Annotated in this window: 94 protein-coding genes and 3 tRNA genes; 27 read left to right on the top strand and 70 right to left on the bottom strand. The window is 67.9% G+C overall.

The window, feature by feature from the left end; all coding sequences use genetic code 11:
• Positions 1 to 691 (top strand): arsenate reductase/protein-tyrosine-phosphatase family protein (locus tag HCX50_RS14875; RefSeq protein WP_337749825.1); only part of this gene is annotated, 691 nt, incomplete at its 5' end.
• 94 nt (positions 692 to 785) lie between these two features.
• The gene (locus HCX50_RS14870) at positions 786 to 2,252 is read left to right on the top strand and encodes a polysaccharide biosynthesis tyrosine autokinase (RefSeq protein WP_167634892.1); all 1,467 of its coding nucleotides are present in this window, start codon (positions 786 to 788) and stop codon (positions 2,250 to 2,252) included.
• An 8-nt stretch (positions 2,253 to 2,260) separates the two neighbouring features.
• Here the strand turns inward: HCX50_RS14870 and HCX50_RS14865 are convergent, their stop codons facing one another.
• Complete coding sequence (locus tag HCX50_RS14865; RefSeq protein WP_167634891.1) at positions 2,261 to 3,346, bottom strand: hypothetical protein; 1,086 nt, start codon at positions 3,344 to 3,346, stop codon at positions 2,261 to 2,263.
• Between the two features lie 364 nt (positions 3,347 to 3,710).
• Between HCX50_RS14865 and HCX50_RS20215 the strand changes: the two genes are divergently transcribed.
• The 3 genes from HCX50_RS20215 to HCX50_RS14850 all read left to right on the top strand — a co-directional run bounded on the left by HCX50_RS20215 (position 3,711) and on the right by HCX50_RS14850 (position 6,386).
• On the top strand, positions 3,711 to 4,607 hold the full coding sequence (locus tag HCX50_RS20215) for a helix-turn-helix domain-containing protein (RefSeq protein ID WP_167634890.1): 897 nt from the start codon (positions 3,711 to 3,713) through the stop codon (positions 4,605 to 4,607).
• Between the two features lie 195 nt (positions 4,608 to 4,802).
• Positions 4,803 to 5,309 carry a hypothetical protein gene (locus HCX50_RS14855; protein ID WP_029261182.1) on the top strand — a complete coding sequence of 169 codons (507 nt, stop codon included), beginning with the start codon at positions 4,803 to 4,805 and terminating at the stop codon, positions 5,307 to 5,309.
• An 87-nt stretch (positions 5,310 to 5,396) separates the two neighbouring features.
• On the top strand, positions 5,397 to 6,386 hold the full coding sequence (locus HCX50_RS14850) for a MauE/DoxX family redox-associated membrane protein (protein WP_167634889.1): 990 nt from the start codon (positions 5,397 to 5,399) through the stop codon (positions 6,384 to 6,386).
• A 27-nt stretch (positions 6,387 to 6,413) separates the two neighbouring features.
• Here HCX50_RS14850 and HCX50_RS20210 read toward each other — a convergent pair whose 3' ends face one another.
• On the bottom strand, positions 6,414 to 7,463 hold the full coding sequence (locus HCX50_RS20210) for an acyltransferase family protein (protein ID WP_167634888.1): 1,050 nt from the start codon (positions 7,461 to 7,463) through the stop codon (positions 6,414 to 6,416).
• A gap of 75 nt (positions 7,464 to 7,538) precedes the next feature.
• Between HCX50_RS20210 and lepB the strand changes: the two genes are divergently transcribed.
• Positions 7,539 to 8,222 (top strand): signal peptidase I, encoded by a 684-nt coding sequence (lepB, locus tag HCX50_RS14840; protein ID WP_167634887.1) that lies wholly within the window; start codon positions 7,539 to 7,541, stop codon positions 8,220 to 8,222.
• A gap of 21 nt (positions 8,223 to 8,243) precedes the next feature.
• Here lepB and HCX50_RS14835 read toward each other — a convergent pair whose 3' ends face one another.
• From HCX50_RS14835 to HCX50_RS19940, 4 genes are all read right to left on the bottom strand, one after another.
• Positions 8,244 to 9,434, bottom strand: coding sequence for a hypothetical protein (locus HCX50_RS14835; RefSeq protein WP_167634886.1), 1,191 nt, complete (start codon positions 9,432 to 9,434; stop codon positions 8,244 to 8,246).
• 119 nt (positions 9,435 to 9,553) lie between these two features.
• Positions 9,554 to 11,587, bottom strand: coding sequence for an acyltransferase family protein (locus tag HCX50_RS14830; protein ID WP_167634885.1), 2,034 nt, complete (start codon positions 11,585 to 11,587; stop codon positions 9,554 to 9,556).
• An 85-nt stretch (positions 11,588 to 11,672) separates the two neighbouring features.
• Positions 11,673 to 12,515, bottom strand: a complete 843-nt coding sequence (locus HCX50_RS14825; RefSeq protein WP_167634884.1) for a nucleotidyltransferase family protein — start codon at positions 12,513 to 12,515, stop codon at positions 11,673 to 11,675.
• Positions 12,516 to 12,864: 349 nt separating this feature from the next.
• A complete protein-coding gene (locus HCX50_RS19940) occupies positions 12,865 to 14,601 on the bottom strand; it encodes a DUF4012 domain-containing protein (protein WP_167634883.1) in 1,737 nt (578 codons plus the stop codon).
• 414 nt (positions 14,602 to 15,015) lie between these two features.
• On the opposite strand from HCX50_RS19940, the gene HCX50_RS14815 reads away from it, so the two are divergent.
• Together HCX50_RS14815 and HCX50_RS14810 are read left to right on the top strand one after the other, a co-directional pair.
• Positions 15,016 to 16,281, top strand: a complete 1,266-nt coding sequence (locus HCX50_RS14815; protein ID WP_167634882.1) for a nucleotide sugar dehydrogenase — start codon at positions 15,016 to 15,018, stop codon at positions 16,279 to 16,281.
• 11 nt (positions 16,282 to 16,292) lie between these two features.
• Positions 16,293 to 17,510 (top strand): glycosyltransferase family 4 protein, encoded by a 1,218-nt coding sequence (locus tag HCX50_RS14810; RefSeq protein WP_167634881.1) that lies wholly within the window; start codon positions 16,293 to 16,295, stop codon positions 17,508 to 17,510.
• Between the two features lie 40 nt (positions 17,511 to 17,550).
• Here the strand turns inward: HCX50_RS14810 and HCX50_RS14805 are convergent, their stop codons facing one another.
• Entirely contained in the window at positions 17,551 to 18,921 is a 1,371-nt protein-coding gene (locus tag HCX50_RS14805; RefSeq protein WP_167634880.1) for an oligosaccharide flippase family protein, read from the bottom strand.
• Entirely contained in the window at positions 18,911 to 19,936 is a 1,026-nt protein-coding gene (locus tag HCX50_RS14800) for a hypothetical protein (RefSeq protein ID WP_167634879.1), read from the bottom strand. Before HCX50_RS14800 ends, HCX50_RS14805 begins: the two co-directional genes overlap by 11 nt.
• Positions 19,937 to 20,135: 199 nt before the next feature.
• Here HCX50_RS14800 and HCX50_RS14795 point away from each other — a divergent pair, with 199 nt between their 5' ends.
• Positions 20,136 to 21,293 carry a glycosyltransferase family 4 protein gene (locus tag HCX50_RS14795; RefSeq protein ID WP_167634878.1) on the top strand — a complete coding sequence of 386 codons (1,158 nt, stop codon included), beginning with the start codon at positions 20,136 to 20,138 and terminating at the stop codon, positions 21,291 to 21,293.
• Here the strand turns inward: HCX50_RS14795 and HCX50_RS14790 are convergent.
• The 6 genes from HCX50_RS14790 to HCX50_RS14765 all read right to left on the bottom strand — a co-directional run bounded on the left by HCX50_RS14790 (position 21,279) and on the right by HCX50_RS14765 (position 27,966).
• A complete protein-coding gene (locus tag HCX50_RS14790; RefSeq protein ID WP_167634877.1) occupies positions 21,279 to 22,394 on the bottom strand; it encodes a glycosyltransferase family 4 protein in 1,116 nt (371 codons plus the stop codon). The genes HCX50_RS14795 and HCX50_RS14790 overlap by 15 nt on opposite strands.
• A complete protein-coding gene (locus tag HCX50_RS14785; protein ID WP_167634876.1) occupies positions 22,391 to 23,080 on the bottom strand; it encodes an acetyltransferase in 690 nt (229 codons plus the stop codon). The genes HCX50_RS14790 and HCX50_RS14785 overlap by 4 nt, the downstream gene beginning before the upstream one ends.
• On the bottom strand, positions 23,073 to 23,693 hold the full coding sequence (locus tag HCX50_RS14780; RefSeq protein ID WP_167634875.1) for a sugar transferase: 621 nt from the start codon (positions 23,691 to 23,693) through the stop codon (positions 23,073 to 23,075). The genes HCX50_RS14785 and HCX50_RS14780 overlap by 8 nt, the downstream gene beginning before the upstream one ends.
• Positions 23,690 to 24,820: a DegT/DnrJ/EryC1/StrS family aminotransferase gene (locus HCX50_RS14775; RefSeq protein ID WP_337749817.1), complete on the bottom strand. Its 1,131-nt coding sequence runs from the start codon at positions 24,818 to 24,820 to the stop codon at positions 23,690 to 23,692. Before HCX50_RS14775 ends, HCX50_RS14780 begins: the two co-directional genes overlap by 4 nt.
• A complete protein-coding gene (locus tag HCX50_RS14770) occupies positions 24,817 to 26,631 on the bottom strand; it encodes a polysaccharide biosynthesis protein (RefSeq protein WP_337749816.1) in 1,815 nt (604 codons plus the stop codon). Before HCX50_RS14770 ends, HCX50_RS14775 begins: the two co-directional genes overlap by 4 nt.
• 129 nt (positions 26,632 to 26,760) lie before the next feature.
• Positions 26,761 to 27,966: a hypothetical protein gene (locus HCX50_RS14765; protein ID WP_167634874.1), complete on the bottom strand. Its 1,206-nt coding sequence runs from the start codon at positions 27,964 to 27,966 to the stop codon at positions 26,761 to 26,763.
• 70 nt (positions 27,967 to 28,036) lie between these two features.
• Here HCX50_RS14765 and HCX50_RS14760 point away from each other — a divergent pair, with 70 nt between their 5' ends.
• Both HCX50_RS14760 and HCX50_RS14755 read left to right on the top strand, forming a co-directional pair.
• Positions 28,037 to 29,389: a polysaccharide biosynthesis tyrosine autokinase gene (locus tag HCX50_RS14760; RefSeq protein ID WP_167634873.1), complete on the top strand. Its 1,353-nt coding sequence runs from the start codon at positions 28,037 to 28,039 to the stop codon at positions 29,387 to 29,389.
• A 112-nt stretch (positions 29,390 to 29,501) separates the two neighbouring features.
• Positions 29,502 to 30,959, top strand: a complete 1,458-nt coding sequence (locus HCX50_RS14755) for a polysaccharide biosynthesis tyrosine autokinase (RefSeq protein WP_029261163.1) — start codon at positions 29,502 to 29,504, stop codon at positions 30,957 to 30,959.
• A gap of 24 nt (positions 30,960 to 30,983) precedes the next feature.
• On the opposite strand, the gene HCX50_RS14750 is transcribed toward HCX50_RS14755, so the two are convergent.
• On the bottom strand, positions 30,984 to 31,427 hold the full coding sequence (locus HCX50_RS14750; protein WP_051662295.1) for a GtrA family protein: 444 nt from the start codon (positions 31,425 to 31,427) through the stop codon (positions 30,984 to 30,986).
• A gap of 54 nt (positions 31,428 to 31,481) precedes the next feature.
• On the opposite strand from HCX50_RS14750, the gene HCX50_RS14745 reads away from it, so the two are divergent.
• Both HCX50_RS14745 and HCX50_RS14740 read left to right on the top strand, forming a co-directional pair.
• Positions 31,482 to 32,267: a glycosyltransferase gene (locus tag HCX50_RS14745; RefSeq protein ID WP_167634872.1), complete on the top strand. Its 786-nt coding sequence runs from the start codon at positions 31,482 to 31,484 to the stop codon at positions 32,265 to 32,267.
• Positions 32,264 to 33,712: a hypothetical protein gene (locus tag HCX50_RS14740; RefSeq protein WP_167634871.1), complete on the top strand. Its 1,449-nt coding sequence runs from the start codon at positions 32,264 to 32,266 to the stop codon at positions 33,710 to 33,712. Before HCX50_RS14745 ends, HCX50_RS14740 begins: the two co-directional genes overlap by 4 nt.
• An 84-nt stretch (positions 33,713 to 33,796) precedes the next feature.
• Here HCX50_RS14740 and glmM read toward each other — a convergent pair whose 3' ends face one another.
• The 7 genes from glmM to HCX50_RS14705 all read right to left on the bottom strand — a co-directional run bounded on the left by glmM (position 33,797) and on the right by HCX50_RS14705 (position 39,925).
• Positions 33,797 to 35,155 (bottom strand): phosphoglucosamine mutase, encoded by a 1,359-nt coding sequence (gene glmM / locus HCX50_RS14735; RefSeq protein ID WP_091035159.1) that lies wholly within the window; start codon positions 35,153 to 35,155, stop codon positions 33,797 to 33,799.
• Between the two features lie 14 nt (positions 35,156 to 35,169).
• Positions 35,170 to 35,655 (bottom strand): 30S ribosomal protein S9, encoded by a 486-nt coding sequence (gene rpsI, locus HCX50_RS14730; RefSeq protein ID WP_028502255.1) that lies wholly within the window; start codon positions 35,653 to 35,655, stop codon positions 35,170 to 35,172.
• A 27-nt stretch (positions 35,656 to 35,682) separates the two neighbouring features.
• The gene (gene rplM / locus HCX50_RS14725) at positions 35,683 to 36,129 is read right to left on the bottom strand and encodes a 50S ribosomal protein L13 (RefSeq protein ID WP_091035162.1); all 447 of its coding nucleotides are present in this window, start codon (positions 36,127 to 36,129) and stop codon (positions 35,683 to 35,685) included.
• A gap of 183 nt (positions 36,130 to 36,312) precedes the next feature.
• On the bottom strand, positions 36,313 to 36,981 hold the full coding sequence (locus HCX50_RS14720; RefSeq protein WP_091035164.1) for an endonuclease/exonuclease/phosphatase family protein: 669 nt from the start codon (positions 36,979 to 36,981) through the stop codon (positions 36,313 to 36,315).
• Positions 36,982 to 36,993: 12 nt separating this feature from the next.
• The gene (gene truA, locus HCX50_RS14715; RefSeq protein ID WP_167634870.1) at positions 36,994 to 37,878 is read right to left on the bottom strand and encodes a tRNA pseudouridine(38-40) synthase TruA; all 885 of its coding nucleotides are present in this window, start codon (positions 37,876 to 37,878) and stop codon (positions 36,994 to 36,996) included.
• A 41-nt stretch (positions 37,879 to 37,919) separates the two neighbouring features.
• Entirely contained in the window at positions 37,920 to 39,461 is a 1,542-nt protein-coding gene (locus HCX50_RS14710; protein WP_167634869.1) for an APC family permease, read from the bottom strand.
• A gap of 98 nt (positions 39,462 to 39,559) precedes the next feature.
• Entirely contained in the window at positions 39,560 to 39,925 is a 366-nt protein-coding gene (locus HCX50_RS14705; protein WP_091035171.1) for a winged helix-turn-helix transcriptional regulator, read from the bottom strand.
• A 93-nt stretch (positions 39,926 to 40,018) separates the two neighbouring features.
• Between HCX50_RS14705 and HCX50_RS14700 the strand changes: the two genes are divergently transcribed.
• On the top strand, positions 40,019 to 40,864 hold the full coding sequence (locus HCX50_RS14700; RefSeq protein ID WP_167634868.1) for an SDR family oxidoreductase: 846 nt from the start codon (positions 40,019 to 40,021) through the stop codon (positions 40,862 to 40,864).
• Positions 40,865 to 40,918: 54 nt separating this feature from the next.
• On the opposite strand, the gene HCX50_RS14695 is transcribed toward HCX50_RS14700, so the two are convergent.
• From HCX50_RS14695 to HCX50_RS14655, 9 genes are all read right to left on the bottom strand, one after another.
• Positions 40,919 to 41,293 carry a hypothetical protein gene (locus tag HCX50_RS14695; RefSeq protein WP_167634867.1) on the bottom strand — a complete coding sequence of 125 codons (375 nt, stop codon included), beginning with the start codon at positions 41,291 to 41,293 and terminating at the stop codon, positions 40,919 to 40,921.
• Positions 41,275 to 41,895 (bottom strand): Asp23/Gls24 family envelope stress response protein, encoded by a 621-nt coding sequence (locus tag HCX50_RS14690; protein ID WP_167634866.1) that lies wholly within the window; start codon positions 41,893 to 41,895, stop codon positions 41,275 to 41,277. Before HCX50_RS14690 ends, HCX50_RS14695 begins: the two co-directional genes overlap by 19 nt.
• The gene (locus tag HCX50_RS14685; protein ID WP_167634865.1) at positions 41,892 to 42,458 is read right to left on the bottom strand and encodes an RNA polymerase sigma factor; all 567 of its coding nucleotides are present in this window, start codon (positions 42,456 to 42,458) and stop codon (positions 41,892 to 41,894) included. Before HCX50_RS14685 ends, HCX50_RS14690 begins: the two co-directional genes overlap by 4 nt.
• A 126-nt stretch (positions 42,459 to 42,584) precedes the next feature.
• Positions 42,585 to 42,758 carry a CsbD family protein gene (locus HCX50_RS14680; protein WP_167634864.1) on the bottom strand — a complete coding sequence of 58 codons (174 nt, stop codon included), beginning with the start codon at positions 42,756 to 42,758 and terminating at the stop codon, positions 42,585 to 42,587.
• Between the two features lie 91 nt (positions 42,759 to 42,849).
• Positions 42,850 to 43,467, bottom strand: coding sequence for a hypothetical protein (locus tag HCX50_RS14675; RefSeq protein ID WP_167634863.1), 618 nt, complete (start codon positions 43,465 to 43,467; stop codon positions 42,850 to 42,852).
• On the bottom strand, positions 43,464 to 44,030 hold the full coding sequence (locus tag HCX50_RS14670; protein WP_167634862.1) for a hypothetical protein: 567 nt from the start codon (positions 44,028 to 44,030) through the stop codon (positions 43,464 to 43,466). Before HCX50_RS14670 ends, HCX50_RS14675 begins: the two co-directional genes overlap by 4 nt.
• On the bottom strand, positions 44,027 to 44,374 hold the full coding sequence (locus HCX50_RS14665) for a hypothetical protein (RefSeq protein WP_167634861.1): 348 nt from the start codon (positions 44,372 to 44,374) through the stop codon (positions 44,027 to 44,029). The genes HCX50_RS14670 and HCX50_RS14665 overlap by 4 nt, the downstream gene beginning before the upstream one ends.
• Positions 44,371 to 44,562: a hypothetical protein gene (locus HCX50_RS14660; protein WP_167634860.1), complete on the bottom strand. Its 192-nt coding sequence runs from the start codon at positions 44,560 to 44,562 to the stop codon at positions 44,371 to 44,373. The genes HCX50_RS14665 and HCX50_RS14660 overlap by 4 nt, the downstream gene beginning before the upstream one ends.
• On the bottom strand, positions 44,559 to 45,002 hold the full coding sequence (locus HCX50_RS14655) for an Asp23/Gls24 family envelope stress response protein (RefSeq protein ID WP_237682523.1): 444 nt from the start codon (positions 45,000 to 45,002) through the stop codon (positions 44,559 to 44,561). Before HCX50_RS14655 ends, HCX50_RS14660 begins: the two co-directional genes overlap by 4 nt.
• 176 nt (positions 45,003 to 45,178) lie before the next feature.
• Here HCX50_RS14655 and HCX50_RS14650 point away from each other — a divergent pair, with 176 nt between their 5' ends.
• From HCX50_RS14650 to HCX50_RS14635, 4 genes are all read left to right on the top strand, one after another.
• Positions 45,179 to 45,790, top strand: coding sequence for a TetR/AcrR family transcriptional regulator (locus tag HCX50_RS14650; protein WP_167634858.1), 612 nt, complete (start codon positions 45,179 to 45,181; stop codon positions 45,788 to 45,790).
• Entirely contained in the window at positions 45,791 to 47,461 is a 1,671-nt protein-coding gene (locus HCX50_RS14645) for an MDR family MFS transporter (protein ID WP_167634857.1), read from the top strand.
• 112 nt (positions 47,462 to 47,573) lie between these two features.
• On the top strand, positions 47,574 to 47,882 hold the full coding sequence (locus tag HCX50_RS14640; RefSeq protein WP_091035191.1) for a hypothetical protein: 309 nt from the start codon (positions 47,574 to 47,576) through the stop codon (positions 47,880 to 47,882).
• 90 nt (positions 47,883 to 47,972) lie between these two features.
• Complete coding sequence (locus tag HCX50_RS14635) at positions 47,973 to 48,800, top strand: CPBP family intramembrane glutamic endopeptidase (RefSeq protein WP_167634856.1); 828 nt, start codon at positions 47,973 to 47,975, stop codon at positions 48,798 to 48,800.
• Positions 48,801 to 48,806: 6 nt separating this feature from the next.
• Here the strand turns inward: HCX50_RS14635 and HCX50_RS14630 are convergent, their stop codons facing one another.
• From HCX50_RS14630 to HCX50_RS14600, 7 genes are read right to left on the bottom strand one after another with little or no spacing between them, the layout of a single operon-like run.
• On the bottom strand, positions 48,807 to 49,142 hold the full coding sequence (locus tag HCX50_RS14630; protein ID WP_167634855.1) for an L-rhamnose mutarotase: 336 nt from the start codon (positions 49,140 to 49,142) through the stop codon (positions 48,807 to 48,809).
• A gap of 16 nt (positions 49,143 to 49,158) precedes the next feature.
• Positions 49,159 to 50,142, bottom strand: a complete 984-nt coding sequence (locus HCX50_RS14625; protein ID WP_167634854.1) for an aldo/keto reductase — start codon at positions 50,140 to 50,142, stop codon at positions 49,159 to 49,161.
• Positions 50,139 to 51,659 (bottom strand): sugar ABC transporter ATP-binding protein, encoded by a 1,521-nt coding sequence (locus HCX50_RS14620; protein ID WP_167634853.1) that lies wholly within the window; start codon positions 51,657 to 51,659, stop codon positions 50,139 to 50,141. The genes HCX50_RS14625 and HCX50_RS14620 overlap by 4 nt, the downstream gene beginning before the upstream one ends.
• Positions 51,656 to 52,660 (bottom strand): ABC transporter permease, encoded by a 1,005-nt coding sequence (locus HCX50_RS14615; protein ID WP_167634852.1) that lies wholly within the window; start codon positions 52,658 to 52,660, stop codon positions 51,656 to 51,658. Before HCX50_RS14615 ends, HCX50_RS14620 begins: the two co-directional genes overlap by 4 nt.
• The gene (locus HCX50_RS14610) at positions 52,657 to 53,736 is read right to left on the bottom strand and encodes an ABC transporter permease (protein WP_167634851.1); all 1,080 of its coding nucleotides are present in this window, start codon (positions 53,734 to 53,736) and stop codon (positions 52,657 to 52,659) included. The genes HCX50_RS14615 and HCX50_RS14610 overlap by 4 nt, the downstream gene beginning before the upstream one ends.
• Positions 53,736 to 54,827, bottom strand: coding sequence for a mandelate racemase/muconate lactonizing enzyme family protein (locus tag HCX50_RS14605; protein ID WP_167634850.1), 1,092 nt, complete (start codon positions 54,825 to 54,827; stop codon positions 53,736 to 53,738). Before HCX50_RS14605 ends, HCX50_RS14610 begins: the two co-directional genes overlap by 1 nt.
• A gap of 27 nt (positions 54,828 to 54,854) precedes the next feature.
• Complete coding sequence (locus HCX50_RS14600; RefSeq protein ID WP_091035205.1) at positions 54,855 to 55,919, bottom strand: sugar ABC transporter substrate-binding protein; 1,065 nt, start codon at positions 55,917 to 55,919, stop codon at positions 54,855 to 54,857.
• A gap of 119 nt (positions 55,920 to 56,038) precedes the next feature.
• Between HCX50_RS14600 and HCX50_RS14595 the strand changes: the two genes are divergently transcribed.
• Positions 56,039 to 56,695: a GntR family transcriptional regulator gene (locus tag HCX50_RS14595; RefSeq protein WP_167381626.1), complete on the top strand. Its 657-nt coding sequence runs from the start codon at positions 56,039 to 56,041 to the stop codon at positions 56,693 to 56,695.
• 100 nt (positions 56,696 to 56,795) lie between these two features.
• Here the strand turns inward: HCX50_RS14595 and HCX50_RS14590 are convergent.
• From HCX50_RS14590 to HCX50_RS14555, 8 genes are all read right to left on the bottom strand, one after another.
• Positions 56,796 to 56,869: transfer RNA gene (locus tag HCX50_RS14590), tRNA-Met, on the bottom strand.
• Between the two features lie 34 nt (positions 56,870 to 56,903).
• Positions 56,904 to 56,975, bottom strand: a tRNA-Thr gene (locus HCX50_RS14585).
• Positions 56,976 to 57,043: 68 nt separating this feature from the next.
• Entirely contained in the window at positions 57,044 to 58,198 is a 1,155-nt protein-coding gene (locus HCX50_RS14580; protein WP_237682522.1) for a M23 family metallopeptidase, read from the bottom strand.
• Positions 58,199 to 58,422: 224 nt separating this feature from the next.
• Positions 58,423 to 59,217 (bottom strand): inositol monophosphatase family protein, encoded by a 795-nt coding sequence (locus tag HCX50_RS14575; RefSeq protein ID WP_167634848.1) that lies wholly within the window; start codon positions 59,215 to 59,217, stop codon positions 58,423 to 58,425.
• Complete coding sequence (locus HCX50_RS14570) at positions 59,214 to 60,215, bottom strand: hypothetical protein (protein ID WP_167634847.1); 1,002 nt, start codon at positions 60,213 to 60,215, stop codon at positions 59,214 to 59,216. The genes HCX50_RS14575 and HCX50_RS14570 overlap by 4 nt, the downstream gene beginning before the upstream one ends.
• A gap of 117 nt (positions 60,216 to 60,332) precedes the next feature.
• The gene (locus HCX50_RS14565) at positions 60,333 to 61,133 is read right to left on the bottom strand and encodes an enoyl-CoA hydratase/isomerase family protein (RefSeq protein ID WP_167634846.1); all 801 of its coding nucleotides are present in this window, start codon (positions 61,131 to 61,133) and stop codon (positions 60,333 to 60,335) included.
• Between the two features lie 45 nt (positions 61,134 to 61,178).
• Complete coding sequence (locus tag HCX50_RS14560) at positions 61,179 to 61,670, bottom strand: FBP domain-containing protein (protein WP_167634845.1); 492 nt, start codon at positions 61,668 to 61,670, stop codon at positions 61,179 to 61,181.
• Between the two features lie 9 nt (positions 61,671 to 61,679).
• On the bottom strand, positions 61,680 to 62,579 hold the full coding sequence (locus tag HCX50_RS14555; RefSeq protein ID WP_091035239.1) for a bile acid:sodium symporter family protein: 900 nt from the start codon (positions 62,577 to 62,579) through the stop codon (positions 61,680 to 61,682).
• A gap of 136 nt (positions 62,580 to 62,715) precedes the next feature.
• Here HCX50_RS14555 and HCX50_RS14550 point away from each other — a divergent pair, with 136 nt between their 5' ends.
• Positions 62,716 to 63,234 (top strand): DUF2087 domain-containing protein, encoded by a 519-nt coding sequence (locus HCX50_RS14550; RefSeq protein WP_167634844.1) that lies wholly within the window; start codon positions 62,716 to 62,718, stop codon positions 63,232 to 63,234.
• Positions 63,235 to 63,255: 21 nt separating this feature from the next.
• On the opposite strand, the gene HCX50_RS14545 is transcribed toward HCX50_RS14550, so the two are convergent.
• The 3 genes from HCX50_RS14545 to HCX50_RS14535 form a co-directional block, all read right to left on the bottom strand.
• Complete coding sequence (locus HCX50_RS14545; RefSeq protein WP_167634843.1) at positions 63,256 to 65,061, bottom strand: sigma-70 family RNA polymerase sigma factor; 1,806 nt, start codon at positions 65,059 to 65,061, stop codon at positions 63,256 to 63,258.
• Positions 65,062 to 65,239: 178 nt separating this feature from the next.
• Positions 65,240 to 67,102 (bottom strand): VaFE repeat-containing surface-anchored protein, encoded by a 1,863-nt coding sequence (locus tag HCX50_RS14540; RefSeq protein ID WP_167634842.1) that lies wholly within the window; start codon positions 67,100 to 67,102, stop codon positions 65,240 to 65,242.
• Positions 67,099 to 67,839 (bottom strand): hypothetical protein, encoded by a 741-nt coding sequence (locus tag HCX50_RS14535; protein ID WP_167634841.1) that lies wholly within the window; start codon positions 67,837 to 67,839, stop codon positions 67,099 to 67,101. Before HCX50_RS14535 ends, HCX50_RS14540 begins: the two co-directional genes overlap by 4 nt.
• Positions 67,840 to 68,148: 309 nt before the next feature.
• Between HCX50_RS14535 and HCX50_RS14530 the strand changes: the two genes are divergently transcribed.
• The gene (locus tag HCX50_RS14530) at positions 68,149 to 68,622 is read left to right on the top strand and encodes a hypothetical protein (protein ID WP_167634840.1); all 474 of its coding nucleotides are present in this window, start codon (positions 68,149 to 68,151) and stop codon (positions 68,620 to 68,622) included.
• Between the two features lie 93 nt (positions 68,623 to 68,715).
• Here the strand turns inward: HCX50_RS14530 and HCX50_RS14525 are convergent, their stop codons facing one another.
• Positions 68,716 to 69,189, bottom strand: coding sequence for a heme-binding protein (locus HCX50_RS14525; protein ID WP_167634839.1), 474 nt, complete (start codon positions 69,187 to 69,189; stop codon positions 68,716 to 68,718).
• A 235-nt stretch (positions 69,190 to 69,424) separates the two neighbouring features.
• Here HCX50_RS14525 and HCX50_RS14520 point away from each other — a divergent pair, with 235 nt between their 5' ends.
• Positions 69,425 to 69,907, top strand: a complete 483-nt coding sequence (locus HCX50_RS14520; protein WP_091035254.1) for a hypothetical protein — start codon at positions 69,425 to 69,427, stop codon at positions 69,905 to 69,907.
• Between the two features lie 157 nt (positions 69,908 to 70,064).
• On the opposite strand, the gene HCX50_RS14515 is transcribed toward HCX50_RS14520, so the two are convergent.
• The 8 genes from HCX50_RS14515 to HCX50_RS14480 all read right to left on the bottom strand — a co-directional run bounded on the left by HCX50_RS14515 (position 70,065) and on the right by HCX50_RS14480 (position 84,596).
• Positions 70,065 to 70,149, bottom strand: a tRNA-Tyr gene (locus HCX50_RS14515).
• A gap of 86 nt (positions 70,150 to 70,235) precedes the next feature.
• Entirely contained in the window at positions 70,236 to 71,165 is a 930-nt protein-coding gene (locus tag HCX50_RS14510; RefSeq protein WP_091035258.1) for a PfkB family carbohydrate kinase, read from the bottom strand.
• 267 nt (positions 71,166 to 71,432) lie between these two features.
• Positions 71,433 to 75,308: a DNA-directed RNA polymerase subunit beta' gene (rpoC, locus tag HCX50_RS14505; protein WP_029261838.1), complete on the bottom strand. Its 3,876-nt coding sequence runs from the start codon at positions 75,306 to 75,308 to the stop codon at positions 71,433 to 71,435.
• Positions 75,309 to 75,388: 80 nt separating this feature from the next.
• Positions 75,389 to 78,892, bottom strand: coding sequence for a DNA-directed RNA polymerase subunit beta (gene rpoB, locus HCX50_RS14500; protein WP_091035268.1), 3,504 nt, complete (start codon positions 78,890 to 78,892; stop codon positions 75,389 to 75,391).
• Between the two features lie 232 nt (positions 78,893 to 79,124).
• Complete coding sequence (locus HCX50_RS14495) at positions 79,125 to 80,831, bottom strand: ABC transporter ATP-binding protein (protein WP_205829248.1); 1,707 nt, start codon at positions 80,829 to 80,831, stop codon at positions 79,125 to 79,127.
• A complete protein-coding gene (locus tag HCX50_RS14490; protein WP_167634838.1) occupies positions 80,828 to 81,793 on the bottom strand; it encodes an ABC transporter permease in 966 nt (321 codons plus the stop codon). The genes HCX50_RS14495 and HCX50_RS14490 overlap by 4 nt, the downstream gene beginning before the upstream one ends.
• A 34-nt stretch (positions 81,794 to 81,827) precedes the next feature.
• On the bottom strand, positions 81,828 to 82,832 hold the full coding sequence (locus tag HCX50_RS14485; RefSeq protein WP_091035281.1) for an ABC transporter permease: 1,005 nt from the start codon (positions 82,830 to 82,832) through the stop codon (positions 81,828 to 81,830).
• 90 nt (positions 82,833 to 82,922) lie between these two features.
• Positions 82,923 to 84,596, bottom strand: coding sequence for an ABC transporter substrate-binding protein (locus HCX50_RS14480; RefSeq protein WP_167634837.1), 1,674 nt, complete (start codon positions 84,594 to 84,596; stop codon positions 82,923 to 82,925).
• A 163-nt stretch (positions 84,597 to 84,759) separates the two neighbouring features.
• Between HCX50_RS14480 and HCX50_RS14475 the strand changes: the two genes are divergently transcribed.
• The gene (locus HCX50_RS14475; RefSeq protein WP_167634836.1) at positions 84,760 to 85,680 is read left to right on the top strand and encodes a PfkB family carbohydrate kinase; all 921 of its coding nucleotides are present in this window, start codon (positions 84,760 to 84,762) and stop codon (positions 85,678 to 85,680) included.
• A gap of 105 nt (positions 85,681 to 85,785) precedes the next feature.
• On the opposite strand, the gene HCX50_RS14470 is transcribed toward HCX50_RS14475, so the two are convergent.
• From HCX50_RS14470 to HCX50_RS14450, 5 genes are read right to left on the bottom strand one after another with little or no spacing between them, the layout of a single operon-like run.
• A complete protein-coding gene (locus HCX50_RS14470) occupies positions 85,786 to 86,655 on the bottom strand; it encodes a MurR/RpiR family transcriptional regulator (RefSeq protein WP_091035289.1) in 870 nt (289 codons plus the stop codon).
• 15 nt (positions 86,656 to 86,670) lie between these two features.
• Positions 86,671 to 88,179 carry a glycoside hydrolase family 3 protein gene (locus HCX50_RS14465; protein ID WP_167634835.1) on the bottom strand — a complete coding sequence of 503 codons (1,509 nt, stop codon included), beginning with the start codon at positions 88,177 to 88,179 and terminating at the stop codon, positions 86,671 to 86,673.
• On the bottom strand, positions 88,176 to 89,009 hold the full coding sequence (locus HCX50_RS14460) for a carbohydrate ABC transporter permease (protein ID WP_029261829.1): 834 nt from the start codon (positions 89,007 to 89,009) through the stop codon (positions 88,176 to 88,178). Before HCX50_RS14460 ends, HCX50_RS14465 begins: the two co-directional genes overlap by 4 nt.
• Positions 89,006 to 89,980 (bottom strand): carbohydrate ABC transporter permease, encoded by a 975-nt coding sequence (locus HCX50_RS14455; RefSeq protein ID WP_091035294.1) that lies wholly within the window; start codon positions 89,978 to 89,980, stop codon positions 89,006 to 89,008. Before HCX50_RS14455 ends, HCX50_RS14460 begins: the two co-directional genes overlap by 4 nt.
• Before the next feature lie 15 nt (positions 89,981 to 89,995).
• Positions 89,996 to 91,282 carry a sugar ABC transporter substrate-binding protein gene (locus HCX50_RS14450; protein ID WP_091035297.1) on the bottom strand — a complete coding sequence of 429 codons (1,287 nt, stop codon included), beginning with the start codon at positions 91,280 to 91,282 and terminating at the stop codon, positions 89,996 to 89,998.
• Between the two features lie 206 nt (positions 91,283 to 91,488).
• Here HCX50_RS14450 and HCX50_RS14445 point away from each other — a divergent pair, with 206 nt between their 5' ends.
• From HCX50_RS14445 to HCX50_RS14430, 4 genes are all read left to right on the top strand, one after another.
• On the top strand, positions 91,489 to 92,748 hold the full coding sequence (locus HCX50_RS14445; RefSeq protein ID WP_091035299.1) for an LCP family protein: 1,260 nt from the start codon (positions 91,489 to 91,491) through the stop codon (positions 92,746 to 92,748).
• Between the two features lie 29 nt (positions 92,749 to 92,777).
• Complete coding sequence (locus tag HCX50_RS14440; protein WP_091035302.1) at positions 92,778 to 93,638, top strand: spermidine synthase; 861 nt, start codon at positions 92,778 to 92,780, stop codon at positions 93,636 to 93,638.
• Between the two features lie 142 nt (positions 93,639 to 93,780).
• On the top strand, positions 93,781 to 94,308 hold the full coding sequence (locus tag HCX50_RS14435; protein ID WP_029261824.1) for a hypothetical protein: 528 nt from the start codon (positions 93,781 to 93,783) through the stop codon (positions 94,306 to 94,308).
• A 47-nt stretch (positions 94,309 to 94,355) separates the two neighbouring features.
• Positions 94,356 to 94,844: a SprT-like domain-containing protein gene (locus HCX50_RS14430; protein ID WP_091035305.1), complete on the top strand. Its 489-nt coding sequence runs from the start codon at positions 94,356 to 94,358 to the stop codon at positions 94,842 to 94,844.
• Positions 94,845 to 94,851: 7 nt separating this feature from the next.
• Here the strand turns inward: HCX50_RS14430 and HCX50_RS14425 are convergent, their stop codons facing one another.
• The 7 genes from HCX50_RS14425 to HCX50_RS14395 form a co-directional block, all read right to left on the bottom strand.
• Positions 94,852 to 95,274, bottom strand: a complete 423-nt coding sequence (locus HCX50_RS14425; protein WP_091035308.1) for a DUF3054 domain-containing protein — start codon at positions 95,272 to 95,274, stop codon at positions 94,852 to 94,854.
• A gap of 59 nt (positions 95,275 to 95,333) precedes the next feature.
• A complete protein-coding gene (locus HCX50_RS14420; protein ID WP_091035310.1) occupies positions 95,334 to 95,993 on the bottom strand; it encodes a 2-phosphosulfolactate phosphatase in 660 nt (219 codons plus the stop codon).
• A gap of 18 nt (positions 95,994 to 96,011) precedes the next feature.
• Positions 96,012 to 97,472 carry an ABC transporter permease gene (locus tag HCX50_RS14415; RefSeq protein ID WP_091035312.1) on the bottom strand — a complete coding sequence of 487 codons (1,461 nt, stop codon included), beginning with the start codon at positions 97,470 to 97,472 and terminating at the stop codon, positions 96,012 to 96,014.
• The gene (locus HCX50_RS14410) at positions 97,469 to 98,230 is read right to left on the bottom strand and encodes an ABC transporter ATP-binding protein (protein WP_167634834.1); all 762 of its coding nucleotides are present in this window, start codon (positions 98,228 to 98,230) and stop codon (positions 97,469 to 97,471) included. The genes HCX50_RS14415 and HCX50_RS14410 overlap by 4 nt, the downstream gene beginning before the upstream one ends.
• Before the next feature lie 108 nt (positions 98,231 to 98,338).
• Positions 98,339 to 98,974 carry a response regulator gene (locus HCX50_RS14405; RefSeq protein ID WP_091035319.1) on the bottom strand — a complete coding sequence of 212 codons (636 nt, stop codon included), beginning with the start codon at positions 98,972 to 98,974 and terminating at the stop codon, positions 98,339 to 98,341.
• Positions 98,971 to 100,149 (bottom strand): histidine kinase, encoded by a 1,179-nt coding sequence (locus HCX50_RS14400; RefSeq protein WP_167634833.1) that lies wholly within the window; start codon positions 100,147 to 100,149, stop codon positions 98,971 to 98,973. Before HCX50_RS14400 ends, HCX50_RS14405 begins: the two co-directional genes overlap by 4 nt.
• An 86-nt stretch (positions 100,150 to 100,235) precedes the next feature.
• Complete coding sequence (locus HCX50_RS14395) at positions 100,236 to 104,795, bottom strand: Ig-like domain-containing protein (protein ID WP_167634832.1); 4,560 nt, start codon at positions 104,793 to 104,795, stop codon at positions 100,236 to 100,238.
• Positions 104,796 to 104,958 lie beyond the last annotated feature (163 nt).

Genomic DNA, 104,958 nt, shown 5'->3' with positions numbered 1-104,958 from the left:
CGTCGTCTCCGCGTCCGCCCCGTCGACTCCGCCCGCCCCCGCGGAGGATGCCGCACTCCTCGACGCCATCCTGGGCGCCCCGGAGTCGGACGCTCCTTCCTCGCGGCTCACGATCCTCACCGTCTGCACCGGGAACATCTGCCGGTCGCCGCTGGCGGAGGTCATGCTGCGGTCCGACCTCGAACCGCTCGGCGTGCGGGTCCACAGCGCGGGCACCCATGCGCTGGTGGGTCACGGCATGCCCGAGCCGGCGCTCGAGCTGGCCGCGCAGGCGGGCGTCGATCCCGCGACAGCATCCGCCCACCTGGCCCGCTACCTCGTCGAGCCGCTTCTCGAAGACGCCGACCTCGTCCTCACCATGGCGCGCGAGCATCGTTCGCACGTGGTCAAGATGATGCCGAACCGGCTGCGTCGCACCTTCACGGTCCGCGAGTTCGCGCGCCTCGCCTCGACGTTGAGCACCGACGACGCCCGCGCTGCAGCCGACGCGGCCGGCTCGTCCTCCCACGATCGGTTCGCCGCCGTGCTGCGTGCGGTCAACGATCAGCGCGGCGTCACCGCCTCCTCCGGGGATGACGACGATGTGATCGACCCCTACCGTCGGTCGCGTGAGACCTATGCCCGGTCGGCGGCGGAGCTGACTCCCGCGCTGGTCGAGGTCGAACGAATCGTGCGCGCCGCCCTCACGTGAGCCGCGTGCGCCTCCGGCGGAGGGGTGTTCGCCGTATGCTCATTCTCATGTCTGCATCCCGACCTCCCCGCGGGATGTGCGAGGGGATGAAGAGTTGGAACTGAGAGACTACGCGCGCATTCTGCGCGCGCATTGGATCGTCATCGTCGCGGCCACGCTGGTGGGTGCGGCCCTGGCGTTCGGCTGGAGTTCCCTGCAGCCGCGGGTGTACTCGGCCGACACGACAGGCATCGTGACGGCCGTGGGCGGCGACGGCACGAGCGGTTCCGCGCTCGTGGGCAACCAGCTCGCTCAGAGCAGGGTCAAGTCCTACCTCAATCTCGGCTCCTGGCGGGCGGTCGCCGAGCATGCGATCGACGAACTCGACCTCGACGCCTCCCCCGACGTGCTGGTCAACCGGGTCACGGTGACGAACCCCGTCGACACCACCGCACTGAAGGTCACGGCCACCGGCCCGACGCCAGAGTCGGCGCAGGCGCTCGCGCAGGCCTGGCTCGACGGCATGGCGATCGAGATCGAGAAGCTCGAGGGCGGCACGGCGGAGACGCCGGCGGCGATCTCCCTCATCGTCGGTGACTCCGCACGCCTTCCCAGCACCCCGTCGTCGCCGAACACGCGGCTGAACGTGATCATCGGCGCTCTCGCCGGTCTCGCTCTCGGTCTCGTCTACGCGTTCGTGCGACACACCGTCGACCGTCGCGTGCGTCACCCCCGCGACATCGAGCGCGAGACGGGCGTCTCCGTCATCGGCACCCTCCCGCTCGAGAAGTCGATCGCCGACGAGCGACAGGTGATCGATTTCTCCCTGGAATCGCAGCACGGGGTGTCGCATCACCTCATCGAGTCGATGCGCGAGCTGCGCACGAACCTGCAGTTCATCGATGTCGACAACCCGCCACGCGTGATCGTGGTCACGAGTTCCGTGCCCGGCGACGGCAAGTCCACCGTCTCGGTCAACCTCGCGTCCAGTCTCGCCGCAGCAGGACAGTGGGCCATCCTCATCGACTGCGACCTTCGCCGCCCGGTCATCGCCGACATCTTCGGGATGTCCCACGACGTCGGCCTCACCGATGTGCTCGCGGGCCGCGCCGAGCTGCAGGATGTGGCGCATCGACCGTCTCGCGACATCCCGCTGGCCGTGGTCGGCGCCGGCCGCATCCCGCCGAACCCCAGCGAGTTGCTCGGGTCGCAGCGCATGCGCGACTTCCTGGCGGAGATCAGCAAGTCGGCGATCGTCATCCTCGACTCGCCGCCGGTGCTGCCGGTGACCGACGCCGCGGTGCTGGCCGCGAACGCAGACGGCGTGCTGATCGTCGTCTCGTCGGGGAAGACCACCTTCGACATGCTGCAGCGGGCGATCGACAACATCACCCGCACGACCGGCCGTGTGCTCGGCGTGGTGCTGAATCGTGTGCCCCGCAAGGGTGCCGAGTCGGCGTACTACGGCCGCGAGTACTACGGCGCCTACGAGCGCTACGCGAAGGACGGCGCGGACAGCGAGAGCGCGGAGTCCGAGGCGGCAGCACCCGGCGTGCGCCGGCGCGGCACCGCTCAGGTCTGAGGCACCGCTCAGCGCGGAGTCGGCGGCAGGAGGAGCCCATCGGCGATGAGCACCTGCACGGCCGTCTGCACGATCGACGCCGGGTCTCCGTCTGCGGGCTCTCCGTGCACGGTCACCACGGCGTCGACGAGCTGAGCGAGCGTGCTCCCTCCGGCGGCCGCGGTCCAGATGGTCGGGCCGATGCCGTCGAGGACGTGCACCTGTCCCCCGGTCGGCGTCCGCCGCAGCACAGCGACGCGGGATTCGAGCACCAGCTCGTCGACCGTCTCCGCACGGCGGTATGCGTCCGCGACTGACGTCTCGACCACGGGTGCGGTGCGGGTGACGATCGACGGAATCGGAGCCGGCTCGACGTCGAGCAGATCATCGATGATCCCGTCGATGCCCGTCACCTCCCGGTAGCGCAGTCGCACGGCACCGCCGGTGGCTTCGAGCACTGCAGCGATCCGCTGCAGGGGTGCCGGCCCGTCGGAGAGATAGCTGGTCTGCGGTCCCAGCAGCGCCAGGGCATCCGCGATGTCCAGCGGTTCGATCTCGGGCACGTCCGGGCCCTCCGGCGAGCGATCGATCACGACGATCTTCGCCACCCGCAGCTCGCCGGGCAGGGTGTGCGCGCCGCCGATGCTCGACAGCGCGACCTGAGCCTTGGGAACGGCATCCTGTTCGATGATCGACAGCGGCTTGCGGTAGGGCACCACGCGACCGGTGTCGTCGATGCCGATGGTCTCGTCGCTCACGTACGCGTAGTGCTGCGAGAGGTGTCGCGCCGCTGTCGTCTTGCCGGTGCCGGATGCCGCGCTGAGCACCACGACGCGACCGTCGGCGGCGGCGAGTCCGGCGGCGTGCAGCATCCAGATCGGGTCGTGTCGGCGGTGCGCGAGGGCCTTGATCGTGACGTCGGTCGAGAGCGCGGAGAGGGCTGCGGCGTCCTCCGTGTCGGCCGGAACCACGGCGACCGCATCGGCGGCTCGATCGCCCTCGTAGCGCGCGTCTGTCCAGGCGGCGAGGGTGCGTGCGCGGAAGTCTTCGTCGCGCCGAGAGGCGTCGATCTCGATGACGGCTCCGACCGCGTTGACGAGGAAGCGATCGGACATGGCAGCAAGCCTATCCACGTTCTTCGACTCGGCGAGCCGCGCAGGCGAAAGCACATTGCGCGCAGGAACAACGCACATTGCGCGCTTTTCTTCCATTCGCCGGACATTCCCCGGCGGGCCCTCTACGGTGGCTCGCAGTGAGGCTCCTGGGGGATGCAGATGAGGTTCGTGTCGTCTCACTACACGAATTCAGAATCTGTGTTGACAGGAGGGGCCGGATGATTGAATCTGTATTCAATACACCACCGTATCGAGGCATCGGGATGGCGAACCCGGCAACGCGACGCGTTGATGGGAGCAGGTTCGGCACCCCGATCGCAGAGGCGCCGCAGTTGTTCGCAGGCACCCTGAGGGGGAACGTCTCGTGAGTCACTCAAACGCTCAGGTCATCGACGACAGAGAGCTCGCGAAGCATGGTGTTCGGCGGGTCGGTGACCGCCCCGGACTGCGTTCCCGGGAGCGCGCCTCCGGCGGTGTGCGACTGCTCAGCACGGGCGGAGGGACCTCCGAGCTCCACGTCGACACGGTGACCCGGTACCCCGACCACTCGGTCTTCGCGTTCGTCGAGGCACAGGCGCTCTGGTCGCGAGTAGAGGGTGAGCCCTGGGTCGAGACCGAGGGCGGTCTCGTCGTCGCCGCACACGGCATCACACGCCGGTTGCGGTGGGCAGGGCAGTGGCGCTTCGTCGCCGCACTCGTGCCGCGCTCGGCCATCGCCTCGTTCGTGCCGTCGCTGCCTCCCGACGCGACCGTGTTCACGGACCGCCGACTCCTGGACACCTCGATGCAGCAGTTCGTCGGGTGTCTGCTCGACACCGACGACAATGCATCGGCGATCGAGCAGTACGCCATCGAGCAGCTGGTGATGGAGATGTGCGGCGCGGTGCTGCTCGACCGGGTCGGCGGGGTCAGCGCCCAGGGCTCGCCGCATGCCGTGCTGCGCGAGCGTGCCATCGCCGTGATCTCGCAGCAGTGCGGTGATCCGTCGCTGAACCCGTCGCGCGTCGCGCACGAGGTGCAGTCGTCGCTGCGGCAGCTGCAGCTCGTCTTCTCCGAATCCGGCAACAGCGTCGCGGCGGAGATCCGTCGGCAGCGTGCGCGGCTGGCCCACTCGCTCCTCGTCGACAGTCGCTACGACGTGCTGAGCATCGATCAGATCGCGCAGCGTGCCGGATTCCACTCTCCGATGAGCATGCGTCGGGCACTCGACGAGGCCTATCAGGCCACCCCGCGCACCCTGCGCTCCTCGCGCCGGGCATAGCTCCACGCAGCCATAACGCACAGATCGCGCAGGTTGAGCGCACCCTGCGCGTAGTTCACCGAAACCCCCTTCCTCCCCCTCTTCCTCTCCCTACTTTGATGACCACGAAGAGGCTCCTGGGGGATGCAGACAACGTGTCGCCTCTTCACGACACAGCGGGAAACCGCATCTGCATCGAACAGGGAGGGCACTCACGTGACCGAAGAAATCCAGAAGAACAAGGGCATCTCGCGCCGCACGATCGTCAAGGGCGCGGCATGGTCGGTCCCCGTCATCGCGGCAGCCGTCGCCACGCCGCTCGCGGCCGCGTCGGGCGACGTCGAGGTCGGCGCGTTCTCCGTCGACGGCGACTGCGGCACGCTGGGACTGCTGTTCCCGGGCTTCGAGATCACCGCCGGCCCGAGCGTACCGCTCCCCGCCGGGACCGTCATCAACATCACGGCGACCGGCGTCGCGAACGTGCAGCTCTTCTCCATCTCGAGCGCACTCGCCGACATCCAGCTCCTGGGACCGACGTCGCAGCAGATCACACTCGTCGCCGACCTGCCCGCAGGCGCTTCCTTCGAGGCCCGCGCCCTCGTCGGACTCGGCGTCGGCAGCGTCCTGACGGCAACGGCCACGCTTCCCAGCGGGTACGTCGCGACCGGCGCGAAGACCTCGGGAACGCTGTCCCAGACCGCGATCCTCTGCACCGACGGCTGATCTGTCCTTCGAACTGATCACGAAGATCGTGGAGCGGCCGGAGCCTTCGGGTTTCGGCCGCTCCGGCTATCCGGGAGTATTGGGGCCATGGTCGCGTTCCTCACACCTTTGACGGTGTTCCTCGCCGTCGTCTTCGCCGTGAGCGCGGTCGGAAAGCTCCGATCGGCCGACCGCGGAAGCGCCGCCTTCGCGGCCTTGCGTATCCCTGTCGGCCACCCGAAGACCGCAGCCGGAGCACTGATCGCCGTCGAGGCGGTCGTCGCCGTCGAGCTGCTCGCGACGGACGGCTGGCTCTTCGTGGTCTTCGCTGCCGCAGCGCTCCTGCTGACCTCCGGCCTTCTGATCGCCGTCGTTCGGGCGCACCGCCTCGGCGCCACCGATGATTGCGGCTGCTTCGGCGACTGGCTCCCGTCCGCAATCGGACCTCGCCTCATCGTGCGCAACGCGGTCCTCACCGCCATCGCCGCCTCCGTGCTGGCAGGGGCCGTCACCGCGGCCGCCGTCTCCGAGCCCGTCGGGATTCCGGCCACGCTCCTCACGGGCCCGTCGGTGCCCCTCGTGCTCGGCGCTGTCGGTGCAGGATTGCTGATCGCCGTCGGCGTCTGGTCCCTGGTCCGCGCATCGAACGCCGCCGGACGAGCGGATGCGCAGATCCCCCGTGGAGCCGGCGCCGTGCTGCTGCCTGGCAATGCGGAGATCGTCGACGTGCTCGCCCCGGCCGCCCGCGCCCGACTCCTGGTGTTCGTGGCGCCAGGGTGCCACGCGTGCGCGACCGCCATGACATCGCTCAAGGCCGCAGAGGCCCCTCTGGCGGCCGTTGTCGACGTCTACGTGATCCAGCGCGCCGTGAGCGTCGCGGCGAGCACAGAGCCGCCGCACGACCTCCCCGCTTCGACGCGCTTCGCGCTCGACGTCGGCGGTTCGGTGGCGGCGGCGCTCCGCATCGGAGCGGCGACCCCCGTGGCCGCGCTCATCGGCACCGACGGGACGCAGGCCGGGCCGCTGGCGGTCGGCAGCGACGAGGTGCGGGTGCTGATCGACAGCATCCGTGCGGCGGTCGAGGTCTCCCCCGCCTGACGCGGTGTCAGTGGCGCGAAGCCGCCTTCATCGTGCGCGGAGCAGGGGCTTGCGCCGACCGGTCAGCCAGCCCATCACCCATTCGACGGGGCCGGTGCCGACGAACCGCCACCAGAGCCATCCCACGAGGATCATGCCGGGAACGATCACGAGCCAGCCCGGCCAGAAGTTCTCGACAGGGCGGCCGTAGGCGCGGGCATACAGCGCGATGATGCCGACATGCAGCAGGTACAGCGACAGCGCCACCTGACCGCACGCGATCAACGGGACGAAGACCGGATGCCAGAACCGCTTCGCTCCTTCCCGCCGGACAGTGGCGGCCAGGACGACCACGACGTAGACCGCGAAGACGAGACCGATGTCCTTGAGGGTGTCGAGGTAGTCACCGGACTGCTTGGGTGCAGAGAGGCCGAAGGTGGCGACGAGCCAGGAAAGATACGCGACCGGCGCGATGCCCGCCATGGTCCAGAGGATCGCGTCTCTCCGAAAACCATGACGCACGAGCAGCGCACCGATGAGGAAGAACGGCAGCAGATTGATTACCCGATAGTGCTGCCCGAGGAGCATCCAGGTCATCAGCTCGCGGACCGGCTCGGGAGCGGTGTACGCCCACGACCATGCGCGTGCGAGGGCGAGCAGAGGCTGGGAGATCAGCAACGCGAAAGCCGTGACGGCGATCACGACAGAGGTGCGCGCGAGGAGCAGGGGCGCGCCGATGATGAGGAGCACTCCGAGATACGCGAGGATGACCGCCACCCACGACCCCCACCCCGCCATCCACACCCCGAGCACGATGAGGAAAAGGCCCCTGAGCGTCTGCTGGAGCAGCGTGAGTCCGGCCCATGGTCGTCGATTCGACACCAGCTGCGCCGACAGCCCCATCACCAAGGCGAACAGCGGTGACGCCACTTCGCTGAACATAGAGATGATGAACGAGGTGGCCCCGGGTCGGGCGGGAATGAACGGTGCCGCGTGGGCGATCAGCATCGCGACGATCGCGACCCCGCGGAGCACATCGGGGACCACGAGCCTCGAGGAGGCGTCGGACGAGACGGAGACGGACCCGCTACGTGCCACATCAGCTTCGGCTCCTCGACCCATTCTTTGACACTATTGGGTGTGCCCTCGACTGCGCGACCAGAGAAAGTCACGATGACGACCACCGACGAACCTCGACGGCGCCGCAATCCGTTCCGAAGCGTGTGGACGAGTGTGGCGCTCGCGCTCACCCTCACGCTGCTGATCGTCGCCTTCGTCGGGCAGCCGTCGTCGAGTTCGATGTCGCCGACCCTGCAACCCGGAGACCGGCTCATCGTCAATCGTCTGGCGTACGTCGCCGCCGATCCTGCTCCGGGCGACATCGTCGTCTTCCGCCCGGACGACAACTGGGGCGACGAGCCCGCCGCGCCGAGGAACTGGCTGTCCGCTGCACTGCACTGGGCCGGGGAGACAACCGGCATCCGCCCCTACGTACTCGTCAAGCGGGTGATCGCGGGCCCCGGACAGACGGTAGAGTGCTGCGACGCCGACGGCGCCGTGCTGGTAGACGGAGAGCCGATCGACGAGCCGTACGTGATCGAGAACCTTCCCTACGCCGCCGGCGAGGTGGACTGCGACACGGTGCCCGCGTCGTCACGTTGCTTCCCCGCGATCACAGTGCCCGAGGACGCCTACCTCGTCCTCGGCGACAACCGGGCGAACTCCGCCGACTCCGTCTATCGCTGTCGCGGCGATGCGGCCGCAGGGGACGAGTGCTTCCGTTGGATGATGCGCGCGGATGCTTTCGGCAAGGCCGGTCCGATCCTGTGGCCGATCAGCCGGTGGGGCGGCCCGTGACCGAGGGTGAGGCCCCGTTTCTCAGTCGGCGTCGCTCGTTCGCCGAGCCGTCGCGATGGACAGCAACGTGACCACGACGAACCCGGTCGCCAGATAACGCAGGTCGCGCGCATCGAGGATGAAGAAACTGCCGACCGCGCCGGCGACGATCAGCATCACCGCGTATGCAGCGGGAGCGATGCTGCCGCCACGAGCAGTTAGCCGGACCCCGAAGACGAGCAGAAGGATGATGAGGGCGAGAACCGCCCCGAGGTAGGGCAAGCCGCCGACGATCAACGGATGCAGCAGCATGTTGTGCGCATGGTTGATCGAGAATCCCGTGGACCGGGAGTTCGCCTCGAACCACTCTTCGCCGGCGCCGAAGGGGATGAAATCCATCATCTTCTGATTCGCGAGCGCCCAGATCGCGCCGCGGCTGGTGAAGGCGCCTGCGTCGTTGACGACGTGGGGCAGGATCATCGTCGCGAGGAGGGCGATGCCCCCCGCCACGCCGAGTATGCGTGCGCGAGACAGCGGTGCCCGGAACAGGAACATCAGGACGCCGATGAGCGCGAACACTCCGAGCGTGACGATGCTCGTCGTCGACCCGCCCATGAGGATCGGAGCGGCAATGAGCAGGATCGAGACGAACCGAACGATCTTCCGCCGGATGAGAAGCGCGAACGGAAGCGAGAGGATCAGCACGGTTCCGAGATAGTTGCTGTTGTCGAACGGACCGGCGAGGACTCGCCCGCCGCCTTCGACGACGAACGCCGTCTCTGGCCGCCGCCATGCCATGAGGAGACTGACAGCAGCGGTGAGCGCGCCGAGCCCGCCGACGATGCTGAGCACTCGCGTGTGGAGGCGGAGGGAAAACACAGCGAGCACCACGACGAGGGAGACGAATGCGATGAAGAGCTCATCGGCGCTGCCATCCTCATGGAAGTAGCCGGAGAGCGCCGGATAGAACAGCGCGAGTGCGACGAGGGCGATCGTCCCGAAAGGGCGTCGGAGCAGCTGGGTGCCGTGTCGCAGGATGATGATGAGCGACCACCCCATAACCGCGTACACCAGGACGTTCCGGAGCGCTTGCGTGGCCGGCGTGTATGCGATCGTCTCATTCCATACACGGCCCGATCCCGAGAGCAGCAGGACGGCGCTGGGAATGACGGACGCCGCCCAGAGGAGGATCGCCAGCGTGCGGAACGATGCGACGCCGACGACGTTCTCCACAGGTTCCGAAGAGTCGACGAGATCGACTCGCGGGGACTTCTCCACCTCGCGGCTGGCTGCGCCTACACCTGTCACCTCGTCCAGACCTCCGTATGTCCCGTCATGGAATCTAGCATCCGTCATCCGATGACGTCAGCGAGAAGCCGGTCGGCAGCAGGAGCGAGGAGCCTGGAGAACGACGCCGTGAGGTGGTGGGCATCGCGGTACACGAGCGTGTCGCCCTGGATCGTCCCGCAGACGTCGGCACCGCAGATGTAGTCGGTGAAGTCGAGGTAGCCCGCACCGTCAGAGGCAGCCACTTCCTTCTCGATCGCTCGCGTGGGCGAGTCCATGGCCCGATTCTGGGACAGGGCGCAGGCGGCAGTGTCGTCGAGATGGGCAGATAGACAGACGGACGGCGTCTCGCCCAAGTTCGGTGTGTCGGCGATGACCGCTGTAGGCGCTTCGATCGCCTCCAGCGTGCGGCGCAGCGCCTCCCCCCAGGCGCCGCTCTCGTCGCCCCCGGCGTGGGAGATCTCGTTGTAGCCGAAGTTCGACAGCAGCACCAAGGCGGGCTGCTCATCGTTGAGGTGGGCGATCACGGCACTGCGCCACTCGTCGCATTGGACGTACGGGACGCCGTCACGGAGCATCGTCGCCGAAATCGACGCGCACGAGCTCTTGGTCCGGTTCTCCAGTGAGTAACCGTTCGCGACGGCGAACTCCTCGAGGGCGGGGAACCACTGCGCGGCATGGGAGTCTCCGAAGAGCACGATCCTCGGGTCAGCCGGGTCCCCGTAGACGCACGGCTCGAGTTCGATGTCCGCGAACGACAGGTGGCACCCGTCGTCGTATGTGTCGGGCTGATCCCCCGACGCCGCACGCAGCGCCGGAACGAGGTCGTCCGGGACGAACGGTGTGAACTTGGGCTCGGTGCTGATCGACGCCGCTTCGGCTGAGCGGTCCGCATACAGTGGCCGGGAGTTCGAGTACAGGAGAGCCCCTGCGGCGATGGCTACGCAGAGCACGGAGCCAGCGAGAGCCGCCAGCAACGATCTCCGAGGGCGTGCCTTCACCAACCAGGTCGCAGACCGCCCCGTCTCTTCTACGTAGTGGAACAGGAGCCAGGCGAGAGGAATGCATATCCCGGCCAAGGCGAGAGTCGCCCACAGCGGCAGCGGGTTCGCGTAGCCCGCGGCGATCTGGGGCACCAGGAGCACCGGCCAGTGCACCAGATATAGGGAGTAGGAGATCTTGCCGATGAACTGCATGCCGCTGAGGGAGAGCATCGTCGTCGGTGCGAAACGCGAGCGTGAGGCGCCTGCGAGGACTACCAGTGCAGTTCCGACGACGGGCACGGCCGCCCAGTAACCGGGGAAGGCCGTCTGCGATGTGAACAGGAACACCGGTCCGACCATCAACGCGACGCCGAGCCAGCCCAGAACGCCGGCCAGGGATGCCGGGATGAGACCCGGCCGCCGCAACAGAAGGAAGGCGACGATGCCACCGATTCCCAGCTCCCATGCCCGGGTGGGGAGCAGGAAGAACGCCCACGGTTGATTCCGGAACGTCAGCACGAGGCCCGCGGCGAACGAGAGCACGACCAGGATCACGAGCGCGACGAAGAGCACCCGCCGAGAGCGGAGCCACCTCCAGCCGAGCGCCAGGAGCAGAGGCCAGACGAGATAGAACTGCTCTTCGATCCCGAGGGACCAGTAGTGCTGGAACAGCGACGGCGTCGTCTCTGCGAGATAGTTCGTCCCCTCGACAGCGAACAACATGTTCGGCACGTAGAGGGCGGTGGCGACCGCGCCACGCCACACCTCGTTCATCAGGAGAGGGGGCACCCAGATCAGGGCGGCGAGCACGGTGGCGACGAGCACGACGAAGGAGGCCGGGAGGATTCGGCGCGCACGCCTGGCGTAGAACGACGCGAAGCGCACCCGTCCGTCCGTGGCGAGTCCCTGGAGGAGGTGGGTCGTGATCAGGAATCCGGAGATCACGAAGAAGACATCGACGCCGACGTAGCCTCCCGGCATGAAAGGGAGTCCCGCGTGGTACAGCACGACGGCCAGCACGGCCACCGCACGTAGCCCCTGGATGTCGGGTCGGAAGTCTGAAGACTTTTCGCGTAGCGGTCCCCGTGCGCCCGGTAGGGACTTGCGCAATTCCATACGTCGACTGTATCCGCTGCCACGGTTCCCGAACGGACACCGCTATATGACGCCTCCGCCGACGCCTGGTGTTTCGGCGAGCGCGTCAGTCTCCCCGGAGCAGTCGCACGAAACCGTCGCGCACGCGCTTCACTCGCACGAGGAAGACGGCCGTCGGATGAAGTTCGGATGCGGCACGGATTCGCCGCGACGCGTCGCGCGCGGGCCAGACCAGTCGCCGCACCACGCGCGCCCGCTGTCTCCAGGGCAGCAGCCGGACGGCTGCCAGTTGGCGCCTGGGCACCGACATCACCGACCGCCACCCCCAGTCAGACGGGATCGGAGTGCTGATCCCCGACGGATCGAAGTCAGGGAACGCTTCGCGCAGAGCGTCCTTCAGAACGAATCCGGCCCCGAGCTGTTCGGTCACATCGATGGTCGAATCACCGGCGCTGGTGAGCGCGCGGACGGCCGCGCTTCTTTGCTCCGGGGTGTTTCGTCTCCCCGCTACTGGACGCAGTTCGTGGAGTGCATAGATAACCGCATGGATGGCCGGCGAGGGGACAAGAACTTGCGTGCCCGCGAACGTGCGGGTGACCGTGGCGGCAAGCACGAGATCGAACGCAGTCGAATCGTCGACGGTCACGCCGGGGAAGCGGGTGTGGACGTCGATCTCGCATCCCCAGTCCCCCGGCATCAGGGCCAGAGAGTGCGCGACGGGAGTCCCGTCGAACGCGGTACGTGCGGCTCGCCAGCCCCACTTCTCCATCGCTGCAGCAAGGATCGTCTCGTCGCCCGGCCGCACCCAGCAATCGACGTCGCCCGAGTGTTCCTTGCTGCGCAGGCCCTGCCAATGCAGCACCGGCCCCTTGATGAAGACGATGTCGATTCCCACTTGGTCGGCCACATTACTCAGCAGCGCATACACGAGTTCGTGCTGGTATGACACGAGCCAGGGTGGACTCGCTCGGCGAACGGACACGTCCGGCGAGTCGGATCGCACGAGCACGCCCAGACCCTCCAGCGCGTCCAGAACATCTCGTGTGGGCTCGTCGACGTCGGAGTCGTCGATTGCAGCATCGAGTGCTCCGCACCAGAGCGCTGCACCATCACCCCACAGGATCTGAGGCGGCGAAGGACGGATCGGCGTGACGACGAGTTCGTACCCCTCGGATGCGAGGCCGTGGTCGCGCACATCCAGCGCACCGAAGCTCGCGGCCACCCAGTACGACATCTGCCCTCCGTGCGGAATGCTATCGCGAGATGGGGGCGAACGGACCCACCGCCGAGCTTTGCCGTCAACCGCAGCCCGGCGCCACGATCTCGACGGCAGTGTCCCGCACCATCGGGGTGTGCTTCACCACGAGTGGGCCGAACGACGCGCTCTCGGCCCCGTCGGATGCCTTCATCACCACTTGCAGCGCCGCGGACTCACCCGGAGGGAGGATCACGTTCACGCGGATGGCGTCGCGCCCGAGATGCGTCGTGTGCGCGAGCGCATCGCGGGCCGCTCCGTTCACCGTCCAGCTCTCGATGGTCGCCCCCACCGGGGCGTAGACGATGTAGTCGGTGCCGATGTCCCCTGGGGTGAAGTACGGCCCCGTGATGTAACGCGGAAGCTCGTTCGCGTCCTCGCGGGTGATCCCGTTGTGGAGGTTGACGGTGGTGGTCCAGCTCGGGGCGCCCGCGGCCGTGCACTGATCGGTCTCGGTCGTGATATCCGCGTCGACGTAATAGTCCATCTTCGACCCCGTGGTGTCGTTGAAGTACACGCCGATCGCCGTCTCGTCCTCATTGTCGACCGGTAGCACGCCGGCGACGGGTGATCCGCCGATGACCTCCGTCACTGCGGGATCGGGGACCCAGACCTTCAGACGCCCTTCGACAGCCGCTTTGGCGCCGGCGTCGATCAGCTTCACGGGCGACGCTCCCCCCGCCAGCAGCCCGTTGAACACGGAGACCGCAGCGCTGGCGAAGAAGATGTTGGAATCGCGGCCGTCCGGGTACTTGAAGTACGCCTCGTTCATGAGCAACGCCGCGGCGTTCTCGCTGTTGAGGACGTCACCGGTCTCAAGGGTGAGCGGACCCGTCGCTGCAAGGAAATAGCTCAAGGCGACCGGGTCGACTGAAATGACACCATCGACCTGATCATCGAATTCGGTCGCCCACCACCCCTGCATGAGAGACGCCGTCGTCGGGAAGTCGGGAGTGGACGTCATATTCGCCGTCCAACGCCCCACGATGTCGGAGTACAGGGTCGTCGTCTCGGCATCGAGCGGGACGACGGACTCAGAGATGGCGAACGGGAACTCGGTCGCGGCGACGTTGCGCTCGAATGAGATGGCGCCGTTCTCCGCGCGCAGGAGCACGAACGATCCCGGGCTGCCGCCGCTGGCGCGCGCCTCGGCGTTCCCCTGGAACATGACGAGATAGTTCTTCGGCCCGTCCGCCCCTAGCAATCCGGGAAGGATGCCGAGAATGTCCGCGGCCGGGCCGGTGAGCTCCTGGACCCTGCCCACGGCCGTGTCGACCTGCTCGACACCGGCGCTGACCTGATCGATGAGGGCACCGCGGTCAATCGAATCGAGTTGGGCATCGATGCCGTCGACCGCTCGTCCGATGTCGGCGACCGTCGCCTGGATCGCGGAGAGCCCCGCGACATCAATGCGGCCGCCCGCCGGAGCGAGTGAGGCGAGGCTCATGGTCGATGCGGGAAGGAGTATCTCCGTTCCGACTCTCTCCGCGACGTCCGCGACCGTATGCACGGCTCGAAGATTCTCGAAGACGGGCAGCGGCACCTGTTCAATAGTGGTCCACAGGCGGCCGTCGAGCGCGCGCCTGGCCGCAGACGCCTGGTCTACGAAGGCGCTGGCAGCAACGCCTGCAGCGTCCACGTCGCCGGCCAACATCGCCGACTTCACCTGGTCGACGTAGGGCATCGCTGCGGTCAGGTGCGTCCGAGCCGTCATCGCCTGGTCATACACGCGCTTCGCAACGACGGCGCCTCCGATTCCGATGGCAACGATGACCACCACGGCGCTCCAGATCCAGATCCACCGTCGCTTCTTGCGCTGGGGCGCTCGCTGGCGGCTGCTTCGCGGGGATGACGCGCTCGATCCCCCTCCCGCCTCCGCCCCGGAAGCCTCCGGCCGGCCGGCCTCGGCGTCGTCACCGGTTGGCGTCGCGAAGAGAGCCTGCACGCTCTCATCTGTCGTTCGCCGGGCACGATCACGTCGGAGGGGAGGCGGCTGGTCGGGAGAGTCGCTCATGATCCGATTGAAGCACAGCGCGGCTGACGGTCGACTGCATGGTCCGGCGCTCATCGGGGCGTTCCCGCGATGAGCGTTTCTGTGTTCGCTAGACTTCACACGGCTGCGCCCTGCGTGTCTCCATATGCCGCTGCTCGCAGACGTCAACGCGTCACGATCTCCATTTCTTCGAAGGGTCTCATGTCCACGCCGCAGAAAGTCGTAGTAATCGGTCAGGGATACGTCGGGCTGCCCGTCGCCATGCGGGCTGTCGCGGCAGGGTTCACCGTCATCGGCCTTGACATCGATGAACGTCGTGTGCGTGCTCTCGCTCAGGGTGAGTCGTTCGTCGAGGACATCAGCGGGGCCGAGCTGACGAGCGCTCTGGAGTCCGGGCGCTACACGCCGACGACGAGTTACGACGACGCGAGTGGATTCGACATCGCCGTCATCAGCGTGCCGACTCCGCTGAGGGAGTCGCTTCCCGACCTGACCTTCATCGAGGAGGCGGGTCGATCCCTCGCCGCCCACCTCCAGGCCGGCGCGACCGTGATCCTGGAATCGACCACCTACCCCGGGACGACAGAAGAGCTTCTCGTGCCGATCCTGGAATCGGGCAGCGGGCTTCGAGCCGGGAGCGACTTCTACGTCGGCTACTCCCCCGAGCGTATTGACCCCGGCAACCAGAAGTGGAACCTTCGCACCACTCCGAAGGTCGTCTCCGGGATCGACGCGACCTCTCTACAGCACGTCCAGGCATTCTTCGATCAGATCGTCGATCAGACGGTGCCGGTTTCCGGGACTCGTGAGGCCGAGCTCACGAAACTCCTGGAGAACACCTTCCGCCATGTCAACATCGCGTTGGTCAACGAACTCGCCGTCTTCGCGAATCAGTTGGGCGTCAACGTGTGGGAGTCGATCGATGCGGCCGCGACGAAACCGTTCGGCTTCATGAAGTTCACTCCGGGTCCGGGAGTCGGCGGCCACTGCTTGCCGGTGGATCCCAGCTACCTGTCGTGGCAGGTCCGCCGCGAGTTGGGCAAGTCCTTCCGATTCGTCGAATTGGCCAATGACATCAACGAGCACATGCCGAGTTACGTCGTCGAGCGCACGATCGATCTACTCAACACGCACAAGAAGGCCGTCAACGGCTCGAAGATCGTGATCATCGGACTCTCGTATAAGAAGAACACCGGCGACGTTCGGGAAGCCCCATCGACGCGGATCATCGAGCTCCTGACCCAGCTTGGCGCCGAGGTCTCGGCTGCCGACCCGCACGTGTCCGAGCACCAGTGGCCGAAAGACGCGAAGAGAGTCGATCTCAACCGAGACGGGATCGACGCGTTCGATCTCGCCATCGTCGTCACCGACCACGACGATTTCGACTCCCGGATCATCACCGAGTCGAAGACCCACGTTCTCGACACCCGCAACGTCCTGCGCGGTGAGCGCGTCACTGCGCTCTGAACTGCAGACGCATGAGAATCGTCTACCTCCACCAGTACTTCAACACGCCCGCACAATCCGGAAGCACCCGCTCCTACGAGTTCGCGCGGCGTCTGGCTGGCCGGGGCCATGACGTTCACATGATCACCTCGGACCGAGACACGCGCGGAGATGAGCGAGGTTGGACGGTGACGCCCATGGAAGGTTTCCACGTCCACAGCAAAAGGGTCGCCTACGACAACTCGATGACGCCACTGCAACGCATACGAGCGTTCGCCACCTTCGCGCTGTCGTCGGCGAGGCTGGCTCGTCAGCTTCGAGCCGACGTGATCTACGCCACTAGCACGCCTCTCACGATCTTCCTCCCCGCTTGGTACGCGGCCGCGGGACGCAAGACCCCGATCGTGTTCGAGGTCAGAGACTCTTGGCCGACGGTCCCGATCGCCTTGGGCTACCTGTCCAATCCGATCGCCCAGCGGCTCGCCCGCGCCCTCGAACGCAAGGCGTACCGCAGGTCCGCGCACGTCGTGACGCTGTCGCCCGGCATGGCAGAGGACGCCATCACCCACGGTGCGGATCCGGATGAGATCACGGTCATACCCAACGCCGCAGACGTGGAGCTCTTTGACGTCGACCCCGCCCTCGGGCGAGCCTGGCGGAAATCCAACGCCATCGCCGCCGATGCTCCCCTGATCGTGTACACCGGGACGTTCGGCGCAGCGAACGAAGTGGAGTTCCTCGTCGAGGTCGCGGGCGAGGCGGTGAAGATCGATCCTCGGGTGACGTTTGTCCTAATCGGGAACGGGGCCCGGTTCGAAGCCGTGCGCAACCGTGCGCAGAAACTCGGCCTCTTGGGCGGGTGCGTGCGAATCCTGCCTCCTGTGTCGAAGGCGGAGATTCCCAGCGTGCTCTCGGCCGCCGACATCACGACATCAGTGGTCACCGACAACCCCGTGATGAACGCGAACAGCGCGAACAAGTTCTTCGATTCCTTGGCCGCAGGCCGGGCCATCGCCATTAACCACGAGGGCTGGCAGGCCGTCCTTATCCGTGGGCACCAGATCGGTCTCGTTCTGGATCGCACGGATATCCCGGGTTCCGCCGCGCGACTCGTTGCTTTCGCAGGAGACGAGACCGTTCGTCGGTCCGCTCACCGCAAGGCTCGCGTTCTCGCTCGCGAGCAGTTCCTGAGAGACGACCTCGCCAGCCGGCTTGCGGACACCCTGGAAGCGGTCGACGCCCGACGCTGACCCGAAGCGACGCGTATTCGGACGTTCGGCAGCGCGTGTGTCAGGACGAGACTCGCGTGCGGCGCCGACGACGGATGAGTCGAACCAACAGGAACGCCGCGGCCAGCACGAGTCCCGCCACGAGGATGACGCCGTACATGGGGACCACCCAATAGCCCGAGAGCAGCGCGCCGCAGGCCGCGAAGCTGGTCACGATCAGGGCGCCGAGCGCCGTCGGTGAGAGCCGACGCAAGGCGACCAGCGTGCGGACGACACCCACCAGTGCCTTCCATGCGGTGATCCCGAAGCAGACGATCAGTAGATCACCCGCGTGAGACGTGGCGAGCACGACGATCGCCGAGCCGATGGCATCCACCAGACTGAACCCCGTCGCGTGCCACCATTCGCGAGCCGACTGCTGTCGGGCTTCGAGCACCGGTGAGAGAATCCTCAGCGGAAGCCCCGCGAGGAGGACCAGGGCGAACGGCACGGCATGCTGCCAGAGCGCAGGGATGGAGCCGGAGAGCAGGACCAAACCCAGACCGATCGCCGCGGAGAGCCATGTGACCGATGCCACGACCAGGAAGCCGAGCCCGAAAGCGAGCTTCTCCCGCTCCTCGTTCGACGTCTTCGCGAACGCCGAGAGCGCGACCCGGTTCAACGGCACGCTGATGAGGCTGCTGAGCGCGAGCGTCACTTGCATCGCGACATACATCACGCCGAGGTCGGCGGGCGTGAGGAAGAGCTGCCCCGCGAGGAAGACGGCTTGGATAGGCAGGCTCATCGCGTAGGAGTTCACCGCCCAGGAGAAGCGCGCACGAGCCAGAGGAGCTTCGGCGCTGGCCGGTTCGCTCGCCGTCAACGTCCGTGCCCGTGACGAGATCGCGAGGTTCAACACGATGTAGTACGCCACTGTCGAGACCGCGATGGCGATGGCCGAATGCGTGAGGACGGCGATCAGTAGACCGATGCCGAACTTCGCGACCGCGGCCGTGGCCTGCGAAGTCACGATCGAGGCGAAGCCGTCGTGCCGGGTCACGGCGGCGATCTTGACGTCCACGTCGCCGCTGAGGGGTATCGCCAGTGCGAGCACGAGACAATACAGGGCGATCTCCGGCTTGTCCCAGAGCGCATACAGCCCCGCGATGGCGAGCCCGGCGACGACCAGCATGATATTCGCGCGGAACGCGCGTCGCCGAGTGGCCCGATACCCGACTCCCTGCCCTGAAAGGTAGCCCGACACCTCACCGAAGTTCGTCAGAGCGGTCACGAGAGTCATCGCGGACACCGCAGAGGCCCACAGGCCGAACTCCGACGGACTGAGCCATGCCGCGAGGACGAGCTGTGAACCGGCGGAGACGGCCTGGACGATGAACGTCCCCAAAGAGAGCCCCAGGACTCCTCGGGCGGCTCGTGAGACGCTATTCGTCATCGACGGCGTTGATGAGTGTGATGTTCGGCAGCGCGGTCAAGGACTGCTGATACACCCCGCTGAGCTTGTGGTACCCCGCTTCCACCAGGATCACCTGCTTGCCGATGATCGCCGCGGGAAGCGCCACATGGAGTCGGTCCGTGACCACGATGGAAGCGTCTCGCACCAGCCGTTTGTACTCCCCGTAGGAGACTAGGTGCTTCGCGCTGGCATCGAGGGCGATCGTCTTTCCGCGCGCTGCCTCGACCGCCGATCTCTCCGCCACCGGAAGCTTCTCGAGAAGCGCAGCGCTCGCCGTCGTCGATCTCTTCCGGTTGTACACACGGAACCCGAGTCGGCGAACAGGCCCGGGTTCGGTCTTCGTGAGCATGCGTGCGACGGCGCGCTTGAGACGTGAGGGGCCCGCGGCACTCTTGGACGACTTGACCATCGGCTTGCCCGTCGGCGCCTCGGCGTCAATTCGAGCGGCGATCAGAACGTGCTTCTCCCGCACAGGCGAACCGATCAACGAACTGACGTACCGGTTCCCGCCTGCGACGACATCGTGGTCGAGGACGAGTCGCACGTTCAGCGCCTCGAGCTGCGGTGCCCAGCTCTCACGGATGTGCTTGAACGAGTAGCGCTCACGGAACACCCAGACGACCGGCGCCGAACGCCCCTCGAAGATGCGCGACGGGTCCTGAGTCGGAAAGAACGCCGATGACGGGAAGATCACGAGCGGGATGTCGGGAAGCCGACGCAGCTCCTGCGCCAACAGGTCGGGGAAGGTATAGATCTCAAGCAATGCGCCGTTCGGTCGAACGACGAGGATCTCGGCGTCGGTGGGGTCCGCGACCCAGGAAATCCCTGCTTCGTGAGCGATCTGCCGGAAGACATCGAACATCAGCGCATCGCCGTGGTTGCCGATCTGCTTCCCGCTGCCGTGTGCGGCATCGATGAGATACCCCCGGCGCCCGCGGAACTCGGACAGATGGTCGAGCAGTGTCGACGTGCTCGGCAACTCGACGGCAGGCACAGGATCCCCCTCTTGAACGATGAACCGACCATCGGTCAGCACACGCAACGGCGTGTATCTTTACGGCTCCCAGCCTATCGCGGCCGGGCGCAACCCCTCCGGCCTCATCGACGGCGGGACCGGCCGATAGAGTGAGAGGCAGAGCCCATGGGCGGGGTCACGCGAGAATGGCGATCCGCGATCGCTCGAGGGAGTACAGATGACAACCGAGACGGTTCCGACGATCGGTTTCTTCGTGCCCTCGGGCGTGGGGATCGGCTACACAGGTCCTGGTGTCTTCCTCAAGCGGCTGATCGGCCCGCTGCGCGGTGCCGTGAACCCGAGGGTCTATGCGGGGGAACGCCCGGGACATCAGACCGATCCGTCGCTCGTTCCGGTGCGCTCGATGCGGGTCGGCGACAGCGGTCCGCTGCGGCAGCTCGCCTGGGCCCTCACCGCGACATGGTGGATCATCGTGGATCACCGGCGGCTCGATGTCGTCCACTTCCACGGGACCTACCTCTACAAGATCCTCCCCGCACTCGCGTGCGCCGCCTTCCGCATCCCCTACGTGCTCGTCCCGCTGGCAGCCGGCGCCGACTTCTCCCTCCGCGGACGCTCGACGAGGATTCCGGGGATTTCGCAGCTCGTCCGCTTCATCGGTCGCAGAGCTGCGGGGGGCTTCGCCCTCGGAGAGGAGATCGCCGAAGAGCTCCGCCAGGGTGGCGTGCCCACGGAGCACATTCACCTGATCATGAATCCTGTCTCCGCGAGCTTCTTCCAGGAGACGGCGCCCGACCGCTTCGACAAGCAGACCCTGATCTTCGTCGGAGTCATCGGCAAGCGAAAGCGACCGCTCCTTGTCCTCGACATACTCGCACGGCTCCGGGAGCAGGACTCCGCCCGTCGCACGATCTTCCTCGGGCCCTTTGCGAGCCCCTCCGACCGAAGCGCGTTCGCCTCCGCGGTATCGGAACTCGGCCTCGATGAAGCGATCGACCACATCGAATTCAGCGACGATGTGTCGGGCTACATGCGCAACTCCAGCTCGATCTTCGTGCTGCTGTCAGAGACGGAGGGCATCCCCGGCGCGCTGGTCGAGGCTATGGCGGCCGGACTCCCCTGTGTCGTCAGCGATGCCGGCGCCATGCGGAACATCGTCATCGAATCGAACGCGGGGTTCGTCGTACCCGCGAATGGCGACATCGCAACCGACGCGGTCTCCCGCCTCCTCGCGGACGAATCCGACTGGCACGATCACTCCTCCAAAGCGCGGGAGTACGCGGAACGGCACTTCCGCGCCGAATCCATCGCGGAGAAGTACTACGCGCAGCTGTGTGCGGCGATGAACACCGACGCGGCCTCAATCTCCGAGTAGGTGCCCGAGTGCGCTGACGACGGCGGAAGCATGCCGCTCCGCGGTGTAGCGCTCCTCCACCAGGGCACTCCCCGCGGCGGAGAGTGCGCTGTAGACCTCGTCGGGCATGGCTGCCGTCGCGGCGATGGACTGAACGAGCCCCTCCATACCTGCTGCCGCGGGGTAGAGCACTCCCGTGACCCCCTCCTGCACCGCTTCGATCTCGGGGCCGCTCTGGGGATCGCCGGACGCGGCGATCACTGGAACCGCGAACCCGAGCGCCTGAATCACGTTGAGGCCGGTCGCGCCGGGAGACACGGCGAAGTCTGCTTTCCGGTAGACCTCGCGAAGCTCGTCGAGGTCATAGACGGCACCGCGCAACTCGATCTTCTCGTCGTAACGCGCGAGTTCTTCGAGCCGTCCGCGCTCCGGGCCGTCGCCGATCAGAGTCAGCCGCACATCGTGGCCCTGAGCGTTGGCCGCGCGCACGGCCCACACCGCATCGTCCGCCTTGTGCCGCGCCGTCAGCCGGCCGGAGTAGACGAGCGACAGCGCCCCGCTCGGCGTCGGCCGGTGCGTGCGCGGACTCTCGGATACGATCTCGCGACGCGGATAGATGCTGTTGAACACCGGGACGAAGGTGCGCGCATCCAGGCCGACGGTCCCGGCGAACGCGGGCGCCCACTCACCATAGGTCAGGTGCCCATCCGCGAGACCGTAGAACGTACGCCTGAGATGGAGCTTCGCGCCGGATTCGGGTCGCTTCCAGGCATGCCCCCAGAACACCACTCTGCGCCGGCGCACACGCGCGACGGCGATCGCGATCCAGTTCGATAGGCCGTAGACGTTGCCCTCGAGAACGATCGCCTGTGCGGAGGTGCGGAAAACCCGAGGTACCAGACCACGGTCCCAGTAGAACGCGCGGAACAGCCCGACTCGCCGCAGCTCGCCGACACGAGCCAGTACATCGTCGTTCGCCGACTCCGGGTCTCCGCTGGTCCCCATCGTGCGGTTCACACGGCCGACCAGTTCGAAGTCGATCCGGTCCTGTTCGACAAGACTCTGCACGAACGGCGCCCGATAGTGGCTGACCGATGGCTGGACCGCGAGAAGAACCCTCATCGGAGCCGCCACGAGGGCACCCCCTCCGGATCCGCCCGCACGGCCTCGTGCGCAGGGACTCCGACGACGGTCGCCCCCGGAGCGACGTCTTTCGTGACGCATGCAGCAGCCCCCACGGTCACTCCAGCGCCGACCGTGAGCCCCTGTAGCACGACCGATCCCGCGCCGAGAAGCGTCCCGCCCTCGACGACGACGTTGCCGGACACGATCGCGCCGGGGTTCACAGAAACAAAGTCGGCCAGCGTCGCATCATGCCCGATGATGCACGCCGGGTTGAGGTGGACATGGTCGCCGATGCTCACGTTGGTCGAGACCTGCACGCCCGACGTGATGACGACGCCGTCCCCGATCCGAGCCTGCGAGCCGACGACGGCGCGCGGATGGATGAGGGTGACGGGGCGCAGACCCGCGTCGGAGAGGCGCCGAGCGACGGCCTCTCGGACGGTCGGCGAGCCGATCGCCACGACGAAGCGCTCGTCGCCGGATGCCCCGGGCAGCCACTCCTCTTCGGTACCGAGGTAGACGATGCCACGCTCCGCCAGTCGGCCGAGATCGATCTGGCGCGGCCCTGAATCGACGACGCCCACGAGGTGCAGGGTCTCGCCGTCGGCGTTGATCGCCTCGATCACATCGAGCGTCTCGCGCCCGAAGCCTCCGGCACCGATGACGACGATCCGCTCAGCCATTCGCTTCTCCGAACTTCGCCATCGTCACGTGTCCTTCCGCGGAGATCCCGTCCCGCTTGAGCACGGAGCCGATCGTCGCGACGACGATCCGCAGGTCGAGCCCGGCGCTCCGTCGATCGACGTAGCGCACGTCCTGCCTGAACTTACTCTCCCAGGAGATCGCGTTGCGTCCGGTGACCTGCGCGAGCCCGGTGATGCCGGGCCGTACCTCATGCCGCCGAGCCTGTTCCGGTGTGTACCGATCCAGGTACTCGACGAGCAGCGGACGCGGACCGACGATGCTCATGTCGCCTTTCAGCACGTTCCAGAGACTCGGCAGCTCGTCGAGACTCGTCGATCGCAGCCGAACGCCGAACGGGGTCAACCGGTCGGCATCGGTCACCCACCCGCGCGCCTCGTCGACCGAACGCATCGAACGGAACTTGTAAAGCGTGAAGATCCGGCCGTCCTTGCCGGGCCGCTCCTGCGCGAAGACGACCGGCCGCCCCAGCTTCGTCGCGACCAACACAGCCGTCGCGACGATGACCGGAGAGAGCAGCACGAGCGCGACAGCGGACACGACGATGTCGAGCCCTCGCTTCACCACGTCGTACGGACGCACCCGCACCCTCATCGCTTCAGGAAGCCGCGGATCGCGGTGACCACGCGCTCACGCTGCGCATCGGTCAGAGCCGAGCCGCTCGGCAGGGTCAGACCGCGCGCGAACAGCGCCTCCGACGCCCCGTTGGTCTTGCTGCGCGCACCGTCGAAGACGGGTTGTGCATGCATCGGCTTCCACAGCGGCCGGCTCTCGATGTCGTCGGCGGCGAGCGCTGCGGCGAGCTCCGACGGCTCCCAACCCGTGACGGACGAGTCGATGAGGATCGACGTCAACCAGACGTTGTCCGCCTCGTCTCCTTCGGCCCCGAAGACCTCCACGCCATCGACCGCGGCGAAGAGCTGCTTGTAGAGCTCGCGCATCTCGCGACGGCGGGCGATCATCGCGTCGAGGCGAGCGAGCTGCGCGCGGCCGAGCGCCGCGAGCAGGTTGCTCATCCGGTAGTTGTAGCCGATGTCGGTGTGCTCGTAGTGCACCACCGGCTGCCGTGCCTGGGTGGCCAGATACCGCACGTGCTGCGCGAAGTCGGCGTCGTCGGTGAGCAGCATCCCGCCACCGGATGTCGTCATGATCTTGTTGCCGTTGAACGACACGATGGATGCGCGTCCGAAGCTGCCCGCCGCACGACCGGCGTGCGTGGCGCCCAGCGACTCCGCCGCATCCGCCACGACCGGCACGCCGAACTCGTCGGCGATCGCGAGGACCGCGGTGTAATCGATGGCCTTGCCGAGCAGGTCGACCGGGACGATGGCCGACACGTGCTCGCCGGCGTCGCGCAGCTCGACGAGAGCCTCGCGCAGCAGTGCCGCATCGATGTTCCCGGTCGCGGGATCGGCGTCGATGAAGTACGGCTCGGCGCCGGTGTAGACGATGGCGTTGGCCGTCGCCGCGAAGGTCATCGATGACGTGAGCACCACGTCGCCCGGATTCACGCCCAGCGTGAGCAGTGCGAGGTGCAGAGCCGCGGTTCCCGAACTCAGCGCCACCGCATGCGCAACGCCGACGCGCTCGGCGAGCTCGCGCTCGAAGGCGTCGACATCGGGGCCGAGAGGTGCGATCCATCCGGATCGCATGGCTGCGACGACCGCCTGCTCCTCTGCTTCGCCGACATCGGGCGAAGACATGTAGATCCGCTCGCTCACGCCTCTGACACCTTTTCCGCACGGATCGGCTCGATCGCCACCGTGTCGTTGATCCGCGGGCTCGCGAACATCCGGTCCATCCAGCCCGCCTTGTCGAGCCGCTCGGGCGTGATGATGTCTGCCCGCGTGTGCGACACCTTCGGGTGGAAGGGCCGCTCCAGGTTCTCGCGCGAACCGACGAGCTCTTCGTGCAGCTTCTCGCCGCGGCGGAGTCCGGTGAACACGATCTCGACGCTCTTGCCCGACATCGCGATCATGCGCTTGGCGACCTCGAGGATCGACACCGGCTCACCCATGTCGAGGATCAGCACCTCGCCCGCACGCCCGATGCCGCCCGCCTGGACGACCAGCTGGCAGGCCTCGGGGATCGTCATGAAATACCGCGTCGCCTCGGGATGGGTGACCGTGATCGGCCGCCCCTCGGCGATCAGCCGCTGGAACGTCGGCAGCATCGACCCGCGGCTTCCGATCACGTTGCCGAACCGCACCGAGAGGTACCGCATCCCGGTCACGGATCCCGCCCAGGCGGTGAGCTTCTCGGCGACGCGCTTGGAGTGACCGAGCACGCTCGTCGGGTTGGCCGCCTTGTCGGTGGAGATGTTGACGAAGGTGTCCACGCCGACGGCACGCGCGGCGTTGATCACGTTGAGCGTGCCCAGCACGTTCGTCTTCCACGCCTCGTCGGGATACTGCTCGAGCATCGGCAGGTGCTTCAGAGCGGCGGCATGGAACACGACCTCGGGGCGACGGTCGACGAAGATGTCGAGCAGATTCTGCTCCTCACGGATGTCCGCGAGGACGACGTCGCGAGAATCGAGCAGCCCATGGCCGAGAGTCCCGAGCTGCGCCACCTGGAGTCCGGTCTCGTCGCGGTCGATCATGATCAGCTCGCTCGGCCCGTACTTGGCCAGCTGTCGGCACAGCTCCGAACCGATGGAGCCGCCGGCGCCGGTCACGAGCACGCGTCGACCGGTGATGTACCCGGCGATGAGCTCGACGTTCGTGTCGACGGGGTGGCGTCCGATCAGATCCTCGATGCTGATGTCGCGCACGTCGGTGACGGACTGCTCCCCCGACGCGAGAGTCGCCAGAGTCGGGGTGACGGCGACCCGCAGACCGGCGCTCTCGGCGCGGTCGCTCAGCGCACGCAGCAGGGTGCTGTCGGCATTCGGGATGGCGATGACCGCGAGCTTCGCGCCGGTGCTCCTCGCAGCCGACGCGATGTCGCGCGTGGTGCCGAGCACCGGCACGCCACGCAGACGGAGGTTGCGCTTGGCCGGGTCATCGTCGAGCAGGCCAACGGGTCGGATCGGCGAAGACGGGTCGGTCGTGACGTTCGCGAGCAGCTTGTCACCGAGGAACCCCGCACCGATGATCAAGGCCGCCTCGGCGTCAGCACCGGGCTTGCGTGCACGCTCGATCGCGAGACGAGCCACGTACCGCACGCCGAACATCAGCAGCAGCACGAACGGGAAGGCGAGCAGCAGCGTGCCGCGCGGGATGCCGACGACCGGCCCGATCGGGATGACGATCAGCGACAGGAGCACCGCCTCGACCACGACGATCAGCGCCACCGCACGGACCTCGTCGAAGGAGCCGTAGGTGAATCGCCCGCGGTAGAGGGCTGTCGCGAATCCGACGCCCATCTGGATGACGCCGGCGGCGAGCGCGAGCACGATCGTCGCGATCCACCCCTGGGGGTCCATCATGAACTCGAAGCGGAGCGCGATCGCCAGGACGACGCCGAAGGTCCAGGCGAGCCCATCGACCGCCGCGGCGAGCATCCGGCGTCGCCGCTGCTTCACGGACACCTCGGACAATATTGGAATATTGCCGGTAGACACGTCGACAGACCCATCCGGAATCAAGATACGGAGCCCCCTCAGACTTATTCAATCCCCAGGAGATATGTTCTCACAGCGAACGAGCAGGTCTGTGCGTTAGGGCGTTCCCTCGCCATCTACCGGCGGATCGGTGCCGGGATCGGGCTCGCCACCGCCCGGGTCCGGGACCGGCGGAGTGACGCCGGTTCCCGGGTCGGTGCTTCCCTCCGTGGGCGGATTCTGAGTCCCGTCGCCCTGCTGCTGCTGTTGCTGCGGCTGCCACTGGTTCATGTCCTCGCGCTGGTCGCGCTCGATCTCGAACCGCAGCTGGTCCGCAGCCAAAGCGACGAACGCATCCCGGTAGGCCGCCAGCGCCGAACGTCCCTCGACCGTCCACAGATCCGCGGCAGCGACGCGCGCCGCCGCATCCGTCACGGCCGCACGCAGCGACTCCTCGGCATCCGGGTAGCGGGCGATCGCGGCCGCCGCCGCGGGCACGAACGATGCGGCGTACGCATCCACCGCCACGTCGGCGGTCGGCCGAAGCGCATCGAACTTCTCGCGGACAGCCCGCGCCTCGGCAGTCGCGTCGTCCATCGCGACCAGACGCTCCTGCACGCCGTCGATCGCGCCGCCGACCTCCACGAGCGAATCCTCGTCGATGTCGGCACGTACGTACTCCGTCGGAAGCTCCGGAACGGTGATCGCCGCCAGCCCCGAGGCATACGCATCGACGGCCGTGAGCGCCGTGGCGAGCGCGGCGGCGTCGGTCACCGCGATCGGCGCATCGTCGGCTCCCCCGGCCGGATCCGGCGCGGTGCTCGTCCCGGTGAGCGCGCTCCGCAGCGGGGCGACCTCCGCCGTCTGCGCGTCGATGTCGGCGATGAGCCGGTCCTGAGCCGTCTTCAGGGACTGGTGAGCATTCAGAAGGGCGGCCTCATCGGCCTCCAACGACTCCACGGCACTCGCGGCCGGGCTGGCCGTCGCCATCTGGATGCCGCCGACGGTGCCGGCGACGACCAGGGCCACGACGGCGAGCGAGGCAGCCGACAGCGTCACGGCGTCGACCGAGCGCCTCGGCCGCTTCTTCGAACGGGAGGACTCCCCGGACCCCGCACCGACCGGAACGGCGGTGCGCGCGGCGGCCTGAACCATGTCGGCGAGAGCTCGAGCATCTGCGTCGGACGTCGCCGATGCGCCACTCTGCCGCGGCTCCCCGATCATCTCCCGCAACCGGCGAGCGGTGTGGTGGTCGTCGAGCACCACTCTCCCTGCGTCGCCGGCGCGGGGCCCGTCGGGAAAGAGATCGTCGAGGTGAGTCATGTCGCCTTCATAGGAATCGGTAGTCTCGGAAGACGATACCGCCGATCGCACCCGACCACGCTGGAGAGCTTTGGACATCCATGACTACCTTCGGGTGTTCCGCCGACAGATCGTCGTGATCGTCGCGAGCGTTTTGATCGGGCTCTCCACGGGTGCGCTGGTCGCGATGCTCACCCCTCTCCGCTACCAGGCTTCGACCGAGGTCATGGTGGCCGCGCAGGTCGCCGACACGGCCACGCCCGCGGAACGCTCCCTCGCCACCGGGTACGCGAAGCAGGCCGTCGAGACCTACCGCTCGCTCATCACGAGCTCCCTCGTGCTCGATCCCGTCACCGAAGACCTCGGCCTCACCACAGCTCCCACGGGCATCAGCGCCTCCGCACCCCTCAACAGCGCGATCATCACGATCACAGTCGACAACCGCAACCCGGGGCAGGCCGCCCGCATCGCGAACGCCGTCGCCGAGAGTTTCGCCACCGTCGTCACCGACACGCTCGAGAGCCGCGAGCAGGCGGCTGCGTTCAGCATCCGGATCGTCACGCTCGAACCCGCTCAGGTGCCGACGAATCCCGTCGCGCCGAACCTCTCCCTCTCTCTCATCATCGGCTCACTTCTCGGGCTCGCGGTCGGCGTCGGCGTCGCTCTCCTGCGTGCGACGCTCGACCGCCGGGTGCGCGTCGCCGCCGACGTCGAGGCCGCTGTGCCGGTTCCCGTCCTCGGACAGATTCCCCTCGACCCGGACACGGGTGAGCACCCCCTCGCCATGAGCACCGCGCCGCACGGCCTCCGCGCCGAGGCCTACCGCAGCCTCCGCACCAACGTGCGCTTCTTCTTCTCCGGCAACCAGGGCGTGTTCGTCGTGACCAGCTCCGGCCCCGGCGAGGGCAAGTCGACCACGGCGGCGAACTTGGCACTCGCCTTCGCCGACGCCGGTCAGCGCGTGGCCCTGCTCGACGGCGACCTCCGCCTCCCCCGCGTGGCCGAGTACTTCGGCATCGAGGGCGGCATCGGGCTCAGCGATGTGCTGGCCGGTCGCGTGCAGCTCAACGACGTCATCCAGCGCTGGGGCCGCAGCGCCCTGTTCGTCCTCCCGGCCGGCACTGTGCCGCCGAACCCGGCCGAGCTGCTCGGCTCTTCCGCGATGGAGGGCCTGATCGAGACGCTCACAGAAGCCTTCGACGTCGTCATCATCGACGCCCCACCGCTGCTGCTCGTGACGGACGCCGCCGTGATCGCGCGCGTCACGACCGGAGCCCTGCTGATCGCCGCCGCCGGCTCGTCGCAGGCGAACCGGCTCGCCGACGCGGCCAAGAGCATCGAGTCGGTCGGAGCCCGAGTGCTCGGAACCGTGTTGACGAAGGCGCCGGTCACCGCGGCCGCGAGCACGACTTACAGCGCCGCCGCGCCGGCCACGACGAACTGACCACACGCAGCGGCCGGTCGTCCCACCGCCGCTGTGGAAGAATACCGGGATACCGTTTTCACGGCCCGCCTTGATCGGCAGAGGTCGCATTGCATCAGGGGGAATCTGCCGCGTGGAACTTCGCGACTATGTGCGTGTGCTGCACAGAAACTGGATCCTGATCCTCGTCCTGATGGTCCTCGGCCTCGCGGGCGGTGCCGGCTATGCCGCACTGCAGCAGCCGAAGTACGTCGCATCGACGCAGCTGTACGTCTCGGTCCGCACCGAAGGCGCAGCCACCGGTGACCTCGTGCAGGGCACGACCTTCGCACGACAGATGGTCACGAGCTACGTCGACGTCGTCGGCACGGCGCTCGTGCTCGAACCCGTGATCGACGAGCTCGGCCTCGACGACTCGGTCTCGGGCCTCAGCAGCCGCGTCACCGCGACCACGCCGCTCAACACGGTCCTGATCGACGTCAGCGTGACCGACGGAGACCCCGAGCAGGCCGCGGCCATCGCCAATGCCGTCGCAGTGAGCTTCCAGGATGCGGTGCAGAAGACGCTCGAGCAGCCCGCAACCGAAGATGCCGTCAGCCCGGTGCGCATCACCGTGACCGAGCCCGCCATCGCCTCCTCCACGCCGACGAGCCCCAACGTGCGCCTGCTGATCGTCCTCGGCGGCATCATCGGCCTCGCTCTCGGCCTCGGCATCGCGATGCTGCGTACCGTGCTCGACAACCGCATCCACACGCTCCACGACATCGAGACGCTCACCGATCGCCCCGTCCTCGGTGGCATCGCGTACGACCCGGATGCCACCAAGCGCCCGCTGATCGTGCACGCCGACCCGCGCAGCCCGCGCGCCGAATCGTTCCGCAGCCTGCGCACGAACCTGCAGTTCCTCAACCTCGACTCGGGCCCCCGCATCTTCGTCGTCTCCAGCGCCGGCCCCGGCGAAGGCAAGTCGACGACCACCGCGAACCTCGCCATCGCCCTCGCCGAGACGGGAGCCCGCGTGGCCCTGGTCGACGGCGACCTGCGACTGCCCCGTGTGGCCGACTACCTGGGCATCGAGGGTGGCGTCGGACTCACCGACGTGCTCATCGGACGCGTGGACGTGGCCGATGCGCTGCAGAAGTGGGGCACGTCCGACCTGTACGTCCTGCCGAGCGGGCAGGTCCCGCCGAACCCGAGCGAGCTGCTCGGCTCGGCCGCGATGGATCAGGTGCTCAAGTCGCTCGGCGACTACTTCGACTACGTGCTGATCGATGCCCCGCCGCTGCTGCTGGTGACCGACGCAGCCGTGGTGGGAAGCAAGACCCGCGGAGTGATCCTCGCCGCCGCCTCCGGCAAGACGAAGAAGCAGGAGCTCTCCGGAGCACTGCGGGCACTCGAGAACGCCGGCGTGCAGATGCTCGGCGTGGTCGTCACGATGCTGCCGACCAAGGGGCCCGACAGCTACGGCTACGGCTCGTACACCTACGGTTCGACGCACGACCTCGACGGCGAGACGTCGACGGATCGCCGGAAGGCGAAGAAGGCCAAGAAGGCGAAGAACGCCAAGAAGCGCGCAACCGCCCGAGCCTGACCTGCCCGCGACCGAGCCGCACCACTACTTGGTCGGCGCCACCCGGAAGACGATGCCGTGATAGAGCACGAAGCGCAGCAGGACCACGATGACGATGCTCGTCAGGTTCACGAGGTTGACGGCGACAGCCCCCGGCTCACGGCCGAGGACCGCACCGACGGCTTCGACGCCCACCCAGACGAGCACGGCGCCGATGGCCGTGCAGACGGCGTTGGTCACGAGGAACAGCGTGACCTCGGAGACCCGTCCGCGACGATCCCGGTGACGGAACGTCCACTCGCGGTTGCCGATGTACGCGTTCACGAGCGCGACGAGCGAGGCGACGATCTTCGCGGCGACCACATCCCATCCCCACACGTAGACCAGCAGGTTGAAGACGCCGACCTCGATGAGGGTGCTCAGAGCACCCACGACGAGAAAACGGCTGCCGACGCTGGCGATGCGACGGATGCGGGAGGGAGGGTTCATGGCTCAACTAGGCTACTGGCTGATCCCCGCGCCCTCCGCCACCCCAAGGACCCCGTGACCCTTCGCCACCTCGCCGTCGTCATGCCCGCCTACAACGAGGCCGAGGGCATCCAGGGCTTCATCGACGAGATCCGCGACTGCGTCTCTCCCCTGGTCGACCGCGTCACCTTCCACGTCGCCGACGACCGCTCCACGGATGCCACCGCCTCGGTGTTCGACGGCGTCTCCGACGTGACCGTCGAGGTTCAGCCCCTGAACCGCGGCCACGGCCCGACAGCCCTCGCGGCTTACCGCGCTGGACTTGCCGCCGCCCCCGATGTGCTCGTTCATGTGGACGGCGACGGGCAGTTCTACGGCAGCGACTTCATTCGGCTGATCAACGCACTCACGACCGAAGAGGCCGATGTCGTCCACGGCGTGCGCGACGGCCGCACCGACCCCTGGTACCGCAAGGTGCTCACGGGGGCAGTGGGCCTTCTGATCGCCCTCGCCGCCGGACGCCGCATCCCCGACGTCAACACCCCGCTGCGTGCCTACAGCCCCGATGCCCTGCGACTGCTCGTCGACGCGACCCCGGCCGACGCCACGGTGCCGCACGTGCACTTCTCCCTCGCCGAGGCGCGCGCGGGCTTCACCGTGCGCTACCTCCGCGTCGCCAGCATCCCCCGACGCGGAGCATCGACCACCGGCACCATGTGGGGGCGAGGCAACTCCGTCACCCTGCCGCCGAAGCGTCTGCGCCGGTTCGTGCGCGTCGCTCTCGTCGAGGCATGGACGCTCTCTCTGCGGCCGTCCGCTCCCCTGCGCAGCATCCGTCGGCCGGAGACCGTCGCGCGATGACCCGCGCACGCACGATCGCGTTCTGGGCGGCGGCCGTCGCCCTGCTGATCGGGCATGTCATCATCGCGTGGCACAGCCTCCTGGTGTGGCGCTTCTGGGAAGACGAGGCCTTCAACCTCACCGTCCCGCTCAACCTGCTGGACGGTCTCGGATACTCCAGTGACGGCGCCCTCTCCGGCTCGACCATCACACCCTTCGACCCGCGCATCTCGACCGGGCCCGTCGTGCTCCTGCCCGTCGCCGCGCTCCTCGCGACCGGGATGGACCCGGTGCTGGCCGCACGACTCGTCCCCTTGGCCTTCTGGGTGGCGCTCCTCGCCGGCCTCGCCGTGACCGGGCGACGTATCGGCGGACGCTGGGCCGCTCTGCTCGCGGTCGCCGTTCCCCTGGCATTCACGGCGGATGCCGGCTTCTCCCCCATCCAGGGCCCCGCCGACCTGCTCGGCGAGATCCCCGCGGCGGCGCTCCTCGTCTGGGCGCTCACACTGCTTCCCCGACGCGCCTGGCTGGCCGGGTTGCTCGTGGGCCTCGCGATCCAGGCGAAGCTCATCGCCGCCCTCGCGCTGCCCGCCTTCGCCATCGCCCTGTGGGTGCTCTCCGACGGCACCGGCTGGGCCCGCGTGCGCGACGCCCTCCGGCGATCGTGGCTGCCCCTCCTGCTGGCCGCCGTGCCGACGCTGCTCCTCGAGCTGGGGGCGCTGCTGTCGCTGGGGTTCTCCGGCTATGTGCAGCACGTGCGCGACTTCGCCCACTTCCTCCGCACCGGCGGGCAGGGCGACGCGGCGACCACGGTGCTGCAGAAGCTCGGCACGCTGGCGGACTCGTGGTCGCTGCCCGGTTTCGTCGCCGTGATCGGAGCGGTCATCGCCCTCGGCCTCGCCATCACCGGCATCGTGCTGCGCTGGCGTGACGCGAGCGCAGCGGACCGGATCGTGATCGCCTACGCCCTGGCGGCCATCGTCGGCGCGCTCGCCTTCGTCGGCTGGTGGGCGACCGCCTCCCGCCTGCCGCTGTGGGTGCGGCACCCCGCGCCCGGCATCCTCGCGTTCTTCCCCGTCATCGCGGCGGTCGCGCTGTGGGCCGTGACGGCCCTGCCGCGCCACAAGGGCATTCGTGCCATCGGCATCGTCGCCGCCTCCGCGCTGGCCGCCGTGATCGCCGGTGGCGGCGTGAGTCATGTCGTGTCGACGTACGAGCCCCGCACCACGTTGGAGAGCCAGCGCACAGCCCTCGTGCCGCTCACGGCCTGGGTCGAGGCGAACGACGTCGAGTGGCTGGCCGCGGAGCCCTGGGGGTACGCGGTCGCGCCTATCGTGCTGACCGGTGCGCACGTCGGGCTCTTCGACGCCCCCGCGATGGCCGACGTGCCCCGACTGACCACGCAGCCGTGCACGACCGAGACGCTCGTCGACGCCGGCCAGTACCGCATCTGCGCGGCACCCTGACCGTCGCACCTCGGCTCCCCTATACACAGAGAACCGGCCGACCGCTGAGATCAGCGACCGGCCGGTTCCGAGGTTCTGCGAGTGTCAGAGCGAGAGGCGCTCCTGGACGACCTCCGCCAGGCGTCCGGCGTAGGCGTGCACCGACTCCGCATCGGCGGCTTCGACCATGACGCGCACCAGGGGCTCGGTGCCGGACTTGCGCAGCAGCACGCGGCCGGAATCACCCAGCTCGCCCTCGATGTCGCGCACAGCCTGCTGCACGACCTCGTCGTCTGCGACCCGATCCTTGTCGACGTCGCGCACATTGATGAGCACCTGCGGGTACACGGTCATGATCGACGCGAGCTCGGCGATCGACTTCTTCTGCCGAGCCATCTCGGCCACCAGGTGGAGACCAGTGAGGATGCCGTCACCGGTGGTGGCGTACTCGCTCATGATGACGTGGCCGGACTGCTCGCCGCCGAGCGCGTATCCGCCCTCGTTCATGTCTTCGAGCACGTAGCGGTCGCCGACGGCGGTCTGACGCACCGTGATGCCGTGCTCGCGCATCGCGACATGCAGGCCGAGGTTGCTCATGACGGTCGCGACGAGGGTGTCGTCGGTGAGGCGTCCGCGCTCCTTCATCGACACCGCGATGATGGCCATGATCTGGTCGCCGTCGATGTGATTGCCCTCGGCGTCCACGGCGAGGCAACGGTCGGCGTCGCCGTCGTGGGCGATGCCGATGTCGGCCCCCAGACGCACGACAGCCTCGGCGAGGTTGTCGAGGTGGGTCGAGCCGACTCCGTCGTTGATGTTCCAGCCGTCGGGGTCTGCCCCGATGACGGTCACCTCGGCGCCCGCATCGCGGAACGTCTCGGGCGAGACGCCGGATGCCGCGCCGTGGGCGCAGTCGAGCACCACGTGGATGCCCTCGAGACGATTCGGCAGCGAGCCGAGGAGGTGCACGACGTAGCGGTCCTCCGCGTCGGAGAAGCGGTCGACACGGCCGACGCCCGCGCCGGTCGGGCGCAGCATCTCGCCGTGCATGGCCTCTTCGATGCGCTGCTCGACCTCATCGGGGAGCTTGCGGCCCCCACGGGCGAAGATCTTGATCCCGTTGTCGGGAGCGGCGTTGTGCGACGCCGAGATCATGACACCGAAGTCGGCGTCACGGTCGGCGACGAGGAACGCCAGCGCCGGGGTCGGGATGACGCCGGCCTCGAGCACGTCGACTCCCGAGGAGGCGAGCCCCGCCGAGACGGCCGAGGTCAGGAAGTGTCCGGAGACCCGGGGGTCCCGGGCGACCACTGCGGTGAGTCGCTTGCCTTCGGCCTTGCGAGCCTCCGCAGTACGGCCCTGGCCCAGGACGACAGCAGTCGCCTGGGCCAGGGTGAGCGCCAGGTCGGCGGTGAGGACGCCATTGGCAAGTCCTCGCACGCCGTCCGTGCCAAAGATCGGCATCGGAGCAGTGGACCTTAACGCTTCGAGTACTGAGGCGCCTTACGGGCCTTCTTGAGTCCAGCCTTCTTGCGCTCCTTGACGCGAGCGTCGCGCGAGAGGAAGCCGGCCTTCTTCAGGGTCGGACGGTTGTTCTCCTCGTCGATGCCGTTCAGCGAACGAGCGATGCCGAGACGGAGCGCGCCGGCCTGACCCGAGGGGCCACCACCGGAGATGCGCGCGATGACGTCGTATGCACCGGTGAGGTTCAGCACCGTGAACGGGTCGTTGATCAGCTGCTGGTGCAGCTTGTTCGGGAAGTAGTCCTCGATCGTGCGGCCGTTGACCGTGATCGTGCCCGAGCCGGGGACGATGCGCACGCGGGCGATGGCCTGCTTGCGACGGCCGACAGCGGCACCCGGGACGCTGAGGACGGGGCGGGGAGCCGCCTCGACCACGTCGGTCTCCGGAGTCGACGTCGAGAAGTTCTGGGGGGTTTCGGTGGTGTCCTGGATGTCAGCCACGAGTATGTCCTTAAGTCTTTACGGCGCTTACTGGGCGACCTGGTCGAGGGTGTACGTCTGCGGCTGCTGCGCGGCGTGCGGGTGCTCAGCACCGACGTACACCTTGAGCTTGGACAGCTGCTGGCGGCCGAGGCTGTTCTTGGGGAGCATGCCACGGATGGCCTTCTCGACAGCGCGGACCGGGTTCTTCTCCATCAGCTCGGCGTAGGTGACCGACTTGAGGCCGCCCGGGTAACCCGAGTGGCGGTAAGCCAGCTTCTTCTGGAGCTTCTGACCGGTGAGCGCGACCTTGTCGGCGTTCACGATGATGACGAAGTCACCCGAGTCGATGTGGTTGGCGAAGGTCGGCTTGTGCTTGCCACGCAGGAGCGTAGCGGCGTGCGAAGCCAGACGGCCGAGAACGACGTCGGTGGCGTCGATGACGACCCAATCGCGCTGGACTTCGCCAGCCTTGGGGGTGTAAGTGCGCGTCACGATAGTGCTGCTTTCTTGTGTCGAACGGAGAAGTTCGTGAATCCCACTCCGGGGTGGTTCTTCCCTACAGGGAGGAACACGCCAGTGGAGGGCTCACGTTCGGACGATGCCCCCATCCCGCGAACGGGAAAGGCACCAAAGGGAAATCATACGCCACCTGGCGCGGATGCTCAAACCGTCGGGTCAGTCGGGCTTGACAGTGACCAGGATCGGGCGGTGGTCGCTCGACCCCTGCGGCAGCGTCGTGATGCGTTCGATCTCGAACCCGGCCGAGGTCGCGAAGTCGTAGTGCCCGCGGAATACGCGGTAGCGGGTGTAGGTGTGGTCGTCGCTGAGCGAGAGCGCGTACCCGTGGTCGCGCACGGCCTGACCGAGGTTCTCTTTGAAGATCGGGTAGTTGTAGTCGCCGACCATCAGCTGCGGCAACCCCTCGCCGAGCGTCGCCAGCTCGGTGAGCGCCGCGCGGATCTGGTGCCGACGCAGTGAATTCAACGCCGTCAGCGGCGCGGCATGGAAAGAGGCGACGATGAAATCCTGCGCGTCGTCGATGTCACGCAGCCGCGCGCCCAGCACGCGTTCATGAGCAGGTTTCGCGATGCGGTCGTGCAGCGACTTCTTCAACCCGAGAGTGCGGATCGACTGCAGGTGGTAGGCGCTCGACCGGTAGAACAGCGCGAGCCCGAGACGGTTGCCCTGCGTCGCATCCGCCAGCACGAGGTCGCCGATCTGCGCGGGCAGCTCGGGCACGTCGCACTCCTGCAGACACAGGATGTCGGGGTCGTGCTCGCCGACGATGGCGGCGAGTTCACCGGCCGCCCGGTGCTTCTGGAGGTTGTACGAGATGACCTTCATGACCGTTCCACGCTACTCGCCCCTGCTGTGCCCCGGCTCCGGATCGCGAACGCGGCTCGCACCGTCACGTCGAGCCCGCGTCTGCTCCGCGCGCGTGGCGAGCAGCTCGTCGGCCGGGTACCCGACCTCGGCGAGGATCAGTCCGCGGGCCGCCAGGACCTTGAACTCGCTGGTGCGCGTCAGGGCGTCGCGCAGCACCACGACGTCCTCGACGTCGAGGCGTCCCTCCCCCACCGCCGCGCACGCGCCGACGAGTGCGCGCACCATGCTGTGGCAGAACGCGTCGGCCTTGACCTCGGCGACGAGAACGCCCTCGGCATCACGTACCCAGCGGTAGTCGAGCAGCGTGCGGATCGTCGTCGCCTCTTCGCGCGGCTTGCAGTACGAAGCGAAGTCGTGCAGGCCGATGAGGCTGCGGGCCGCGGCATCCATCGCCTGTTCGTCGAGATTCCCGCGGATGTTCGTCGTATCGTGCCGGCGCAGTGGATCGAATCCGGCCTGCGCATCGGCGAGACGGTAGCGGTAACGCCGCCACACCGCCGAGAACCGGGCGTCGAAACCCTCGGGAGCGATCGACGTCTTCGTGACGGTGACGTCGGAGTAGGCACCCAGCACCCCGCGCATGCGCCCGGCGATGGTCTCCGCCGGAGCCAGCGGAGCCCGCCCCTGCCTGGCCTCGATGCGCGACCACTGCTTCTCGTCGAGATCGACGTGCGCGACCTGACCGCTGGCGTGCACTCCCGCGTCAGTGCGGCCCGCGACGACGAACTGCACGTCGGAGCCGACGATCCGCGCGAGAGCCGCCTCGAGAGTCCCCTGCACGGTGCGGAGCGTCGGCTGCTTCGCCCACCCTCGGAAGTGGGTGCCGTCGTAGGCGATGTCGAGCCGGATGCGCACGGAGCAAGCCTAGGACACCCCGTCCGGCGCCCGGTCGACCCTCAGATGCCGCCGTCGATCGAGCGGATCGTGACGCTGGGCTCGTCCGGCACCATCACCTGCGTCTCGCGGTTCAGGCTCTCGCCGCGGAAGAACCTCTTCGACCGCGGGAACAGGTACCAGACGAACATCAGCACCAGACCGAACGCGAGCGAGCCGACGCCGATCACGAAGGTGCCGCCGATCCCGAACAGCACCGTGTAGCCGTAGTCGACGTCCCACATGTCGATCGCGGACTGCACGAACGCCCAGGTGAGCATCAGCCCACCCAGCAGCGGGAAGAGCCCCTTGAAGAAGAACTCCCGCGGCGACGACGTCAGATCCTTGCGGAAATACCAGACGCACGCGAAGCCCGTGATGGCGTAGTAGAAAGCGATCGCGAGCCCGAGCGAGAGGATAGAGTCCTGCAGGATGTTGTCGCTGATCAGCGTCATGCCGATGTAGTAGGCCGAGGCGACGACGCCCATCACGATCGTCGAGAACGACGGCGTCTTGTAGGTGGGGTGCACCTCCTTGAACTTCGCCGGCAGCGCGCGGTAGACGCCCATCGCCAGCGTGCCGCGGGCGGTCGGCAGGATCGTGGTCTGCGTCGACGAGATCGCCGAGATGATCACCGAGACCACCAGCACCCAGCCGAACGGGCCGAGCAGCCCGTCCTTGATCGCGAGGAAGAAGTCGTCGGCGTTCGCCTCGTTGCCGAGGCCCGTGCCGCTCTCCCCCAGCCCTGCGTACATCATGGCCGCGATGGTGACGGCGACATACGTGACCAGCAGGATGACGGTGGTCAGCAGCGCGGCGCGGCCGGGAATGCGCTTCGGGTCCTTGGTCTCCTCGTTCAGGGCGAGGCAGGTGTCCCAGCCCCAGTAGATGAAGAGGGCGAGCAGGATGGCCTCGGTGAAGCCCGACCAGTCAGTGAAGGCGAAGGGGTTCATCCACTCCCAGGAGAAGGGAGTGGGGTTCGGGGCGGTGCCGGCGAAGAACTGCCACAGCGCGGTCACCACGAAGATCGCGAGCGCCAGGTACTGGATGCCGAGCAGGATGTTCTGGATGCGCTCGCCGATCTCGACGCCCCGCCAGCTGACCCAGGTCATCGCGGCGATGAAGAGCACGGCCACGACGACCACGCGCCAGTCGTTGTTCTCGAGGTCCTGTCCGATCAGCGACCAGAAGTAGACCGAGGCGATCTGGGCGAGGTTGGCGAGCACGACCATTCCGGCGACCGCCACGCCCCAGCCGCCCATCCAGCCCACCCACGGCCCGAACGCCTTGGTCCCCCAGGTGAAGGTCGTGCCGCAGTCGGGCACGGCGTTGTTGAGCTCTCGATACGCGAAGGCGATCAGGAGCATCGGGACGAAGGCGATGATGAAGGCGATCGGCGCCTGCGCACCGACGGCGAGCACCACGAAGCCGAGCGTCGCGACGAGCGAGTAGACCGGGGCCGTCGAGGCGAGACCGATGACGGTCGACCCCCAGAGTCCCAGGGTTCCCGCAGCCAGACCCTTGCCGTCGGGTCGTTCCAGATGAATGGGCGTCGTTGCTGCCATGTCAGAACAGTAGAGCCACCACGGTTATCGCGTCAACGGTTTCTTCGACCGACCGAATCCGCAGCGAACGGCGCACGCTCACGACGGATTCCGCAGGTTCAGGCCCTTCCGAGCATCCCGTCGGCATGGTCGGCGACCCATTCCATCAGCGGCAGCATCCGCTCCATGAGATCGCGGCCGAGCGGAGTGAGGCTGTACTCGACGTGCGGGGGCACCGTCGGGAGCGACTCCCGATGCACGAGCCCGTCCTCGGCGAGCGTGCGCAGCGTCGAGGCGAGCATCTTCTCGCTGATGCCGTCGACCTCTCGGCGCAGTGCACCCCAGCGATGTGTGCCGTCGGACAGGCAGGAGAGCACGAGCACACCCCACTTGCTCATGATGTGGTCGAGGACGACCCGCGTGCCGCAGTTCTGATCGAACACGAACGGTGTGGATTCCTTTATCTGCGCGAAACTAACCGTCATGTGGGTACCTTACTTCAAAGTGGGTACCCGCAGATCGGAATGCGCCATGCCCGTCTCGAGGTTGTCGAGGGTGTCACTTACGAAAGGACCCTCATGACCATCCTCGTCACCGGCGCGACCGGCAACCTCGGACGCCTCATCATCGCCAGCCTTCTCGAGCGCGGCGCCGACCCGCAGTCGATCGTCGCCGGAGCCCGCGACACCGCGAAGGCCGCCGACCTCGGCGTGCGCGTCGTGCGCCTGGACTACACCGACCCCGCCTCGGTGGCCGCGGCCGTCGAGGGCGTCGACACCGTCGTGCTCGTGTCCGGGTCGGAGGTCGGACAGCGGGTGGCCCAGCACCAGGCGGTCATCGACGCCGCGAAGGCCGCCGGGGTCTCCAAGTTCATCTACACCAGCGCGCCGAAGGCGACCACCAGCGATCTGGTCCTGGCGCCCGAGCACAAGGCGACGGAAGAGCTGATCGCCGCCGCGGGACTTCCCGCCGTGATCCTCCGCAACAACTGGTACACCGAGAACTACGCCGCCGACCTCGCCCGCGCCGCCGAGACCGGCGTGCTCACCTCGGGCACCGGTGACGGACGGGTCGCCTCGGCCAGCCGCAAGGACTTCGCAGAGGCGGCGGCCGTCGTCGCGCTCGAAGACGGACACGTCGGCGAGGTCTACGAGCTGGGCGGCGACGTCGCCTGGACCTACAACGATCTGGCCTCGGCCCTCTCGGAGGTCACGGGGCGCGAGGTCACGTTCGTCCCGGTCTCGTTCGACGACCAGCTCGCAGCCCTCCGCGAAGCCGGTCTCGATGAGGGAACCGCCGGATTCGTCGCCGCGCTCGACGCCGGGATCCGCGATGGCGCGCTGGCCGAGACCGACGGGACGCTCGCACGCCTGATCGGACGCCCCACCACCCCGCTCGTCGAGGGTCTGCGCGCGATCGCCTGATCGCCACCGGGTTCCGAGGGATGCCGCTCTTCTCCGAGGGCGGCATCCCTCGTCTCACCCTGCAGGCGCGGCTTCTGCAGGCTGCACGTGCACGACCGTCAGGGTGATGCTGTCCGACCGAAGCCCCTGCGTCGCGAGCACCGCATCGATCGCGGCGTGCACCGCGCGAAGGGTGTCCCCCGATCCGGCAGCGGAATCCACCCCGATCGATGCCTCCACCGCAACGCCGTCGCCCACGGGAGCGACCGACACGAGCGGCTCGTCCTCCGGTCGCCCGCCGAGTGCCGCCGCTCCCGCGCGCAGTAGGTTCGAGATGAGCGAACCGGAGCGGTACACGGAGCGCACCCCGGGAGTCGCCCGCACCGCCGTCTCGAGGTCGGTAGCGATTTCGACCTGCACGTCCGCCGCCTTCAGCTCTCCTGCGTCCATGACGACACCTCCCTGATGTCCCGGATCGCGATGTCGATCGCGACGACGTTCAACTCCGTGTGCGCGCGAAGGACACGATCGACCTCGGCCCGGAGGCGGTCGGCGATCACCGGGATCGGCCGCCCGTGCAGCGCGCTGGCGTCGATCTCGACGCAGATCGGCTCATCCGGGACGGTCACGTCGCCGATGAGGCGGCAGCGCCCGATGAGGAGTCCCTGCACGGTGCTCTCGGCCGAGCGGATGAGTCCGCGCACCGCGCCCTCGGTGATCCCGAGATCCGTCGACGGATCCGGGGACTCGAACGGGATGCGCCGACCCGAGCGCGCATCCATGGCGATGCCGCTGAGGATGCGGTCGACCCAGCTCGCATCGACCTCCGGTTCTGCGGCGGTCTCGGCGGCCATCAGCTCCGCACCGAGGCCGTGCAGTCGTTCGAGCGCGTCCAGCGCCAGCTGACAGCCGGGCGACTCGTCGATCGAGCGGTCGGAGGGCTGTCGTCCCGCTTCGAGGTAGTCGGTGAGCTCGTCGAGCGTGTGCCCGTCGAGATCGCTCGGTTCCAGACCGAGACGGCGGACTTCGGGGATGTCTCTCTCGTCGGTCATCGCCACTCCTCCATCCGTACGATCATGTATTTCCGGGCCCGCGCGAGCAGTCCTCGCGCGGTCGAGACGGGAATGCCGAGCTCTTCCGAGATCTCCTCGTAGGAGTACCCGCCGATCTCGCGAAGGACCCAGCATTCGCGCTGAGCGTCCGGCAGCTCGCGCAGCGCGGCACCGACGGCAGCGACCCCGGCGCGCGACTCGACCACCGCCGAGGGCGAGGCGTGCAGCGGCGCCGGGCGGTCGATCGAGTCGATGTCCACGACGGGTCGGGTCGCGCGGATGCGATCCACCGCCTTCCGACTCACGATGCGCATCAGCCAGCTCTTCACCTTGGACGGGTCGTCGAGCTCGCCGAACCGCTGCCAAGCCGTGACGAACGACTCCTGCACGATGTCGTCGACGTCGGCCGAGGCGTTCAGCATCCGCTGCGTGTAGGCGCGCATCATCGGCGTATATCTCCGCACGAGCACGGCGAAGGCTTCGACGTCGCCGTCCATCGCGCGTCCGGCGACGATGCCGTCGTCGGCGTGCTCGAGCGCTCTGCGAAAGCGTTCCTCTTCCATCTGTTCCCCACCCCTCGATCCGAGTCCCACAGGAGATTCGGAACCGACGCCTCACCGGATCGGATCCTCGCCGACCGACCTGGGAGTGATCGGGGAGGGAGCCGTTCGGATCCCTCCCCGCACCCGTTACTTCTTGAACGCATCCTTGACGTTCTCGGCCGTGTCACGGACCTCGCCCTTGGCCTGCTCGGCCTTGCCCTCGGCGACGAGCTTGTCGTCGTTGGTGACCTTGCCGACGGCCTCCTTCGCCTTTCCGGCGACCTTCTCCGCAGCGGCCTTGATCTTGTCTTCAGCGCCCATGGCGTCTCCTTTTTCTCATCGCACCCGGATCTCGGGTTCGTTTACTCACGCACGTGGTCCGTGCGTTGGTCTGTGTCGCCGTCGCGCCCGATCACCGCACCCTGGTCGGCGAGCGGAACCCTTCGCGCCAGCGCCGATCCGAGAGGTGCAGCAGGATCGGGATGCGGGAACCCAGCAGGTCGTCCCATTCGTCGATCGCCGCCTCGGCCGCCGCGACGACGGTTGCCAGCGGTGCCCCCGGCCGCACGATGACCGCCAGCTCGACCGCGCGCGTCTGACCGACACGGTAGGTGCCGGTGCGGGCCGAGAGCACATCGGGTCGCCGGACCAGAGGCTCGGTGAGCACGGCGTCGACCACGTTGCGATCGACCGTCGTCCGCCCGGTGGCGGTATCCACGTCGAGCACGGTCTTCGAGCGCCCACGTCGGCGCGAGATGAGGAACACCACCAGCAGTACTGTCAGCACCAGCACGGCGGCCACCGCGAGCAGCAGCAGCACCGACACCGGGCCGATGCCCATCACCTGCCAGGTCCAGCCGCGAGCGGATTCCCACGCGGCCGCGACTTCTGCCGCGGGACGCCGCACCCAGGGCGGCGGATCCCCCGCGGCGAGAACCCCTGCGGCGAGCGCGACGACTCCCGCGACCAGCAGTGCCGCACCCACGAGGAAGAGCACACTGCGGTTCACGAATCGGTTCGTCGCGTTCATGCCACCACTCCGTTCGGTTCGACGACCACGCGCGGGGTGGCCGAGAAGCCGATCCCGGCGAGGATGTCGCTCGCCGCGTCCTCCGCGTCGGCCATCCGGACGAAGACGCCGCTGGTCGGAGTGATGCGCACCTCGACCGTGCGTCGGCCGACGAAGACGGACACCCGGCTGCGGTCGACTCCGGCACGACGGGCGACCGCCGCAGCGATCGAATCGGCGATCACGCCATCGTCCACGAGCAGCGCGGTCCGTTCGGTGATGCGTGCCCGCCGTGCCCGTCGCCCCGGGAGCAGTGCGAGCGCGAGGAGCACGACGGCGAGCACCGTCAGCACGCCGCCGACGCCGAACAGCACTGCCGGCTGCTGCACCCCCACCGCGATCTCTTCGAGCCGGCGAGCCGCCGTGTCGCGGAAGCCGCCATCGACGAGCCACCACACGGCGCCCGCGAGCAGCGCGATCAGGAGCACGGCACCGATGGATGCGACCCCCATCGACGAGGCCGTCCGGGACGCGTGCGTCTCCCGGCGCAGGACGCGGCGATACGTCGCCTGTTCGTTCGTCATCGCACTCTCCTCTCGGTACTCCGCCGCACGCCCGAGTACCGGACGTCCACGGCGCCGACCTCACGGCCGGCCAGTTCTCGCATGCCCTCGATCAGACCGTTGCGGAGATCCTCTCCGCTGGTGACCAGGTCCGTTCCCCGCTTCGATGCCCTGGCCACGGGCACGGTGACCGCGATCCGCAGTGCACCGTGCTCATCCGACAGCTGCACCCCGACATCGCGGGCCGATACCCGGGCGACATCGTGCGCGATGCCGACGGCGAGCCGCTGCAATGCGCGGGCGGTGAAGGTCGTCGTCCCCCGGACGGCGTCTGCCTCCGCCCGGGATGAGCTGTCGGCCGTCATGAGGAGGAGCGCCGGCCCCGGAAGACCTCGGCGAGCGCCCGCAGGTCGAGCCGACCGTCGATGATGCGGCCGACGACCGCGCCCACCAGCATCGCCAGGGTCACGAGCACGAAGGCCCAGAAGCCCAGGACCACCCAGGTCAGCACGAGGGCAGCCGCGGCCGCCGCGCCGATCACCGACGCGGTCACTGGACTCGCGTCTCCTGCGTGCCGTCGCCCTCGTCGTCGGAGGGGATGTGCACGTCGTTGACGGTCACGTTGACCTCGGCGACCTCCATGCCGACCAGTTCCACCATGGCGCGGTGGATGGCGGCGCGGACGTCATCCGCCACCTTCTGCAGCGAGACCGGGTACTCGGCGACGATCGTCACGTCGACCGCGACCTGCGTCTCGCCCACCTCGACGCTGATCCCCTGCGAGAGATCGGCCGTGTTGAGCGCCTCGCGGATGGCTCCCACCATGCGTGCGGCGCCTCCACCGAGTGCGTAGACGCCGCTGACCTCGCGAGCAGCGATGCCGGCGATCTTCGCCACCACCGCGTCCTCGATCGTGGTCTTGCCCGCAGCAGCCCCCAACTGCGGTGCGACGATCTGGGTCTTGGGCTGAGTACTGCCGGTCACATTCGCCATCTCGAGCTCCTTCATCCGTGTATCCGATCCCCCTGCGGAGTGCGGGTCGCCGTTCAGCGACACCACTAGGACGGATGCCGCGAGAAGAACGTCACAGATTCGTCAGAACTTTTCCGTCTCCGCTCGAGTCGACGCTCACAGTGCACTCCAAGGAAGAGAGTGCAATATTGCACTCCATGAGCGACAGTGCAGATTCATTGCGGGAGCAGCGCAAGCGCGAGACGTCCCGCGCACTCACCGATGCCGCACGCCGACTGACGACGGAGCAGGGCTTCGCGGGTTTCACCATCGAGGAGCTGTGCGCCGAGGTGGGCGTGTCCCGACGCACCTTCTTCAACTACTTCGAGAGCAAGGAGAACGCGGTCTTCGGGTTCGCCACCATCGACTCGCGCCAGGAGGCCCTCGAAGAGGATTTCGCCTCTCAGCACGGCGACCTGCTCGACGACTTCATCCAGCTGACGATCCGCCGCTTCGAGCTGTTCAACCCGGTCGAGGATGCTCCGGCGATGTTCGCCGTGATCGAGCAGGAGCCGCGTCTGCTCAAGGCCGCGTTCGAGCAGCTCGCGAAGAACGAGCGCCGCGACATGGGGCTGATCGTCCGCCGCACCGGAGACGACGCTGATGCCGAACTCCGCGCCGAGGTGATCGTGCACACCGTCGGCGCGCTCGTCCGGATGAGCATGGACCAGCTCCTGCATCACCAGTCCACCGAGCCGTTCAGCGACCTCATCGCCCGACGCCTCGACCTCGCCCGCTCGCTCTACGCACCGTCACAGAAAGACCACTGAATGTCCGCCACCGCCACGAAGGATGCGCCCTTCCTGCTCACGAAGCGCCGCATCTGGATCATCTTCAGCGCCCTCATCGCGGGCATGTTGCTCTCCAGCCTCGATCAGACCATCGTCTCGACCGCCATGCCGACCATCGTCGGGCAGCTCGGCGGCGTCGACCACCAGGTCTGGATCACCACCGCCTACCTGCTCGCCACGACCATCGTGATGCCGATCTACGGCAAGTTCGGTGATGTCCTCGGACGACGCAACCTGTTCCTGGTCGCCATCGCGCTGTTCACTCTGGCCTCGGTCGGCTGCGCCTTCGCCACCGACTTCTGGATGTTCGTCGTCTTCCGCGCCCTGCAGGGCCTCGGCGGTGGCGGTCTGATGATCCTGTCTCAGGCCATCATCGCCGACATCGTGCCCGCCAACGAGCGCGGCAAATACATGGGCCCGCTCGGCGCCGTGTTCGGTCTGTCGGCCGTCGCCGGTCCGCTGCTCGGCGGCTACTTCGTCGATCACCTGACCTGGCAGTGGGCGTTCTACATCAACATCCCCGTCGGCATCGCCGCGTTCATCATCGCGCTCGTCGCACTGAAGCTGCCGAGCAAGAAGGCCGAGAAGCCGATCGACATCTTCGGCGTGATCTTCCTCTCCATCGCGACCACCTGCCTCATCTTCTTCACCGACTTCGGCGGCGACAAGGAGTTCGGCTGGGACTCGCTGGCCACCTGGGCCTGGGGCGCCGGCCTGATCGTGGCAGCCACGGCTTTCGTCATCACGGAATCGCGGGTCAAGGACCCGATCATCCCGCTCAGTCTCTTCCGGAATCCGATCTTCGTGAACGCGACCGCGATCGGGCTGGTGCTCGGAATCGGGATGTTCGCGGCGATCGGCTTCGTGCCGACCTTCCTGCAGATGTCGTCCGGCACCTCGGCGGCGGAATCCGGTCTGTTGATGATCCCGATGATGGTCGGTCTCATGGGCACGTCGATCTTCTCGGGCATCGCGATCTCCAAGACCGGCAAGTACAAGATCTATCCGATCCTCGGCACGATCATCACCGGCATCGCGATGGTCTCGATGACCACGCTGTCGGCGGCGACACCGATCTGGCTGATCTGCACGTTCCTGTTCGTGTTCGGCGCCGGACTCGGCCTCATCATGCAGGTCGTCGTCCTGGTCGTGCAGAACGCGGTTCCCGCGGGCGAGCTCGGCACGGCCACCAGCACGAACAACTACTTCCGCGAGGTGGGGGCGTCGCTGGGCACCGCCGTGTTCGGCACGATCTTCACCACGCGACTGACCGAGAACCTCACCGGGGTCTTCGCCGGGGCCGGCGCCTCGCCGGATGCCGCGTCGCAGGCCGCATCCACGATCGACCCCGCGACGTTGAGCACGCTCCCCGACGAGGTGCGCGACGGCATCGTCACCGCCTATGCGGACGCCCTGGCACCGGTGTTCTGGTACCTCGTGCCCTTCATCGCGCTTGCACTCGTGCTGTCGCTGTTCCTCAAGCAGATCCCCCTTTCCGATCAGGCAGGACTCGTCGCCCGCGGCGAGGCGATCAGCGGCGAGGAGGCGGAGCGGCTGGAAGCAGAGCAGCGTGGCATCGCCCGTCCGGACGGCCTCGCGACGGCCGATGCCGGGCCGACCGACACCTCGCCCACACCGACGGTCCGCTGACGTCCCGGCGCCCTCGCCCTTCCAATGAAGGGTGAGGGCGCTGCGCTGTCAAGCCCCTCCCTTTCCGCGAAGCGAGCGGTCATCCTTCATCGTGGGGACAGGTAGGAGAACGATGGAGCACGACCCGGACCGCAGGTTCGCCCTGGTGCACGTCAGTGACACCGACTGGGCGATCCACGATCTGCACTACCCGGAGGGCGATCACCGCCGGGTGGTCTGCACGATCTTCGAAGACGCCCCGACGGAGTTCGAGGTGCTGTGGCGGCGAGACCTTCCGCTTGCCCTGCGGTACAGCTCCGCCGAGGACGTGCTCGACGCCGTCCGGAGGTTCCAGGACGCCTCTCGGGCGACGCGGCCGATCCCGATCCCGCACCTCCCGCCGACGCGCAACCGGGGTGCGGGTCGAAGCACTCCCCGCTGACGCGCCGAGACGCCTCCGCTGGACGCGAAGCGCCGGTCTGCGCAAAACTGACGTGAACACGCTGGCCTTCCCCCACAGCCTGGAGTCCCCATGACCTCTCCTGCACCCACCGCCAATTTCTGGAAGAGGTTCTGGGAAAAGGGTGGCTGGTGGCGAGCGCTCCTGCTCACGGCCGCGTACTTCGTCCTCTTCCAGCTGCTCTCGCTGTCGTTCACCCCGCTCGCCCTGAACATCGAGGAACCGAGCAGCGCGGCGGGCATCGCCGTGTTCTACGTCCTGCCCGAGCTCGTCGGCGCCGTCATCCTCGCCGCCTTCACCCTCTCGGTCGGGTGGTGGCGCGAGGTCTTCGGCCGGCAGCCGATCCGCGGCCGGGGGTGGATGTGGATCGCCATCGTGGTGGTGCTGCTGTTCAACATCCTCCGCTTCGCGACGATCGACTACGGCAAGGCGGGCTTCGACGTCGTGCTGACGTGGCTCCTCGCCGGCCTCCTGATCGGCTTCACCGAAGAGGTGCTCACTCGCGGTCTGGTGGTGAACCTGATGCGCAAGGCGGGTTACCGCGAGGTCGTGGTGGCCGTGATCTCGGCCGCGCTCTTCGCGGGACTGCACGCCGGCAACCTGCTCAACGGACAGAACCTCCTCGCGACCGGATTCCAGCTGATCTACACCTTCGCCTTCGGCATCCTGATGTACCTCGCGCTCCGCGTGACCGGAACGATCATCGCTCCGATCCTGCTGCACGCGAGCACCGATCCGAGCATCTTCCTGCAGACCGCCTACCCCGCGGACGGCGCGCTCACGGGCTTCGCCGGTCTCGGCAACGTCGTGGTGGTCGTCGCCGGCTTCGTGACGATCTTCTTCATCCGCGGCCGCGTCGGCGACGCGCATCCGGACTTCGCCGCACAGCGTCCGGCCTGACCCCGGTCACGCGCCGGTGCCGCGCTGCACCGACAGCGCCCACACCTGCTCGATCGGCGCGACCGAGTCTTCGCCGTCGGCGCCTCGGAAGCCCTCGACGAAGCGTCCGATGTCGGCCTGCCAGGCGTCGTTCACCGGCGAGGCCTCGACGACCCGCATCGCGGCCTCGAAGTCGTCGCATTCGACGAGGTGGAACAAGTGGCGACCGGAGCGCCAGATCGTCCAGTCGTGGATGCCCGCGACGCCGAAGAGGTCGCGCAGCGCGTCGGGAACACGAGCGTGGTGGGATCGGTAGTCGTCGACCGCACCCTCGGCGATGATCGAATGCAGTGCGATGCGCATGTGGTCCCCTCCGCGCTCAGATCGATTCCGGTGACAGGATATGCCCGGCTTGCTCCAACGCGGTCCACAGCGACTCCGGAATGCTCGCCGTCGCGCGGGTGACGGCCTCCGTCACCTGGTGTACCCCGCGCATCCCCACGACGGCCGAGACCACCTGCGGCATCCGCAGCGGATACTGCACGGCGGCCGAGGGCAGCGTCGTGCCGTGCGCGCGACAGATCCGCTCGATGTCCCGCGCCCGCTCCACGATGTCCTGCGGGGCGTCGGCGTAGTCGTAACTCACCCGATCGGGAACGGAGTCGCGCGCCAGCAGGCCGGAGTTGTAGACGGCGGCCGCCACCACGGCGACGCCGCGCTCGCGCGCGAGCCGCAGCATCCGCACGCTCGCGCCCTGCTCGAGCAGCGTGAGCCGGCCTGCGCACATCACGATGTCCGTGTCGGTCTGCTCGATCAGGTCGGCGAGCATTCCCGCCTGGTTCATTCCGGCGCCGTATGCCCCGATCACGCCCTCGTCACGCAGTCCTGACAGCGTCTGCGCACCGGTGGTCCTGGCGGCTTCGAAGTGGGCGTCCGGGTCGTGCATGTACACGACGTCGACCCGGTCGAGTCCGAGCCGGTCCAGGCTCGCCTCGACCGAACGCAGGATCCCGTCGCGGCTGAGGTCGTACACGCGCCGCACATCGGACGGCACGTCGAAGAGGTTGTCCAGGTCGCGGAGATGGGCGGTCGCCGGGCTCGGGACGAGGAGGCGCCCGACCTTCGTGGAGAGCACGTACTCGTCACGCGGATAGGCCGCGAGGGCGCGACCGAGTCGGCGTTCCGAGAGGCCGAGACCGTAGTGGGGCGCCGTGTCGAAGTAGCGGATGCCAGCGTCCCAGGCCGCGCGTACCGAGGCTTCCGCCTCCTCATCGGTCAACACACTGCCGAGATTGCCGAGCTGGGCGCATCCCATGCCGAGGATGCTGATGTCGAGCCCGCTATGCATGCGAACGGGGATCATGAAGCCTCCACCGCGGATCCGTGGATGTGCGCCATCACGGCCGCACTCATCGGCTGGTAATCGTGCGTGTTCTCGACGACGCCGCGCACGATGAACTGGTCCATGACGACGATGCGGTCGGCGAGCGTCACCATCTCGGCGAGGTCGCTCGAGATGAGGAGGATCGCCATGCCGTCGTCGGCGAGCTGCCAGATGAGCTCATAGAACGCCCGCTTGGTGCGGACGTCGATCCCGACGGTCGGCTCGTCGATGATGAGCACCCGGGTCCGGGCGGCGAGCCACTTGGCCAGGGAGACCTTCTGCTGGTTTCCCCCCGAGAGCTGTCCGGCGAGCTGATCCTGGGAGCTGATCCTGATGTCGAGGGCGTCGACGTGGGTCTGCACCGTGTCGCGCTCCGTGCGCCCGGGGACGAACCCGAGCACCTTCGAGATCTCCGACCAGATGGTGACAGCGACGTTGCGTGTGATCGACTGCAGGAGGAAGACGCCCTCCTCCTTGCGGTTCTCGGTGACGTAGCCGATGCGGAAGCGGCGCAGGGCATCGCGCACGGAGCGGATCCGCACCGGCCTGCCGTCGACCTTCACCTCTCCCCCGACGACCCGGTCGAGTCCGAGGATCGCTCGCGCGAGCTCGGTGCGACCGGCGCCGACGAGCCCGTACATCCCGAGCACCTCTCCGGGATGCACCGCGAGCGAGATGCGGCGATGTCCGGCGGCGGTGCTGACGTCTGCGAGCTCGAGCGCGGGCGTGACGGTGCGGTCGACCTCGCGCTCCTCGACCTCGAGGTCGGCGAGGGTTCGGCCGACCATCCGCGCGACGACCTCGTCACGGGTCGTGTCCGCGATCGGCTGCGACGGCATGACGGTGCTGCCGTCGCGGAGCACGGTGATCGCATCGCAGTGGGCGAAAACCTCGTCGAGCTTGTGGCTGACCAGTACGATGGCGGTGCCCTCGGCGCTGAGCTGGCGCACGACCTTGTACAAGCGGTCGGCCTCGTCGTTGCTGAGGGAGGCGGTCGGCTCGTCGAGCAGGAGCACCTTGGCGCTCCGGTACAGGCCGCGGGCGATCTCCACGAGCTGGATCTGCGCGGCCGAGAGCTCGCGCATGGGCGTGCGGGGATCGATGTCGAGGTCGAGCATGTCCAGGCAGCGCTTGGACTCCCGCCACACCTGCCGCCAGTCGACCGTGCCCGCGCGGCGGGGCAACGCCGAGAGGGCGATGTTCTCCCCCACGGTGAACTCGCGGACGACGTTGCGCTCCTGATGCACGACCCCGATTCCGGCGGCCATCGCCTCCAGCGGGTTCGCGAACGACACCTCCTGCCCGCCCAGGATCAGGCTCCCGGAGTCGGCGCCCTGCACACCGGTGACGATCTTGATGAGCGTCGACTTGCCCGCGCCGTTCTCTCCCATGAGCGCGTGCACCGAGCCCGCCTCGAGGGTCAGGTTCGCGTCGGCGAGCGCGGTCACCCCGGGAAACGTCTTGCGCAGGTTCCGGACTTCCAGTGCGACGCTCATCGCTTCACCTCCGCCAGTGCGGCTTCCGCGCGCAACGATCTGATCCTGCTGGCATGTCGTGATGCCTGCACCTCGCGCAGCTTGCCGAGTGCCACGGTACCGAGCACGACCGCACCGACGACGAAGTTGACGACCTCGGCGTCGAATCGGAAGATCGGGCTGGCAGCATCCACGAGCCGCACGACCATGGCCGCGAGCACAGTGCCGAGGACGGCCACGGTGCCTCCGGCGAGAGCGACGCCGCCGATGATCGGTGCGGCGAAGCTCGGCAGCAGCCAGTCGCCGCCGACGGTCGTGTTGACGCCGGGGAGGAACGAGATGCTCACCATCGCGGCGACGCCGCACAGCAGTCCGGAGAGCGTGTGGGCCACGATGAGAGCGCGGTCGGTCGAGATTCCGGCGAGCTGCGCGGCCGAGGCGTTGCCTCCGCTCGCGAGGAGTTTTCGTCCCGACACCGTCTGCGCGAAGTACAGGGCGACGATCGCGGCGACCACGAGCGTCATCAGGAAGATCGTCGGGATGCCCAGGATCTCCGACCGCCCGAAGGCGGCGAGCTCGGGCCACGCCTTGCGCTCGATCGTGCGGGTGCCGACGAGGGCGTACTGCACACCGATCAGGATCTGCGACATCGCGAGAGTCACGATGAAGCCGTTGATCCGAGTGCCGACGACGAGCAGACCGTTGACGAGGCCGAGGACGGCGCCGGTGAGCACCGCGACGAGGGCGCCGATCCACGGCGGGACGCCCCAGGAGGTGACGATCACGCCGGTGAAGCACGCCGCGACACCGCCGATGGCACCGACCGCGAGGTTGAGCTGCCCGACGCAGAGCGTGATCATCTGGGCGAGTCCGATCAGGATCGGCACGCTGACGAAGCGGAAGAAGCTCGTCATCGACACCGGACCGAAGAACTGTCCCGATGTCGCCATGCCCAGCACGGCGGCGCCGACCACGACGATCCCGACCAGCAGGAGGTTGTTCGCGCTGATGATGCGTTTCATCGGTGGGCCTCCGCCTCTTCGAGTTCGACGGCGAGGGTCGCGGCGGACTCCGTCGCTTTGGCGGGGCGGCGTCGCGCGAAGAGCAGCCGCAGCCGGTCCGTGGCGAGTGCCGCCAGGAGGATGACGCCGAGCAGGACGTTGAGCGTCTCGAGCCCGACCCCGAACAGCTCGAGCCCCTTGCGGATCACAGAGGTCAGCGTGATGCCGAGCGCGGTGCCCACGATCGAGACCAGTCCGCCGGCGAGCAGAGTGCCGCCGAGAATCGGGCCGAGGAACGAGGAGAGCATGAACTCGCTGCCGATGGCCGGGGTGAACGACCCCGTGCTCGCGGCGAGCAGGAACCCGGCGATCGCCGCGAGCAGTCCGGAGAGGGCATGCGCGAGGATGGTCCGGCTCGCGGTCGGGATGCCCGAGAGCTCTGCGGCCTTCACGCTGCTGCCGGTCATCAGGACTTCGCGTCCGCTGCGGGTGCAGGTGTAGAAGTACCAGATCACGGCCATGCAGCCGAGTGCGGGCAGGACCATCAGCGGCACGGCGTTCGACCCGCAGTAGCCGAACATGCAGACGTCGGCGAAGGTGCCACGCCCGATGGTCTCGAACCCGGCGGGCGAGACCGTGAAGGCCTGGCCGGTGCTCCACGACTTGTACAGCGTGGGGATCAGCCCCAGCAGCGTGAAGCTCATCGCGAGAGTCACGATGAAGGAGTTCACTCCGGTCTTGGCGATGATCCATCCGGCGAGCGCGCCGAGCGCCGTACTGGCGAGCACCCCGAGAGCGAGCCCGGCGAGGAGTGGCAGGCCGAAGTTCTCGAACGCGGCACCGGTGACGAGCGCTCCGATCCCCGCGAGCTGTCCCACTGCGAGGTTCATGTGACCGATCGAGAGCACGACCATCTGTGCGAGCCCGACGACCGTGAAGATCGCGATCGTCGTGAGCAGCGGCGCGATCACGAAGGGGCCGTTGAGGAACGCCGGCTTGAGGATCGCCAGGGTCGTGATCAGGACGATGATCAGGACGACGAGGAGTGCGCGTGGTGAGCGGAGCTCGGCGCGTGCGGCAGCGCCCAGACGCGACATCAGAGCACGATCCGGTCGTCCATGGCGTCGCGATCCCAATCGATCCCGAGACCGAGCGTCTCCGGGGCGAGGGCGCGGCCGTCTTCGATGGTCATGCCGGTCCGGGTGATCGCGCGCAGCTGCGGGATGTGCTCGACGTAGCGTCCGTTCGGGACGGCGGCGACCAGGCTCACGTGCAGTTCCATGAGGAAGTGCGGGCACACGTGCACGTTGAACGACTCCGCGAGGTGCGCGACCTTGAGCCAGGGGGTGATGCCGCCGATGCGGGCGACGTCCACCTGGACGATGCCGGCGGCGCCGCGGTCGAGATACTCCCGGAACTGCGCGATCGAGTACATCGACTCCCCCACCGCGATGGGCGTCGCTGTGGATGCCGCGAGGCGGACATGCCCCTCGATGTCATCGGCGGGCAGGGGCTCTTCGATCCAGCCGAGGTCGAGTCCGTCGAACAGTCGGGCACGACGGATGGCCTCCGCGCCGGTCAGGGACTGGTTGGCGTCGACCATGATGTCGAAGTGCGCGCCGACCGCCTCACGAACGGCGGTCAGACGCTCGCGGTCCTCCTGTCCGCTCGGCTTGCCGATCTTCACCTTCACGCCTTTGAGCCCGGCGTCCTTCGAGGCGAGCGCTCCGGCCACCAGCTCGTCGGTGTCGAGGTGCAGCCACCCGCCCTCGGTGTCGTAGAGGGGGATGTCGCGGCGGAACCCGCCCGCGAGCCGCCAGAGCGGGAGCGCGGCACGACGCGAGGCGACGTCCCACAACGCCGTGTCGACGGCAGCCAGTGCGAGCGAGGTGATGGCCCCGGTCGTCGTCGCGCGGGTCGAGGCGAACAGGCGGTACCAGACCGCCTCGATGCGGTCGGCTTCCTGACCGACGAGGATCGGGAGCAGGTGGTCGCGCAACATCGACAGCACTGCGCGACCTCCCGTTCCGATCGTGTAGGAGTACCCGAGGCCGTGCAGGCCATCGCTCGTGGTGAGTTCGACGAAGATCGTCTCCTGAGACACGAAGCTCTGCACGGCATCCGTGCGTTCGGTCTCGACGGCGACGTCCACGAGGAACGCGCGAGCATCGGTGATCGTACTGGCCATCGGGTACATCTCCTGGTGTGGGTCAGATCACTTGCAGGTGAGCAGCTCGTCGTCGAACTGCTTCTTCACCTTCTCGGCGAACGCGACGCGCTCGTCGTCGTACGTGTCGACGTTGTCCTTCGTGACGACGAACGAGCCGGAGTCGACGATCACTCCGGGGTCGGCCATCTCACAAGTACCGCTCGCGAGCTGAGCCAGCACCCAGCTGCCCACATAGGCCTGGCCGGCGGGGTTCTGCGCGACCGTTCCGTAGACGGAGCCGTCGCGGATGCCGTCGAGGATGGTGGCGTCGTCGTCGATCGCGACGAGCTGGATCTCGAGGCCGGATTCCGCGATCGCCTCGGCGCTCGCGACGGCGGGGTTGTAGGCCGTGGTGACGATCGCGTTGATCTCGGAGCCGCTCGCCGCGAGGAGATCGGATGCCGCCTTCTGGGCCGTGGCGAGGTCGGTGTCGACGTCGGTGATCGTCTGGAGTAGGGTGACGGCGCCGTCGGTCTCGTCGATCGCGCGCTGGACGCCCTCGATACGGCGCTGCGTGTTGGAGTCGACGTTGTTGCCGGTCATGTGCACGATCGTGCCCTTGCCGCCGATCGCCTCGATCGCCGCAGCGGCAGCCTGATACGCGGCCTCCTCGGTGTCGGTCGAGAGGCAGAAGGCGGCGAGGTTCTCGTCGCCGGCCGGACAGGAGGCGATGGATCCGACCGCGACGCCCGCGTCAGTCAGCTTCTTGAAGGTGGAGTTGATGTCGGTCGGCGAGACGCCGAAGATGCCGAACGCGTTATAGCCGTTGGCCACGAGCGAGTTGATCACGTCGTTCTGCTTGGTCTGGTCCCATTCGGCGGTCTCGTTGAACGTGACCTCGCCGAGGCCGAAGTCCTTGGCCGCCTTCTCGCCTGCCTCGATCCAGGGCTGGAAGTACGGGTGGGCGCCGCCGGGAACGAGGGCGACGCGCACGTCGGACAGATCTCCGCCGGCCCCTTCTCCGCCGGCGTCCGGATCGGCGTTCTGCGGGGTGCACGCGCCGAGCGCGAGGGTGAGGGCGGCGGCTGCCGCGATGACGGCGCCGAGCCGCACGTGCTGTGTGATGCGCATCTTTGATGCCTCCAGGAAAAGGGTTCCTTTTGAAATATCGTATTTGATCTTTCAAAGGATATGATGGCTGCACTCCGCCGCTATGTCAAGGGAAAGGTCGGATGTCTACGCTCGGTCAATTGCCCTCCTTCACCCCCGGCGCACGCACGATGCTCGGTGACGAGGTCTACGGCGCGCTCCAGCAGTCGATCCTCGACGGCACTTTCCCGCCCGACGCACGTATCAACGCGGGCGAGCTCGCCCGGCAGTTCGAGGTGTCGCCGACCCCCGTGCGAGAGGCGCTCGCCCGACTCGAGTCGGACGGGCTCGTCGAGAAGCTCCCCCTGCGCGGGTACCGTACGACCGATCTGCTCGACCGGACGCGGCTGACCGAACTCTTCGAACTGCGACTGCTGCTGGAGCCGGGCAGTGCGGCGAGCGCCGCCGAACGCCGCTCGGCCACGGATCTGAAGGAACTCGCCCACGAGGTCGAGGCGGGGCGGACCGCGGTCGGCGAAGCGGACGCCTACCGCCTGCTCTCCCGTCATGACGTGCGGCTGCACGATCTCGTGTTCCGTTCGGCGCGGAACGAGACGGTCCGTCAGGCGTATGCGCGCACGCACTGCCACCTGCACACGTTCCGACTCGCTTACACGGGCGCATACGTGTCCGACACGGTCGACGAGCACGCGGCCATCGTCCGCGCCATCACCGATGGCGATCCGGTCGCGGCCGCGGAGTCGATGCGCACGCACATCGAGCGTTCCCGCGATCGACTGATGCGCGTCGTCGACTGACGCCGAACTGCGGCGGCGGGGCGAGGGACACTTTATCCTCGGCTGATGCGATCGTCGCCAGAAACGACAAAACCCCCGGATGACCGGGGGTTTAAGTCTGTAGCAGGAGCGGGGCTTGAACCCGCGACCTCACGATTATGAGTCGTGCGCTCTAACCAGCTGAGCTACCCTGCCGCGAGGCATCCGTCCGCGTGAGAAGAATGCTGCGAGCCCCGAGTCAGGATTGAACTGACGACCCCTTCCTTACCATGGAAGTGCTCTGCCACTGAGCTATCGGGGCGTGCTGCCCCTCGCGGGGCAACCGTACGAGAATACCATCACTGTGGCGTCCTCATGAAATCCGGGCCGTCAGTAAGACGTCCGCCCGGCGTTCTCCTTGAGCCACGGCATCGGATCGATGGTCGACCCGTTGACGATGAGCTCGAAGTGCATGTGCGCGCCGTAGGAACGGCCCGTGTTTCCAGTCTTGCCGACGACCGTGCCGACCTTCACCGTCTCGCCGGCCTTGACCTGCAGCGAACCGTACTGCATGTGCGAGTAGTGGCTCGTGATGACGGAACCGTCGATGACATGGTCGATGTAGACGGTCACGCCGTAGGCGCCGCCCTGCTCGGTCGCGATCCGGACCGTGCCGTCGGCGATCGCCTGAATCGGGGCGCCGTCTCCGGGAACGAAGTCGATGCCCTCGTGCAGACGGCCGCTGCGCATGCCGTACCCGTAGCTCATGCCGACGCCGACCAGGAAGGGCCACTGGATGGCCGCATCGGGGTCGTTCGTGAAGATCTCGCCCGAGTAGTTGATTCCCTGTTCGGCGGCCACCTGGACCAGCGAGACGGTGCTGAAGTCATCGGACCGCGCGAGCGGCTCGTTCTCGACACCCGAGGGTGCGACGAAGGCCTGGATCTCGTCATCGGCCGCTCCCTTCGCGTCGGCGGCAGCAGCCGAGACCAGCGAGGTGGCCGCGACCGAGGTTCCCTGAACCGCGGCGACAGCCTCGGCAGGAAGAGTCATGGAGACGGCGAGGAGCCCTGCGAGGCTCATCACTCCGACGCTGGCGCCGACAGCCACGAGCTTGCGGAAGTTGCGCGGGCGGCGTGCAGCGACGTGGACGGGCGCCTCGGGCTGCGTGGAGTCCGCAGTGGACGGCGTGTGCGCGGACGAGGAGCCGACCGTCGGGATCGAACCCGTGCGGAAAGCTCGGGATGCACGCTCGAAGGCATCGACATCGTCTTCGAGCGGCAACTCACTCGCCGGCTCCGGCGTCGAGTCGGCCGGTGCGGCGTCGATCTCATCGGCGGTCGCGATCTCGATGATCTGCTCCCCCGCGTCGACGACGACCGGGGTGGCGGGAACATCGGCGATGATCGGCTCAGGCGTCGCGGCGATGAAAGGCTCGACGGGTGATTCGACGACGGCGTCATCGGAGGCCTGTCGCTGGCGAGCGGTACGACGGGAAAGCGGCGCGACGGCCGCGAGCGCGACGGCCGCGGCTTCTGCGGCCAAACTGGGTGCCGTCGTTCCCGCCGCGGAGGCTTCGGGGGCCTCGGTGCGGAGTCGGCTGGACCGGCGCGTGGGCGCAGAGGCAGCCTGGGAATTCTCGAAGGGCAAAGCGTTTCTCTCGGTTGTGCGTCAAGCTTCGGGCGCAAACTCAGACTTTCACCTTCGGGTGGCGAAAGTAACGATCGGGTAAACCCTACCCTGATCAGCCTGGGAATGCCATGAATCGGTCAGTGTTTCGGGTCGAGGATCTCGAGTAGTCGGGCGTGCACATCGCGGCCTCCGGCGACCAGCATCGGCCGCGTCGACTCGATGTCGATCCTGGAGACGCGGCCCCCCGCCTCCGTGATCAGAAGTGCCCCGGCGGCGTGGTCCCAGGGGCGGAGCCCGCGCTCGAAGTACCCGTCGAGGCGCCCGGCCGCGACGTAGGCGAGGTCGAGCGCCGCGGCACCCATGCGTCGGAGATCACGCGCCATCGGCATGACGCGCGCCACCGTGGCGAGATCGCCGTCGTGGGTCGCGGGGTCGTAGCCGAACCCGGTGCCGAGCAGCGCTCCCGCCGGAGTCTCCTCGGTCACCGCGAGCCGGCTCCCCTCCAACCATGCTCCGTGGCCACGCACCGCGGTGAATACCTCTCCGAGCGCAGGCGCGTTGACGGCGGCGGCGAGTGCCACCCAGGTCTCGGGGTCGGGCTCGCCCTGCACCGCGGCGATGCTCACGTTGTACGCAGGGATGCCGTAGGCATAGTTCACCGTGCCGTCGATCGGATCGACGACCCACGTGATCCCGCTCGCGCCCGGCTCGGCCCCCGACTCTTCGCCGAGGAAGCCGTCTTCGGGACGGGCGGCGCGCAGGCGCTCTCGGATGAGCGCCTCGACCTCGCGGTCGGCGTCCGTCACGATGTCGGCGAGGGTCGTCTTGGTGGCGGCGAGACGCACCCCGTCACGCCGACGCGCACGGGCGAGCGCTCCTGCTTCCCGGGCGATCTCGGTCGCGAGTTCGCCGAGCTCGAGTTCGGTCGTCACTGCGCAGGCTGCTGGGGCGCGGGCGGCGGCGGCGGGAACACCGGCGGTTCGCCCTGCTGTGGGGCCGACGGCTGGCCTCCGGCAGCGGCGGGCGCGGGAGGAACGAGGTGGCCGCCGGGAGCGGTAGGCGGTGCGAACTGTGGCGGCGCTGACTGCGGCAGCGTGGGCTGCGGAGGTGCAGGCTGGGGCGCCACCGGGAAGCTCGTCGTGGGCGCGGCAAGCTGCGGCTGTGCGGGAGTCGGGTACCCGGTGTAGTAGGCGTTCCAGTCCGGCGACGAGTCGGGCAGCGCCGGCAGCGGGGTGACGCCGTCGGCGTAGGTCGGCCACGACGGCGCCGGCGCGACGCCACGAGCAGGCGACGCCTTCTTCTTCGGCGCGAACAGCGCGTTGAGCAGCGGGATGAGCGTGGTTCCGACGGCGACGAGGATCGTGAGCGCGACGACGATCCGCCAGTAGAGCTCGCCGTAGTGGAAGGTGTTCGGGAAGGCGAGGAAGAACACGAGCATGCCGACGAGTCCGACCAGGAACGTGATCGTGACGATGTAGATCACACGGGTGAAGGTCGTGATGTGCCGCTGCGCGGCCGGAGTGAACAGACGCACATGCAGAAGGGCGAGCTGCAGGATGCCGATGACGAGCAGCAGCTGGAAGAAGCGCTCGGCGCCGAAGAACATGCCGTCCTCAGGAAGCCAGATCTTGACGGCGCCGACGAGCAGCGCGACGATCCAGCTCACCATGCTGGCCAGTTGCAGCCAGTCGGGACGATTCGGAGCGAGGCCCGCCTCGAGGATCGCGATCCCCGCGAAGGCCGCCAGGAGCAGGATCGTGAGGAAGGCTCTTCCGATCAGTCCGTCCTGATCCCCCACGAGCACCCAGATGACGCACACGAGCGCCGCGGCGATCAGCGCGCCGATGGCGATCCAGAGCGACCCTCTGATCAGCAGCGACATATTCTTCTTCTCACCCTGCGGCTGCGTGGTGATGTCCGGCTGGGACATGGTGATCCTCTCGTCGAGCGGCGATGCCTTCATCCTGCCACGCGCATCGCCGCAGGCGACGGTCGAGCGCCGCGCTGAGGAGAAGTCTTCACTCCACGCCGGCGCGGGGAGGAGGAGTCAGCCCGGCTTCCTTGCGGACGCGGCGGCGAAGGCCGCTACCCTCGCCTGCGCATCCGGAGTCTCCAGGGCTGCGCCGATCGAGCGCGCCTCTTCCGTGAGCTGCTCGACGAACGAGCGCTCGGGCTGCGAGCGCACGAGGCGCTTCGCCTGCCCGTACGCGTCGGCTGCTCCGGCGAGCCAGAAGCGTGCGATCTCCTCGCCGCGGGTCCGCACGGCATCCGCCTCAGCAGCACCGTCCGCGCCTTCCACGGACTCGGCGACGAGCCCCCACTCCACGGCCTCCGCTGCCGACAGCAACCGGTCTTGGAGCACGAGCTGCAACGCGCGGCGCTGGCCGACCGCCCTGGCGAGCTGCGCCGAGACCGAGAGGTCGGGAGTCAGGCCGATGTTCGCGTACAGGCTTCCGAGCTTGGAACGCGACCCGACGACGGCGTAGTCACTGGCGAGCAGGATGCCGAGGCCTCCGCCGGCCGTAGTGCCGTGTGCGGCGGCGACGACGGGCACCGCAGACTCGGTGAGCGACCGGATACCGGCGTTGATCACCTCGGCGAGCGCGGTGATCTCGGCCCCGGATGCGCCCATCGTCGTGGCCATGTCGATGACGTCGCCGCCGGCGCAGAACGCCGGACCTGCCGCATCGATCAGGATCGCCTTCACGTCGGGCCGCGATGTAGCCTCGGCGGTCGCATCCTTCCACGCGTGGGCGAGGTCGGCGTTGAACGCGTTGAGCCGGGCAGGACGGTTCAGCGTGAGCCGGGCCATTCCCTCTTCGACGGCGAACAGGATGGCATCACTCATGGCTTCTCCTTCGAGCGCAGGACGTGTGGTCCAGCGTAGCCGCGATCAGTTCTGCTCCCAGACCTGCGAGACGAAGCGCTCCATCCGGCGCCGCGTGCCGTCGAGGCGGAAGTCGACCTGTCCTGGCGTCCTGATCTCGTTGGGCGCGAGCGGATGCGCGAGGCGCACGTTCTCGTGGCAGGACAGGTCGGCACACATGTACGTGCCGAACGAGTCCCCTCGGTGCCCCGCCTCGCCCGCGCGCCGAGCGGAGAGGAGCGCGATCTGGTTGCCGGGCTGCATGGTGTGGCAGATGTTGCACAGACCGGAGCGTCCGCGTCCCGGCTCGGTGGCGCGGAGCACGATGCCGATGACGCCGTCCTCGTGCGGGATCAGCACATAGCCGCGGCGAGTGGCGCTCGGATCCTGCCAGGCGAAGAAGTCGAGGTAGTCCCAGTCGACGAGCAGGAAGTCGTGCGGCATCTCGATGGTCCGCAGCTCATCGGCATCCGCGTTGACGAACGATGACCTGACGTCGGCCTCTGTGAGCGGTCGCATCGCTCCAGTCTATGAACGGGTGGCACCCGAGGGCGCCGCGACGCCCTCAGCGCCCTCACCCGACCGATCCCGGATGAGGAAGCCGAAGCCGAACGCGATGAAGAACATCAGCACCCCGTAGACGGCGGCGGGCAGGCTCAGCTCCACGGAGCCGAGCACGGACTGCGCGATGACGATCGCGAGCGTCGCGTTGTGGATGCCGATCTCGAACGACGTGGCGATCGCCTGCCGCTTCCCCACCCGCAGCATCCGCGGGATCAGGAACCCGATCGTGAGGCTGATCAGGCAGAACAGCACGGTGATGAGGGCGAGCTGCGTGAAGTTGGCCACCAGCAGCGTCCAGTTCGAGGCGACCGCGCCCGCGATCACGACGATCAAGATGATCACCGAGGCGATGCGCACCGGCTTGTCCATGCCGGTGGCGAACTTCGGCCAGTAGCGCCGCACGATCATGCCCAGCGCCACCGGCAGGAGCACGATCGCGAACACCTCGAGGGCCTTCGACCACTGCAGGCCGAGCCGGTCGTCGAATGGCTCGAAGTAGGCGATGGCGAAGTTGGTGATGATCGGCAGCGTGATCACCGCGATGACCGAGTTCACCGCCGTGAGCGAGATGTTCAGCGCGATGTCTCCGCGGAACAGATGGCTGTAGAGGTTGGCGGTGGTCCCGCCCGGGGATGCGGCCAGCATCATCATGCCGACGGCCAGGATCGGGGGGAGTTGGAACGCCAGCACGAGTCCGAAGCAGATGGCCGGCAGCACGACGAGCTGACAGAGCAGCGCGATGATCACCGCCTTCGGCTGCTTCAGAACCCTCGCGAAGTCGGCGAGAGTGAGGCTGAGACCGAGGCCCAGCATGATGATGCCGAGAGCGACGGGCAGTCCGATGGTGGTCAACGCTGATCCCATGGGACTCAGTGTGGCGGATGGAGGACCTCGGTGCCACCCATATATCGCGTCGAGACGAGCACACGAAGTAGCCTGCAGGAGGTCCCCACCGCTCGATGCGGGAGCGGGGGCGACCCGGAGGAAGAAGGATGGTGCGATGGAAGACTCACACGCGTGGCGCCCGCTGATCGCCCTGTTCGCGAACCCCGAGACCCGCCGCGTCGCCGCCGAGGTGATGCTGGGCGGAACTCTCACATCAGCCGTGGAAGGCCTCTCGCCGTCTCGACGCCGACGTGTGACGGAGGCGGTCGTGCAGAGCGGCCTGGTCGACGCGGAGACCCAGGCGCTCGCGCCTGACGTGTTCCGAGAGATCCTCGCATCGGCGCCCGTGCCGCGGCGGCAGGGGATCGAGCGGTTCGTCGACGGAAAGCGCATCCGCCAGTACCCGGCCAACCTCGAAGAACGTGGAGCGCTCCTCGCCTGGGTCGCCGGAGGGGTGCTCGCCGCAGACGAGATCCTGACCGAACGCGAGGTGAATGCGCGACTTCTGCCGTATTCCGAAGATGTCGCCGTGCTCCGCCGCTACCTCGTGGATTACCAGCTCGTGGAACGTCGCTCGGACGGCACCCAGTACGCGTTGGCCGTCAGTGGACCGGTCGTCCCGACGGACGAGTGACAGCTACTGCTCTGAGGAGCGTCAGGGGTCGACGAGTTCGAACGTCATCTCCTCCGGCCCCGGCCCCCAGGGGTCGAAGACGATGTCGGGGTCGTAGACGTCGAGCGGATGTTCGTCCATCGGCCCGATGAATCCCTCCGCGTCCATGGCTCGGAACGTGAACCAGTACCAGCCGCGAGAGTTCATCCGCAGCCGCTTCACCGCGTGCCCGGTGTCGTCGAGAGGGATGATCGCCGAGTGCCCCTGCATGGTGGTGACGTAGATCGTTCCGTTCGCAGGGCCGGTGGCGGCGATCACCACACCCGTGGTCCTCGCTTCCTCCACCTGCATGTCCTCGGTGCCGACGATGTTCTCGAAGCCTTCGATGACGATGGGACGGACCGTGAAGCTGCCCGTCGTAGCCGGGGACTGGCCGGCGGCATCGAACGCCCAGGCCCGATAGTCGTACGTGCCGGCGGCGAGCTCCAGGGCACGAGAGTCGAAGGACCACTTCCCGTCGGCAGCGACCGCCGGGGTGTAGCGCTGGCCGGCGACCTCGATCGCGACAGCCGACCCTGGCGTGGCGGTGCCCGCCACCACCGGAGCGAGATAGCCGGAGGATGCCGTGGGGCTGGTGACACCGGGCCCGAGGGCCGAGCCCGGAGTCTCCCCCGGGTCGGGTGTCGTCCCGGGCGCCGTTCCCGGCCTCGTGGGGGTGAGCGGCCCCGGGGCATCCGGATCGTTGACGAGGTCGATGGAGTCGATCGCCGGGTCGGAGTTCCAGCGTCCGGTTCGGGGAGGCGACGGGGGCGCGGATGGCGCGGGCGTGGCCGTCCCGTCGGGTGCTCCGACGACGGGTGCCGGCACTCCGACGTGAGGAACGGACCGCGCCACGCTCCACGTCTTGTCGCCCTCGGCGGCGGGCGTGGATGCTGCCGGCGCGGCTCCGGGGAGCAGGAAGGATCCGAGTATCAAGGTGCCGGCGGTGAGCACACCCAGGCCGCCGGCCAGAAGGCTCGCAAGACCCGCGCCTGCGCCGGTGGCGATGACCGCGGCCGCCACCGCGGTGCCGGGAGCGAATGCTCCGGTGGACGGCAGGATGACTCCCAGTGCGCCGAATCCGACGGCGGAGAGGGTGACGCCATGCAGGCGCTGCGCGTCGCTGCGAAGGCCGATGAGCAGTTCGCCGCACACGTCGCATGACGACACGTGCCCGGCCACCTCCTGCGCCACGGCCTCGTCGAGCGGCTCGGTGAGGTGTCGCGGGAGGAGTCGGGCGACGTGAGCCTCGTCGTCTCTCAGCGCGAGCGGCACCTGCGACGTGAGCCACTGGACCTTGAGTCCGGAACGGGCTCGGCGTTGCAGGGCGGAGACAGCGTTGGGCTTGATGCCGAGCTCGCGCGCCACCTCCGGGCGGGGTACATCAGCGACCTCGGTCAGCCACAGCACACGTTGCCAGCGTTCGGGGAGCTCTTGGAACGCCCCGAGGAACTGCTGAGCGTTCGTCTCTCGTTCGACGAGGCTGAGCGCGTCACGGAAGTCGGCCCGATCGGGCTCGACCGTGTCGTCGATGTGGTCGGCATCCTTGCGCCACCGGATCGCGGTGTTGCGGATCACCGCCTTGAGGTACGACCGGAACGCGAACTCGGGCCCGGAGCCGGTGGTCGTCACCTGCTGGTAGATGGCCAGGAGCGCCTCGGAGGCGAGATCTTCGGCCCGCGATGGGAAGAGTCGGTGCGCGTACCGAAGAGCCGCGCCGATGTGCCGCTCCCACAGCACGGCATACGCCGCCTGATCGCCGTCGCGAAGCGCACGGAGGAGTTCGGCATCGCCGCGAGAATCTTCCACGTCTTCCCCTCCAGAAAGAACGCCCGCACATCTGCGACGAGCAGTTGACCGCGGGCAGACCCACGCGATCGATCCACATTTGAACACGTGTTCAACGACGGCGCTGCGCTCATACTAGCGGCAGCGGACAGGGCCGCGGAGTGGAGATATCCGCGGCCCTGTCCTGTCGGAGAACCGGTCAGGCGTCGAGCCTGCGTCGCCTCGCCAGCATCAGAACCGCACCGGTCAGAACAGCGAGCACTGCGGCAGCGACGCTCGCGATCGGCGCCGGGGCACCGGTGACCGCGAGGTTTCCCTCCCCGCCCGGAGCCGGTGTCGTGGGAACACCGGAACCCGCCGCGTCGACCGCGACCGTCTGCGCCGCGTCATCGATGTCGGTGTGCACCGCGACAGGGTCGCCGGTGACATCTGGGCCGACGAAGAGCCTCTCGAATGCCACCAGCACCGTGCCGGCGAACTCCCCCGTGACGCGGAACGACACCTCGACCGAGCCGTCCGCAGTCGTCGGCGTGAACGTGGTCGATCCCGTGATGCCCGTCGACTCGTTGTTCGCCTTGTCCATCAGCACGCCCGTGACCGTGTACTCGGTACCCGGCGTGAGATTGCGGTAGGCGATCGTGTCGATGAGCGTCCCGCCGCCTGCAGCCAGAACGTGGTCCTGGTCAGCGGCGTCGACCAGCGAGGTCCCGATGAACGGCGCCGGCGCTTCCGGGGCCGGCGCCACCGTGACCGTCTGCGCGGAGTCGTCGATGTCCTTGTGCTCCGCCACCGGGTCGCCGGAGGCCTCCGGACCTTCGAAGAGCTCCTCGAAGGCCACGAGCACGTCTCCGGCGAAGCCCTCCGGTACGACGAGAGTCACGCCCACAGAGCCGTTCGCGGTCGTCGGAGTGAACGTCGTCGACCCCGTGATGCCGGTCGGCTGACCGTCGGACTTGCGCATCAGCTCACCCGAGACCGTGTACACGGTGCCCGGAATCAGGTTCTGGTAGGCGACGGTATCGATCACCGTTCCCCCGTTCCATCCCAGCACCCGGTCGCCGTCGGCGGCGTCGACCAGCGACGTGCCGATCACCGGCTCCGCGGCACCGGGCTGAGCGGCCCATTCCACAGTGGCCTCCCCCGTCGTCTGCGTCGCCTCGGGCGCCACCAGGATGATCGACTGCGCGTGGTCCTCCGCAGTGGGCGTCCCACCCGGCACGTTCGGTACCGAGACCACCATGCCGGTGCTGCTCGATCCCTCGGCCGTGACACGGACGGTCGCGCTGCCCGCTGCCGTCGAAGCGCGCAGGTCCAGATAGAGTTCCTGACCGTCGACGACCGCGTCGAGGGCCACTGCCGCTCCGTTCACGTCGGTGACCGCCACGGCGGGGTCGACGGAGACGGAGGCCGAGGCCCGGTTGGTGTTCACGACGAACGGCCCGATCAGGGTCCCCGCGACCTGCGCCGCATCCGGCGCCGTCACAGTGGCCGTGACCTCGAGATCCTCCGGGGTCAGCCCTGGACTCGCGTTTGCGCCGTTCACGAGGTACCAGTACGCGGCCTCCGAGTCCGGCGTCTCCCATGGCCACGCGGCATCGAACGTCAGGTCGGTGTACCGCCAGATCGCATACTGTGTGGCCTCGATCGCATCGTTCCGCGAGATCTGCGCGACCCCGGCCGCCGCTGCGAGATCTGCGAGGCTCACCGCGGGATAGCTGTGGGCGAGCACCCACAGCACCTTCCCCTGCACGGCAGGATCCACGAAGTAATTGCTGCCGAGGAAGTCACCGCCGTCGCCGACAGTGCCTACCCGGCCCGTCTGCGCCGTCACCTGGTTCTCGAGGCAGTACGCCCACAGGTCAGGGTCCCCGCTCGGGATCCCCTCAGACCAGATCGGGAAGACCCCCGTACCGCTGTAGCCTTCCTTGCTGCCGATGTAGACGGAGTCCCCCGGGGCAACCTCTGCGGCTGCTGCGGCGCTGACGCCCGCGGGTGCGATGAGCGCACCGAGGACGAGCATCGCCCCTGCGACCCATCCCGCCGACCGAGTCGACGGCATCATGCGAGGCAGGCGGGGTTCACCGCGGTGAAGCTGAACGGGCCCACCCAGATGTTCTGGTTCGGCCGATCCGTGCCGGCACGACCCGAGTTGTTGGCGACGAAGGTGAGGTCGAATGCACCGACCGTCGCTGCGGTGACCGCGATATTGCCTCCCGTGTTGGTGGGAATGACCTCGACGTTCGGGGCGCCGGTGAACGGCCGCCACGGGTTGGCGGCCGTCCCCTGTCCGCGGATCCAGTCGGAGTTGTAGACGCCGGTCCCGGCCCCCGCCGAAAGGTAGACGCGCTCTGCGCCGCCGAGGGCATCGACTGCCTGGAAGCCGTCGATGTCCTTGATCTTGTACGTCAAGTTCTCGACGATGGTGGGCGCGCCATCCAGGGCGAAGCTGAATGTCACCCGCTCGCCTCCGCCGATGTTGTTGAGGTTCACGGTGTCGAGCGACAACCGCACGCTGGGCAGCGACTCATTGCCCTGCGTGCTGGAATCCAGAACGAGGTTGTTCGTCGTGTTGATGGTCATGTTGGCCGCCCCGTTGGGCACGGCGTTGAGCGTGAGCGTGAAGTCCTTGCCGTCGCCGAAGATGTCGGTCCACGTGAACACGGCCGAAGTGGCGCTCAGCCGCGAGTACGTGGCGGTGCTCGTGTTGACCGTCGCCGTGCAGTTCGCCGTCGACGCGGCCGCCAGGGGTGTTGCCACGGCGGCGGCGATCACGGGCAGCGACCATGCTGCACCCTTCACGATCGTCCTTCGCGACAGGCCACGCCCTGCGACTGCTACCTCGTTCTCATTCATCTGTTCCGAATCCCCTCGATTGGACGCCGATGCCTCCGGTGTGGACGCCTGTGCGTCGATACACCTGGAAGGAGTCCGGCGGTCCCCGAAAGTGACGCGATGCCGAGGAAAAAGTTTCGGAATGGCCGAGAGAGCGACGCGGACCCCCTTATATGGCCTCCTCGCGTCACGTCCGCCTGCGCTTCGACTCCTTACCGAGGGACGACAGAGAGCCCACGAAACAGAGGGCTCGTCTGAGCCGGATAAGGAACGAACATGCAGGAAGAACTCGACACTCAGGGCCTCTCGCGCCGAACGCTCGTCAAGGGCGCAGCGTGGTCGGTGCCGGTCGTCGCTGTGGCGGTCGCCACTCCGCTGGCCGCGGCATCCACCACGGCGCCGCCCGCCACGTTCTGGGCGACCGGCGCGACCGTGAGCGTCGTCAGCGGCAACGTCACCAACTTCACGGTGGAGGGCAGCGACGCGGACGGGAACCTCGCCCTGCTCCCCGCCGGCACCAACGTCACGATCGTTCCGCAGCCCGGCGTCACCCTGGTGCTCACCAACGCCATCGGCATCGTGGTCACGACCAACGCCGACGGCTCGATCACGGGCATCATCACCGCGAACGACATCACCAACATCCGCATCCAGTTCCGCCCCACGGGTGCGTCCGGTTCCGGCTACGCGATCACGACCAACATCGACATCGACCCGTTCACCGAGACGATCGACGTCAAGCTGCGCTGATCCGATCAAGAGGAGATGGTCGGCCCGCCGATGCCGGCCGACCATCTCTGCGTCACGCCGCCCGAGCATTGACCGGCAGCGGGGCCGGAGGCGTTATTCCGCGAGGAGTCCGAGCCCGCGGATGCCGTCGACGACGTTGTCGTGGTCCTGTGCAGACGGCAACCCCGACATCGTCACAACCGCGACGACGCCCACACCCTCCACGCGGATGGGGACAGCACCGCCGGCGACGGCGTATTCGGCCGGATCGAGCCACCCCGGTTCGTGCATGTCGCGCCCGCCGTTCTCGATTCGCGCTTCCAGCAGCGCGGTGCTGGTGTCGAAGCGGAGGGCAGTCGCGGCCTTCTTCTGCACCCAGGAGTCGTTATCGGCGGTCGCGCCCGGCAGCGACGCGTGGAACAGGATCCCTGACGAGGTGCGCACGTCGACGGCGACCGGATGACCAGCTGCGAGTGCCCGTTCTGCGATGGCACGTCCGAGCTCCCATGCGTCTTTGCGATCGAACCGCCGCAGGACGAGTTCGAGATGTTCCTTCTCGAGCTGGGCGAGCCTTGCTTCATCGGCCATCGGTGCTGCCTCTCGTAGGGGTTCGCCTCAGACTGTAGCGGGCGCCGACCGAATGCAGAGCACTTCGACGCGGGCTCGGAGACCGCACAACCCCGTCAGGCCGAGGCTGCCTCACCCGCCTTCATCTTCGCTCTGATGACCGCGAAAGCGGCCGACCACCCGCTGGGGCTGCGTCAACAACATCTGGAACAATTCTCCTAAGTCCTGAGGACTCGACGGATAAGGAGCCGATCTCATGCCCGCCATCGTCTGGATCTGCGTCATCGCCGCCTCGTGGATCGGGGGAACATGCGCGCAGCTCAGCAGCGTGCTGAACATGCCGTCGCCCACCGTGGGGGCCGCCTTGTACTGGCTCGCGATCCTGCAGATGGGCAGCATCCCCGTGACGTTGCTCGCCACGCTTCCGCTGCTCTTCATGAGTGGAGCATTCGAGAATCGGGACACTCCCCTGCGAACACGGAGCATCGCGCTCACGCTCGTCGCGGTCGGCACTCTCGCCATCTCCATCCTCGGATACGTGCTCTTGAACGGAGCCTCCGCGGGCCCCTTGGACGACGGTGATCCTTTCCACGGCATCGCTCGCGACGCCGCCACGCTCGCGGCCTTCCACCTCATGCCGTTGCTTGTGCTGTTGGCCGTGCACGCAGTTCGGCCGGTGCGGGACAGGGATCGGGTGGACGTGCGTCCCGTGGCGGAAGTCGAGAGCCGACGCGGTTGACGTAGCGCGGACCGAGCCAAGAACGGCCTTGTCGAGCCGTTTGCGCGACGCCAGAAAAAGCAGAAGAGCCGCCGAGAATCCCGGCGGCTCTTCTTCGGCATCTCTGTCTGGGTGAGTTACAAGAACATCACCCGAGAGATCCGAGAGCACTGCAAGATGGTGGCGAGTGAGGGATTCGAACCCCCGAATGCTGAGCAGTCTGATTTACAGTCAGATCCCTTTGGCCGCTTGGGTAACTCGCCAGAGCGCACCCGTCCGACTTGAACAGCCAACCGGGGGCACGAAAGACAAGCATACCTGCCCGAGGCGGGTCGAAGAAATCGAACCGTCAGCTGCCCCAGACCCCGCGCTGGGCGTCTGCCAACGACTCCGGAGTGCGCAACAGTCCGCCCTCCGCGCGACACGTCGCGGCCGCGATATCCATGGCGCGGAGAAGGAGCACCCGCCACTCCCCCAGCGCAGTCGGCGAGTTGGACACCAGCCCTTCAGCAACAGCTGCGAGCGTCGCATCTCCCGCGCCCACCGTGTCGATCACGTCACCCGCGAGCGTGGTGATCGGCGCGGACACAATGCCCGCTTCCGTGTCGAGCGTGGCGCCATCGGCACCCGCGGTCGCCAGCACCGCAGCGGCACCGATCTCGCGAAGCCGGCGGCGCAGAGCATCGAGATCGCCGTCGTAGAGAACCGCCGCGTCGTCGGCGCCGACCTTGACGATGACTGCCGACGCAGCGAGTCGCTCGAACCCGCGCACGAACTCGACGCGATCGCGCAGCATCCCGAGGCGCGGATTCGGATCCACGGCGACACGGGCATCGGCAAGAGCATCGACCAGCGACTCCACCTCTGTCGGCACGTCGAAGGGGAAGCAGCTGATCGCGACGAGCCCGGCATCCGCGATCGCCGCTCGCGCTTCGTCCGAATACCGGATGCTGCGCTGCCGGGCCGCCTCGTTGAACACGTACTCCGGCTCGCCGTTCGCCGCCCGTCGCACGATCGCCCGCGACGAGCCGAGTGGAGCCTCGCTCGCGATCAGACGCACCCCCTGGTCGGAGAGGTACTCGCGGATGTGTGCGCCGGCCTCATCGTCGCCCACCATGGCGATCAGGGTGGTCTCGATCCCCAGTCGACGCAGGCCCACAGCGACGTTCAACGCGGCCCCGCCGACCAGTTCACGCACCCCCGCGGCATCGTGGATCTCGTCGATCAAGGCATCGCCGATGACGACCACGGACCGGGCGGAAGGCGTCTCGTTGCTCACCCGCCGACACTATCGCCCCCGCTTCCCCCTCGCCGAGTGCACGGCTTCGTGGCGAGTGCACGGCTTATCCGCGCGAACACGCCGTGCGCTCGGCAGCAAGCCGTGCACTCGGCTGGACCGGCCAGATCATCGAGGGTACGAAGAAGGCCCCGGGGCGAACCCCGGGGCCTTCCTCAATCACTCAGTACTCAGTTGTGTCGCGACTTCGTCGCTCGACAACTTCAATCGGCTCGGCCGGACGAGCAAGCTCGCCAGCTCTCGCCTCAATCAGTTGTAAGTACCGGGGGTGATGTCGTCCGTCGAGAACGCGTCGAAGTCGACGTAGCCAAAGTCGCCGTCAGCGTACGCACCGTCGGATGCGAAGATCCGGTTCGGGTAGCGCTCGCTCTTGGCTTCCTCGGTGGCCTCGACCGTGACGTCGCGGTACTTCGAGAGACCGGTTCCGGCGGGGATGAGCTTACCGATGATGACGTTCTCCTTGAGACCGACCAGCGGGTCACGCTTGCCCTGCATCGCAGCCTCGGTGAGCACGCGGGTCGTCTCCTGGAAGGAGGCGGCCGACAGCCACGACTCGGTCGCGAGCGACGCCTTCGTGATACCCATCAGCTCCGGACGGCCCGACGCGGGGCGCTTGCCCTCTGCCACGGTCTCGCGGTTGATCGACTGGTAGCGCTTGAGGTCGACCATCTCACCCGGCAGCAGGTTCGTGTCGGCGTGATCGACGACCGTGACCTTGCGGAGCATCTGACGGACGATGACCTCGATGTGCTTGTCGTGGATCGGCACACCCTGCGAGCGGTACACGCCCTGGACGCCGCCGACGAGGTAACGCTGCACCTCGCGAGCACCCATGACGCGCATGATCTCCTTGGGGTCGAGCGTGCCCACCAGGATCGGCTGACCGACCGTGACGTGCTGCCCGTCCTCGACGAGAAGCGTCGCACGCTTCAGCACCGGGTAGATGACCGGCTCTTCGCCGCTGTCGGGCGTGAGGATGACCTTCTTGCCCTTGTCGGTCTCGTCGATCGCGATGCGGCCATCGGCCTCGGCGATCGGCGACGCGCCCTTGGGGGTACGCGCCTCGAAGAGCTCCTGCACACGGGGAAGACCCTGCGTGATGTCATCCGCCGATGCCGAACCACCCGTGTGGAAGGTACGCATCGTCAGCTGGGTACCGGGCTCACCGATCGACTGGGCCGCGATGATGCCGACGGCCTCGCCGATGTCGACGGTCTTACCCGTCGCGAGCGAACGGCCGTAGCACTGCGCGCAGACACCGACGGCGGAGTCGCAGGTCAGGACCGAGCGCACCTTGATGGTCTCGACGCCCAGAGCGACCAGCTTGTCGATGAGCACGTCACCCACGTCGTCGCCGGCAGAGGCGAGGACCTCGCCCTTGCTGTCGACCACGTCGGAGGCCAGGGTACGAGCGAACACCGAGTTCTCGACGTTCGCGTCGCGCACCAGCTCGCCCTGCGAGTTCGGAGCGGCGATCGGGAGCTCGAGGCCCTTCGACGTGCCACAGTCCTCTTCGCGGATGATGACGTCCTGCGAGACATCCACCAGACGACGGGTCAGGTAACCCGAGTCGGCGGTACGCAGAGCGGTGTCGGCCAGACCCTTACGGGTACCGTGCGTCGCGATGAAGTACTCCGCAACCGACAGACCCTCGCGGTACGAGGAGATGATCGGACGCGGGATGATCTCACCCTTGGGGTTGTTCACCAGACCACGCATACCGGCGATGTTCCGGATCTGCAGCCAGTTACCACGGGCGCCCGAGGACACCATGCGGTTGATGGTGTTGTCCTCCGGGAAGTTCGCCTTCATCGCGGCCTGGACCTCGTCGGTCGCCTCGGTCCAGATCTTGATGAGTTCCTGGCGACGCTCGGAGTCGGTCGTCAGACCCTTCTCGTACTGCGACTGGACCTTCGCGGCCTGCTTCTCGTAGCCGGCGACGATCTCCGCCTTGTTCGGCGGGGTGAGGATGTCGCTCAGGGCGACGGTCACACCGGAGCGCGTGGCCCAGTAGAAGCCGGCGTCCTTGATGCGGTCCAGCGATGCAGCGGTCTCGACCTTGGGGTACTCCTCGGCCAGCTTGTTGACGATCTGCGACAGCTTGTTCTTGTCAGCCTGCTCGCGGACGAACGGGTAGCCCTTGGGCAGCGTGTCGTTGAAGATCGCCTGACCCAGCGAGGCGTCCACGAGACCGTGGCGCTCGTAGCCCTCGGGAGCTTCGCCCTCGAGGAAGGTCAGACCCGGGATGCGGATGCGGATCTTCGCCTGCAGGTCGAGGGTGCCCTCGTCCTTGGCCAGGATCGCCTCGCCCACCGAACCGAATGCACGGCCCTCACCGGCTGCGCCCTCCTTGACCGTGGTCAGGTGGTGCAGACCGATGATCATGTCCTGCGAAGGCAGGGTGACCGGGCGTCCGTCGGACGGCTTCAGGATGTTGTTCGACGCGAGCATCAGCACGCGGGCCTCGGCCTGAGCCTCGACCGACAGCGGCAGGTGCACAGCCATCTGGTCACCGTCGAAGTCGGCGTTGAACGCCGCGCAGACGAGCGGGTGCAGCTGGATGGCCTTGCCCTCGACGAGCTGCGGCTCGAACGCCTGGATGCCGAGGCGGTGCAGCGTGGGTGCACGGTTCAGCAGAACCGGACGCTCACGGATGATCTCCTCGAGCACGTCCCAGACCTCGGGACGGGTGCGCTCGACCGCGCGCTTGGCGGCCTTGATGTTCTGCGAGTGACCGAGGTCGATCAGACGCTTGATGACGAACGGCTTGAAGAGCTCCAGAGCCATCTGCTTGGGCAGACCACACTGGTGCAGCTTCAGCTGCGGGCCGACGATGATGACCGAACGGCCGGAGTAGTCGACACGCTTGCCGAGCAGGTTCTGACGGAAGCGACCCTGCTTACCCTTCAGCATGTCGCTGAGGGACTTCAGGGCACGGTTTCCGGTACCGGTGACGGGACGACCGCGACGGCCGTTGTCGAACAGTGCGTCGACGGCCTCCTGCAGCATGCGCTTCTCGTTGTTGACGATGATCTCGGGGGCACCGAGGTCGATCAGACGACGAAGACGGTTGTTGCGGTTGATGACGCGGCGGTACAGGTCGTTCAGGTCGGAGGTGGCGAAACGGCCACCGTCGAGCTGGACCATCGGGCGCAGCTCCGGCGGGATCACCGGAACGACGTCGAGGACCATCGCGGCCGGGCTCATGCCGGTCTCGAGGAACGAGCTGACGACCTTGAGGCGCTTGATCGCACGGATCTTGCGCTGGCCCTTGCCCTCGGAGATCTGCAGACGCAGGTTCTCCGCCTCGGCGACCAGGTCGAACGCCGCGAGGCGACGCTGGATCGACTCGGCGCCCATGTAGGCCTCGAAGTACTGACCGAAGCGGTCCTGCAGCTCGTGGAAGACGTCGTCCTCCGGGCGCAGTGCACCGACCTCGAGTGTGCGGAAGTCTTCCCACACACGCTCGAGCTTGGCGATCTGCTCGTCGGCACCCTTGCGGATGAGGGACATCTCCTTCTCGGCGGCGTCCTTCACCTTCTTCTTGGCGTCGGCCTTGGCGCCCTCTGCCTCGAGAGCAGCGAGCTCCTCCTCCAGCTTGGCCAGGCGCTCCGCGATCTTGGAGTCACGGCGGTCGCCGAGCGTCTTCAGCTCGAGACGGATGTTGTTCTCCTGCGTGCCCAGGTCGCGGTGACGAGCATCCTCGTCGACCGAGATGACCATGTAGGCGGCGAAGTAGATGACCTTCTCGAGGTCCTTCGGCGCCATGTCGAGCAGGTAGCCGAGACGCGAGGGCACACCCTTGAAGTACCAGATGTGGGTGACGGGAGCGGCGAGCTCGATGTGACCCATGCGCTCACGACGGACGGAGCTCTTGGTGACCTCCACGCCGCAGCGCTCGCAGACGATGCCCTTGAAGCGGACACGCTTGTACTTGCCGCAGGCGCACTCCCAGTCGCGGGACGGGCCGAAGATCTGCTCTCCGAAGAGACCATCCTTCTCCGGCTTCAGGGTGCGGTAGTTGATGGTTTCGGGCTTCTTGACCTCACCGTACGACCACGCGCGGATGTGGTCCGCAGTGGCCAGGCCGATGCGAAGCTCATCGAAAGTGTTTGACTCGAGCACTGATTCTCCTGTGTCGGAATTCTTTTTGAGAAGTCTGCTGTGGTGTGCTCGGGAGCGGGGCTCCCGAGCACACCAGCGGATTAGATCTCGTCGATCGAGGCGGCCTCGAAGCGGCTGGAGATGTTGATACCGAGTTCTTCTGCGGCGCGGAACGCCTCATCGTCGGTGTCGCGGAGGTTGACCAGCGTGCCGTCAGCCGAGAGGACCTCGACGTTCAGGCAGAGCGACTGCATCTCCTTCATGAGCACCTTGAAGGACTCGGGGATGCCGGGCTCCTGGATGTTCTCGCCCTTGACGATCGCCTCGTACACCTTGACGCGGCCGAGGATGTCGTCGGACTTGATCGTGAGGAGCTCCTGGAGCGCGTATGCGGCGCCGTAGGCCTCGAGGGCCCACACCTCCATCTCACCGAAGCGCTGTCCACCGAACTGCGCCTTACCACCGAGCGGCTGCTGGGTGATCATCGAGTAGGGACCCGTGGAACGTGCGTGGATCTTGTCGTCGACCAGGTGGTGCAGCTTCAGGATGTACATGTAGCCGACCGAGATCGGAGCCGGGAACGGCTCACCCGAGCGGCCGTCGAACATCTGGGCCTTTCCGGTGGAGTCGATCAGGCGCACGCCGTCGCGGGTCGGGGTGGTCACGTCGAGGAGACCGGCGATCTCCTCCTCGCTCGCACCGTCGAACACCGGGGTGGCGACCTTCGTACCGGGAGCCGCCTCGAAGGCCTGCTCCGGCAGACGAGACGCCCACTCCGGGGTGCCCTCGACCTTCCAGCCCTGCTTGGCGATCCACCCGAGGTGGGTCTCCAGGACCTGACCGAAGTTCATTCGACCCGGGATACCGAGCGGGTTCAGCACGATGTCGACCGGGGTACCGTCTGCCATGAACGGCATGTCCTCGATCGGGAGGATCTTCGCGATGACACCCTTGTTGCCGTGACGGCCGGCGAGCTTGTCACCCTCGGTGATCTTGCGCTTCTGGGCGATGTAGACCACGACGCGGCGGTTCACGCCGGAGCCGAGCTCGTCGTCGCCGTCCTCGGCGTTGAACTCCTTGACGGCGATGATCGTGCCCTGCTCGCCGTGAGGCACCTTCAGGGACGTGTCGCGGACCTCGCGGCTCTTCTCGTTGAAGATCGCGCGGAGCAGGCGCTCCTCGGCCGACAGCTCGGTCTCGCCCTTCGGCGTGACCTTGCCGACGAGGATGTCGCCGGGGCGGACCTCGGCGCCGATGCGGATGATGCCGCGCTCGTCGAGGTCCTTCAGCAGCTCCGGGCTGACGTTGGGGAGGTCACGGGTGATCTCCTCCTTGCCGAGCTTGGTGTCGCGGGCATCGACCTCGTACTCCTCGATGTGGATCGAGGAGAGGGTGTCGTCCTTCACCAGGTCCTGGCTCAGGATGATCGCGTCCTCGAAGTTGTAGCCTTCCCACGTCATGAACGCGACGAGGAGGTTCTTTCCGAGGGCCAGCTCACCGTTCTCGGTGGCGGGACCGTCAGCGACGACCTCTCCGACCTCGACCCGGTCGCCCTCGTTGACGACGACCTTCTGGTTGTACGACGTGCCCTGGTTCGAGCGGTCGAACTTGCGCAGGTGGTACTCCTGCGTTCCACCCTCGTCGAGCATGACGACGACGCGGTCCGCGGAGACCTCGGAGACGACTCCGGCCTTGTCGGCGGTGAGCACGTCACCGGCGTCGATGGCCGTGTAGCCCTCCATACCGGTTCCGACGAGCGGCGAGTCGCTGCGGAGCAGCGGCACAGCCTGACGCTGCATGTTGGCACCCATGAGGGCGCGCTGTGCGTCGTCGTGCTCGAGGAAGGGCACGAGCGAGGTCGCGACCGACACCATCTGGCGCGGGGAGACGTCGATGTAGCCGATGTCTTCCGGAAGGAACATGTCGACCTCGCCGCTGCCGCCCTTGGGGCGGGCCAGGACGTGGCTCTCGATGAAGCGACCCTTGGCATCGAGCGGGGCGTTGGCCTGCGCGATGTTGAAGTCGACCTCTTCGGAAGCCGTCAGGTAGTCGATCTGATCGGTGACGACGCCACCGGTGACCTTGCGGTACGGGGTCTCGATGAAACCGAACGAGTTGATGCGCGCGAACGTCGCGAGAGCACCGATCAGACCGATGTTCGGGCCTTCCGGCGTCTCGATGGGGCACATGCGGCCGTAGTGCGACGGGTGGACGTCACGGACCTCGACGCCGGCGCGGTCACGCGAGAGACCACCGGGGCCGAGCGCGGAGAGACGACGCTTGTTCGTCAGACCCGCGAGCGGGTTGTTCTGGTCCATGAACTGCGACAGCTGCGACGTTCCGAAGAACTCCTTGATCGCGGCGACGACGGGGCGCACGTTGATCAGGGTCTGCGGCGTGATGGCCTCGATGTCCTGCGTGGTCATGCGCTCGCGGACGACGCGCTCCATGCGGGACAGACCGGTGCGGACCTGGTTCTGGATCAGCTCGCCGACCGCGCGGATGCGACGGTTGCCGAAGTTGTCGATGTCGTCGGTCGCGAGACGGATCTCGGCCTTCTTGCCACCGCGGATGCCCGAGAAGGTCTCCTCGGTGCCGGCGTGCAGACGGACGAGGTACTTGATCGTGGCCACGATGTCTTCGACGGTGAGCACCGACGAGTTCAGCGGCTGGTCCAGGCCCAGCTTGTGGTTGATCTTGTAGCGACCGACCTTGGCCAGGTCGTAGCGCTTCGGGTTGAAGTAGAAGTTGTCCAGCAGCGCGCGGGCAGCCTCGGCGGCCACCTGCTCGCCCGGACGGAGCTTGCGGTAGATGTCGCGGAGCGCATCTTCCTTCGTGACGATCGTGTCCTTCGCGAGCGTCTCCTCGATCGAGGTGTAGCCGGCGAACTCGGCGAGGATCTCCTCGCTGGTCATGCCCAGCGCCTTGAGGAAGACCGTGACCGACTGCTTGCGCTTGCGGTCGACGCGCACGCCGACCTGGTCGCGCTTGTCGATCTCGAACTCGAGCCATGCACCACGGCTCGGGATGACGCGAGCCGACACGATGTCCTTATCGGACGTCTTGTCAGGGGTCTTGTCGAAGTAGACACCCGGCGAGCGCACGAGCTGCGAGACGACGACGCGCTCGGAGCCGTTGATGATGAACGTGCCCTTGTCGGTCTGCAGCGGGAAGTCGCCCATGAAGACCGTCTGGGTCTTGATCTCACCCGTGAGGTGGTTCATGAACTCGGCCTCGACGTACAGCGGAGCGGCGTAGGTCTTGCCACGCTCCTTGCACTCCTCGATCGAGTACTTCTCCGGCTCGAGGTACGGGTTCGTGAACGACAGCTGCATCGTTTCGCCGAGGTCCTCGATCGGAGAGATCTCCTCGAAGATCTCGCCGAGACCGCTGTTCTCGTTGACGTCGGTCCGACCCTGCTTCTTGGCCTCGGCGACGCGCGCCTTCCAGGCGTCGTTTCCGACCAGCCAACCGAAGGACTCGGTCTGCAGGGCAAGAAGGTCTGGGACAGTCAGCGTGTCGGAGATCTTGGCGAACGAAAGACGGGAAGCTCCGCGTCCGTTCTTGGTGGTGGTGGATGTGGATGCGTTGCGAGCAGCAGCCAAGGGAATAACCTCCGTGAGCCCCGCAGGGCTTCTCGATTCCTTTGTCGTCAGGTGGAGTGTGCGCCCGGGAACTCAACAGATGCCGACCACCATATGAGGGCAGGGAGAAGCGAGCGCAACTACCAACTATACGCACGATTGTGCGACATGGCAACCTCAATCCTTGACCAATCTCGGATGCTGCGGTATGAGCATCCGATCGCCGGGTCGGCGCTCGGCCGACCCGGCGATGTCAGGACGCGATGTTCAGCTCGTTGCCCGGGATCGACGCCAACAGACGCCGCGTGTACGGGTCGCGCGGGTTGGTGAAGATCTCCTCCGAGGTCGCCGCCTCGACGAGCTTCCCGTCCTTCATCACGCACACGTAATCGCTGATGAGGCGCACCACCGCGAGGTCGTGCGAGATGAAGAGGTAGCTCAGCCCGTACTCGCTCTGCAGGTCGCCGAGCAGCTTCAGGATCTGGTCCTGCACCAGCACGTCCAGCGCCGATACCGGCTCGTCGCACACGATCAGATCCGGAGACAGAGCGAGCGCCCGGGCGATCGCGACACGCTGCCGCTGCCCGCCGGACAGCTCGGACGGGTACCGGCGCAGCATCGACTGCGGCAGCGCCACGTCGTCGAGCAACTGCCGGACGCGCTTTCGCCGGTCGGCGCTGCTCCCCCTCTTGTAGAAGTCGAGCGGCTCGGCGATCAGACGTTCGATCGTGAACATCGGGTTCAGGCTCGAGTACGGATCCTGGAAGATCGGCTGCACCTGTTGCCGGAACTCCTTCGTCTCCGCCTTGCTCAGCGACGCGATGTCCTTGCCCTCATAGCGGATCAGTCCGCTCGTGGGCTCGATCACCTTGAGCAGCATCCGCGCGGTCGTGGTCTTGCCCGAGCCGGACTCCCCCACGATCGCCACGGTCTCCCCGCGCGGGATCACCAGCGACACGTCGTCGACGGCCACGAAGTCTTCGCCGCGCCCCCGCACCGGGTACACCTTGGTGAGGTTCTCGATCTCGACGATGTTGTCGACCGGAGCCGCCGCGCTGGAGGCGTCTGCTCCGGCCACCGGTTCCTTTACTTGGAACGCCTGAGGTTGCAGCCGGGCGACAGCGACCGATGGCGCCGCCTGCACGAGCGACTTCGTGTACTCATGCTGCGGATCCTCGAGGATCTGTCGCGCGTCTCCCTGCTCGACGACCTTGCCCCGGTGCATCACGATCACCCGCTCAGCCCGCTCGGCGGCGAGGCCCAGGTCGTGCGTGATGAGCAGCACGGCCGTTCCCAGCTCGCGGGTCATCGCGCCGATCTGGTCGAGGATGGTCTGCTGTACCGTGACGTCGAGCGCACTGGTCGGCTCGTCGGCGATCAGCAGCCGCGGCTTGCACGCCAGCCCGATCGCGATCAGCGCGCGCTGACGCATGCCGCCGGAGAACTCGTGCGGATACTGCTTGGCGCGCCGCTCCGGATCGGGGAGGCCGGCGGCGGTCAACGCCTCGACCACCTTCGCCTGCACGTTCTGCCGCGTGGCGAGTCCGTGCGCGAGCAGTGTCTCCGCCACCTGCGTGCCGATCTTCGCGACCGGGTTCAGGTTCGACATCGGGTCCTGCGGCACGAGGCCGATGTCGCGACCGCGGATCGTGCGCAGCTCGTGCTCCGGCGCGTGGGAGATCTCCTTCCCGTCGAGCCGGATGCTGCCCGACGCGACCTTCCCTCCCCCGGCGAGCAGCCCGATGATGGCCATGGCCGTCGTCGACTTGCCCGAACCGGACTCGCCCACGATCGCGACGGTCTCGCCGGGTCGGATCTCGAGGTCGACGCCCTCGACGGCGTGCACGACGCCGTCCATGGTGGCGAAGTCCACGGCGAGCCCCTGGACGGACAGCAGCGGCTCGGTGGACATCTGATTCTCCTTCGCGGCGCGCATCGCGCCTTCGTCGCGGGCGTTCATCGTGCCCTCGTCCGTGGGTCCATCGCCTCACGCAGCGCTTCGCCCAGCAGGGTGAAGCCGAGCGCGGTGACGGCGATGCAGATACCCGGGAGGAACGCGAGCCACGGGGCGATCGCGAGCTCGGCCTGCGCGTAGGTGAGCATGCGCCCCCACTCGGCGGTCGCGGGGCCGCCGCCGCCGAGACCGAGGAACGACAGCGCGGCCGCATCGATCACGGCCGTCGCGAGCGTCAACGTGCCCTGGACGATCACGGGGCCGATGGCGTTCGGCAGCACGTGCGACATCGTGATGCTGCCGCGGCCGAGACCGAGCGTCTGCGCCGAGAGCACGTAGTCGCTCGACCGCTGCTGCAGCATCGACGCACGGAGCAGCCGGGCGAAGATGGGCACCTGGGAAGCACCGATCGCGATCATCACCGCGAACGGGGTCTGCCCGAGGATCGCGGCGATCGACACCGCCAGCAGCAGGTTCGGTACCGAGAGGATGATGTCGACGACGCGCATGATCAGGGTGTCAACCCACCCGCCGAACGTGCCGGCCAGGAGCCCCAGGATCATGCCGCCGACGAGTCCCATGGCGGTGGAGATGACGCCGATCATGAGGGAGGCCTGCGCACCCCAGATGAGCTTGGACAGCACGTCGCCGCCGAAACGGTCGAGTCCCAGCGGGAACCCCGGCACCTCACCCGGACCCGGGATGTAGGTCGGCGTGATGTACTTCGCGCCGGGCAGCGCCGTCTCCGGGTACGGGGCGAGCCACGGAGCGAGAGCGGCGACCAGGAGGAACAGCAGCACGATGACCGCGCCGATCCACGCGGTCGGATTGCGACGGAGCCGGCGGAACACATCCCGCCAGAAACCGCCGGAGCCCTTCTTGAGGTCGGCCTGGGCGATCGCGACGGTGTCGATATTGCCGCCGCTCTCGGCCGATGGGCCCTGGGCGGGTGGGAGCGCGATGCTCATGAGACCGCCTCCTTTCGGACGATGACGAGGGACATCACTGCACCCTCACTCTCGGGTCGATGAAGCTGTAGGAGACATCGACCGCCAGGTTGATCAGCGCGTACGCGATGGCGATGAAGATGATGAATCCCTGGAGCACCGGGAAGTCCCGCGTGAAGATCGCCCTCGCGAGGAACGAGCCGATGCCGGGGAACGCGAACACGGTCTCGGTGAGCACGGCGCCCGAGATCAGGAGTCCGGTCTGCAGGCCGATCGTCGTGATCACCGGCAGCATGGCGTTGCGCAGGATGAAGCGGTTTCGCAGAGTCGGGGATCCGACGCCCTTCGCCCGTCCGGTGCGCACGTAGTCCGCGTTCTGCACCTCCAGGACGCTGGCCCTGGTGATGCGGACGATGATCGCGAGCGGGATCGTGCCCAGCGCGAGCGCCGGGAGGATCAGATGCAGGATCGCATCCCACGAAGCATCGAACTCGCCCGTGATGATGCCGTCCCACACGTAGAACCCGGTGGGATGGGTGGCGTCTATTCGCGGATCCTGACGGCCGTCCGACGGCAGCCATCCGAGCTGCACGGCGAAGACGTACTTCAGGATGAACGCCAGGAAGAACACCGGGATGGTGATACCGATCAGGCTCAGCACCACCGACGCGTGGTCGGTGAGCTTGCCGTGACGGCGGGCAGCCCAGTATCCGAGCGGGATGCCGACGCCGATCGCGAAGATCAGCGCCATGACGCTCAGCTCGAGCGTCGCCGGGAAGCGGCGCATGAACTCCTCGACGACGGGGCGGTTCGTCTGGATGGACGTTCCGAAGTCGCCCTGGAGGAGTCGCCCGATCCAGGTGAAGTACTGCTGGATGAGGGGTTCGTCGAAGCCGTAGAGCTCGTTGACCCTGGCGACGGCCTCCGGTGTGGCCTTCTCGCCGAGTAGGGCGACCGCGGGGCCGCCGGGAAGGGCTCTGACCCAGGCGAACAGCAGGATGCTGAGCCCGAACAGAGTGGGAATGAGGAACAGCAGTCGCCTGCCGATGGTGCGCAGCACGAAGATCTCCGTCGATCAGAAGGTACGCCGTGCCCCGGTCCCGCGGATGTGTGCGGGACCGGGACTCGGCATATCAGGTGGTCAGGCCGACTACTTGGTGAGGACGATGTCCGTGAAGACCTCGTCGTTCACCGGGCTGGCCGGATAGCTCTTCACGCGGGGATCGAACGCCAGCGTCGGCGCCGGGTGCGCGAGCGGGACGCCGGGGATGAACTCGGCGACCATCTCGTTGATCTCCTCGTACAGCGGCGTCTGCTCCTCGAGGCTGGAGACGCCGCGGGCCTCGGTCAGCTTCTGGAACAGCTCGGGGTTGTCGAAGCCCCACTCGGAGCTCTTCTGTCCGAAGAAGACGCCGACGAAGTTGTCGGTGTCGTTGTAGTCGCCGGTCCAGCCGAGCAGGTGGATGCCGTGTTCCGCGGTGCCGGTGGTGCGGTCGAGGTACTCGACCCACTCCTCCGAGACCGGGGTGGTCTCGACGCCGACCTCGGCGAGCTGCGACGACAGCACCGTGTAGATCTGCTCGGGGTCCGGCATGTACGGACGCGAGACGTTGACCGGGTAGTTGAAGGTGAGCTTCAACGGGTTGGCCTCGTTATAGCCGGCCTCGGCCAGCAGGTCCTTGGCCTTCTCGGGGTCGTAGTCGTAGGTCGTGACATCGGGGTTGTACCCGTTGACGACCTCCGGCACGAACTGCGTCGCCTTCTCGGTGCCCTCAGGGAGCACCTGGGTGATGAGCGCGTCCTTGTCGACCGCGTACGACAGCGCCTCACGGACCTTCGGGTCCTGCAGCTCCGGGATCGCCTGGTTGAACGCCAGGTAGAGGATCGTGAACGGCGGACGCGACACCATCGTGAAGCCGTCGTCGTCGAGCGCCTTGGTGTCGGCGGGGCCGACCAGGTCGTAGCCGTCGATCGAGCCGGACTCGAGCGCCTGGCGGCGGGCGGTCGGGTCGTCGATCGTGCGGAAGATGATCTCGTCGATCTGCCCCGCCTCGCCCCAGTAGTCGTCGTAGGCCTTGAGCGTGACCTGCTCGCCCGGTGCCCACTCGTCGAACTGGTACGGGCCGGTGCCGACCGGGTGTCCCATGGCGTACTCCGACAGCTGCGGGGCCTCGGCGGAGCCGGCGACCTCGTCCGCACCGAACTCCTGCAGCGCCGACGGGCTCTGCATCGCGAACGACGGCAGCGAGAGCGACGGGATGAAGCCGGCGAACGGCTTGTTCAGCTCGATCGTGACCGAGTAGTCGCCATCGGGGGTGCACGACTTGTACACGGCATCGGCCGCGTTGGCGGCGTAGCCCTTGAACAGCTTGTTGTAGTAGTAGCCGAACGCCTCAGAGGCGGCGAGACCGGTCCAGTTGAACCAGCGGTCAAAGTTGACGCAGACGGCCTCGGCGTTGAACGGGGTGCCGTCCTGGAAGGTCACGTCCTCCTTCAGCGTGAAGGTGTGCGACATGCCGTCGTCGGACGACTCCCACTCTTCGGCGAGGAGCGGTGCCGGGTCTGCCGTGCCGGGCTTGGTGCCCACCAGACCCTCGAAGATCTGCCGCGAGACGCGGAAGCTCTCGCCGTCCTGCGCGAAGGCGGGATCGAGGCTGGCCGGGTCGGACGAGGCCGCGAAGACGAACGTCCCGTCGACATCCCCTGCGGGTTCTGCGCCGTCGTCGCCTCGCTCACTGGCGACGCACCCTGCGAGGGCGATCGCGGCGATCGTGGCTCCGGTTACGGCGATGAGTCCTCGCCGACGCTTGACTGATTGGTGCATTGTGTGACCTTCCCTGTCGGGCGCTTCATTGCGCGTCCCGAGGCTTCTTCGCCTCGGGGACGGTGATGACTAGACCGTACCCAGCGGATCCTCAGATGCCAAACGGTTCCACGTTGCAATCCGGTATCGGCGTCGGCCGTGCCGATCGGGTAGTGTCCAGACCGTGTCCGACTCCACCCCGCTCGCCATCTGCTTCGGCGAGGGCATGGTCGCCCTCGTCGCCGCCACCGCCGGACCGCTGGAGGACTGCCGCACCTTTCACCGTTCCCTGGCCGGAGCGGAGTGGAACACCGCCATCGCTCTGGCGTCGGCCGGCATCCACACGGCTGTGCTTTCCCGGGTCGGCGATGACGGTTTCGGCCGCTTCCTCACTGCAGAGTTGCGCGCACACGGCGTCGACGATGCGGCCGTGGAGGTCGACGACGACACCCCGACGGGGCTCTACGTGAAAGAGCTCGTCGCCCGAGCTGACGGCGCTGTCGAGGGGACGATGCACTACTACCGCGCGGGCTCCGCCGCGGCCGCGATGTCGCCCGAGACGCTGGTCGCGCCGGTAGCATCCGCCCTGCTCGCCGAAGCCGCGCTCGTGCACACCTCGGGGATCACGCCCGCCATCTCGGCATCCGCGCTCGCCGCCCAGGAGGCGCTGTATGCCGAGCGTCGTCCTGGCCGGCTCGTCAGCTTCGACCTCAACTGGCGCCCCGCGCTGTGGCGTGGCCGCGAGGCGGAGGGCAGGGAGATCGTGTCCGACTTCGCCCGCCGCGCCGACATCGTGTTCTGCACGCGCCCCGATGCCGAGGCCGTGTTCGGGACCAGTGATCCTCGAGAACTGCGCGCGCTGTTCCCCCAGCCCCGATACCTGGCGGTCACCGACGCCAGCGGGGCCGTCGCCTTCGACGGCGAAGAGCGTGCCGAGAGCGATGCGCTCGATGCCCCGGTCGTGGAGACCATCGGTGCGGGAGATGCCTTCGCCGCGGGTTTCCTCGCCGGAGTGCTGACGGGGTTGTCTCTCACCGGGAGCGTCGCCCGCGGGCACCGCATCGCGACCCGCGCGCTCCTCAGCACCCGCGACCACGTCGACTGAGCCGCACGCCGTGGGGCGGAGAACTCGCCGTAGGGCGGAACTCTGCCCCGGGTTTCTCCGCCCGACACGGAGGACGCCTCCCCACGCGGGGAGACGGGGACGGGGTCAGCTGCGGCGACGGCGCGCCGGAACCGCGTCGTGGGTGCGCTGCAACGACACGGCGACCGGTTCGCCGCGGTGCTGCACGACGCGCACGAACAGCACGTCGACCAGAGCGAGTTGGGCGATGCGGCTCGACATCGCCGCCATCCGGAACGGCGACTCGTGCGCGTGGGTGAGCAACACGACATCCGCCGCGAGTGCCAGGGAGGATTCCGCGACGCTGGTGACCGCGACAGCCAGCGCACCGGCGTCTCGGGCGACCTCGAGCGCCCGCAGGGTCTCTGCGGTCTCACCGCCGTGCGAGAACGCGATCGCGACGTCGTCCGCCGTCCGCAGCGCAGCCGTCGTCGTCGCGAGATGCGGGTCAGACGAATGCGAGACGGAGCACCCGATGCGCGACAGCTTCAGCAGCAGATCCTGCGCGGTCAGCGATGACGCCGCCTGTCCGAAGAGGTCGACGTGCCGGGCATCGACCACCGCACGGGCGACCCGGTCGAGGGCAACCGCATCGAGAGCGAGCGCGGTCTTCTCGATCGCATCGATCTCCTGCGCGGCGAGCTTGGCGGCGATGGCCATCGGTCCGTCGTCCGGATCGATGGCCGTCGTGTCCAGACCGAACCGCGCCTGCTGCGCCTGGGCGAGTGTGATCGCACGCGCGACCGCCACGCGCAGCTCCCGGTAGCCGCTGTATCCCAGCGACTGGGAGAAGCGGGCCACCGTCGACAGCGAGGTGCGACAGAGCTGGGCGAGATCGTTGATCGCCAGGTCGACGACGAGCGTGGGGTCCCCGAGGATCGTCTCCGCGACACGCGCTTCTGCCGCGCTCAGCTTCGGGAGCGAGCGCCGTACACGTGCCAGAACGTCATCGTCCATGGAGTGATCCTGTCCTCAGTCGGCGCTGGTCCTCTGCTGCACGGCGAAACGCCCGAGAAGCGCATCGCGCGCCATCTGCGCACCGAGCCTACTGGCCGCGGCGACCTCGACGGTCGGCAGCGGCAGCGGGTTCGCCGTCGGAAGACCGACATTGACCACGACTGCTGCCGGATCGCGCACCGCCGCCCGTTCGACGAGCGCCCGCTGCGCGGCATCCGTGTCGGGTCGGTCGATCAGCAGCACCGTCGTGCCCGCAGCGGCGCTCACCTCTTCCAGCACGCGGTCCTGTTCGGCGAGCGGGGTGGATGCGACATCGAGGCGCACCCGCAGGCCGTCGTCGGCGAGCGCGTTCGCGACGTACGAACCCGCGCTGTCGACGGCGAGTGTCGAGCGGCGACGGGCATCGATCACGGCGAGCTCGGATGCGGCAGCGGGGGTGCCACCGGTGACCGTCAGCACGCGACGCACGATATCCGCGGCGTCGAAGTCGTCGGCAGTCTCGTGGTCGTCCTCGGCGGCGGCGCGGAGCTTGGATGCGAGGGCGGCCACCCGACGGGCAGCCTCTTCCACGCGCTCGCGCGAGAGCGAGCCGTCGCGCAGTGCCGCGACGATCCCGTCACGGGTCGCGCGGAAGTCCCGCTCGTCCTGATCGGGAAGCGCGGCGTCGCCGGGGTTGGTCGGGTTTCCGATGCAGAGCAGGTCTGCGCCGGCGGCCAGCGCCAAGGCTGCTCCCCCGCCGAGCCCGACCGTCTCACGGATGGCGGCCATGTCGAGCGCGTCCGTGATGATGACGCCGTCGTACCCCCAGTCCCGCAGCATGCCGAGCACACGGGGGTTGAGGGTCGCGGGCTGCTCACCCCACGCGGGGACCACGATGTGCGCGGTCATCACCGCGTCGACGCCGGCCTCGACGGCCGCGCGGAACGGCTCCAGATGCACGCGTTCGAACTCGTCGAGGTCGAGCGTGATCTCCGGAAGGGAGTGGTGCGAGTCCATGTGGGTGTCGCCATGACCCGGGAAGTGCTTGACGCACGCGGCGACCGCCGCATCCTGGATGCCGTCGATCGTGGCGACCACATGCCGCGAGACGAGCGCCTCATCATCGCCGAATGCCCGCACGCCGATGACCGGGTTACGGGGGTCGGTGTTGACGTCGGCGACCGGGCCGAGCACCACGTTGGCGCCGACCGCGCGCACGCGCCGGGCGAGCTCCGCCCCGGTCTTCTCCGACGCCACCAGGTCGTCGAGGAGGCCCAGCTGGGCCGCTCCGGGAACCGTCGAGCCGGTGGCCGACTCGAGCCGGGTGACGCTGCCGCCCTCTTCGTCGATGCCGATCAGGGCGTCGGGGTTCGCGTCGAGGATCGCCGCGCTGAGCGCCGGGAGCCCTTCGCCCACGTTCTGACCGAAGTACACGACCCCGGCCAGTCCGTCACGCAGTTCGGCGCGCAGCCACTCCGGTGCCTCGGTGCCGAAGAATCCCGGCCACAGCACGCCGTTCGCGAGGCGCTCGAGCTCGTCGGTCATCCCTTCACGGCTCCCGCGACCATGCCGGAGGCGAGCTTGCGCTGCACCAGCACGAAGAAGATCATGACGGGGACGGTGATGATGGTCGACGCGGCCATGATGCTGCCCCAGTCGTTGGAGTGCAGGCCGAAGAACGACTTGAGACCGATCGAGACCGTGTACTGATCTGTCTGGGCACCGAGGATCGTCATCGCGAAGATGAACTCGTTCCACGCCGTGATGAAGCTGAAGATGCTCGTCGCGACGAGGCCGGGCATGACCAGCGGCAGCAGCACCGAGCGGAACATCCGCCACCAGCTGGCACCGTCGATGTAGGCGGCCTCCTCGAGCTCGACCGGGACGGCGGCGACGAAGCCGCGCAGCATCCAGATGCCGAACGCGAGCGACAGGGCGACGTAGACGACCATGAGGCCGAGGATGCTGTTGAGCAGGCCGAGACTCTTGACCTGGAGGAACAGCGGGATGACGAGCGCCTCGAGCGGCACCATCTGCACCACGAGGATCATCATCAGGATCATCGTGCGGAACTTGAACTTGAACCGCGCGACAGCGACGGCAGCGAGCAGGCACACGAGGGCGCTGACGAGGACGGTGACGAGAGCCACGATCGCCGAGTTGCGCAGGTACGTGCCGAAGCCGCCGTCGGTGAGGACGAACGCGAAGTTGTCCCACGTGAACTCCTGCGGGATCAGCGACTGCCCACCGCTGGAGGCCTTGCCGTCGAACGCGCTGGAGACCATCCAGTACACAGGGAACAGCGTGAAGATCAGGACCGCGGCGACCGCGATGCCGAGTCCGATCCGGGAGCGGAGCCGGGGGCGCGGGTTCACAGCTCGTCCTCCTTCATGAGGGAGCGGATGTAGACGATGGTGATGCCGATCAGCACGAGCGTGAGAAGCACCGCGAGCGCCGCACCGAAGCCGTAGCGGTTCTGGCCGAAGGACTCCACATACGACCAGACGCCGAGGTTCAGCACCTGGCGGTTTCCGCCGCCACCGCCGGGCATCAGGTAGACCTGCGCGAAGACCTTGAAGTCCCAGATGGTCGAGAGGATGATCACGACCGAGAACACCGGGCGGAGCGTCGGGAAGATGATCTTCCAGAAACGACGCCAGGCACCGGCGCCGTCGAGAGCCGCCGCCTCGAGCATCTCCTTCGAGACACCGAGGAGTCCGGCGAGCACGGTGATCGCCACGAACGGGAAGCCGTGGTGCACGACGTTGAGGAGCACGATGGCGTAGAAGGACCACTGGTTCGTGAACCAGTTGATCGGGTCGTCCATGAGCCCGAGGTCGGCGAGGACCTGGTTGAAGATGCCACGGTCGGCATCGAAGATGAAGGTCCAGACGTACGTGCCGGTCACGGCGGGCATCGCCCACGCGACCATGATGCAGCTGGAGACGATGACGCGCCACGTGGTGCCGAGCCGCGCGAGCAGCAGGGCCACGAGCGTGCCGACGGCCACGGTGACGAAGACCGCCACGGCGGCGAAGCCGACCGTGTTGGGCAGCACCACCGTCCAGAGAGTCGGGTTGGTGAGCGCCTCGACGTAGTTGTCGAGACCGATCCAGTTGTTCTCCCCGGTGTTGATCTCGCGCAGGCCGTAGTCCTGCAGCGAGAAGATGAACACCTGGATGAGAGGCCAGAGCATGAGCACCGCGAGGATGACCAGCCCGGGCGCGAGAAGAAGCCAGGGGCGGGCCGCGACGATCGAGAGACCGCGTCGCTTCCGGCCGCCGGCCACGGAGGCGGAGGTGGACTCCGCCTTCGTGGCCGGCAGTGGCGCTTGCACCATCGACATGGAAGGGATGCTTCCTTACTGGTTGAGCAGTTCGGTCATCTCGGCGGAAGCGTCCTTCGTCGCGGTCGCGACGTCCTTCTGCCCGCTGAGGATGGCCTGGATCATGGAGTTGGTCGTCTTCTTCGCCTGGACGGCGCCGAAGTTCGGGGTGACCGGGACGGATGCTCCGCCGTCGACCATCTGCTCGGCGAACGGTGCGACCAGCGGGTCGGTCGAGGCGAGGGCCTCTTCCATCGCGGACTGCACACCCGGGAAGTAGCCGGTCTCGTCCGACCACTGCTCGGCGAACTCGCCGGTCGTGACGAGCTTCACGAACTCCCACGCGAGGTCGGCGTTCTTCGTCGTGTTGAAGATCGAGAGGTGCGATCCACCGAGCACCGACGGGGCGATGCCGCCGTCCTGGCCGGGGATGACCGCGGCGCCGATCTTGCCCTCGAGGTCGGGGTTCGCCTCGATGAGCGAGTTCGGCGTCCACGAGCCCGAGAGCATCATGGCGACGTTGCCCTGCGTGAACGCGTCACGGAGGTCGGTCTCCTTCCAGGTGGTGGCACCTGCGGAAGAGAAGCCGTGCTCGGTGGCGAGGCCGGTGTAGAACTCGATGCCGGCCTGCGACTCGGCGCTGTCGAGCTCGCTGGTCCAGGTGTCGCCGTCCTTCGTGGCGATCTCGCCGTCGGCGCCCCAGACCCAGGGGTAGACCTGGAACTCGGCGTCGCCCGGAACCGGGAACGGCAGCATGTCGGGCTTGGCGGCCTTGATGGCGTCACCCGCGGCGACGATGTCGTCCCACGTCTTCGGAGCCTCGAGACCGAGCTCCTCGAACACGTCGGCGCGGTACATGAGCGAGCGGACACCGGCGTACCAGGGCATGCCGTACAGCTCGTCTTCGTAGGTGCCGGCGACCTCGAGGCCCTCGACCAGGTCGTCGCGCAGACCCTTCTCACCGTCGACGTACTCGTCGATCGGGAGGAGCGCGCCCGCGTCGGCGAACTCGGCGGTCCAGGTGGTGCCGGTCTCGGCGATGTCAGGAGTCGTGCCACCGGCGATGGAGGTCACGAAGCGGTCGTGAGCGTCTGCCCACTGGATCTCATCGATCTTGACCGTCGCGCCGGTCTCCTTCTCGAAGGCTTCGGCGACGTCGTCGTAGAAGGCCGTCGCGTCAGGGTTGGTGCCCTTCATGATCCAGACGGTGAGCTCTTTGCCCTCGCCGTCGGTAGAGCCGGTGTCACCGCCGCCGGCGCAGCCGGCGAGGGCGAGCGTGGCCACGGCGCCGAGCGCCACGGCCGGAAGAATGCGCTTGTGCATGCGGGGATCTCCTCTTTGAAAAGTCCAGGCGAGTATCAGGTATTCGCCAGGGGTTAGGAAAAAGTATCCACGACTAACTAATTACCTGCAAGTTCCTCTCACAATCGTCACGCGGCCGTAACATCGCCATCACCGCGGTCTCTCCCAGGTGTTGCCCAGGCTCGGCCTGCGCGGCGCCCGCAGGGTCCGCCGGTAGGCTCGCGGGCATGCGCCGCCACGACGAAGCCGACCGCTCCACGGTCGCGCGCCATGCGACTCTTCCCACTCCCGGGCCCGCCAAAGGCTTCCTGAAGATCGCCGGGATCACGCTGGGCGTCATCCTCGTCTCCGCGATCGCCGTCGCCGCGTTCATCGTGACGGACTACTTCAATCGCTTCAGCGACGGTGCCGTCACCCTCGAAGACGCCCCCGAGGTGGAGCCTCCCCAGATCGGCGCCTTCCCCGGCGAGTTCAGCATGCTCATCATCGGCACCGATGAGTGCGGCGAGGTCTCGACCGGACTTCTCGGCGAGCGCTGCTCGGAGGCCGACGGCGGCATCCTCAATGACGTGAATCTGCTCGTGCACGTCTCGGCAGAGCCCCGCAACGTCACGGTCGTCTCGCTCCCCCGCGACCTGATGATCGAGACCCCGGAGTGCACGCTCCCGGACGGATCCGTCGCCTCGGCCACGAACAAGACGCAGATCAACTCGATCTTCCAGCGCGCCGGCCTCTCCTGCGTGGCGAAGACGGTCACCCAGCTCACGGGCATCGAGATCCCGTTCGCCGCGAAGATCGCCTTCGACGGAGTGATGGAGGTCACCGACGCGATCGGCGGTGTGGAGGTGTGCATCGGCGGAGAAGGCATCCGCGACCGGCACACGGCTCTCGACTGGGAGCCGGGACCGCGCACCGTCTCGGGCTACGAGGCGCTCCAGTTCATTCGCACCCGGCACGGTGTCGGCGACGAGAGCGACATGGCCCGCGTCTCGAACCAGCAGCAGTACATGTCGCGCCTGGTGAAGAAGATCATGAGCGACGAGGTGCTCAGCGACCCGGGCAAGGTGCTGGGACTCGCCAATACCGTCGTCGACAACATCGACCCGAGTGACGAGCTGGCCAATCCCGTCCGGCTCGCGCAGCTCGCGCTCTCGATCAAGGACGTGCCCTTCTCGGACTTCGTCTTCCTGCAGTACCCGGTGTTCGGTGACCCCGACGACTCCGACCGGGTCGTCCCGAACTATGACGCGGCAGCCACCATCTGGGACGCGCTGAAAGCGGGTCAGCCCGTGCAGCTCACTGGCGGCGTCAGCAACAACGGGGGCGTCGAGCTGGTCGAGCCCGCTCCGGGCACCGAAGGTGAGACACCGGCCACCCCTCCGTCCACGGACGCGCCCGCGACCCCGGCGCCGCGCGCGACGCTCGACCCGGCCATCTCCGGCCAGACGGTGGAGCAGGAGACCTGCGCCAACGGCCGGCTGCGCTGACCTTCCCACCCGCCGCGTAGGCTCGGGCCATGGGCCGAAACCGATCGCGCGACGCCGAGCATCCGCAGGTCCGCCTGGACCACGGCGGCATCGCCAGTATCGTGCCGTCGGAGTTCACCACCGGGTTCGAGCTCATCGTCGACGACACCCCGCAGTCGCACGTCGACCTCGATGACCCCACGCACCTGCACTTCGAATACATCGTGCGCATGGGCGCGGTGATCGATCAGCTGGCGCCCGGGCCGCTTACGGCCGTGCACCTCGGCGCCGGCGCCCTCACGATTCCGCGCTATATCGACGCCACACGACCCGGCTCCCGCCAGCAGGTCATCGAACTCGAAGCGCCGCTCGCCCAGCTGGTCCGCGAGCATCTGCCGCTGCCGAAGGGCGCGGCCATCCGCATCCGCATCGGCGACGCACGGGAAGGGGTGAGCCGGCTGCCGGGCGCCCTGCAGGCGAGCTGCGACCTCGTGGTCTCGGATGTCTACTCCGGAGCGCAGACGCCCGCCCACCTCACAAGCGTGGAGTTCTACCGCGAGCTCTCCGGCCTGCTCGCGCCCGGAGGTGTGCTGCTCGTGAACGTCGCGGACGGCCCGGGCCTCGCCTTCGCCCGCCGCCAGGCCGCGACGATCGCCGAAGTGCTGCCCGAGATCGGCATCCTCGCCGATACCCAGGTGCTCAAGGGGCGGCGCTTCGGGAACCTCGTGATCGCGGCATCCGCTTCTCCGCTGCCGACCGAGTGGCTGCCGCGGATGCTGGCGGCCGGCCCGCATCCCGCGAAGATCGCGCAGGGGGCCGAGGCCGCGGCCTTCCTGCAAGGCGCACGGGTCGTCACGGATGCCGATGCGGTCGCATCGCCTCGCCCCGACGCCTCGCTCTTCCTGCGCTGACCTCGACGGGATCGATCGAGCGCGGCCCGACGCCGACCGCGCCGCGGTATGTCGCAGCTCGGATGCGCCGACCAGGGCGCGCCGCCCCGACGAGCGCTCGACCGGAAGGCAGACTGGACGGGGACGCTGCGGAAGGAGAGCAATGAGTTTCATCCGGGGATACGACCAGGAGACGCTCCGCGAAAAGGTCGATCTCGACGAGTGCGCGACGCGTCTCGCCGAGATCGAGTCGCAGCGCAGCCTGCCCGCTCTGCTCGAGCGCGTGTGGTTGCTGAAGGTGCTCGACCGTCTGGACGAGGCACTCGTGCTGGCCGACGAGACCGTGCGCCAGGCGCGCATGGCCGGCACCCGTAAGGATGTTCTGCGCGCACGAGTGCTGCACGCCACGATCCTGCAGTATCGGGGTGCACACGCCGCCGCCGAACAGGAGCTGGCCACCTGCGCGACCGAGGCCGAAGGCCAGCGCTGGCTGTCGATCGCGGCATTCGCGTATCAGCACCACGGCAAGAACGCTTACGAGGCCGGCGACTACGAGACAGCGCGGGAGAGCTTCAAGCAGTCGCTGTTCCTCCGGCGGGAATCCGGCGCAGAGGACCGGGAACTGGAGACCGTTCTGCTGGCGATCGAGGCCGCTGAGCGTCGCCGTCCGTCGCAACTCGTCGCGGGCTGAACCCGTGCTGCGACGACGATGTCGGTCGCAGGGCATAATCTGGGCGCATGGCGGAACTCGACCGTGTGCGCGTCTGGGGCGAAGCACTGATCACGCTGCATCTCGATGACAGCTGGACCTTCGGGTTCGACCATGCCAAGCGCCGGGCCGGACAGTGCGATTACACGAAGAAGCGCATCACGGTCTCGCGCTACCTCGCCGCCCGCTTCGAAGACGACGACATCCACCAGGTGCTGCTGCATGAGGTCGCGCACGCGCTCGCCGGACATGCAGCCGCACACGGCCCGGCATGGAAACGCGTCGCGCGGGAACTCGGCTACGTCGGCGGCACGACCCATCACGGCGAGACCGCTGTCGAACTCGCACCGTGGGTGGGACAGTGCCCATCCGGGCACGTGACCTACCGGCATCGGCGGCCGACGAGGGCCACCTCCTGCGCCCGCTGCTCACGCACGTTCGATGCCAGGCATGTGTTCGCGTGGACCCGTCGCGAGATCCCGTCCGACGTGCGTCTCGCCGCTCAGATGCCCCGCTGACCGCTGCTCAGCGCGGCAGGTCGTCGGGGTACTCGTCCTCGAGCGGGACGGAATCTGCCTGCGCCTCCGCGGCAGCGCGGCGTCGACGCAACAGTGCGGTGATCGCCCGCCAGCCGACCAGGAACACACCGAGCACGATCGTGGCCACGATGATGAACGGCACCTCGGCGGTGTCGCCGCTGAGCACGCGGATGAGCATGCCCCCGGCGACCGTCACGACCCAGACCACCGTGCCCCACAGCACCGACCACGGCCGACGGGGCCTGGCGGGGAGCAGAGCCGCGAGAACATGGCCGATCGCCAGAGCGATCAGGAACGGCCAGGCGGTGAGCAGGAACCCCGCCGGATTCTCATCGTGCGAGGCACGACCGATCGCGGCGAAGACGAGCACGAGCACGATGTCGACGATGACGGCGGGGAGGTACCTCATGCCACGACCCTACGTGGCGATGGCCGAACCATCGTCTCCCGCGCGGCGTCGGACGGAGATCACTCGAACCTCGTGAACAACCCCTCGCGCAAGACGGGAACCACGTCGACGGCGTCGAGCACGGCGGCATCCGTCGTCGATGTCGGCGTCAGGCCGGATGCTTCGATACGAGCGGTGGACGCCACACCTTCGGCGAGCTCACGTCCCGACCCGCTTGCGCCGATCATGTGCCGCAGCGCGCCGCGGAGAGCACGGAATCCCTCGGCGGCGACCGCCGCATCCGGCGAGGTGTGATCGATGCCCCGATCCGAGAGCGCCAGGACGATGGCGCCCGCGCCGAGCTGATCCTCGACCGCGAACCGCGGCACACCGGCGGCATCGGCCTCTCCCGCCGCGATGACCGCGACCGACGTGCGCGCCTGCCGACGCTCCTGCACGGTCTGCACTGCGCGGGCGACAGCAGTGGCGTTGCGGATGCCGCCGACGAGGACGATCGCATCCGGGGATGCCGCGGCGGCGACCGCTGCGCCGTTCCGCGACCATCCCTCGGCCTCCGCCAGAACCACCTCGGTGTCGCCGACTGCGGCATCGATCACGGTGGACGAGAATCGCAGGACATCCACGACCACGACGATGTCGGCGGGTGCGAGACGGGCGAGACCCGCGGTGCCCCAGTCGAGACGAACCTGGTACGTGGACTGATCGAACGGCGACGGCATCCGACCAGCCTAGAGCCGTCAATCCGCAGCGAGCGCCTCGACCGGAGCCACCCGAGTGGCCAGGCGCGTGGGCGTGGCAGCCGCGACCAGCGTGAGCACCGCTGTGGCGACGACGATGATGACGATGGGTATCCACGGGACCTGCGGGGCCACGAGCCCGGCAGGAGTGAACTCCGGCAGGGTCGGAACGGAGCCCAGCAGCGACTGCGCCGCGATCCACCCGTACACGATGCCCAGCACGAGGCCCGTCAGCGTCGCGGCCACCGTGATGTGCGTGGCCTCGAGCAGCACCATCCGCCGCACCTGCCGGTTCGACAGTCCGATCGACCGCAGCAGACCGAGCTCACGGCGACGCTGCACCACACCGATCGTGAGCAGGTTCACGAGGCCGACGGCCGCGATGACGGCGGAGACGGCGACCAGCACCATCATGACCGCGGCGAACGCGTCCATCGGCGCGAAGAACTCCTCCGGCACCTCCCCGGTGACCTGGCTCATCATCAGACGCTTGGCGGACTCGAGCGCGACGGCGAACATCGTCACCAGAGTCACCCCCATCACCACGCCGATGGCCATGCGGGACGACCGTTCCGGATAGCGCAGCGCGTTTTCGGCCGCGAGGCGGGCAGTCGCGCTCGAGCCGAACATCCGCCCCACCAGGCGAAGCACCGGCGGCATGAACAGCACGGATCCGAGAGCGAGCCCCGTGAAGGACAGCACACCCCCGAAGAAGGCGATGACGACGCCGAGCGGAGTCAGGAGCCCGACGACCACCCCGGCGGCGAGTAGCACGGCTCCGGCGATCAGCAGGATCCACGCGCCCACGTGCCGGCCGGGTTTGCCCGACACCTCGTCGTGGGTCCGCTCGACCGATCCGCCCAGTGCCTGCAGCGGGGTCACCGAGAGTACTCGCCGAGAGCCGGCCCACGCCGCCGCCCAGGTCGTGAGTGCGACACCGATCGCGGGCAGCGCGACGAACGGCTGCGCGAGCGAGAAGGATGCCGGGGCGTTGTCGATCAACTGCGCCCCGATCTGCACGCCGATCACCGCCAGCACGAGTCCGACGAGCAGACCGATCGCGGCGCCGAGCAGGCCGACGACGAGACCCTGCCTGCCGACCTGAGCCCGCTGCGAACGTGCGGTCGCCCCGATCAGACGCATGAGCGCGATCTGGCGCGTGCGTCCGGCGATGATCGTCGAGAAGGTGTTCGCCGTGACGATCGCGGCCACGTACATGGCGACCACGGTGAGCAGCACCGACAGCAGAGCGACCACGAACGCGAGCGTCTCACTGTCGCCGATGAAGGGGTCGGCCTGTAGGACCGCCCCGATGTAAGCCGTGATCTCGACGAGGAGCACACCGAACGCGGCCGACAGCGCGGCGACGAGGATGCTGGCGCCCATGCCCCGGTCTCGGAGCCACGCCAGTCGAGGACCGGTCGCCCGCGTGTCGGGGATGACCGCGGCGACGGCGGTCATGCCGCCACCTCCGCGGCGAGCATGTACGCCGAGATCTCCTCCGCGGTCTGACGCGGGTGGTCGGCGACGATCTTGCCGTCACCGAGGTAGAGCACGCGGTCGGCATGGCTCGCCGCGATCGCGTCGTGGGTCACCATCGCGATGGACTGCCCATGCTCGCGGCTCGCGGTGGCGAGCAGGCGCAGCACCTCGCGCCCGGTCTTGGAATCGAGGTTGCCGGTGGGCTCATCCGCGAACACGAGGTCGGGGGCGGTCGCCAGGGCGCGGGCGATGGCGACACGCTGCTGCTGCCCGCCGGACAGCTGATGCGGACGGTGGTTGAGGCGCGAGCCGAGTCCGAGCGTCTCGATCAGTCCGTCGATGCGCGCCCGCTCGATCGCGCTCGGCCGGCGGCCGTCGAGCTCGAACGGGAGCATGATGTTCCCGAGCGCGTCGAGCGTCGGCACCAGGTTGAAGGCCTGGAAGATGAAGCCGACCCGGCGGCGGCGCAGGATCGTCAGGTCGATGTCGCCGAGACCGGTGATCTCGGTGTCGCCGATCCACGCGCGCCCCTCCGTCGGGCTGTCGAGCCCCGCCATGATGTGCATCAGGGTGGACTTGCCCGAGCCCGAGGGGCCCATGATCGCGGTGAACTGTCCGCGGCGGATGCCGACGCTGACGTCATCGAGCGCACGGACGGTGCCTTCGCCCGAGCCGTAGGTCTTCTTCAGGTGCTGGACGCGGGCGGCGAGCCCCAGGTCGGTGGTCGTGATCTCCATACCTTCGACGCTATTTCCGCAGCCCCGCGCCGGTCATCGCCCGCCCGGAGCATCCGCATACATCGGAGGGATGATCCGCACTCGACCATTCGCTGGTCGCCTGGACGGTCAGGCGAGGCCGTGCTCGAAGGCGAAGACCACCAGCTGCACACGGTCGCGCAGCGCGAGCTTGGTGAGGATGCGACTGATGTGCGTCTTCACGGTCGCCTCGCTCAGGAACTCCCGGCCGGCGATCTCGGCGTTCGACAGCCCCCGGGCAGCGAGCGCGAAGATCTCCTTCTCCCGGTCGGTGAGCGTCGTGTACTGCGGCGGGACGGGCTTCGGCGCCTCGGCGAAGTGGGCGAACAGATCGCGCGTCGCCGAGGCCGCGATCACGCTCGACCCGGAATGCACGGTACGGATCGCGGCGAGCAGGAACTCCGGATCGGCGTCCTTGAGGAGGAAGCCACTGGCGCCCTGCCGGATCGCCCGAGCGGCAGCCTCATCGAGGTCGAACGTCGTGAGCATCACGATGCGGGGCGGCTCCGGCCGGGTGAGGATCTCGGCGGTCGCCGTGAGACCGTCCATGACCGGCATCCGGATGTCCATCAGCACCACGTCGGGCCGCGTGGCACGGACGACTTCGAGCGCTTCCTGTCCGTTGCCGGCTTCCCCGACGACTTCCAGGTCGGGTTGTGAGGCGACGAGCATGCGGATGCCGGCGCGGAAAAGCGCCTGGTCGTCGACGAGCACGACTCTGATCATTCGGATGCTCCGATCGGAAGCGAGGCGTGGACGACGAACTGAGCCCCTCGGAGCTCGGCTTGCAGACTACCGCCGACGAGCTGTGCCCGCTCGCGCATGCCGATGACCCCGTGCCCACCGGGTGCGACCATCGTCTCCCGCTGCACCGTGTTCCGCACGTCGATGTCGACCCGATCGGCAAACCAGGCCAAGTGCACGTCGACGGCGCCGTCGCCGTGGCGGATCGCATTCGTCAGCGCCTCCTGAAGGATGCGGTAGACGGCGAGCTGGATCGCCCCCGGCGGCTCCCCCGGAGGCATCGGGTCGACGGTGACCCGCGGCTCGATCCCTGCCTGCCGCACCTGCGCGAACAGGGCTTCGAGGTCAGCGAGCGTGGGCTGCGGGCCGTCGCCCTGCCGGTGCCGGAGCTGGGTCAGCAGCATGCGCACGTCGCTCAACGCGCCGCGCGCTGTCTGCGCGATCGTTCCGAGCGCCTCGGTCGCCATCTCTGGTTTCGCCGCAGCCGCGTATCGTGCGCCGTCAGCCTGCGCGATGACGACGGCCAGGGAGTGCGCCACGATGTCGTGCATGTCGCGGGCGATGCGCACGCGCTCCTGCTCCTCGACGGCGAGCGACTCGGCCTGCAGCTGAGCGGCTCGGGTGCTGCGCGCGCGCAGCACGACCCGCCACAGCAGGCCGCAGACCCACGCGAACCCGAGCGCCATGACGGAGACGATGAGGAGGAGCGTGCCGGTCGTGACCTTCTCCCAGCCGTCACCCGTCCCGAAGGCGACGCCGTTCACGATGACCATGTACACCGCCGCGACGATGCCGCCGAACAGCGCGGAGGCGAACCCCCACCAGAGCACCCGCCTCGTGCCCCATGCCGCCGTGGCGTAGAGGATGAGCAGGATGGCGAAGTCGATCGGCAGCGGGCCGAACCCGGCGATCATCTGCAGGATCGCACCTGCCCACGCGGCGGCCAGCGCCCAGCCCGGCGCGAGGCGGCCGATCGCCACGCCGCCGAACATCAGTACGGCAGCGAAGACCACTGCCACGACCGATATGCCTCCGATCGCCGTGTTCCCGGTGCCCGGCCCGTAGAACACGAGGGACGTCGGCATCAGGACGAGGAAGAGCAGCGTCGCCCCGACGATGTCGAGCGCGAGCGCCGTGCGGGAGAGTGGCCGGATCACTCCCCCACGCTACGCGAGCTCACCGCACGGACACATCCGTCCGTGGATGTATCCGTGCGGTGTCGTACGCGGGCGAGGATCTCCCGTCAAGCGGTCGAGGAATCGGATTCCACGGGCGCCCATCGCCTCGAGCGCAGGAGCGCCGCCCCGCCCATCAAGAGCAGAAGGGCTCCCAGGGCGATAGCCGCAGAGCTGTCGGCACCGGTGGTTCCCAGCGTGCCGCCGCCCCCGCCGGACGGCTGCGGGACGTACGGCGTCACGGGAGCGATCGTGGGCGTCGAGACGTTGCCTGCCGCATCGATGACCGTGATGGTGACCTCCTGCGGGTCGGCAGGACCGGACGACGTGCAGCTCCACTCCGGCATGACCACAGCGGTGCGGCACAGTTCCGTGCCGTCCGGCGCAGTGACGACCACGGTCGTCCCCGGCTCGCCGGTGCCCGAGCAGGTGATCGTGAGATCCGCGTTCTGGACACAGACCGGGTTCAGGACCGGAGCGGGCGGCACCGTGTCGACGACCACGTCGATGGGATCGCCCGCGGTCGTGTTCCCGGCGGGGTCGGTCGCGGTCGGCGTGATCGTGTTCGTCCCCTCCGGCAACGGATCGGTCGGGGTGCAGGACCACGCGCCGTCGACGACGGTGGTCGTGCAGAGCACGGTGCCGTCATCGTCGGTCAGAGTGATGGTGTCGCCGTCATCACCGGTACCCGTGAAGGTGGGCGTGGCATCCGTCACTGCAGCGCCATCCGCCGGGCCTGTGATCACCGGGGCCGTGGGGGCGACCGCGTCCACGGTCACGTCGATCGGGTCGCCCGCCGTCGTGTTCCCCGCCGGGTCCGTCGCCGTCGGCGTGATCGTGTTCGCGCCCTCCGGCAACGGATCGGTCGGGGTGCAGGACCAGGCGCCATCGACGGCGGTCGTCGTGCACAGCACAGTGCCGTCACCATCGGTCACGGTGATCGTGTCGCCATCGTCACCGGTTCCGGTGAACGTCGGCGTCGCATCCGTCACCACAGCACCATCAGCCGGACCGGTGATGACCGGAGCGGAGGGGGCCACGGTGTCCACCGTGAGATCGATCGGATCGCCCGCCGTGGAGTTACCTGCGGGGTCAGTCGCCGTCGGCGTGACAGTGCTCGCACCTTCCGGCAGCGGGTCGGTCGGCGTGCAGGACCACGCGCCATCGACCACGGTGGCCGTGCACAGCACGGCCCCGTCACCATCGGTCACCGTGATCGTGTCACCGTCGTCACCGGTTCCGGTGAACGTGGGCGTCGCATCCGTCACGACAGCACCATCAGCCGGCCCGGTGATCGCCGGCGCCGACGGGGCCTCCGTGTCGACCGTGAGATCGATGGGATCGCCCGCCGTGGAGTTACCCGCCGGGTCTGTCGCCGTGGGCGTGATCGTGTTCGCGCCCTCCGGCAGCGGATCGGTCGGCGTGCACGACCAAACGCCATCGGCCACGGTCGCCGTGCACAGCACCGTGCCGTCATCGTCGGTCAGAGTGATCGTGTCGCCGTCATCGCCGGTGCCCGTGAAGGCGGGAGTCGCGTCCGTCACCACAGCGCCGTCAGCCGGGCCGGTGATCACCGGAGCGGAGGGGGCCACCGTGTCCACCGTCACGTCGATCGGGTCACCCGTTGTGGGGTTGCCCGCGGGATCGGTCGCCGTCGGCGTGATCGTGTTCGTCCCCTCCGGCAGCGGATCCGTGGGCGTGCACGACCATTCGCCGTCGACGACGGTCGTCGTGCAGAGCACGGTACCGTCATCGTCGGTCAGAGTGATCGTGTCCCCGTCATCACCGGTACCCGTGAACGTCGGCGTCGCCGTGTCCACCACGTCACCATCCGCCGGCCCCGTGATCACGGGTGCGGTGGGGGCTACCGTGTCCACCGTCACGTCGATCGGATCGCCCTCCGTCGTGTTCCCGGCCGGGTCCGTCGCGGTGGGCGTGATCGTGTTCACGCCTTCCGGCAGCGGATCGGTCGGAGTGCACGACCAAACGCCATCGACGACGGTCGCCGTGCACAGCACAGTGCCGTCACCATCGGTCACCGTGATCGTGTCGCCATCATCACCGGTGCCCGAGAAAGTCGGCGTCGCATCCGTCACCACGGCACCATCCGCCGGGCCAGTGATGACCGGAGCGGACGGGGCCACCGTGTCGACCGTCAGGTCGATCGGGTCGCCCGCCGTCGTGTTCCCCGCCGGGTCCGTCGCCGTCGGCGTGATCGTGTTCGTCCCCTCCGGCAACGGATCGGTCGGCGTGCACGACCATTCGCCGTCGACCACGGTCGTGGTGCAGAGCACGGTGCCGTCACCATCGGTCACGGTGATCGTGTCGCCATCGTCACCGGTACCGGTGAAGGTCGGCGTCGCGTCCGTCACCACAGCACCGTCAGTCGGACCGGTGATCACCGGGGCCGCAGACGCAACGGTGTCGACGGTGAACTCGACAGGATCGCCCTCCGTCGTGTTCCCGGCCGGATCCGTCGCGGTCGGCGTGATCGTGTTCGTCCCCTCCGGCAGCGGATCGGTCGGAGTGCACGACCATTCGCCGTCGACCACGGTCGTCGTGCACAGCACCGTGCCGTCGTCATCGGTCACGGTGATCGTGTCACCGTCATCACCCGTACCCGTGAAGGTGGGCGTCGCCGTATCCACCACATCACCCTCCGCCGGCCCGGTGATCACCGGGGCAGACGGAGCTTCCGTGTCCACGGTCAGCTCGATCGGAGTACCGTCCGTCGTGTTCCCTGCCGGGTCGGTCGCTGTTGGCGTGATCGTGTTCACGCCTTCCGGCAAGGGATCGGTCGGCGTGCAGGACCAGGCGCCGTCGACCACGGTCGTCGTGCAGAGCACGGTGCCGTCACCGTCCGTCACCGTGATCGTGTCGCCGTCATCACCCGTTCCGGTGAACGTCGGAGTCGCATCCGTCACCACCGCACCATCAGCCGGGCCGGTGATCGCTGGAGCCGACGGAGCCACCGTGTCGACCGTGAACTCGATCGGGTCGCCCGCGGTAGCGTTGCCGGCCGGGTCCGTCGCCGTCGGCGTGACCGTGTTCGTCCCCTCCGGCAACGGATCAGTCGGCGTGCACGACCACGCACCGTCGACCACCGTCGTCGTGCACAGCACGGTTCCATCACCGTCGGTCACGGTGATCGTGTCGCCATCATCCCCAGTACCGGTGAACGTCGGCGTCGCATCCGCCACGACATCGCCATCCTCGGGACCCGTGATCACCGGGGCCGACGGGGCGACCGTGTCCACGGTCAGATCGATCGGGGTACCCGCCGTCGAGTTTCCGGCCGGGTCCGTCGCGGTCGGCGTAATCGTGCTGGTGCCCTCCGGCAGCGGATCCGTGGGCGTGCAGGACCAGGCGCCAGCCGCCACGGTCGTCGTGCACAGCACGTTTCCGTCACCATCGGTGACGGTGATCGTGTCGCCGTCATCTCCAGTGCCGGTGAATGTCGGCGTCGCGTCCGTCACCACATCGCCATCGGCGGGGCCAGTGATCACCGGCGCGGACGGCGCCACCGTATCCACCGTCACGTCGATCGGAGCACCCGCCGTCGAGTTCCCCGCAGGGTCGGTCGCGGTCGGGGTGACCGTGTTCGTGCCTTCCGGCAGCGGATCGGTCGGGGTGCAGGACCACTCCCCATCGACCACAGTCGCGGTGCAGAGCACGGTGCCGTCACCGTCCGTCACGGTGATCGTGTCACCGTCATCACCGGTTCCGGTGAACGTCGGCGTCGCCGTGTCCACCACATCGCCATCCGCCGGGCCCGTGATGTCCGGCGCCGACGGGGCGACCGTGTCCACCGTCACCTCGATCGGTTCCCCCGGGGTGGAGTTCCCCGCCGCATCCGTCGCAGTCGGCGTGATCGTGCTCCCGCCCTCCGGCAACGGATCGGTCGGGGTGCACGACCAGGCACCGTCGACCACAGTGGCGGTGCAGAGCACGGTGCCGTCGTCATCCGTCACGGTGATCGTGTCGCCGTCATCACCCGTGCCGGTGAATGTCGGCGTGGCATCCGTGAGCACCGCACCATCCGCTGGACCAGTGATCACCGGCGCCGAAGGGGCCACCGTATCCACCGTGAACGCGACGGGCGCACCGGTCGTGCTCGTGCCGTCGATGTTCGTCGCCGTCGGCGTCGCCGTGGCTGCACCTTCGGGAAGCGCCATCGTGGGCGTGCACGACCATGCGCCGTCCACCACGGTCGTCGTGCAGAGCACGGCGCCACCGCCATCGCGCACCGTGATCGTGTCGCCATCGTCTCCGGTGCCCGTGAGGGTCGGCGTGGAATCCGCTACCACGTCACCGTTCGCGGGTCCCGTGATCACCGGCGTCGACGGCGAGGGGACATTCACGGTGATCGCATTGCCGGCGAACGCCTGGCCGTTGACCACGGTGTACGGCTGCACGACGTTGGCGCCCACGGCGAGATCCGACGTCGACGTGCAGCTCCACGTCCCCGCCGCGGTCACCGTCGCTGTGCAGAGCACCGCGCCCGAATCGTCGCGCATCTCGACCACGTCGCCCGGTGTTCCCGTGCCGGAGAATGCCGGTCGAATCGGAACCGTCGCTCCATCGGCGGGACCGGTCACCACAGCTGCGGCACCCCACTGGAGTCGCACGGTCCCATTTCCGCCGCTCGCTGCAGCTCCGCCGCCGGATGCTCCTCCACCCAGTGTCAGCGCCGCGCCGACCACACCAGGAGCCGCAAAGCCTGACCCGCCGCCGCCTCCGCCGTCGCCGATACCCAGCAGAGCCAGACACCGACCGCCACCGCCCCCGTAG

The organism is Microbacterium sp. B19(2022) (assembly GCF_012030385.1).
Classification (GTDB): domain Bacteria; phylum Actinomycetota; class Actinomycetes; order Actinomycetales; family Microbacteriaceae; genus Microbacterium; species Microbacterium oxydans_B.
Note: the sequence above shows the minus strand (reverse complement) of the source record. Positions and strands in the feature narration are given on the sequence as shown.

Bases quoted from the DNA above. Each gene is read 5' to 3' on its own strand.
- HCX50_RS14670 (WP_167634862.1), bottom strand. From the start codon at position 44,030: ATGACGAACGAACAGGCGACGTATCGCCGCGTCCTGCGCCGGGAGACG.
- HCX50_RS14830 (WP_167634885.1), bottom strand. From the start codon at position 11,587: ATGGAATTGCGCAAGTCCCTACCGGGCGCACGGGGACCGCTACGCGAA.
- HCX50_RS14605 (WP_167634850.1), bottom strand. From the start codon at position 54,827: ATGGCCAGTACGATCACCGATGCTCGCGCGTTCCTCGTGGACGTCGCC.
- HCX50_RS14640 (WP_091035191.1), top strand. From the start codon at position 47,574: ATGGAGCACGACCCGGACCGCAGGTTCGCCCTGGTGCACGTCAGTGAC.
- HCX50_RS14650 (WP_167634858.1), top strand. From the start codon at position 45,179: ATGAGCGACAGTGCAGATTCATTGCGGGAGCAGCGCAAGCGCGAGACG.
- HCX50_RS14740 (WP_167634871.1), top strand. From the start codon at position 32,264: ATGACCCGCGCACGCACGATCGCGTTCTGGGCGGCGGCCGTCGCCCTG.
- HCX50_RS14750 (WP_051662295.1), bottom strand. From the start codon at position 31,427: ATGAACCCTCCCTCCCGCATCCGTCGCATCGCCAGCGTCGGCAGCCGT.
- HCX50_RS14850 (WP_167634889.1), top strand. From the start codon at position 5,397: ATGGTCGCGTTCCTCACACCTTTGACGGTGTTCCTCGCCGTCGTCTTC.
- HCX50_RS14420 (WP_091035310.1), bottom strand. From the start codon at position 95,993: ATGCCGTCGCCGTTCGATCAGTCCACGTACCAGGTTCGTCTCGACTGG.
- HCX50_RS14665 (WP_167634861.1), bottom strand. From the start codon at position 44,374: ATGACGGCCGACAGCTCATCCCGGGCGGAGGCAGACGCCGTCCGGGGG.
- HCX50_RS14810 (WP_167634881.1), top strand. From the start codon at position 16,293: ATGAGAATCGTCTACCTCCACCAGTACTTCAACACGCCCGCACAATCC.
- glmM (WP_091035159.1), bottom strand. From the start codon at position 35,155: ATGCCGATCTTTGGCACGGACGGCGTGCGAGGACTTGCCAATGGCGTC.
- HCX50_RS14530 (WP_167634840.1), top strand. From the start codon at position 68,149: ATGCAGGAAGAACTCGACACTCAGGGCCTCTCGCGCCGAACGCTCGTC.
- HCX50_RS14675 (WP_167634863.1), bottom strand. From the start codon at position 43,467: ATGAACGCGACGAACCGATTCGTGAACCGCAGTGTGCTCTTCCTCGTG.
- HCX50_RS14620 (WP_167634853.1), bottom strand. From the start codon at position 51,659: ATGAGCGTCGCACTGGAAGTCCGGAACCTGCGCAAGACGTTTCCCGGG.
- HCX50_RS14600 (WP_091035205.1), bottom strand. From the start codon at position 55,919: ATGCGCATCACACAGCACGTGCGGCTCGGCGCCGTCATCGCGGCAGCC.
- HCX50_RS14700 (WP_167634868.1), top strand. From the start codon at position 40,019: ATGACCATCCTCGTCACCGGCGCGACCGGCAACCTCGGACGCCTCATC.
- HCX50_RS14685 (WP_167634865.1), bottom strand. From the start codon at position 42,458: ATGGAAGAGGAACGCTTTCGCAGAGCGCTCGAGCACGCCGACGACGGC.
- HCX50_RS14785 (WP_167634876.1), bottom strand. From the start codon at position 23,080: ATGGCTGAGCGGATCGTCGTCATCGGTGCCGGAGGCTTCGGGCGCGAG.
- HCX50_RS14555 (WP_091035239.1), bottom strand. From the start codon at position 62,579: ATGGGATCAGCGTTGACCACCATCGGACTGCCCGTCGCTCTCGGCATC.
- HCX50_RS14540 (WP_167634842.1), bottom strand. From the start codon at position 67,102: ATGATGCCGTCGACTCGGTCGGCGGGATGGGTCGCAGGGGCGATGCTC.
- HCX50_RS14495 (WP_205829248.1), bottom strand. From the start codon at position 80,831: ATGAACGCCCGCGACGAAGGCGCGATGCGCGCCGCGAAGGAGAATCAG.
- HCX50_RS14525 (WP_167634839.1), bottom strand. From the start codon at position 69,189: ATGGCCGATGAAGCAAGGCTCGCCCAGCTCGAGAAGGAACATCTCGAA.
- HCX50_RS14490 (WP_167634838.1), bottom strand. From the start codon at position 81,793: ATGAGCATCGCGCTCCCACCCGCCCAGGGCCCATCGGCCGAGAGCGGC.
- HCX50_RS14465 (WP_167634835.1), bottom strand. From the start codon at position 88,179: ATGACCGACGAGCTCGAGCGCCTCGCGAACGGCGTGCTGTGGCCGGGA.
- HCX50_RS14455 (WP_091035294.1), bottom strand. From the start codon at position 89,980: ATGTCGATGGTGCAAGCGCCACTGCCGGCCACGAAGGCGGAGTCCACC.
- HCX50_RS14625 (WP_167634854.1), bottom strand. From the start codon at position 50,142: ATGATCCCCGTTCGCATGCATAGCGGGCTCGACATCAGCATCCTCGGC.
- HCX50_RS14435 (WP_029261824.1), top strand. From the start codon at position 93,781: ATGAGTTTCATCCGGGGATACGACCAGGAGACGCTCCGCGAAAAGGTC.
- HCX50_RS14645 (WP_167634857.1), top strand. From the start codon at position 45,791: ATGTCCGCCACCGCCACGAAGGATGCGCCCTTCCTGCTCACGAAGCGC.
- HCX50_RS14710 (WP_167634869.1), bottom strand. From the start codon at position 39,461: ATGGCAGCAACGACGCCCATTCATCTGGAACGACCCGACGGCAAGGGT.
- HCX50_RS14680 (WP_167634864.1), bottom strand. From the start codon at position 42,758: ATGGGCGCTGAAGACAAGATCAAGGCCGCTGCGGAGAAGGTCGCCGGA.
- HCX50_RS14635 (WP_167634856.1), top strand. From the start codon at position 47,973: ATGACCTCTCCTGCACCCACCGCCAATTTCTGGAAGAGGTTCTGGGAA.
- HCX50_RS14805 (WP_167634880.1), bottom strand. From the start codon at position 18,921: ATGACGAATAGCGTCTCACGAGCCGCCCGAGGAGTCCTGGGGCTCTCT.
- HCX50_RS14480 (WP_167634837.1), bottom strand. From the start codon at position 84,596: ATGCACCAATCAGTCAAGCGTCGGCGAGGACTCATCGCCGTAACCGGA.
- HCX50_RS14780 (WP_167634875.1), bottom strand. From the start codon at position 23,693: ATGAGGGTGCGGGTGCGTCCGTACGACGTGGTGAAGCGAGGGCTCGAC.
- HCX50_RS14570 (WP_167634847.1), bottom strand. From the start codon at position 60,215: ATGTCCCAGCCGGACATCACCACGCAGCCGCAGGGTGAGAAGAAGAAT.
- HCX50_RS14630 (WP_167634855.1), bottom strand. From the start codon at position 49,142: ATGCGCATCGCACTGCATTCGATCATCGCCGAGGGTGCGGTCGACGAC.
- HCX50_RS14415 (WP_091035312.1), bottom strand. From the start codon at position 97,472: ATGACCGCCGTCGCCGCGGTCATCCCCGACACGCGGGCGACCGGTCCT.
- HCX50_RS14405 (WP_091035319.1), bottom strand. From the start codon at position 98,974: ATGATCAGAGTCGTGCTCGTCGACGACCAGGCGCTTTTCCGCGCCGGC.
- HCX50_RS14655 (WP_237682523.1), bottom strand. From the start codon at position 45,002: ATGGCGAATGTGACCGGCAGTACTCAGCCCAAGACCCAGATCGTCGCA.
- HCX50_RS14450 (WP_091035297.1), bottom strand. From the start codon at position 91,282: ATGCACAAGCGCATTCTTCCGGCCGTGGCGCTCGGCGCCGTGGCCACG.
- HCX50_RS14430 (WP_091035305.1), top strand. From the start codon at position 94,356: ATGGCGGAACTCGACCGTGTGCGCGTCTGGGGCGAAGCACTGATCACG.
- HCX50_RS14695 (WP_167634867.1), bottom strand. From the start codon at position 41,293: ATGGACGCAGGAGAGCTGAAGGCGGCGGACGTGCAGGTCGAAATCGCT.
- HCX50_RS14690 (WP_167634866.1), bottom strand. From the start codon at position 41,895: ATGACCGACGAGAGAGACATCCCCGAAGTCCGCCGTCTCGGTCTGGAA.
- HCX50_RS14720 (WP_091035164.1), bottom strand. From the start codon at position 36,981: ATGAAGGTCATCTCGTACAACCTCCAGAAGCACCGGGCGGCCGGTGAA.
- HCX50_RS14520 (WP_091035254.1), top strand. From the start codon at position 69,425: ATGCCCGCCATCGTCTGGATCTGCGTCATCGCCGCCTCGTGGATCGGG.
- HCX50_RS14410 (WP_167634834.1), bottom strand. From the start codon at position 98,230: ATGGAGATCACGACCACCGACCTGGGGCTCGCCGCCCGCGTCCAGCAC.
- HCX50_RS14815 (WP_167634882.1), top strand. From the start codon at position 15,016: ATGTCCACGCCGCAGAAAGTCGTAGTAATCGGTCAGGGATACGTCGGG.
- HCX50_RS14795 (WP_167634878.1), top strand. From the start codon at position 20,136: ATGACAACCGAGACGGTTCCGACGATCGGTTTCTTCGTGCCCTCGGGC.
- HCX50_RS14705 (WP_091035171.1), bottom strand. From the start codon at position 39,925: ATGACGGTTAGTTTCGCGCAGATAAAGGAATCCACACCGTTCGTGTTC.
- HCX50_RS14470 (WP_091035289.1), bottom strand. From the start codon at position 86,655: ATGGACGATGACGTTCTGGCACGTGTACGGCGCTCGCTCCCGAAGCTG.
- HCX50_RS14565 (WP_167634846.1), bottom strand. From the start codon at position 61,133: ATGAGTGATGCCATCCTGTTCGCCGTCGAAGAGGGAATGGCCCGGCTC.
- lepB (WP_167634887.1), top strand. From the start codon at position 7,539: ATGACGACCACCGACGAACCTCGACGGCGCCGCAATCCGTTCCGAAGC.
- HCX50_RS14550 (WP_167634844.1), top strand. From the start codon at position 62,716: ATGGAAGACTCACACGCGTGGCGCCCGCTGATCGCCCTGTTCGCGAAC.
- HCX50_RS14425 (WP_091035308.1), bottom strand. From the start codon at position 95,274: ATGAGGTACCTCCCCGCCGTCATCGTCGACATCGTGCTCGTGCTCGTC.
- HCX50_RS14445 (WP_091035299.1), top strand. From the start codon at position 91,489: ATGCGCCGCCACGACGAAGCCGACCGCTCCACGGTCGCGCGCCATGCG.
- HCX50_RS14610 (WP_167634851.1), bottom strand. From the start codon at position 53,736: ATGTCGCGTCTGGGCGCTGCCGCACGCGCCGAGCTCCGCTCACCACGC.
- HCX50_RS14865 (WP_167634891.1), bottom strand. From the start codon at position 3,346: ATGTCCGATCGCTTCCTCGTCAACGCGGTCGGAGCCGTCATCGAGATC.
- HCX50_RS14765 (WP_167634874.1), bottom strand. From the start codon at position 27,966: ATGACTCACCTCGACGATCTCTTTCCCGACGGGCCCCGCGCCGGCGAC.
- HCX50_RS14615 (WP_167634852.1), bottom strand. From the start codon at position 52,660: ATGAAACGCATCATCAGCGCGAACAACCTCCTGCTGGTCGGGATCGTC.
- HCX50_RS14440 (WP_091035302.1), top strand. From the start codon at position 92,778: ATGGGCCGAAACCGATCGCGCGACGCCGAGCATCCGCAGGTCCGCCTG.
- HCX50_RS14560 (WP_167634845.1), bottom strand. From the start codon at position 61,670: ATGCGACCGCTCACAGAGGCCGACGTCAGGTCATCGTTCGTCAACGCG.
- HCX50_RS14790 (WP_167634877.1), bottom strand. From the start codon at position 22,394: ATGAGGGTTCTTCTCGCGGTCCAGCCATCGGTCAGCCACTATCGGGCG.